The sequence below is a fragment of the Pseudomonas sp. SK genome, assembly GCF_012975065.1.
GTDB classification, from domain to species: Bacteria; Pseudomonadota; Gammaproteobacteria; order Pseudomonadales; family Pseudomonadaceae; genus Aquipseudomonas; species Aquipseudomonas anuradhapurensis.
Genome location: NZ_CP051857.1, coordinates 2,899,859 through 3,014,828, shown reverse-complemented (window position 1 = coordinate 3,014,828; position 114,970 = coordinate 2,899,859). Strand labels below are relative to the sequence as shown.

98 protein-coding genes and 2 pseudogenes (2 of these 100 cut by a window edge) are annotated in these 114,970 nt (G+C 64.8%); 60 read left to right on the top strand and 40 right to left on the bottom strand.

The genetic code is table 11. From position 1 onward, the window contains the following. From HG549_RS13915 to HG549_RS13885, 7 genes are all read left to right on the top strand, one after another. On the top strand, positions 1 to 951 hold the 3' portion of the coding sequence (locus tag HG549_RS13915; protein ID WP_170030083.1) for a DUF1329 domain-containing protein. Its footprint begins 408 nt before the window's first position; only the last 951 of its 1,359 coding nucleotides appear in the window; the start codon falls outside the window, past its left edge; the stop codon is at positions 949 to 951. 21 nt (positions 952 to 972) lie between these two features. Beyond that, entirely contained in the window at positions 973 to 1,968 is a 996-nt protein-coding gene (locus HG549_RS13910; protein WP_170030082.1) for a YCF48-related protein, read from the top strand. A gap of 15 nt (positions 1,969 to 1,983) precedes the next feature. Beyond that, positions 1,984 to 4,449 carry an RND family transporter gene (locus HG549_RS13905; RefSeq protein WP_170030081.1) on the top strand — a complete coding sequence of 822 codons (2,466 nt, stop codon included), beginning with the start codon at positions 1,984 to 1,986 and terminating at the stop codon, positions 4,447 to 4,449. Further along, a complete protein-coding gene (locus tag HG549_RS13900; RefSeq protein ID WP_170030080.1) occupies positions 4,442 to 6,220 on the top strand; it encodes an acyl-CoA dehydrogenase C-terminal domain-containing protein in 1,779 nt (592 codons plus the stop codon). The genes HG549_RS13905 and HG549_RS13900 overlap by 8 nt, the downstream gene beginning before the upstream one ends. Beyond that, entirely contained in the window at positions 6,217 to 7,872 is a 1,656-nt protein-coding gene (locus tag HG549_RS13895; RefSeq protein ID WP_170030079.1) for a fatty acid--CoA ligase, read from the top strand. Before HG549_RS13900 ends, HG549_RS13895 begins: the two co-directional genes overlap by 4 nt. A 177-nt stretch (positions 7,873 to 8,049) precedes the next feature. Beyond that, positions 8,050 to 8,850: a lipopolysaccharide biosynthesis protein gene (locus HG549_RS13890; protein WP_170034186.1), complete on the top strand. Its 801-nt coding sequence runs from the start codon at positions 8,050 to 8,052 to the stop codon at positions 8,848 to 8,850. 71 nt (positions 8,851 to 8,921) lie between these two features. Continuing rightward, positions 8,922 to 9,422, top strand: coding sequence for a methylated-DNA--[protein]-cysteine S-methyltransferase (locus HG549_RS13885; protein WP_170030078.1), 501 nt, complete (start codon positions 8,922 to 8,924; stop codon positions 9,420 to 9,422). A 4-nt stretch (positions 9,423 to 9,426) separates the two neighbouring features. Here the strand turns inward: HG549_RS13885 and HG549_RS13880 are convergent, their stop codons facing one another. Together HG549_RS13880 and HG549_RS13875 are read right to left on the bottom strand one after the other, a co-directional pair. After that, on the bottom strand, positions 9,427 to 9,666 hold the full coding sequence (locus HG549_RS13880; RefSeq protein WP_170030077.1) for a hypothetical protein: 240 nt from the start codon (positions 9,664 to 9,666) through the stop codon (positions 9,427 to 9,429). Further along, positions 9,663 to 10,406 carry a carbon-nitrogen hydrolase family protein gene (locus HG549_RS13875; protein WP_170030076.1) on the bottom strand — a complete coding sequence of 248 codons (744 nt, stop codon included), beginning with the start codon at positions 10,404 to 10,406 and terminating at the stop codon, positions 9,663 to 9,665. Before HG549_RS13875 ends, HG549_RS13880 begins: the two co-directional genes overlap by 4 nt. A 282-nt stretch (positions 10,407 to 10,688) precedes the next feature. Here HG549_RS13875 and HG549_RS13870 point away from each other — a divergent pair, with 282 nt between their 5' ends. Further along, positions 10,689 to 11,414, top strand: a complete 726-nt coding sequence (locus HG549_RS13870; RefSeq protein WP_170030075.1) for a metallophosphoesterase — start codon at positions 10,689 to 10,691, stop codon at positions 11,412 to 11,414. Here the strand turns inward: HG549_RS13870 and HG549_RS13865 are convergent. After that, positions 11,362 to 11,976: a LysE family translocator gene (locus tag HG549_RS13865; RefSeq protein ID WP_170030074.1), complete on the bottom strand. Its 615-nt coding sequence runs from the start codon at positions 11,974 to 11,976 to the stop codon at positions 11,362 to 11,364. The two genes, HG549_RS13870 and HG549_RS13865, sit on opposite strands and share 53 nt — an antisense overlap. A 105-nt stretch (positions 11,977 to 12,081) precedes the next feature. Beyond that, positions 12,082 to 12,903: an AraC family transcriptional regulator gene (locus tag HG549_RS13860; RefSeq protein WP_170030073.1), complete on the bottom strand. Its 822-nt coding sequence runs from the start codon at positions 12,901 to 12,903 to the stop codon at positions 12,082 to 12,084. Between the two features lie 130 nt (positions 12,904 to 13,033). Here HG549_RS13860 and HG549_RS13855 point away from each other — a divergent pair, with 130 nt between their 5' ends. Then, positions 13,034 to 13,657 (top strand): LysE family translocator, encoded by a 624-nt coding sequence (locus HG549_RS13855; RefSeq protein ID WP_170030072.1) that lies wholly within the window; start codon positions 13,034 to 13,036, stop codon positions 13,655 to 13,657. A gap of 7 nt (positions 13,658 to 13,664) precedes the next feature. Here HG549_RS13855 and HG549_RS13850 read toward each other — a convergent pair whose 3' ends face one another. From HG549_RS13850 to HG549_RS13785, 14 genes are all read right to left on the bottom strand, one after another. Continuing rightward, a complete protein-coding gene (locus HG549_RS13850; protein ID WP_013972552.1) occupies positions 13,665 to 13,940 on the bottom strand; it encodes a peptidylprolyl isomerase in 276 nt (91 codons plus the stop codon). Between the two features lie 215 nt (positions 13,941 to 14,155). After that, complete coding sequence (locus HG549_RS13845) at positions 14,156 to 16,108, bottom strand: acetoacetate--CoA ligase (RefSeq protein ID WP_170030071.1); 1,953 nt, start codon at positions 16,106 to 16,108, stop codon at positions 14,156 to 14,158. A 164-nt stretch (positions 16,109 to 16,272) separates the two neighbouring features. Beyond that, positions 16,273 to 16,752 carry a serine protease inhibitor ecotin gene (eco, locus tag HG549_RS13840; RefSeq protein WP_170030070.1) on the bottom strand — a complete coding sequence of 160 codons (480 nt, stop codon included), beginning with the start codon at positions 16,750 to 16,752 and terminating at the stop codon, positions 16,273 to 16,275. A gap of 55 nt (positions 16,753 to 16,807) precedes the next feature. After that, positions 16,808 to 17,578: a 3-hydroxybutyrate dehydrogenase gene (hbdH, locus tag HG549_RS13835; protein WP_170030069.1), complete on the bottom strand. Its 771-nt coding sequence runs from the start codon at positions 17,576 to 17,578 to the stop codon at positions 16,808 to 16,810. Positions 17,579 to 17,588: 10 nt separating this feature from the next. Further along, positions 17,589 to 18,980 carry a GntP family permease gene (locus HG549_RS13830; protein WP_170030068.1) on the bottom strand — a complete coding sequence of 464 codons (1,392 nt, stop codon included), beginning with the start codon at positions 18,978 to 18,980 and terminating at the stop codon, positions 17,589 to 17,591. A gap of 269 nt (positions 18,981 to 19,249) precedes the next feature. Further along, complete coding sequence (locus HG549_RS13825) at positions 19,250 to 20,632, bottom strand: sigma-54-dependent Fis family transcriptional regulator (protein WP_170030067.1); 1,383 nt, start codon at positions 20,630 to 20,632, stop codon at positions 19,250 to 19,252. 139 nt (positions 20,633 to 20,771) lie between these two features. Then, a complete protein-coding gene (locus HG549_RS13820; protein ID WP_170030066.1) occupies positions 20,772 to 21,788 on the bottom strand; it encodes an ABC transporter permease in 1,017 nt (338 codons plus the stop codon). Then, positions 21,788 to 22,846 (bottom strand): microcin C ABC transporter permease YejB, encoded by a 1,059-nt coding sequence (locus tag HG549_RS13815; protein WP_170030065.1) that lies wholly within the window; start codon positions 22,844 to 22,846, stop codon positions 21,788 to 21,790. Before HG549_RS13815 ends, HG549_RS13820 begins: the two co-directional genes overlap by 1 nt. Continuing rightward, the gene (locus HG549_RS13810; RefSeq protein ID WP_170030064.1) at positions 22,843 to 24,768 is read right to left on the bottom strand and encodes an extracellular solute-binding protein; all 1,926 of its coding nucleotides are present in this window, start codon (positions 24,766 to 24,768) and stop codon (positions 22,843 to 22,845) included. Before HG549_RS13810 ends, HG549_RS13815 begins: the two co-directional genes overlap by 4 nt. Positions 24,769 to 24,781: 13 nt before the next feature. Further along, positions 24,782 to 25,063 carry a peptidylprolyl isomerase gene (locus HG549_RS13805; protein ID WP_003258780.1) on the bottom strand — a complete coding sequence of 94 codons (282 nt, stop codon included), beginning with the start codon at positions 25,061 to 25,063 and terminating at the stop codon, positions 24,782 to 24,784. A 78-nt stretch (positions 25,064 to 25,141) separates the two neighbouring features. Beyond that, positions 25,142 to 26,206 (bottom strand): 3-deoxy-7-phosphoheptulonate synthase, encoded by a 1,065-nt coding sequence (locus tag HG549_RS13800; RefSeq protein ID WP_170030063.1) that lies wholly within the window; start codon positions 26,204 to 26,206, stop codon positions 25,142 to 25,144. Positions 26,207 to 26,760: 554 nt separating this feature from the next. Next, the gene (locus tag HG549_RS13795) at positions 26,761 to 27,312 is read right to left on the bottom strand and encodes a YbhB/YbcL family Raf kinase inhibitor-like protein (protein ID WP_170030062.1); all 552 of its coding nucleotides are present in this window, start codon (positions 27,310 to 27,312) and stop codon (positions 26,761 to 26,763) included. A 48-nt stretch (positions 27,313 to 27,360) separates the two neighbouring features. Continuing rightward, positions 27,361 to 27,672 (bottom strand): hypothetical protein, encoded by a 312-nt coding sequence (locus HG549_RS13790; protein ID WP_170030061.1) that lies wholly within the window; start codon positions 27,670 to 27,672, stop codon positions 27,361 to 27,363. Between the two features lie 452 nt (positions 27,673 to 28,124). Continuing rightward, on the bottom strand, positions 28,125 to 29,420 hold the full coding sequence (locus HG549_RS13785) for an MFS transporter (protein WP_170030060.1): 1,296 nt from the start codon (positions 29,418 to 29,420) through the stop codon (positions 28,125 to 28,127). A 156-nt stretch (positions 29,421 to 29,576) separates the two neighbouring features. Here HG549_RS13785 and HG549_RS13780 point away from each other — a divergent pair, with 156 nt between their 5' ends. Continuing rightward, positions 29,577 to 30,452, top strand: a complete 876-nt coding sequence (locus HG549_RS13780) for an AEC family transporter (RefSeq protein ID WP_170030059.1) — start codon at positions 29,577 to 29,579, stop codon at positions 30,450 to 30,452. A gap of 86 nt (positions 30,453 to 30,538) precedes the next feature. On the opposite strand, the gene HG549_RS13775 is transcribed toward HG549_RS13780, so the two are convergent. Beyond that, positions 30,539 to 31,141, bottom strand: a complete 603-nt coding sequence (locus HG549_RS13775; RefSeq protein WP_170030058.1) for a hypothetical protein — start codon at positions 31,139 to 31,141, stop codon at positions 30,539 to 30,541. Positions 31,142 to 31,406: 265 nt separating this feature from the next. On the opposite strand from HG549_RS13775, the gene HG549_RS13770 reads away from it, so the two are divergent. The 4 genes from HG549_RS13770 (at position 31,407) to HG549_RS13755 (ending at position 36,265) form a co-directional block, all read left to right on the top strand. Beyond that, positions 31,407 to 32,582 (top strand): M20 aminoacylase family protein, encoded by a 1,176-nt coding sequence (locus HG549_RS13770; RefSeq protein ID WP_170030057.1) that lies wholly within the window; start codon positions 31,407 to 31,409, stop codon positions 32,580 to 32,582. 79 nt (positions 32,583 to 32,661) lie between these two features. After that, positions 32,662 to 33,972 (top strand): MFS transporter, encoded by a 1,311-nt coding sequence (locus HG549_RS13765; protein WP_170030056.1) that lies wholly within the window; start codon positions 32,662 to 32,664, stop codon positions 33,970 to 33,972. Beyond that, positions 33,969 to 35,426 carry an amidase gene (locus HG549_RS13760; RefSeq protein ID WP_170030055.1) on the top strand — a complete coding sequence of 486 codons (1,458 nt, stop codon included), beginning with the start codon at positions 33,969 to 33,971 and terminating at the stop codon, positions 35,424 to 35,426. Before HG549_RS13765 ends, HG549_RS13760 begins: the two co-directional genes overlap by 4 nt. A gap of 65 nt (positions 35,427 to 35,491) precedes the next feature. After that, a complete protein-coding gene (locus HG549_RS13755; protein WP_170030054.1) occupies positions 35,492 to 36,265 on the top strand; it encodes an IclR family transcriptional regulator in 774 nt (257 codons plus the stop codon). A 73-nt stretch (positions 36,266 to 36,338) separates the two neighbouring features. On the opposite strand, the gene HG549_RS13750 is transcribed toward HG549_RS13755, so the two are convergent. Both HG549_RS13750 and HG549_RS13745 read right to left on the bottom strand, forming a co-directional pair. Then, positions 36,339 to 37,250, bottom strand: a complete 912-nt coding sequence (locus tag HG549_RS13750) for a LysR substrate-binding domain-containing protein (protein WP_170030053.1) — start codon at positions 37,248 to 37,250, stop codon at positions 36,339 to 36,341. 142 nt (positions 37,251 to 37,392) lie between these two features. Further along, positions 37,393 to 38,049 (bottom strand): HAD family phosphatase, encoded by a 657-nt coding sequence (locus HG549_RS13745; RefSeq protein ID WP_170030052.1) that lies wholly within the window; start codon positions 38,047 to 38,049, stop codon positions 37,393 to 37,395. Between the two features lie 91 nt (positions 38,050 to 38,140). Between HG549_RS13745 and lexA the strand changes: the two genes are divergently transcribed. From lexA to HG549_RS13725, 4 genes are read left to right on the top strand one after another with little or no spacing between them, the layout of a single operon-like run. After that, the gene (gene lexA / locus HG549_RS13740; RefSeq protein ID WP_170030051.1) at positions 38,141 to 38,758 is read left to right on the top strand and encodes a transcriptional repressor LexA; all 618 of its coding nucleotides are present in this window, start codon (positions 38,141 to 38,143) and stop codon (positions 38,756 to 38,758) included. After that, on the top strand, positions 38,758 to 39,378 hold the full coding sequence (gene imuA, locus HG549_RS13735) for a translesion DNA synthesis-associated protein ImuA (RefSeq protein ID WP_170030050.1): 621 nt from the start codon (positions 38,758 to 38,760) through the stop codon (positions 39,376 to 39,378). The genes lexA and imuA overlap by 1 nt, the downstream gene beginning before the upstream one ends. 6 nt (positions 39,379 to 39,384) lie before the next feature. Next, on the top strand, positions 39,385 to 40,803 hold the full coding sequence (locus HG549_RS13730; protein ID WP_170030049.1) for a DNA polymerase Y family protein: 1,419 nt from the start codon (positions 39,385 to 39,387) through the stop codon (positions 40,801 to 40,803). After that, on the top strand, positions 40,800 to 43,880 hold the full coding sequence (locus HG549_RS13725; protein ID WP_170030048.1) for an error-prone DNA polymerase: 3,081 nt from the start codon (positions 40,800 to 40,802) through the stop codon (positions 43,878 to 43,880). The genes HG549_RS13730 and HG549_RS13725 overlap by 4 nt, the downstream gene beginning before the upstream one ends. Before the next feature lie 168 nt (positions 43,881 to 44,048). On the opposite strand, the gene HG549_RS13720 is transcribed toward HG549_RS13725, so the two are convergent. Next, the gene (locus HG549_RS13720) at positions 44,049 to 44,870 is read right to left on the bottom strand and encodes an aldo/keto reductase (protein ID WP_170030047.1); all 822 of its coding nucleotides are present in this window, start codon (positions 44,868 to 44,870) and stop codon (positions 44,049 to 44,051) included. After that, the gene (locus tag HG549_RS13715; protein WP_170030046.1) at positions 44,858 to 45,763 is read right to left on the bottom strand and encodes a LysR family transcriptional regulator; all 906 of its coding nucleotides are present in this window, start codon (positions 45,761 to 45,763) and stop codon (positions 44,858 to 44,860) included. Before HG549_RS13715 ends, HG549_RS13720 begins: the two co-directional genes overlap by 13 nt. Positions 45,764 to 45,904: 141 nt before the next feature. On the opposite strand from HG549_RS13715, the gene HG549_RS13710 reads away from it, so the two are divergent. From HG549_RS13710 to HG549_RS13670, 9 genes are all read left to right on the top strand, one after another. Beyond that, positions 45,905 to 46,603, top strand: coding sequence for a CoA transferase subunit A (locus HG549_RS13710; protein ID WP_170030045.1), 699 nt, complete (start codon positions 45,905 to 45,907; stop codon positions 46,601 to 46,603). Positions 46,604 to 46,638: 35 nt separating this feature from the next. After that, positions 46,639 to 47,295: a CoA transferase subunit B gene (locus HG549_RS13705; RefSeq protein WP_170030043.1), complete on the top strand. Its 657-nt coding sequence runs from the start codon at positions 46,639 to 46,641 to the stop codon at positions 47,293 to 47,295. A gap of 190 nt (positions 47,296 to 47,485) precedes the next feature. Continuing rightward, entirely contained in the window at positions 47,486 to 48,904 is a 1,419-nt protein-coding gene (locus tag HG549_RS13700; RefSeq protein ID WP_170030041.1) for a short-chain fatty acid transporter, read from the top strand. 184 nt (positions 48,905 to 49,088) lie between these two features. After that, entirely contained in the window at positions 49,089 to 49,646 is a 558-nt protein-coding gene (locus HG549_RS13695; RefSeq protein ID WP_170030039.1) for a helix-turn-helix domain-containing protein, read from the top strand. 234 nt (positions 49,647 to 49,880) lie between these two features. Next, positions 49,881 to 50,057: an EPS-associated small membrane protein EppA gene (eppA, locus tag HG549_RS13690; RefSeq protein WP_170030038.1), complete on the top strand. Its 177-nt coding sequence runs from the start codon at positions 49,881 to 49,883 to the stop codon at positions 50,055 to 50,057. Between the two features lie 222 nt (positions 50,058 to 50,279). Then, positions 50,280 to 50,834 (top strand): polysaccharide biosynthesis/export family protein, encoded by a 555-nt coding sequence (locus HG549_RS13685; protein ID WP_170030037.1) that lies wholly within the window; start codon positions 50,280 to 50,282, stop codon positions 50,832 to 50,834. 24 nt (positions 50,835 to 50,858) lie between these two features. Continuing rightward, positions 50,859 to 51,974 (top strand): hypothetical protein, encoded by a 1,116-nt coding sequence (locus HG549_RS13680; RefSeq protein WP_170030035.1) that lies wholly within the window; start codon positions 50,859 to 50,861, stop codon positions 51,972 to 51,974. A 19-nt stretch (positions 51,975 to 51,993) separates the two neighbouring features. Further along, a complete protein-coding gene (locus HG549_RS13675; RefSeq protein WP_170030033.1) occupies positions 51,994 to 53,556 on the top strand; it encodes a Wzz/FepE/Etk N-terminal domain-containing protein in 1,563 nt (520 codons plus the stop codon). Positions 53,557 to 53,567: 11 nt separating this feature from the next. After that, positions 53,568 to 54,374 (top strand): CpsD/CapB family tyrosine-protein kinase, encoded by an 807-nt coding sequence (locus HG549_RS13670; protein WP_170030031.1) that lies wholly within the window; start codon positions 53,568 to 53,570, stop codon positions 54,372 to 54,374. An 80-nt stretch (positions 54,375 to 54,454) separates the two neighbouring features. On the opposite strand, the gene galE is transcribed toward HG549_RS13670, so the two are convergent. The 3 genes from galE to HG549_RS13655 all read right to left on the bottom strand — a co-directional run bounded on the left by galE (position 54,455) and on the right by HG549_RS13655 (position 59,682). Then, a complete protein-coding gene (gene galE, locus HG549_RS13665; RefSeq protein WP_170030029.1) occupies positions 54,455 to 55,429 on the bottom strand; it encodes a UDP-glucose 4-epimerase GalE in 975 nt (324 codons plus the stop codon). A 108-nt stretch (positions 55,430 to 55,537) separates the two neighbouring features. Continuing rightward, positions 55,538 to 58,150, bottom strand: coding sequence for a cellulase family glycosylhydrolase (locus HG549_RS13660; RefSeq protein ID WP_170030027.1), 2,613 nt, complete (start codon positions 58,148 to 58,150; stop codon positions 55,538 to 55,540). 5 nt (positions 58,151 to 58,155) lie between these two features. After that, positions 58,156 to 59,682, bottom strand: coding sequence for an O-antigen ligase (locus HG549_RS13655; RefSeq protein WP_170030026.1), 1,527 nt, complete (start codon positions 59,680 to 59,682; stop codon positions 58,156 to 58,158). Between the two features lie 92 nt (positions 59,683 to 59,774). On the opposite strand from HG549_RS13655, the gene HG549_RS13650 reads away from it, so the two are divergent. From HG549_RS13650 to HG549_RS13595, 12 genes and pseudogenes are all read left to right on the top strand, one after another. Next, complete coding sequence (locus tag HG549_RS13650; RefSeq protein WP_170030024.1) at positions 59,775 to 61,151, top strand: oligosaccharide flippase family protein; 1,377 nt, start codon at positions 59,775 to 59,777, stop codon at positions 61,149 to 61,151. Positions 61,152 to 61,193: 42 nt separating this feature from the next. After that, positions 61,194 to 61,388 (top strand): hypothetical protein, encoded by a 195-nt coding sequence (locus tag HG549_RS13645; protein WP_170030022.1) that lies wholly within the window; start codon positions 61,194 to 61,196, stop codon positions 61,386 to 61,388. After that, positions 61,385 to 62,851, top strand: coding sequence for a GMC oxidoreductase (locus HG549_RS13640; protein WP_170030020.1), 1,467 nt, complete (start codon positions 61,385 to 61,387; stop codon positions 62,849 to 62,851). The genes HG549_RS13645 and HG549_RS13640 overlap by 4 nt, the downstream gene beginning before the upstream one ends. A 105-nt stretch (positions 62,852 to 62,956) precedes the next feature. Further along, complete coding sequence (locus tag HG549_RS13635) at positions 62,957 to 63,574, top strand: DapH/DapD/GlmU-related protein (RefSeq protein ID WP_170030018.1); 618 nt, start codon at positions 62,957 to 62,959, stop codon at positions 63,572 to 63,574. After that, positions 63,567 to 64,523: a glycosyltransferase family 2 protein gene (locus HG549_RS13630; protein ID WP_170030016.1), complete on the top strand. Its 957-nt coding sequence runs from the start codon at positions 63,567 to 63,569 to the stop codon at positions 64,521 to 64,523. The genes HG549_RS13635 and HG549_RS13630 overlap by 8 nt, the downstream gene beginning before the upstream one ends. 8 nt (positions 64,524 to 64,531) lie before the next feature. Continuing rightward, the gene (locus tag HG549_RS13625) at positions 64,532 to 65,056 is read left to right on the top strand and encodes a serine O-acetyltransferase (RefSeq protein ID WP_170030014.1); all 525 of its coding nucleotides are present in this window, start codon (positions 64,532 to 64,534) and stop codon (positions 65,054 to 65,056) included. Between the two features lie 5 nt (positions 65,057 to 65,061). Further along, positions 65,062 to 66,036, top strand: a pseudogene (locus HG549_RS13620) (glycosyltransferase family 2 protein); the annotation flags it as partial. Positions 66,037 to 66,051: 15 nt separating this feature from the next. Further along, the gene (locus HG549_RS13615) at positions 66,052 to 67,053 is read left to right on the top strand and encodes a DUF535 family protein (RefSeq protein WP_170034184.1); all 1,002 of its coding nucleotides are present in this window, start codon (positions 66,052 to 66,054) and stop codon (positions 67,051 to 67,053) included. A 60-nt stretch (positions 67,054 to 67,113) separates the two neighbouring features. Beyond that, the gene (locus HG549_RS13610; RefSeq protein ID WP_170034182.1) at positions 67,114 to 68,316 is read left to right on the top strand and encodes a glycosyltransferase family 4 protein; all 1,203 of its coding nucleotides are present in this window, start codon (positions 67,114 to 67,116) and stop codon (positions 68,314 to 68,316) included. Then, a complete protein-coding gene (locus HG549_RS13605; RefSeq protein ID WP_170030012.1) occupies positions 68,313 to 69,500 on the top strand; it encodes a glycosyltransferase family 2 protein in 1,188 nt (395 codons plus the stop codon). The genes HG549_RS13610 and HG549_RS13605 overlap by 4 nt, the downstream gene beginning before the upstream one ends. Beyond that, a complete protein-coding gene (locus HG549_RS13600) occupies positions 69,500 to 70,252 on the top strand; it encodes a WecB/TagA/CpsF family glycosyltransferase (protein WP_170030010.1) in 753 nt (250 codons plus the stop codon). Before HG549_RS13605 ends, HG549_RS13600 begins: the two co-directional genes overlap by 1 nt. 177 nt (positions 70,253 to 70,429) lie before the next feature. Continuing rightward, complete coding sequence (locus tag HG549_RS13595) at positions 70,430 to 71,851, top strand: undecaprenyl-phosphate glucose phosphotransferase (protein WP_170030008.1); 1,422 nt, start codon at positions 70,430 to 70,432, stop codon at positions 71,849 to 71,851. A 136-nt stretch (positions 71,852 to 71,987) separates the two neighbouring features. On the opposite strand, the gene HG549_RS13590 is transcribed toward HG549_RS13595, so the two are convergent. Further along, entirely contained in the window at positions 71,988 to 72,938 is a 951-nt protein-coding gene (locus HG549_RS13590; RefSeq protein WP_170030006.1) for a LysR substrate-binding domain-containing protein, read from the bottom strand. A 146-nt stretch (positions 72,939 to 73,084) separates the two neighbouring features. Here HG549_RS13590 and HG549_RS13585 point away from each other — a divergent pair, with 146 nt between their 5' ends. Then, on the top strand, positions 73,085 to 74,461 hold the full coding sequence (locus tag HG549_RS13585) for an L-serine ammonia-lyase (protein WP_170030004.1): 1,377 nt from the start codon (positions 73,085 to 73,087) through the stop codon (positions 74,459 to 74,461). A gap of 147 nt (positions 74,462 to 74,608) precedes the next feature. Here HG549_RS13585 and HG549_RS13580 read toward each other — a convergent pair whose 3' ends face one another. From HG549_RS13580 to HG549_RS13565, 4 genes are all read right to left on the bottom strand, one after another. Beyond that, positions 74,609 to 75,289, bottom strand: a complete 681-nt coding sequence (locus tag HG549_RS13580) for a DUF3313 domain-containing protein (protein ID WP_170030002.1) — start codon at positions 75,287 to 75,289, stop codon at positions 74,609 to 74,611. Between the two features lie 111 nt (positions 75,290 to 75,400). Further along, complete coding sequence (locus HG549_RS13575) at positions 75,401 to 76,696, bottom strand: FAD-binding oxidoreductase (protein WP_170030000.1); 1,296 nt, start codon at positions 76,694 to 76,696, stop codon at positions 75,401 to 75,403. A 13-nt stretch (positions 76,697 to 76,709) separates the two neighbouring features. After that, complete coding sequence (locus HG549_RS13570; RefSeq protein ID WP_170029998.1) at positions 76,710 to 77,798, bottom strand: polyamine ABC transporter substrate-binding protein; 1,089 nt, start codon at positions 77,796 to 77,798, stop codon at positions 76,710 to 76,712. Between the two features lie 195 nt (positions 77,799 to 77,993). Continuing rightward, positions 77,994 to 79,352 (bottom strand): glutamine synthetase family protein, encoded by a 1,359-nt coding sequence (locus tag HG549_RS13565; protein ID WP_170029996.1) that lies wholly within the window; start codon positions 79,350 to 79,352, stop codon positions 77,994 to 77,996. A gap of 181 nt (positions 79,353 to 79,533) precedes the next feature. Between HG549_RS13565 and HG549_RS13560 the strand changes: the two genes are divergently transcribed. Together HG549_RS13560 and HG549_RS13555 are read left to right on the top strand one after the other, a co-directional pair. Next, a complete protein-coding gene (locus tag HG549_RS13560; RefSeq protein WP_170029994.1) occupies positions 79,534 to 80,433 on the top strand; it encodes a helix-turn-helix domain-containing protein in 900 nt (299 codons plus the stop codon). 169 nt (positions 80,434 to 80,602) lie between these two features. Then, complete coding sequence (locus tag HG549_RS13555; protein ID WP_170029992.1) at positions 80,603 to 82,513, top strand: AAA family ATPase; 1,911 nt, start codon at positions 80,603 to 80,605, stop codon at positions 82,511 to 82,513. 135 nt (positions 82,514 to 82,648) lie between these two features. Here HG549_RS13555 and HG549_RS13550 read toward each other — a convergent pair whose 3' ends face one another. Next, positions 82,649 to 84,034 carry an aldehyde dehydrogenase family protein gene (locus HG549_RS13550; RefSeq protein WP_170029990.1) on the bottom strand — a complete coding sequence of 462 codons (1,386 nt, stop codon included), beginning with the start codon at positions 84,032 to 84,034 and terminating at the stop codon, positions 82,649 to 82,651. A gap of 107 nt (positions 84,035 to 84,141) precedes the next feature. Here HG549_RS13550 and HG549_RS13545 point away from each other — a divergent pair, with 107 nt between their 5' ends. From HG549_RS13545 to HG549_RS13530, 4 genes are all read left to right on the top strand, one after another. Beyond that, a complete protein-coding gene (locus tag HG549_RS13545) occupies positions 84,142 to 85,008 on the top strand; it encodes a LysR family transcriptional regulator (RefSeq protein ID WP_170029988.1) in 867 nt (288 codons plus the stop codon). Between the two features lie 126 nt (positions 85,009 to 85,134). After that, complete coding sequence (locus HG549_RS13540; RefSeq protein ID WP_170029986.1) at positions 85,135 to 85,578, top strand: carboxypeptidase regulatory-like domain-containing protein; 444 nt, start codon at positions 85,135 to 85,137, stop codon at positions 85,576 to 85,578. A gap of 54 nt (positions 85,579 to 85,632) precedes the next feature. After that, on the top strand, positions 85,633 to 86,379 hold the full coding sequence (locus HG549_RS13535) for a phytanoyl-CoA dioxygenase family protein (RefSeq protein WP_170029984.1): 747 nt from the start codon (positions 85,633 to 85,635) through the stop codon (positions 86,377 to 86,379). Between the two features lie 252 nt (positions 86,380 to 86,631). Further along, positions 86,632 to 87,093 (top strand): acyloxyacyl hydrolase, encoded by a 462-nt coding sequence (locus HG549_RS13530; RefSeq protein WP_372241578.1) that lies wholly within the window; start codon positions 86,632 to 86,634, stop codon positions 87,091 to 87,093. Positions 87,094 to 87,203: 110 nt separating this feature from the next. On the opposite strand, the gene HG549_RS13525 is transcribed toward HG549_RS13530, so the two are convergent. Continuing rightward, the gene (locus HG549_RS13525) at positions 87,204 to 89,339 is read right to left on the bottom strand and encodes a TonB-dependent siderophore receptor (RefSeq protein ID WP_170029980.1); all 2,136 of its coding nucleotides are present in this window, start codon (positions 89,337 to 89,339) and stop codon (positions 87,204 to 87,206) included. A gap of 242 nt (positions 89,340 to 89,581) precedes the next feature. Next, on the bottom strand, positions 89,582 to 90,472 hold the full coding sequence (locus HG549_RS13520) for a universal stress protein (RefSeq protein ID WP_170029978.1): 891 nt from the start codon (positions 90,470 to 90,472) through the stop codon (positions 89,582 to 89,584). 125 nt (positions 90,473 to 90,597) lie between these two features. Between HG549_RS13520 and hisN the strand changes: the two genes are divergently transcribed. Further along, entirely contained in the window at positions 90,598 to 91,389 is a 792-nt protein-coding gene (hisN, locus tag HG549_RS13515) for a histidinol-phosphatase (protein WP_170029976.1), read from the top strand. 65 nt (positions 91,390 to 91,454) lie between these two features. Here hisN and HG549_RS13510 read toward each other — a convergent pair whose 3' ends face one another. Continuing rightward, on the bottom strand, positions 91,455 to 92,825 hold the full coding sequence (locus HG549_RS13510; protein ID WP_170029974.1) for a hypothetical protein: 1,371 nt from the start codon (positions 92,823 to 92,825) through the stop codon (positions 91,455 to 91,457). A 220-nt stretch (positions 92,826 to 93,045) separates the two neighbouring features. Here HG549_RS13510 and HG549_RS13505 point away from each other — a divergent pair, with 220 nt between their 5' ends. The 11 genes and pseudogenes from HG549_RS13505 (at position 93,046) to HG549_RS13455 (ending at position 105,141) form a co-directional block, all read left to right on the top strand. Continuing rightward, positions 93,046 to 93,777, top strand: a complete 732-nt coding sequence (locus tag HG549_RS13505; protein ID WP_170029972.1) for a hypothetical protein — start codon at positions 93,046 to 93,048, stop codon at positions 93,775 to 93,777. A 248-nt stretch (positions 93,778 to 94,025) separates the two neighbouring features. Beyond that, complete coding sequence (locus HG549_RS13500) at positions 94,026 to 94,982, top strand: AraC family transcriptional regulator (protein WP_170029970.1); 957 nt, start codon at positions 94,026 to 94,028, stop codon at positions 94,980 to 94,982. A gap of 112 nt (positions 94,983 to 95,094) precedes the next feature. After that, positions 95,095 to 96,453, top strand: coding sequence for a benzoate 1,2-dioxygenase large subunit (gene benA, locus HG549_RS13495; RefSeq protein WP_170029968.1), 1,359 nt, complete (start codon positions 95,095 to 95,097; stop codon positions 96,451 to 96,453). Beyond that, a complete protein-coding gene (benB, locus tag HG549_RS13490; protein WP_170029966.1) occupies positions 96,450 to 96,935 on the top strand; it encodes a benzoate 1,2-dioxygenase small subunit in 486 nt (161 codons plus the stop codon). Before benA ends, benB begins: the two co-directional genes overlap by 4 nt. A 72-nt stretch (positions 96,936 to 97,007) precedes the next feature. Beyond that, positions 97,008 to 98,018, top strand: a complete 1,011-nt coding sequence (gene benC, locus HG549_RS13485) for a benzoate 1,2-dioxygenase electron transfer component BenC (RefSeq protein WP_170029964.1) — start codon at positions 97,008 to 97,010, stop codon at positions 98,016 to 98,018. 148 nt (positions 98,019 to 98,166) lie between these two features. After that, complete coding sequence (locus HG549_RS13480) at positions 98,167 to 98,928, top strand: 1,6-dihydroxycyclohexa-2,4-diene-1-carboxylate dehydrogenase (protein ID WP_170029962.1); 762 nt, start codon at positions 98,167 to 98,169, stop codon at positions 98,926 to 98,928. A gap of 57 nt (positions 98,929 to 98,985) precedes the next feature. Then, entirely contained in the window at positions 98,986 to 100,314 is a 1,329-nt protein-coding gene (locus HG549_RS13475) for an aromatic acid/H+ symport family MFS transporter (RefSeq protein WP_170029960.1), read from the top strand. 30 nt (positions 100,315 to 100,344) lie between these two features. After that, positions 100,345 to 101,259 carry a catechol 1,2-dioxygenase gene (gene catA / locus HG549_RS13470; protein ID WP_170029958.1) on the top strand — a complete coding sequence of 305 codons (915 nt, stop codon included), beginning with the start codon at positions 100,345 to 100,347 and terminating at the stop codon, positions 101,257 to 101,259. Between the two features lie 138 nt (positions 101,260 to 101,397). Beyond that, a complete protein-coding gene (locus tag HG549_RS13465) occupies positions 101,398 to 102,597 on the top strand; it encodes a benzoate/H(+) symporter BenE family transporter (protein ID WP_170029956.1) in 1,200 nt (399 codons plus the stop codon). Between the two features lie 54 nt (positions 102,598 to 102,651). Beyond that, on the top strand, positions 102,652 to 103,902 hold the full coding sequence (locus tag HG549_RS13460) for an OprD family porin (RefSeq protein WP_170029954.1): 1,251 nt from the start codon (positions 102,652 to 102,654) through the stop codon (positions 103,900 to 103,902). 163 nt (positions 103,903 to 104,065) lie between these two features. After that, a pseudogene (locus HG549_RS13455) lies at positions 104,066 to 105,141 on the top strand (metal-dependent hydrolase). Positions 105,142 to 105,269: 128 nt separating this feature from the next. Here the strand turns inward: HG549_RS13455 and HG549_RS13450 are convergent. From HG549_RS13450 to HG549_RS13440, 3 genes are all read right to left on the bottom strand, one after another. Next, positions 105,270 to 106,280: an aldo/keto reductase gene (locus tag HG549_RS13450; RefSeq protein ID WP_170029952.1), complete on the bottom strand. Its 1,011-nt coding sequence runs from the start codon at positions 106,278 to 106,280 to the stop codon at positions 105,270 to 105,272. Positions 106,281 to 106,352: 72 nt separating this feature from the next. Continuing rightward, a complete protein-coding gene (locus tag HG549_RS13445; RefSeq protein WP_170029950.1) occupies positions 106,353 to 107,873 on the bottom strand; it encodes an FAD-dependent oxidoreductase in 1,521 nt (506 codons plus the stop codon). A gap of 458 nt (positions 107,874 to 108,331) precedes the next feature. After that, positions 108,332 to 109,660, bottom strand: a complete 1,329-nt coding sequence (locus HG549_RS13440; protein ID WP_170029948.1) for an MFS transporter — start codon at positions 109,658 to 109,660, stop codon at positions 108,332 to 108,334. A 163-nt stretch (positions 109,661 to 109,823) separates the two neighbouring features. Here HG549_RS13440 and HG549_RS13435 point away from each other — a divergent pair, with 163 nt between their 5' ends. Further along, complete coding sequence (locus HG549_RS13435; protein WP_170029946.1) at positions 109,824 to 110,921, top strand: sugar diacid recognition domain-containing protein; 1,098 nt, start codon at positions 109,824 to 109,826, stop codon at positions 110,919 to 110,921. A gap of 241 nt (positions 110,922 to 111,162) precedes the next feature. Further along, positions 111,163 to 112,302, top strand: coding sequence for a glycerate kinase (locus HG549_RS13430; RefSeq protein WP_170029945.1), 1,140 nt, complete (start codon positions 111,163 to 111,165; stop codon positions 112,300 to 112,302). A gap of 79 nt (positions 112,303 to 112,381) precedes the next feature. Here HG549_RS13430 and HG549_RS13425 read toward each other — a convergent pair whose 3' ends face one another. Next, entirely contained in the window at positions 112,382 to 113,332 is a 951-nt protein-coding gene (locus HG549_RS13425; protein WP_170029944.1) for a tyrosine-type recombinase/integrase, read from the bottom strand. A 75-nt stretch (positions 113,333 to 113,407) separates the two neighbouring features. Further along, on the bottom strand, positions 113,408 to 114,970 hold the 3' portion of the coding sequence (locus HG549_RS13420) for a bifunctional diguanylate cyclase/phosphodiesterase (RefSeq protein ID WP_170029943.1). Its footprint extends 762 nt past the window's final position; 1,563 of the gene's 2,325 nt are visible here — the last part of the coding sequence; the start codon falls outside the window, past its right edge; the stop codon is at positions 113,408 to 113,410.

The window sequence follows — 114,970 nt, the reverse complement described above, 5'->3', positions numbered from 1 at the left end:
ACCAGCGCCAACAGCAAGGAGGGCGGCACCGCCGTGGACAACGTGCTGCCGGGCATCCCGTTCCCGATTCCGCAGAACGGCGCCGAGGCCATGTGGAACTTCCTGCTGCGCTACCAGGGCGTGAGCATGACCGCCAAGTACGACTCGTGGAACGTCGATGCAGCCGGCAAGCCATCACTCTCGACCACCGGCCAGGCCAACATCAGCTACCCGATCTACGAGGACATGGCCAAGCCGATCGGTGCCAAGGACACCTATTACCAGATGAAGCTGGTGTACACCGGGCCCGCACGCCGCGCCGGCGAGGCGATGATGCTGAGGGATGCGGCCAACCCGCTGGTGCAGCCACGCAGTGCCTGGCAGTACCTGCCTGGCCAGCGCCGGGTCAAGCTGGCGCCGAACCTGGCCTATGACACGCCCAACCCGGGCACCTCGGGCTCGGGTACCTACGATGACGTGTTCGTCTTCAACGGTGCACTGGACCGCTACGACTGGACCCTGGTCGGCAAGCAGGAAATGTTCGTGCCCTACAACACCTACCAACTGACCTACAACACCGACGTCAAACAGCTGATCACCCCCAGCCACCTGGCGCCGCAGTTCGTGCGCTGGGAGAAGCACCGGGTATGGGTGGTGGAAGGCAAGCTCAAGGACGGCGCACGCCACATCTACCACAAGCGCCGCTTCTACCTTGACGAAGACAGCTGGATCGCCCTCGCTTCGGACCAGTACGACGCCCGTGGCCAGCTGTACCGCGGTTCGTTCGCCTTCCTCACCCAGAGCTACGACAAGCAGACCCCGGATGCCACGCCGTTCATGATCTACGACCTGATCGGCGGCACCTACAACCTCAACGGTGTGGTGGGGGCCTATGGCGGCATCCGCTATATCGACCCACTGTCGAAAACCCAGTGGTCACCTGAATCGCTGGCCGGCAACGGTATTCGCTGAACCTACCGAGCAGAGGTGGCAATGTCTGTGTTCAAACGATGCAGCGTGGTGTTACTGGCCCTGGCCACGCTGCAGGGCGCGGTGCAGGCGGCGCCCTTCACCGATGTGCTGGACCTGCCGGCCATGCCCACCGCGCTGGCTGCCAGCAGCGCCTTGCGCGATGTGGCCCTGGCCGGGCAGCGCCTGGTCGCGGTGGGCCCGCGCGGGCACATCGTCTATTCCGATGACCACGGCGCGCACTGGCAGCAGGCCCAGGTGCCGGTCAGCGCCGACCTGAACGCCGTGAGCTTCGTCAACGCCGAACTGGGCTGGGCGGTCGGCCACGACGGTGTGGTGCTGCACAGCCGCGATGGCGGTGTGCACTGGCACCAACAGCTGGATCGCCGGACGCTGGCCGAGCGGCTGCCGGAAATGGGCAGCGACAACGTCTTGCTCGATGTGTGGTTCAGTGATGCCGGCAACGGCTATGCGGTGGGCCTGTTCAACCTGCTGCTGCACACCACGGATGGCGGCGAGCACTGGCAACCCTGGCTGGAACACAGCGACAACCCGCAAGGCCTGCACCTGACCAACCTGGCCGCCGTCGGTGATGAACTGTACATCACCGGCGAGCAAGGCCTGCTGCTCAAGCGCGACGGTGAGCGCTTCATTCGTGTCGCAACACCTTATACCGGCACGTTGTTCGGCGCGGTGGGCAAGCCCGGCTGGCTGCTGGTGTATGGCCTGCGTGGGCACGCCTACCGCAGCACCGACGGCGGCCAGCAATGGCAGCCGGTAAACACCGGCATCCACACCAGCCTGACCGCCGCCGGCATCGACCGTGACGGGCAGCTGTGGCTGGCCAGCCAGGCCGGCGACCTGTTGCTCAGCCGGGATGAGGGCGCCCGTTTCAGCCCGCTGGCGCAAAGTGCGCGCGGTCCGGTGACTGCGCTTGCCACCGATGCCGGCCACGGCCTGGTGCTGGTCGGCGAACGCGGCGTGCGCACCCAGGCCGGTATTCCCACGCTGCACCCATAACAAGAGAAGACCCTGATGGCCGCTATCCGCCAAGACACCCTGCCGGTAATCCGCGATCTCGATGCGTTCGACCCACGCTCGGGCAACGCGCTGGAGCGCCTGGTGTTCAACCATCGCCTGTCGTTCGTGCTGGCCATGCTGTTGGTCACGCTGGTGCTGGGCTACATGGCCCTGACCCGCCTGGAGCTGCGCCCCAGCTTCGACAAGATGCTGCCGCAGAGCCACCCCTATATCCACAACTACCTGGAAAACCGCTCATCGCTGCGTGGCCTGGGTAACGCGGTGCGGGTAGTGGTGGAGAATACCCAGGGCGACATCTTCGACCCCGGCTACTTGCAGACCCTGCGGCACATAAACGACGAGCTGTTCCTCAGCCAGGGCGTGGACCGGGCCTGGGTGAAATCGCTGTGGAGCCCGGCGGTGCGCTGGACCGAGGTAACCGAAGAGGGCTTCCAGGGCGGCCCGGTGATGCCAGACGGCTACCAGGGGGCGGCAGTTGATATGGAACAACTGCGGCAGAATATCGAGCGCGCCAACATCGTCGGTAGCCTGGTGGCGCGTGACTTCAAGTCGAGCATGCTGATCGTGCCATTGCTCGACCAGGACTCGGCCACCGGCAAAGGCCTCGACTACCACGCCTTCTCGCAAAAGCTCGAACAGTTGCGCAGCCAATACCAGGCCAGCGGCCAGTACCGTATCCATGTGATCGGCTTCGCCAAGCTGATGGGCGACCTGATCGACGGGCTGATCCAGATGATGGCGTTCTTCGCCCTGGCGCTGCTGACCAGCCTGGTGATCATCTACTGCTACACCCGCTGCGTGCGCAGTACCCTGTTGGTGGTGCTGTGTTCGCTGACAGCAGTGGTGTGGCAGTTGGGCATCGTCGCCTGGTTGGGCTACGCCATCGACCCATACTCGATCCTGGTGCCGTTCCTGATCTTCGCCATCGGCGTGTCCCACGCTGCGCAGAAGATGAACGGCATCCTCCAGGACATCGGCCGAGGCACCCATCGCCAGGTGGCTGCGCGCTATACCTTCCGCCGCCTGTTCGTGGCCGGGGTGACCGCCTTGCTGGCCGATGCGGTGGGCTTTGCCGTGCTGATGCTGATCGACATCCCGGTGATCCAGGACCTGGCCATCACCGCCAGCATTGGTGTGGCGGTGCTGATCTTCACTTCGTTGTTGTTGATGCCGGTGGCGCTGTCGTATGTCGGTGTAGGCCGCAAGGCAGCCGAGCGAGCGCTGTCCATCGACGCCCGCGCCGCCCAGCATCGTGGCTTTGGTCGGCTGTGGGACCTGCTCGACCGTTTCACCGAACGCAAATGGGCCAGCGCCGCTTTGCTGGCCGCCCTGGTGCTGGCGGTACTCGGCATCTGGGGCAGCCTGCAACTGCAGATCGGTGACCTGGACAGTGGCGCACCCGAGCTGCGCGCGGACTCGCGCTACAACCTCGACAACGCCTACATCACCCAGCATTACGCGCTGTCCAGCGACACCTTCGCGGTGATGGTCAAGACCGCCCCGGAAGGCTGCCTGCAATACCAGACGCTGGTCCTGGCCGACCGCCTGGCCTGGGAGCTGCAGCAATTGCCAGGCGTGCAGACCACCGTGTCGCTGGCCAACGCCGTGCGCCAGATCACCGCCGGTACCTACGAAGGCAACCCGCGCCTGAACAGCCTGCAGCACAACCAGGACGTACTCAACTATGCCGCCCAGCAGGCCTCGGTCAATGCCCCGGAGCTGTTCAACAACGACTGCTCGTTGATGCCGGTCATTGCCTACCTGAAGGACCACCGTGCCGACACCCTGGCCCAGGTGGCTGCCGTGGCCGAGCGCTTTGCCCAGGCCAACAGCAGCGCCGAACAGCAGTTCCTGCTGGCCGCTGGCAGTGCCGGTATCGAAGCCGCCACCAATATCGTGGTGCGCGAGGCCAACCACCGCATGCTGTGGCTGGTGTACCTGGCGGTCACGCTGTTCTGCCTGTTCACCTTCCGCAGCTGGCGCGCCACCTTGGTGGCGATCCTGCCGCTGATGCTCACTTCGGTGCTGTGCGAGGCGCTGATGGTGGCCATGGGCATCGGCGTCAAGGTCGCCACGTTGCCGGTAATCGCCCTTGGCGTGGGCATTGGCGTCGATTACGCGCTGTACCTGCTAAGTGTGCAGTTGCACTACCAGCGCGCCGGGCTGAGCCTGGCCCAGGCCTATCAGCAGGCCGTGGCCTTCACCGGCCGGGTGGTGGGGCTGGTCGGCATCACCCTGGCGGCCGGGGTGGTCGGCTGGGCCTGGTCGCCAATCAAGTTCCAGGCCGACATGGGCCTGCTGCTGACCTTCATGTTCCTGTGGAACATGCTCGGCGCGTTGGTGCTGATCCCCGCGCTATCGCACTTCCTCTTGCGTGGCCAGGCCGCTGCGGTGCCTGCCGAGGCCCAGGCCACGCCGCTTCCGCAAACCCAAGCAACCGAGTGCTCGCCTCATGTCTGATTACCTTCCGCCACTGCGCGACATGGATTTCCTATTCAACGAAGTGTTCGATATCCCGGCCTGGTGGGCGCTGACCCCCGCCCTGGCCGAGCAGGTCGATGGCGACACGGCACGCGCCGTGCTGCAACAGGCCGGCCGCCTGATCGCCGAGGTGGTGGCGCCGCTCAATCGCCCAGGCGACGAGCAAGGTTGCCGCTGGGAGGCCGGCCAGGTGCGGACTCCCGATGGCTTCGCCGACGCTTACCGGGCATTCGCCGCCGATGGCTGGGTCGGCGTAGCGGGCGCTCCTGAGTATGGCGGCATGGGCATGCCCAAGGTGATCGGTGCGCAGCTCGAAGAAATGCTCAATGCCGCCAACCTGTCGTTCGGCCTGTACCCGATGCTGACGGCCGGGGCCTGCCTGTCGCTGCTCAACCATGCCAGCGAGCCGTTGAAGGCGCTGTACCTGCCGCCCATGTACCAAGGGCGCTGGACGGGATCGATGTGCCTCACCGAGCCGCATGCCGGTACTGACCTTGGCCTGATCCGCAGCCGTGCCGAGCCAAGCGCCGATGGCCGCTACCGCATAACCGGGACCAAGATCTTCATCACTGGTGGTGACCAGGACCTGACCGAGAACATCATCCACCTGGTGCTGGCGCGGTTGCCGGATGCGCCCGCCGGGCCGAAGGGCATCTCGCTGTTCCTGGTGCCCAAGGTGCTGGTCGATGCCGACGGTGCGCTGGGCGCGGCCAATACGCTGAGTTGCGGTTCGATCGAGCACAAGATGGGCATCAAGGCTTCGGCCACCTGTGTGATGAACTTCGACGGCGCCATCGGCTACCTGGTCGGCGAGCCGAACAAGGGCCTCAATGCCATGTTCACCATGATGAACTACGAGCGTCTGGGCGTGGGTATCCAGGGCCTGGCCCTGGGCGAACGGTCCTACCAGGGCGCCATCGCCTACGCCCGCGACCGCCTGCAAGGCCGCGCGCCGACGGGCGCCGAAGCGCCGGGGCAAAGTGCCGACCCGATCGTCGTCCACCCGGACGTGCGGCGCATGCTGCTGACCATGAAAGCGCTGAACGAAGGCGGGCGGGCGTTTTCCACGTATGTGGCGCTGCAACTGGACCTGGCCAAGTACAGCGAAGACCCTGCCGCGCGTGCCGGTGCCGAGGCCAGGGTGGCATTGCTCACTCCGGTGGCCAAGGCGTTCCTCACCGACATGGCGCTGGAGACCACCGTGCACGGCCAGCAGGTGCTGGGCGGCCATGGCTATATCCGTGAATGGGGCCAGGAGCAATTGATCCGCGACTGTCGCATTACCCAGATCTACGAAGGCACCAACGGCATCCAGGCGCTCGACCTGGTGGGGCGCAAGCTGCTGGCCGATGGCGGCCAGGCCTATCGCAGTGTGTCCGCCGAAATCGGCGCGTTCGCCGAGGCGTTGCCGGCAGCCTGTGCCGAGTTCGGCGCGCCGCTGCTGGCTGCGCTGCGCAACCTCGACGAGCTGACCGCCTGGTTGCTCGACCGCGCCCAGGCCAACCCGCGCGAGCTGGGTGCGGCGGCGGTGGAGTACCTGCACGTATTTGGCTACACCTTCTACGCCTACCTGTGGGCACGCATGGCAGTGGTATGCCAGGGCCACCCGGCCCCCGAGCCGTTGCACCAGGGCAAGCTGGGCACCGCACGCTTCTACTTTGCACGGCTGCTGCCGCGCATCCATTCGCTGAGCGCCAGTGTCAGGGCCGGTAGCGACAGCCTGTACCTGCTCGAGGCCGGCCAGCTATGAACAGCATCAGCACGGCCACCACCCGTATCATGCCTGCGGCCGAGCAGGCCTATGCCTACCCACTGCTGGTCAAGCGCCTGCTGCTGTCGGGCGTGCGCTACCAGCCCAACCAGGAAATCGTCTACGCCGACAAGCTGCGCTACAGCTACACCACGTTGCTCGAACGCATCCGGCGGCTGGCCAATGTGCTGACCGCTGCCGGGGTGAAGCCAGGCGACACCGTGGCCTTGCTCGACTGGGACAGCCACCGTGCGCTGGAATGCTTCTTTGCCGTGCCGATGCTGGGCGCGGTATTGCATACGGTGAACGTACGGCTGTCCAGCGAGCAAGTGCGCTACACCATGAACCATGCCGAGGACCGCCTGGTACTGGTGCACGACGACTTCCTGCCGTTGATGGCGCAGTTACGCGATGACCTGCCGACGGTCCGGGGCTTCATCCGCCTCAGCGACGGTGACCCCGAACCGCAGGGCGTACCGCTGCTGGGCGAGTATGAAGAATTGTTGGCGGCTGCCGAGGCGCAGTTCGAGTTCGCCGATTTCGACGAGCATTCGCTGGCCACGCTGTTCTATACCAGCGGCACGACCGGCAACCCCAAGGGGGTGTATTTCAGCCACCGGCAACTGGTGCTACATACCCTGGTCGAGCAGGGCACCCTGGCGGCCTGCGGCGAGCAGCCGCTGCTGCGTAGCGGCGATGTGTACATGCCCATCACGCCGATGTTCCACGTGCATGCCTGGGGTGTACCCTACGTGGCCACGGCGCTGGGGATCAAGCAGGTCTACCCTGGGCGTTACCAGCCCAACCGGCTGGTGCGCCTGTATCGCGACGAGGGCGTGACGTTTTCTCACTGCGTGCCCACGGTACTGCAGATGATGCTCGACAGCGACGAAGGGCGACGGTCCGACCTGAGCGGCTGGAAGATGCTGCTGGGCGGCAGCGCCCTGACCTTGGGCCTGGCGCAGCGCGCCAGCGCGCGGGGCATCAGCGTGCACTGTGGCTACGGCATGTCGGAAAGCTGCCCGCTGCTGAGCATCACCCACCTCAGTGCCGAGTTGCTGGCACTGCCCATGGCGCAACAGCTGCCGCTGCGTATCGACGCCGGCGTGCCGATTGCCCTGGTCGACCTGCGTATTGTCGACAGCGAGGGCAGGGAAGTGCCGCACGATGGCCAAAGCCTGGGTGAAATCGTGGTACGCGCGCCCTGGCTGACCCAGGGCTACCTCCACGAGCCGCAGCAGGGCGCCGCCTTGTGGCTGGGCGGCTGGATGCACACCGGTGACCTGGCCTGCATCGACGCGGCAGGGGTGGTACGTATTCGCGACCGGATCAAGGATGTGATCAAGACCGGCGGTGAATGGGTCAGTTCGGTGGCGCTGGAAAACCTCATCAGCCAGCACCCGTCTGTTGCTTCGGTGGCGGTGATCGGCATCCCTGACCCGCAGTGGGGCGAGCAACCGCTGGCATTGGTGGTGTGTCGTGACGGCATGCAGTTTGACCAGCCGACACTGGCTGGGCACTTGCAGCCGTTTGTCGACCAGGGGCAGCTCAACAAATGGGCAATACCCCGGCAGTTGCGTTGTGTGCTGGAGATCCCCAAAACCAGCGTCGGCAAGATCGACAAGAAGCGCATCCGCCAGGGGCTCAGCTGAGTGACGGCAGGCCTCGACCCTGTCGCTGGCATGCTGGCATGCTGGCGACAGGCTCAGGCAGCGGGCCTGAGGCCCGATCAGGCGGCCGCCATGCGGTTGACCGACGTTCAGTGGTCGGGTAAAAGGGGCCGCAGCTTGCGTTGTGTGGTTGCACTGTCCATTCCAGAGATGCCATTGATCAGTACATTTTCATCGCAGCCCGGCGTTGAATCCGGGGCGTTCTGCAGCTTCGAGGCGTGTCGCAATACCCAGCAGGGCCCTGTCGTGATTCTGGCCTCGGGTGCTTCCGCCAGGCACTTCCCGCTGGCCGAGTTCGCCCACCTGCCGATCATCGCCATGAACGGCTCGGTGGCCATGACCGCCGAGCACGCTATCAGGCCGTTCTTCTACCTGTGCACGGACAAGAGTTTTCGCCAGCAGCAGCCGGCCTTGTTCGCCACTGCCCTGCGCGACAGCGAACGCCTGGCACTGTGGCCGGAGCAATATGCCGGTGCCGAGGTGCCAGCCAGCACCGCGTGCTATGCCTTGCACAAGGCTGACGCACCGGGGCTGCTGGGCGGTTTGCGCGGCCATGGTGACAGCTACGTGTGCAGCCGCGCACTGTGGAGCAAGCGTGCCCGCTCGATTGCCTTCAGCAAGGACCTGGCCCAGGGCTTCTACGATGCCCGCACGGTGGCCTACGTCGCCTTGCAACTGGCCTATCACCTGGGCTTCGACAAGGTGCTGCTGGTCGGGGTGGACCTCGACCAGACCGCTGGCCGCTTCTATGAGAGCGGCCAGGGCCAGCGTTCGCCCTGCGGGCTGGACCAGCACTGGGACAGCCGCATCCTGCCGTCGCTGACGTTGATGGCCAGGGAGGTGGTCAACGAACACTTCCAGGTCTACAACCTGTCGGCAACTTCGCGCATTCCAGCCGAGCTGATCCCCAAGGTCGATCTCCGCCAGGCACGGCGCATTGCCGGCTGCGCGATTGCCTGAGCAAGAAAGCGGATGCAGGCAAGGCTGTGGATGCGTACAGTGAGCTGATCGCACCCTGGCAGGAGCCCGTCATGTCCAGCGCCTTCACCTTCATGCAATCTCCCGTCGGCACCTTGACCCTGGTGGCCCGTGGCGAGTGCCTGGCAGCCGTACTGTGGGAGGCGGAGCGGGAAAACCGTGTGCGTCTCGGCGCCTTGCACCGCGACGACCAGTGCCCGGTATTGCTGGAAACCGCCCGCCAGCTCGGTGAATACTTTGCCGGCAAGCGCCAGCGTTTCGACCTGGCGCTGGATTTTGCCGGCACCGAATTCCAGCGCCAGGTATGGGCCGCGCTGCTGGCGATACCCTTTGGTGAAACGCGCAGCTACAGCGACATTGCCCGGCACATCGGCAACCCTGCCGCGGTGCGTGCGGTCGGTGCTGCCAATGGCCGCAACCCGATCTCGATCATCGCCCCATGCCACCGCGTGATCGGCGCCTCGGGCAGCCTGACCGGGTTTGCCGGCGGCCTGGCGGCCAAGCAGTACCTGTTGGGGCTGGAGGGGCGGCAAAGCCTGGCGCTGGACCTGTAGCGGTTTAGAACCAGCTGGCGACCAGGCAGGCCAACACCGCCAGCAGCGAACCGGCCATCATGGTGTAGCGCCGCTGGGCCCGACGTGCATGGGACCTGACGGCGCGCAGGTATTCGCCAGGTGGCGGCGCATCGGGGCGCTGGCGCAAGCCCTCGGCAATATCGGCCAACTGTCCCTGGATCAGCAGGCCGGTCAGGTAATAGGTGCAGGCATAGCTCAGCACAGCCAGAAACACATAGCTCATGGCGAGTGCCGGCTCAGGGGTACAGCCATGGCACTGGTGGTGCTGGTGTCCAGCACTATCAACCCTTCGTTACGATTATCCAGGTTGGCCAGCAGGCGCCCTTGGCTGTCCCAGGCCGCCGAACCACCCGCGCCGATGAATGTGTCGGCCGGCCCTACGCAGTTGGCCAGCAACACCGGCATAGCCAGTTGCCGAGCCAGTTTGGGGTAGTGTGCGTAGCCCTCGCGAATGCCTTTGGCGGTTTTCGCCACGCTGACCAGGTAAAGGTCGGCACCTTGCTCCCGCGCGCTGGCCGCATGGGCCATGAACATCGATTCGTAACAGATTGCTGGCGCTATCCGGTGTGCCCCCAGTTGCAGCAGCAAGGCCTGGTCGCCCGGGGTGAACCAGGGCAGTTCATCGTCATGCAGCCGCTGCTTGGCATAAGCCTGGCGCGGTACACCGGGGCTGAAGATCGGCATGCCGATGCGGATACCCTCGGCTGCCCGCAGCGGCAAGCCCACGGCTACGCTGATGCCAAGCCGGTCACAGGCGGCCTGCAGCGGGTCGAGTTGCGCAGCATTGACGGCCAACGCGGTCTGTTGCGCAAGGGTTGGCTCATAGCCGCTCAGCGATAGTTCAGGGAACACTACCAGTTGCGCGCCAAGGGCGGCAGCCTGGTCGATGCAGGCCAAGTGGCGTTCGAGGTTGGCTGGCACATCGCCCTTGAGCGATGCCAGTTGTACGGCGCACAGCTTCATCAAACACCCTCCCTGGTCCAGGCCGAAACGCTGAGGATACGCTGCTCGGCAAGGTGCGATCCAGTGAAGGGTTTGTCAAGTAAGCAGGGGGCGTGGCGAAGCGGGCAAATCTGCCGCCTAGCCGGGCCGTTGGGCGATTGAAGCGCACTTCAACTGCGCGGCCGGGGCGGCTTGTGCCATGCTGTGGCTTAACAGGGCCATGCCCATGGCCCTTCAGGGCGGTACGCAGGTGTTGGTGCCAGCAGTGGCTCGGGCGTGCCGCAGCAACAGAGGACGAGTGTAATGGAACGCTTTCGGCGGGTGGCTGCCAATACCCGCGGGCGGGACCTGGCGGTGGGCGATATCCACGGTCACTTCCAGCGCCTGCAGGCATGCCTTGAGGCGGTCGGGTTCGACCCGGCGGTGGACCGCCTGTTCAGTGTCGGTGACCTGGTCGACCGCGGGCCGCACAGCGAGGCAGTGCTGGACTGGCTGGCGCAGCCCTGGCTGCATGCGGTGCAGGGTAACCACGAAGCCTTGGCGATCACCCGCCTGCGCGGTGGGCGGCTCGACCTGGACATGTATCGCGCGGCCGGCGGCGGCTGGTTTCTCGACCTGCCGCCGGGGGAGCAGTTGCGTTTCGTCGAACGCTTCGAGCAACTGCCGATCGCCCTGGAGGTGGAAACCGCCAACGGCCCGGTTGGCCTGCTGCATGCCGACAGTCCGTTTGCCGACTGGGAGCTGTTGCGTACCTGGCTGGAGCTGGATGACGACCCCGAGGTGCTGGAGGTGTGCCAGTGGTCGCGGCGGCGCTTGAAGGAAGGCGACACCCGGCCGGTGAAGGGCTTGCGGGCCTTGCTGGTCGGCCACACGCCGGTATTGCAGGCGAAACAGCTGGGGAATGTCTGGCACCTGGATACCGGGGGTTGGGCCAGCGGCCATTTCAGCCTCATGGACCTGGCCACGCTGCAGCTGCTCAGCGCTGCGCCAGGTGCAGCAACAGCGCCATGGCCAACACCACCAGCATGACCCCCGAGGCCCGTTCCAGCCACGGCAGGCTGCGGGCGAAACGGCGCAACACCAAGGGGTTGCCGATGGCCACGGCCACCAGCAGGTCCCACAGCAGCACGATGCTGAACATCCACACGGCGCAGGCTGCTTTCCAGCCGGCACTGGCGCTGCTGAACATGCTGGCCAGGCTGGCATAGAACAACCCGTTCTTGGGGTTGAGCACGCCCGACAGAAAACCCGTGCCCAGGCTGCGCCACCAGCCTGCCACGGCCTGGTTACCGGCCACGCTGCCCAGGCTGGATTGCCCGGCGTGGCGCAGGAACAGCACGCCGAGGTACAACAGGTAGCCGGCACCGGCCAGTTGCAGGGTGCTGAACAGCAGGCTGCCTTGCTGGAGCACCGACAGGCCGGTGAAGGCCACGACGATGAACATGCCATTGGCCAGGGCAATACCCAGGCAGGCACCGCTGGCAACCCGCCAGCCACTGTTGATCGAGGTGCGCGCGACCAGGAAGAAGTCCGGGCCGGGGGAAAGCAGGGCGAGGAAGTGGGCGAGGGCGACGATCAGGAACGCTTGCATGGGTAGGCTGCTCTGGCGGAAAAGCCGAACTCTGCCCTGCGACAGCCACCGCGTATTGAACAATATTGCAAACCCCCGGTCAGCAGCGGCCGTCGGTATCGATGTTCAGCCGCCTCGATATTGCCCGGGGGTCACTCCCACATGGGCCTTGAACACCCGCTGGAAATGGCTCTGGTCGGCAAAGCCCAGCCGGTAGGCGACCTCTGCCAGCGCCCGCCCTTCACCCAGCAGCGCCCGGCCACGGTTGACCCGTGCATTGACCAGGTAGGCATGCGGGGTAAAGCCGGTGGCCGCGCGAAAGGCGCGGATCAACTGGTATCGGCCAACCCCGGCTTCTCGGGCCAGTGCATCGAGATTCAACTGTGCCGGGTCAAGGCCCTCTATAGCTGCGATCAACCCGCTCAAAGCATTCGCCCCCAGGGCGGGTGCCGGTGCCAGCGGTGGATGCGCGGTAAAATCCAGGTCACCCAGGAAGGCAACCAGGGCGGCATCCTTTTCGCCACTGCTGGCGCTGGAAAACAGTAACCGGTTCAGCTCGCAGAACTGTCGGTATACCTCAGGGTCGCGACAGATGCGTGCCGGTTCACCGGGGCCTTCACCGGGTCCTTCACCGGTCAGCGCCGACTCCTGGCGCAAACGGGCCAGCCAGTCGGCCGCTACATGCAGCATCTGGTAGCTCCAGGCTTGCCCGGGCTCGGGGTTGCAGGCATGCACGCGGCGGGCCGGGACCATGACCAGCGTGCCGGGGATGAGGCGTTCCTGCCCGTTACCGGCGCCGGTAAAGTGACTGACGCCCGCATCCACCGCGCCGATGGAAAACGTCGGGTGGCTGTGGGCCTTGTAGCAGGCCCGGCTATGGCAGGCGCGGCGGCTTTCGACATGCGGCAGGGCCGGGTCGCGCCACAGCGTGGCATGGGAACGGGGCATCATGGCAATCCTCGGTATGGCCGGCAGCTTATCAGGCGCGGCGCACCCATACAGTTTTTTCCGCTGGCTGTAACTTGACCGCCAGGCCCGTATCCGCCGCAATAGAGGCCTGTTCGCCAGAGGAAAGACAATGGACCTTTCAAGCCTGCTGCTGTTCATCCCCGCCTGCTTTGCCTTGAACATGGCACCGGGGCCGAACAACCTGCTGTCGCTGCACAATGCCAGCCGCTACGGCCTGCGCACGGCGTGCGTGGCCGGTGGCGGGCGCATCGTCGCCTTCAGCGGCATGATCGCCCTGGCTGCCATGGGCCTGGCCGTGGTGCTGCATACCAGCGAGTACCTGTTCCTGGCCATCAAGGTGCTCGGGGCAGGGTACCTGTTCTACATCGCCTGGCAGCTGTGGCGGGCACCGGTGGGCGAAGCGCTGGCGGCCGCTGATCACCCGCGCGGCACCTGGCGCCTGGCGCGCCAGGAGTTCTGGGTGGCGGCCGGCAACCCCAAGGCGATTCTGATCTTCACCGCCTTCCTGCCGCAGTTCGTCTCGGTCGGCAGTGCCACGCCGGTGAGCGAGCAGTTCCTCTGGCTGGGGGTAATGTTCCTGCTGCTGGAGTGGGCCGCCATCGCCATCTACGCCGGCCTCGGCGCCTACCTGCAGCGCTGGTTCAGCCAGCCCGGCCCACGCCGGCTGTTCAACCGGGTCAGCGCCTCCCTGCTGGGCTGCGCCGGCCTCGGCCTGCTGGCTGCGCGCCGCTAGGCGGCTATCAGTCGCGATAGAAGGTTTGCACCAGGTGATAGCCGAACTTGCTCTTGATCGGCCCGTGGACCACGCGCAGGGGCTTCTTGAAAATCACCTGGTCGATGGCGCCGACCATCTGCCCTGGGCGGATCTCGCCCAGGTCACCGCCGCGCTTGCCTGAGGGGCAGGTCGAGAATTTTTTTGCCAGGACGTCGAAAGCCTCGCCATTGGCGATGCGCTGCTTGAGCTTTTCGGCTTCGTCAGCGGTCTTGACCAGGATGTGGCGGGCTTGGGCTTTCATGGCAGTACAGTACCTGTGCTTCGCGGGTGCAAAAGGCGCACATTATGCCCGACTTACCCCGCTTGAAGCCATTACGCATGCCCTGTAGGAGCGGCCTTGCGTCGCGATGGGCTGCGCAGCGGCCTCAGGTTTTCAGCTCCGCAGCACAGATTGCCGGGTCTGGTTCGCTGCCCATCGCGACGCAAGGCCGCTCCTGCAATTGCCAGCGATCAACGTCAGCTCTGCAATTCCTTGCGTCCACGAAACTGCTCCAGTGCCTCCGGGTTGGCCAGGGCGTCGGTATTCTTCACCGGTAGGCCATGCACCACATTGCGCACCGCCAGTTCCACCACCTTGCCGCTGATGGTCCGCGGGATGTCATCGACCTGGGCGATCACCGCCGGCACATGGCGCGGCGTGGTGTACTGACGGATCACCTGGCGGATCTGCTGGCGCAGGGCATCGTCCAGCTGCAGGCCGTCACGCAGGCGCACGAACAGCACCACCCGCACATCGCCGTTCCAGTCCTGGCCGATGGCCACGCTTTCCAGTACCTGCTCGACCTTTTCCACCTGGCGGTAGATCTCCGCCGTGCCAATGCGCACGCCACCGGGGTTGAGCACGGCATCGGAGCGGCCATGGATCACCAACCCACCGTCGGCGCGCTGTTCGGCGTAGTCGCCCTGGGCCCACACCCCGGGGAACTGGCTGAAATAGGCGTCGTGATAACGGCTGCCGTCCGGGTCATGCCAGAAGCCCAACGGCATTGACGGGAAATGGTGCGTGCACACCAGTTCGCCTTTTTCGCCCAGCACCGGCTGACCGTGCTCGTTCCACACTTCCACTGCCATGCCCAGGCCTTTGCACTGGATTTCGCCACGGCGCACCGGCAGGGTCGGGTTGCCCAGCACGAAGCAGGAGACAATGTCGGTGCCGCCGGACATGGACGCCAGGCACAGGTCGGCCTTGACCTTGCGGTACACGTAATCGTAGCTGTGTGGCGACAACGGCGAGCCAGTCGACAGCAACAGCCGCAAGCTGGTCAGGCGGTGGCTCGTCGCCGGCTCCAGGCCAGCCTGCTCCAGCGCCGCCAGGTACTTGGCACTGGTACCGAAGGCGTGGATGCCCTCGGCGTCGATCAGGTCGAGCAGGCGTTCGGGGCCGGGGTGAAACGGCGAGCCGTCATACAGCACCAGCGTTGCACCCACGGCCAGGCCGCTGGCCAGCCAGTTCCACATCATCCAGCCGCAGGTGGTGTAGTAGAACAGCACATCATCGGCCTTCAGGTCGTTGTGCAGGCCATGTTCCTTGAGGTGTTGCAACAACACTCCGCCCGCGCGGTGGACGATGCACTTGGGGGCGCCGGTGGTACCGCTGGAATACAGGATGTACAGCGGATGATCGAAGGGCAGCGGGGTGAAGCAGGGTTCGCCACCGGGCTGGAAGTACTCGTCCCACAGGCTGACATTGGCGGCCCGGAACGCGTCGGCGCGCGTACCGCTGCGGGTATGGGGGACCACGATCAGCTGTTGCAGCCCGGGCAGCTGCGCGCACACCTGGTTGACCTTGTCTACCTGGTCGATGTCCTTGCCGGCGTACTGGTAACCGGCACAGGCGATCAGCAGCCTGGGCTCGATCTGGCCGAAGCGATCGATGATGCCGTGTACACCGAACTCGGGCGACGAACTGGACCAGACGGCGCCGAGGCCAGTGCAGGCCAGCATGGCGACCAGGGTTTGCCAGGTATTGGGCATGATCGCGGCGACCCGGTCGCCGGGGCCGATGCCGGCCGCCTTGAAGGCTTGTTGCAAGCCGCCCACCTGGGCGGCCAGCTGGGCATGGGTGAGTACCTGGCGCTGCCCGTCTTCCCGCACGCTGACCAGGGCCGGGCGATCATCGCGACGGCGCAGCAGGTGTTCGGCGAAGTTCAGTGTAGCGTGGGTGAACCAGCGGGCATCGGGCATCTGCGCGCCTTCGCTGAGCACCTGGCGCGGCGGGGTATGCCAGTGAACGTGGAAATAGTCGGCGAGGGTTTGCCAGAAGGCCGGGCGCTGTTCGATGCTCCAGCGGTGCAACGCCTGGTAGTCGTCGAGTTGCAGGTTGTAGCGCAGGTTGACCCAGCGGCGGAAAGCGTCCATCCGGCTGGCGGCGATCTGCGCCGTGGAGGGGCGCCAGAGCACATCGTTCATGCCGTACCTCCTGCTACTGCCAGATGTGGGCCTGAACCTGGAGGAGCGGCCTTGCGTCGCGATGGGCTGCGAAGCAGGCCCAGATTTTCAGCTTCGCAGCACAAATTGCCGGGGCTGCTTCGCAGCCCATCGCGACGCAAGGCCGCTCCTACAAGGAACGGTGTCTACTCTACTTTAGCCTTTTGCACGTCCTGCGATGCGCTCCAGATGCGATAACGTACTTCGACATCCTTTGGCACATACACCACCACCGGCAGCTTGCTGTTGTAGCGCAGCATGAAGCCCTCACCGACCACCGGTACGAAGGCCTCGGTCTTCTTGCCATCCGGGCAGGCCATCAGGGTGCTGGCCGGGCCGCTGACCTTGTCCAGGCGGTAGTAGCTGTAACCCCAGCCTTGCAGGGTACGTTCCTCCAGGCTGCCGCCCAGGCGCTGGCGGTTGCAGTCCACCGGCAGGGTCTTGCCGGCGAGGATTTCCAGTTGGTAGGCCGACTCATCGGCCTGGGCCGGCAGGTGAATGACCTGGCGGGTGAAGCCTTTTTCCGCCTCGGGGTAGGGCGCGACATCCTTCAGGCTGGCAGCTGACGCTTGCGCGGCTGCCGCCAGGGTCAGGGCCAGGATCGCGGTCATCGGGGTAGGGCGCATAGGGCCTCCTTGCAGATAAACGAATGCCAGGCCAGCGCCAGGTCCAGGCCGCCCCTCACTGGGCCAACCAGCCACCATCGACGTTCCAGGCGGCACCGCGAACCTGGCTTGCGGCCTCGCTGCACAGGAATAGTACCAGCTCGCCCAGGTGCTCGGGTGTAACGAAGGCCAGTGAGGGTTGCTTTTCCGCCAGCAGATCATGCTGCGCTTGCAGCGGATCGCCGCCGTTGGCGGCACGATCGTCGATCTGCTTCTGCACCAGCGGGGTCAGCACCCAGCCTGGGCAGATGGCATTGCAGGTGACGTTGCTGGTGGCGGTTTCCAGGCCCACCACCTTGTTCAGGCCGAGCACGCCGTGCTTGGCCGCCACATAGGCCGCCTTGCCGGTCGAGCCGACCAGGCCATGCACCGAGGCGATGTTGATGATGCGCCCCCAATTGCGCGTGCGCATGCCAGGCAAGGCCAGCCGTGTACCGTGGAACACGGCAGACAGGTTGAGGGCGATGATCTTGTCCCAGCTTTCTGGCGGAAACTGCTCCACCGGCGCCACATGCTGGATCCCGGCGTTGTTGACGAGGATGTCGACGCCGCCGAACGCCTGCTCGGCCTGGGTGAACAGCGCCTCGATCTGGGCCACGTCCGACAGGTCGGCCGGGTGATGGACCACCTTCACCCCGTACCGGGCGATCTCGGCCAGCGCCGCCGTCGGGTCGCCAAAGCCATTGAGCACGATGTTGGCGCCCGCGCGGGCCAGCACCTGGGCAATGCCCAGGCCGATGCCGCTGGTCGAGCCGGTGACGAGTGCAGTCTTGCCATTGAGGGTCATGCAATGCTCCTTAGACGATACCGGTGGCGTAGAACGTGGTGATGACCACGAACACCGCCAGGGTCTTGATCAGGGTGATACCGAAAATGTCCTTGTAGGCCTCGCGGTGGGTCAGCCCGGTCACCGCCAGCAAGGTGATGACTGCGCCATTGTGCGGCAGGGTGTCCATGCCGCCGCTGGCCATGGCCGCTACCCGGTGCAGCACCTCCAGCGGAATGTGGGCGGCATTGGCCGCGGCAATGAAACTGTCGCCCATCGCCGCCAGGGCGATGCTCATGCCGCCCGAGGCAGACCCGGTGATGCCGGCCAGCAAGGTCACGGTGATGGCCTCGTTGACCAGCGGGTTGGGGATGCCGCGCAGAGCGTCGGCCAGCACCAGGAAGCCCGGCAGCGAGGCAATCACCGCGCCAAAACCATACTCCGAGGCGGTGTTCATGGCCGCCAGCAAGGCACCGGCCACTGCACTCTTGCTGCCTTCGGCCAGGCGTGTGCGAATGGCGCCGAAGGCACACACCAGCACCATCAGGATGCCCACCAGCAAGGCCGCCTGCACCGCCCAGATCGCTGTCAGCTTGGCCACGTCGCTTTGCACCGGTGCGCTCATGCCAGGCAGTTGCAGGCTGTGGCTGGGGCCGTACCATTGCGGGATCCAGTGGGTGAACAGCAGGTTCATCACCCCCACCAGCAGCAGCGGCGACAAGGCCAGCCAGGGGTTGGGCAAGGCCAGGTCGGCGGCGGTTTCCGGTTCGTTGCGCAGGTTGGTGCCGTAACCTTCCCCGGTACGTTGCGCCTTGTTGCGCTGGCGCTGCAGGTAGGCCATGCCCGCACAGAACACGAACAGCGTGCCGATCAGGCCCAGCCAGGGCGCGGCCCAGGCAGTGGTGTTGAAGAAGGTGCTGGGGATGATGTTCTGGATCTGCGGGGTGCCGGGCAGGGCGTCCATGGTGAACGAGAATGCGCCCAAGGCGATGGTGGCCGGAATCAGCCGCTTGGGAATGTTGCTCTGGCGGAACATCTCGGCGGCGAACGGGTACACCGCGAACACCACCACGAACAGCGAAACGCCGCCGTAGGTGAGCAGGGCGCAGACCAGCACGATCACCAGCATCGCCTGGCGGGTGCCAAGCACGCGGATGGCCGCGGCGACGATCGAGCGGGAGAAACCAGACAGTTCGATCAGCTTGCCGAACACCGCCCCCAGCAGGAACACCGGGAAGTAGAGTTTGATGAAGCCGACCATTTTCTCCATGAACACCCCGGTGAACGCAGGGGCCACCGCGGACGGGTCGGTGAGCAGCACGGCGCCGAGGGCGGCGATCGGGGCGAAGAGGATTACGCTGTAGCCACGGTAGGCTGCGAGCATCAGCAGGGCCAAGGCGGCGAGGGCGATGAGCACGGTCATCGGGGTGGGTCTCCTGGGTGAGTCTTGTTTTTATCGGTGCCCAGGCATTAGCGGGAATCGTGCCAGTTTCTAAGCTATTGAATTTTATGGTTAATTTGTTTTTTTCTTGGTTTTTGTCTCTGATTTGAGATTTTTTGGGCCGCTTTGCGGCCATCGCGACGCAAGGCCGCTCCTACACAGGCATCCCGATAACCTGTAGGAGCGGCCTCGTGTCGCGATCGTGGGCGAAGCTTTAGCAGCAATCTCCAAATAGAAAATAAAGTCTCAAATTAGAGACCAAGCGCCACCATCTTCTTGTACAAGGTCGACCGACCCAGCCCCAACGCGGCTGCAGCCTCTGGCACATTTCCTTCATGCTCGGCCAATGCCCTGGCAATCAACTCGCGCTCGAACTGCGCACAGGCCTCACGATAGCTCTGGCGCACGGGCGCCTCCGCCGCCGGGCTCAACGGCCCCAAGGCCGTACGCAGGTCGCCAGCGCCGAGCCGCGGCTGGTCCGCCAGCAAGGTGGCCCGCTCCAGCACATTGCGCAATTCGCGGATATTCCCCGGCCAGGCATGTCGCGCCAGCAGTTGCTGCGCTTCAGGCTCCAGCTCGTACTGGCTGCCCAGCTCGCTGAGGATGGCCTCGCACAGCGCCGGCAGGTCCTGCAGCCGTTGTCGCAACGGTGGCACCTCGATCGGCAGCACGTTGAGCCGGTAATACAGGTCGGCGCGGAACGCACCGCGGGCGATGGCTGCCTGCAGGTCGATCGAGGTGGCGGCAATGATGCGCACGTCGCTGCGCAGCATCTGGTTGGAGCCTACCGGCTCGTATTCCTTCTCCTGCAGCACGCGCAACAGCTTGCTTTGCAGCGCCAGCGGCATGTCGCCGATCTCGTCGAGAAACAGTGTGCCGCCCTCGGCCAGTTGCAGCTTGCCGCTGCGGCCCTTGCGGTCGGCGCCGGTGAAGGCGCCGGGGGCGGTACCGAAGAATTCGGCCTCCAGCAGCGTTTCCGGGATCGCTGCGCTGTTGATGCTGACAAAGGCCTTGTGCGCGCGCGCCGATGCTGCGTGGATGGCGTGGGCCAGCAGCTCCTTGCCGGTGCCGGTTTCGCCTAGCAGCAACACTGGCGAATCACTGCTGGCGCCACGCCGGGCGCGGCGCTTGGCCTCCAGGCTGGCGGCGCTGCTGCCAACGAACTGGGCGAAGCTGTATTTGGCCTGGCGGGCGCGTAGCTGCGAGCGGGTCGAGGCCAGTTCCTGCTGCATGCTGGAGTAGCGTTTGAGCAGGGGCGACAAGCTGCGCAGTTGATCGAACAGGGCAAAGCCGATGGCACCGATCAGCGTCCCCTGGTCATCGTGGATGGGCAGGCGCATGACCACCAGCGGCTCGTTGGGGGTATCGAGCATGTCGAGCAGAATCGGCCGGCCATTGTTCACCACCTCGCGCATCAGGCTACCCGGTATCACTGCCTCGCACGGCTGGCCGATGGCGCCGGCGGCATCGGCCAGGCCAAAACGCCGGGCATAGCGTTCGTTCATCCACACGATGCGTGCCTGGCGGTCGACGATCACCGTGCCTTCGCTGGACTGTTCGATGATCTCGAACAGCGAGCGGATCGCCAGTTGCCGTACCTGGGGGTAGTCCTTGAGGCTGTCGCTGTCGTGCATGGGTCAAGTTCCGAATCATGTAAAAGCAGTGCCGGCCTGTTCGCGGGTAAACCCGTTCCCGCCGGCTCAACGTGAAGGCTGAATTCCGTGGGATACCTGTGGCAGCGGGTTTACCCGCGAACAGGCCAGGCTTGAAAGCCTACCCTCTGGGGTCGAACGCCTCGCGCAAGGCATCGCCGATAAACACCAGCAACGACAGGATCACCGCCAGTGCAAAGAACGCGGTAAAGCCCAGCCACGGCGCCTCCAGGTGTTGCTTGCCCTGGGTCACCAGCTCACCCAGCGAAGCGCTCCCGGCCGGCATGCCGAAGCCGAGAAAATCCAGTGCCGTCAGGGTCGTGATCGCCCCGGTCAGCATGAACGGTACATAGGTGAGCGTGGCGTTCATCGCATTGGGCAGGATGTGCCGCAGCATCACCTGGTTGTCCGGCAACCCCAGCGCCCGAGCCGCCTTGACGTATTCCAGGTTGCGCCCGCGCAGGAACTCGGCGCGCACCACATCGACCAGGGTCAGCCAGGAAAACAGCGCCATGATCCCCAGCAACCACCAGAAGTCCGGTTCGACAAAGCCGCTGAGGATGATCAGCAGGTACAGCACCGGCAGCCCCGACCATACCTCCAGCAGGCGCTGCCCGAGCAGGTCGACCCAACCGCCGTGGTAGCCCTGCAGGGCGCCGGCCGCCACGCCGATGAGGACGCTGACCACGGTCAGGGCAAAGGCGAACAGCAACGATACCCGAGTGCCATACAACACACGGGCCAGCACGTCGCGGCCCTGGTCGTCGGTGCCCAGCCAGTTGCTGGGGCTGGGCGGGCTGGGCGTGGGTACCTGCAAGTCGTAGTTGGGCGTATCGGCACTGAACGGGATGGGCGCGAACAGCATCCAGCCGCCCTGGTCGGCGATCAGTTGGCGCACGTAGGCGCTGCGGTAATCCGGCTGGAACGGCAACTGGCCGCCGAACTGCTGCTCGCTGTAGCGCTTGAGCGCCGGCACGTACAATTCACCCTTGTAGCCCAGCAGCAACGGCTTGTCGTTGGCCACCAGTTCGGCACCCAGGCTCAGTAGCAGCAGGCAGGCGAACAGCCACAGCGAAACCCAGCCAAGGCGGTTGCGGCGAAAGCGTTGCAGGCGACGGCGCGATAGCGGTGAAAGCATCAGTGCGCCCTCGTGTCGAAGTCGATACGCGGGTCGAGCAAGGTATACGACAGGTCGCCGATCAGGCGGATCAACAGGCCCGCCAGGGTAAAGATGAACAGCGTGCCGAACACCACCGAGTAATCGCGCGATAGCGCCGCGTCATAGCTCATGCGGCCCAGGCCATCGAGCGAGAAGATCACCTCGATCAGCAACGAGCCGGCGAAGAACACCGTGATCAACGCCTGCGGCAACCCGGCCACTACCAGCAGCATGGCATTGCGCAGCACATGGCCATACAGCACCCGGCGCTCGCTCAGGCCCTTGGCGCGGGCGGTGACCACGTATTGCCGGGCAATCTCGTCGAGGAAGGCGTTCTTGGTCAGCAGGGTCAGGGTGGCGAAGCCGCCGATGACCAAGGCGCCGACCGGTAGCACCAGGTGCCAGAAGTAGTCTGCCACCTGGCCCAGCAGGCTGAGTTCGTCGAAGTTGTCCGAGACCAGGCCGCGCACCGGGAACCAGTTGAGCGAGGTGCCGCCGGCGAACACCACGATCAGCAGCAGGGCGAACAGGAACGAGGGCAGGGCGTAGCCGACCACGATCAGCGCGCTGCTCCAGGCATCGAAGCGGCTGCCATGGCGTACCGCCTTGCGGATGCCCAGCGGGATCGAGACCAGGTAGGTGATCAGCGTGGCCCACAAGCCCAGCGACAGGGTAACCGGGAGCTTGTCGAGGATCAGCTGGGTGACCTTGGCGCCGCGGAAGAAGCTGTTGCCGAAGTCCAGCCGGGCGTATTGGCCGAGCATCAGCCACAGGCGCTCGGGGGCGCTCTTGTCGAAGCCGTATTGGCGCTTGATCTCTTCGATCAGTTTCGGGTCCAGGCCGCGGCTGGCGCGGGACTCGCCATGCACCACCTCGGCGCGGGCAGCAGGCGCACCGGCGCCAAGGCCTTGCAGGCGCGCCACCGCCTGTTCCACTGGGCCGCCCGGTGCCGCCTGGACGATGGCGAAGTTGACCAGCAGGATCGCCAGCAACGTCGGGATGATCAGCAACAGGCGCCGCAGAATGTAGCTGGTCATGGCGAAGCCTTCAGGCGCTCGGCCATCTGCGCATTGGTCAGCGCGCTGGGGCTGACCTCCCACCAGGTGTCCAGTCCTTCGTCATAGGCCGCCTGGACCTTGGGCCGGCCGAAGCGGTTCCACCACACGGTGGAGCTGCCCGGCGGGTAATAGTTGGGGATCCAGTAGTAGTTCCATTGCAGCACCCGGTCCAGGGCGCGGGCATGCTGCAGCATGTCGGCCTGGCTGGCGGCGCGCACCAGGCCGTCGACCAGGTGGTCCACGGCAGGGTCCTGCAGCACCATCAGGTTGTTCGAACCGGGGTCATGCGCCGCTGCCGAGCCAAAGTAGTTGTACAGCTCGGCGCCGGGCGACAGGGTAACCGGGTAGCCGGTGACGATCATGTCGTAATCGCGCGCCATCAGGCGGTTGACGTACTGGGCCGAGTCGACATTGCGGATGTTCAGGGTGATGCCGATTTGCGCCAGGTTGCGCTTCCACGGCAGCAGCAGGCGCTCCATGCCCGCCTGGCCATTGAGAAAGGTGAACGCCAATGGCGTGCCTTGGCTGTCGACCAGGCGGTCGCCCTGCGGGTGCCAGCCGGCCTGCTCGAGCAGGGCCAGGGCCTGCAACTGCTGCTGGCGAATGATCCCCGAGCCATCGGTGACCGGCGCGCTGAATACCTTGCTGAAGACTTCGTCCGGCACCTGGCCACGCAGCGGCTCGAGCAGTTGCAGCTCACCGGCATCGGGCAACTGGCGGGCGGCCAGCGGGGTGTTGGAAAACACGCTCTGCTGGCGGATGTACAGGTTGCGCATCATCTGCCGGTTGCTCCACTCGAAATCCCACAGCATGCCCAGCGCCTGGCGCACCCGGCGGTCCTTGAACTGCGGTTGGTCCAGGTTGAACACGAAGCCCTGGGCAACCTGCGGCTTGGCCGGGCCCAGGTGGGCGCGCTGCAGACGCCCGTCATCCAGTTGCGCGCCGGCGTAGCCCAGTGTGTAGGCGGTGGCGGAGAATTCGCGATTGTAGTCGTAGCCCCCGCCCTTGAGCACCTGTCGCGCCACTTCGGTGTCGCCGAAATACTCGATGCGCAACTTGTCGAAATTGTAGCGGCCACGGCTGACCGGCAGGTCCCGCGCCCACCAGTTGGGGTCACGCTCGAAGGTGATGCTGCGGCCATTGTCGATGCGCCCGATACGGTACGGCCCGCTGCCCACCGGCTTGTCGAAGCCGGCGCCGTTGGCGAAATCGCGCTGTTGCCAATCGTGCTCGGGCAGCACCGGCAGGCTGGCGAGGTCCAGTGCCAGGGTGCGGCCATGCCCGGGCTTGAGGTCGAAACGCACACGCTGCGGGCCTTCCACGGTTACTCCGGCCACATCGGCGAACTGGGTGCGGTACTTGAGGCTGCCCTTGTTCAGCAGCAGCTCGAAGGTGAAGCGTACGTCTGCGGCGCGCACCGGCTGGCCATCGGCGAAGGTGGCACGCGGGTCGATGTCGAAGCGCAGCCAGGCGTCATCCGGGCCGCGCTCCATGCGCCGGGCAATCAGGCCATAGACGGTATAGGGTTCATCGAACGAACGCATGGCCAGGGGCGCGTAGAGCAGGCCATCGACCTCGCTGACGCCGATGCCTTTGTCGATATACGGCAGGATATGGTCGAACTGGCCGATCTCGATGGCCGAGCGGCGCAGGATGCCGCCCTTGGGAGCGTCGGGGTTGACGTAGTCGAAGTGCTGGAAGCTGGCGTCGTAGCGGGGGGCTTCGCCGTAGACGGTGAGGGCGTGGCTGGGGGTGGCGTGGGCGTTGTAGGCAAGACCAAGCAGGAGCAGGCAAAGCAACCACCGTGGCAGCGGGTTCACCCGCGAATGCGCCCGTGCAAGCAATCTTGTTGCCTGAGCTGGCACGTTTGCGGGTGAACCCGCTGCTACGGGGGCCTTCATCGCCTGCGAGGACTTAGTCCTGGCGGCTGGTCACTTCCAGCAGGTGGTAGCCGAACTGGGTCTTCACCGGGCCTTGCACGGTGTTGACCGGGGCGCTGAAGACCACGGTGTCGAACTCCTTGACCATCTGGCCCGGGCCGAACGAGCCCAGGTCACCGCCCTGGCGGCTGGACGGGCAGGTGGAGTTGGCCTTGGCGATTTCAGCGAAGTCGGCACCGGCTTCGATCTGCGCTTTCAGTTCGTTGCATTTCTCTTCGCTGCTGACCAGGATGTGGCGGGCGGTTGCACGGGCCATGGGTACTGCTCCTTGGGGGTAAAAAAGGCAAGCCTAGCGCACTTGTCCGGGGTATGTCTCGCCAGGCTTGCAAGCGGCCTACCGGAGTTTTTCCGCCGCCTGGCGCAACAGGGTCTCGGTCGACGCCCAGCCCAGGCAGCCGTCGGTGATCGACACGCCGTATGCCAGTGGGCCCTTGCCCAGCGCCTGGCAGCCATCGAACAGGTGGCCCTCGAGCATGACCCCGACGATCGAGCGGTCGCCGGCCAGGCGCTGGGCCAGCACGTTGTCGAACACGGCAGGTTGGCGCGCGGGGTCCTTGCCGCTGTTGGCGTGGCTGCAATCGACCATGATGCGCGCCTGCAACCCGGCCTTGGCCAATGCCTGGCGGGCCATGGCGATGCTCTCGGCATCGTGGTTCGGGCCGGTGTGGCCGCCACGCAGCACCAGGTGGGTATCCGGGTTGCCCAGGGTCTCGATGATGGCCGGGTAGCCCTGCGTATCCATGCCGAAGTGGCGGTGCGGATGGGCAGCGCTGCGCATGGCGTCGCTGGCGATGGCGATGCCGCCGTCGGTGCCGTTCTTGAAGCCTACCGGCAGCTCCAGGCCACTGACCATTTCGCGGTGGATCTGCGATTCGGTGGTACGCGCGCCAATCGCGGCCCAGGCCAGCAGGTCATCGAAGTAGCCGGCGGCCATCGGTTGCAGCAACTCGGTGGCAATCGGCAGGCCGCGTTCGAGCATGTTCAGCATCAACCCGCGGGACAGGGCGATGCCGGCATGCATGTCGTCGCTACCGTCGAGGTGCGGGTCGTAGGCCAGGCCTTTCCAGCCGACCGTGGTACGGGGTTTTTCGACGTAGGCGCGCATCACCAGCAGCAGCTGGTCGTCGACTTCGCGGCTGAGGGCGGCCAGGCGATCGGCGTATTCCAAGGCCGAGCGTGGGTCGTGGATCGAGCATGGGCCGACGATCACCAGCAGGCGCTGGTCGTGGCCGTCGAGGATGTCGCGGATGGCCTGGCGGTGGGCATGGACTTGCTGGGCCAGTGCGCTGGGCAGCGGCATTTGCTGCTTGAGCAGGTGCGGGCTGGGCAGGCGCTGGCTGACGCTGGTATTGGCCGCTTGCGGCTGGGTCAGGGGCAGGGCGAGGCTGGAAGCTTGCATGGCGTTTTTCCCTGGGCGGACGGCGGGTTGTGGCCCGCGCTGTCGGCCCTATCGAGGTGTTCGACAGATCGTTGAATTGCTATTGGCTGCTGCATTGCCACCTGTGCAAGACCGAACGGAGGCGGCAGGCTGGCCCGAACGGGATTGGCTAAATCGCCAGGCGTAGGTGTTGGCGGCGTAATAAGTGGCGTAGTTCATGAATCGGTCCTCAATGTGAATCGGTGTTGTGCAAAGGCCAGAAAAGCAAAACCCCCGGTCGGGAGGCCGACCGGGGGTTTGAGTATTCTCATGTTCGGCGGCCCCTCGAAGGTGGGCGCCGTATGGGTAGCGGCGCCTAGTGGCTAAACCAATACCCGAAGTAATAGCTGGCAGGTGCCACGCAGCCGGCAACAGCCAGCACAGGGCGCAGGGTGCGACCGGTGTGGTTGGCGTGGTTGCGGTTGTGTTTCGGCATGCTGCGCTCCAATGAATGAGCCCGAGCTTACTTCAGTTCGGCTGGGCCATTCAATGAGTAAATGCTATCGCGGCGATCATTTGTTCTTGTACTGCCTGGTTCAATGCCCGTAACGCCCGACCCGGCTCTGCGCGCCCAGCGCATGGCCTTGCAGCAACTGCAGCAGGCCGGTGCGGTCCAGGCCTTCGGGCAAGGTGCCTGGCGGCAGGTCGGTGGTGATCAGGGTCAATACGTAGTGGTGCGGGTTGTCGCCGGCAGGCGGGCAGGGTCCCCGGTAGCTGAGCGTGCCGCGCGAATTGCGCCCCACCGTAACGCGTTGCCCGGTGAGGCCGGCGGCGCCTTCCTTCAGCCCATCCTGGTCAGGGTGGATGTTGTAGACCAGCCAGTGGACCACTCCGAGGCCCTTGCCGCCGTCCGGGTCGAACAGGATCAGGGCCAGCGACTGCGTACCCGCGGGCAGGTTGTCCCAGCTCAGTTGCGGGCTGCGCTCTTCGCCCGCGCCGCAGGCCGGGTCCAGGCCAACCTGCGGCAAGGCGATTATCCCGCCGTCGGTAAACGATGAGGAACTGATCGACAGTGCGCCCTGGCCAGCCGCGACAGCCAGGGGACTACACGCTAGCAGGGCAGCCAGCAGCCAGGGTGTGAGGTGCATGGCGAATCCTCGCTGGGGCATTTCGGCGCAGTGTGGCCCAGCGCTGCCTCAACGGCTGTCCTGGTCCTCGGCATTGCCACCGGTATGGCCCGCGCCGGAGCCTGTGGCTTCACCGGTGCTGTTGGAGCCGCCAGCGGCGCCGTCGGCGGCATCGCTGTTGCTGCCGGTGTCGCTGCTGTCGTTGTCCGTGCTGCTGCCCGGGCTGTTGACGCTGCTGCCTTCACCGGCGGTCTTGCCACCGCTCTGGTCGGCTTGCGGGCGGGTGTCGGTAGTGGTGCTCTCGCCAGCCGCGAGGCTGGTACCGGCCAGCGTGGCCAGGGCCAGGGCGAGGGACAGCGAAAGGGGACGAATGCGGATCATGGCAACACTCCTGGGCAAATGATCTGTCATTCGTTTGGCTGGGGAGGAGGGGCGCGGTGCCTTCGGCGCGACGAGTGGTAACTATGTAGCGCCTATCAGATCGAGCGCCGCCCGCGCGGCGCATCGCGGATGAATCCGCTCCTACATTTGTTGCAACGTGCCGAACCTGTTACGCCATGGTTGCCTGCCTAGGTGCATGTCCTAAGGCATGCGAGGCGGCATCAATGCCCGCCCGAAAATCCCGTCATGCCAACGAGGCTGACAACCATGGCCTCACAGGCATGCCACGTTGCAACAAATGAGGTGCGGATTCATCCGCGATGCGCCGCGCGGGCGGCGCTCGATCTCATAGGCAACGAAGATCTTCAGGCAAACACATCAAGCCCCAAGGCAGGACAGTCCTCTACACGTTTCCAGCGACGGTCGCCGGGGCTGCGTAGCAGCCCCTACGTTCAGTGGCTTGCGCTGCGGCTGCTGGGCACAGGCTCGGTGGGGGCCAGCGGCGGGTGTTCCTGCGCTGCATGCATCAGGTCTTCAGTCACCCGCAACTCGGCACCGGTCGGCGAGAAGGTGGTCGACGCGGTGAACGGTGCCGGGTGCTCTGCGGCCGGGCGCTTGCCACGGCGCCACATGAAGAAGCACACCATGGCCAGGTTGACCACGGCAAAGGCCCAGAACAACCCGGCCTCGCCAAATTCGGTCATCATCGGCGAGATCGCCACCGGCGCCATGGCCGAGCCCAGCGAGTTGATCAGCAGCAGGCCCTGAATCATCGGCACCAGCGCATCGGACGGTGCCCGGTCGGCCGCATGGCTGACCGCCACCGGGTACAGGGTGAACACGCCGCCGCCCAGCAGGAACAACATGGCCGGCAGCAGGGCCGAGTCCGACGGCAGGAACACCGTTACCAGCGACAGCAGCATGCACAGTGCCGCCAGGGCGATCAGCACATCCTGGCGGTCCTTGCGGTCCGACCAACGCCCGACCGGGTATTGCAGCAGCATGGCGCCGAGGATCACCCAGGCCATCATGTTGCCGACCTCACCGACATCCAGGCCGATGCGTTGCAGGTACAGCGGCAGCAGGGTGTAGATGCCGGCAATGGCCACCCCCGAGCCAAAGCAGCCGACCAGGCCCGACGGTGCCACGCCCAGCAACTGCCGTGGCTTGAGCGGTTCGACCTGGTCCAGCAGTGGCGACACCCGTGGCAGGATCACGATCGGCAGCACCGACAGCGCAGCCAGCACGCCAGCCAGCATGAACGGCGCGGTGTCACCCAGGTGGGTGATTTCGCCCAGGCCCGCCTGGGCGATCACCCCGGCCCCGTAGAAGGCGATCATGTACAGCGCCAGCAGGCGGCCACGGATCTTGGCGTCACCGGCCAGCAGCAGCCAGCTTTCGATCACCAGGAATACGCCCACCGCCGCCCAGCCGTTGATCAGGCGCAGCAGCGACCACCAGGTGACCTCGTAGAACAGGCCTTGCAGCAGGATGGTTACCGCGATCAGCGCGGCGAAGCTGGTGTAGGCGCGGATATGGCCGATGCGCAGGATCAGCCGGTCGTTGAAGATGGCCCCCAGGGTCAGGCCGATGAAGTAGGTCGACGAGACGATACCGATGGTGGTGGCCGATTCGCCGGCAGCGCCCAGGCGCAGGGTGGTAAGGGAAGACATGAAGCCGTTGCCCAGGGCGATGATGAACAGCCCGAGCAGGGGCGCCAGCGCCATGGCCAGCAAACGCGGAGACATAGGTACCTCGAGTGGGATCGGCCCGCCAGGGTGGCGGGCGAAAAGGACGCGCGATTCTAAGGGCTCCGCAGGTTTTGCCCAAGGGGGCCAGGCATGCGACGAGACGCCGCAGCCTGCGGCATAATGCTGCCCCCATCCCCAAGCAAGGCAGCCCCCATGTTCGCCTCGTTGTTCGCAGTCCTGGCCCCGGTTTTCGTGGTTGCCGGCATCGGCTATGGCTGGGCCCGCAAGGGCCTGGACTACCCCACCGGATTCATCGCCCGGGTGGTGATGACCATCGGCACCCCGTCGTTGGTGCTGTCCACCCTGAGCCGTACCGAACTGCAGCCGGAAGCCTTCGCCAGCATGGCCATGGCCTGCCTGCTGTGCACCCTGGGCATGGCCCTGGCCGGCTGGCTGGTGTGCCGCGTTACCGGCCGGCACTGGCGGGTGCTGATGCCGGCGTTCATGTTCCCCAACACCGGTAACATGGGCCTGCCCATCAGCCTGTATGCCTTCGGCGAACATGGCCTGGCCCTGGCCGTGGCGTTCTTCCTGACCTTGTCGATCGTGCAGTTCACCCTCGGCATGGCGATTTCAGGCACGGCCGCTTCGTTCAAGGCCTTGCTGCGCAACCCCATCGTGATCAGCCTGGCCGGGGCCATGCCGATCATCTTTCTCGACTTCGAACTGCCCCGTTGGCTGGCCAACACCGTCAACCTGCTGGGCGGCATGACCATCCCGTTGATGTTGCTGACCCTGGGTGTGTCGCTGGCCAGCATCCGCCTGCGCCAGGTGGGCAGCGGCTTGCTGCTGGGTGGCTTGCGCATTGGCCTGGGGGCTGCGCTGGGCTGGGCGGTGGGCATGGCGCTGGGCCTGGACGACCTGGCGCGCGCGGTGCTGGTGGTGCAATCGGCGATGCCGGTGGCGGTGTTCAACTACCTGATGGCAATACGCGCCAACCGCGAGCCGGAGCAGGTGGCGAACCTGGTGATGTGCTCGACGGTGCTGTCGTTTGCCTGGCTGCCAGTGGTGCTGGCCTGGTGGATGTAGAACCGCTGTCGGCCTGTCGTCGGCAAGCCCGCACCGGGAAGCGCCTGGCGCACGCACGGTAGGCGCCGGCCTGCCGACGAGCGCGGCTAGTTGCCGAGCAAGCGCTCGTCCACCCAGCCTTGGCTGGTCAATACCATCGCCCCGGTTTCCTTGAGCGGTGCGTCAGTGCTGGCCACTGCCTTGCCCAGTTCGGCAATGCTGGCCTTGACTGCCTCATCACCGGCCCAGGCCGGCAACCCGGTAATCTTGTAGGCATAGGTCACACGCGCCACCTTCTGCCCCATGGCCTCGCTCGGCTCGCTGAACTGCTCGATGGCGGTGACCTGTGCCTTGCCGAAACACAGCCCATTGCCCGCCTTGTAGTACTTGCGGCCTTCGTCGGTGAGGTCGTAGGCATAGTAGATGTCAGTGCGCGCCGCTTGCCACAGGCGGGCAGGCACCTCGGTGCGGGATATCTCCTTTTCGCTGACCACACCGGCCTGGGCCAGGGCATGCAGCGCCTGGTTGTTGCCATGCAGGTCGAAGTCCTGGGTTCTGGTCGGGAATGAACTGACCACGAAGCAGCGCGGGTACTGGCTGTCGAGGTAGGCCTGGGCGGCTTTGTGAAAGCTGGCCTCGCGGTTGTCTTCGCTGTTCGAGCAACCGGCCAGGGTTGCCAACAGCGCCAGCGGCACGATCTTCCTGTACATGGTGAAACTTCCTTGGCAGATGGATCGGGCGCGATTAAAACCCACGGGCTAGAGCGGCGCAATCATGGCAAGACGGCATCTCGCCCATGCACATTTGTGGTGCCGAAGCGGACGCTGGCCCAGCCTGTTCCGCAGTGTGGAACCACATTCAATTGTGGTTGCGCGGCACTCGCGTTTATCTGTCAGCCAGCACGACCTGCCTCACCCGTCGTGGCCTCAAGGCGAACAACAAGAACGGCAAACCACCCGCGCGAGGAGACTCTACATGTCCCGACATCAGCACATCCTGGCCTGGCTGAACGAGGTGGCCAGCGAGCTGCAGGCGATCCGTCACGATATCCACGCTCACCCGGAACTGGGTTTCGAAGAGAACCGCACCTCGGCGCTGGTCGCCCGATTGCTCCAGGCCTGGGGCTACCAGGTGCATACCGGCGTCGGCAAGACTGGCGTGGTCGGCCTGTTGCGCAACGGCAGCAGTACACGCCGCCTGGGCCTGCGCGCCGACATGGACGCGCTGCCCATCGACGAGGCCACCGGCGCCGCCTACAGCAGCCAGCACCAGGGCTGCATGCATGCCTGCGGCCATGACGGGCACACCACCATGCTGCTGGGCGCCGCGCGTTACCTGGCGGCGACCCGACGCTTCGACGGTACGCTGACGCTGATCTTCCAGCCGGCCGAAGAGGGCCAGGGCGGTGCCGAGGCGATGCTGGCCGACGGCCTGCTCGAGCGCTTCCCCTGCGATGCACTGTTCGGCATGCACAACATGCCCGGGTTGCCGGCTGGGCACCTGGGCTTTCGCGAGGGGCCGATGATGGCCTCGCAGGATTTGCTCACGGTGACACTCGACGGGGTTGGCGGGCACGGCTCGATGCCGCACCTGACGGTGGACCCGTTGGTAGCCGCGGCCAGTGTGGTCATGGCGCTGCAAACCGTGGTGGCGCGTAATATCGATGCACAGGAGGCGGCTGTGGTTACCGTGGGTGCCTTGCAGGCCGGTGAGGCAGCCAATGTGATCCCGCAACAGGCGCTGCTGCGCCTGAGCCTGCGCGCACTGGACCCGCAGGTACGGGCGCAGACCCTGGAGCGGGTGCGGGCGATCATCATCAGCCAGGCCGCGAGCTTTGGTTGCAGCGCCGCCATCGAACACCGCCCGGCCTACCCGGTGCTGGTCAACCATGCGGCGGAAAATGCCTTCGCAACACAGGTGGCCGAGGAGTTGCTGGGCGCCGAGGCAGTGCAGCGCAACACCCGCAAGCTGATGGGCAGCGAAGACTTTGCCTGGATGCTGCAACGCTGCCCGGGCGCCTACCTGTTCATTGGCAATGGCGTATCGCGGCCGATGGTGCACAACCCGGCCTATGACTTCAACGACGACATCCTGCTGACCGGCGCCGCCTACTGGGGCGCGCTGGCCGAGCGCTGGCTCGCACCGGCCTGACCGTTCCTTCTGCTGACTGCCGCTGGAACCCGGCTGCTTGCACGCCGGGCGATCACCCAATCCTCGTGGAGTGTTTCCTATGCAGATTTCGAACACGGGCGTGTCACGTACCCGGCAGGTGGTCGCCGCGGTCGTCGGCAATGCCCTGGAGTGGTATGACTTCATCGTGTACGGCTTCCTGGCCAGCATCATCGCCCGCCAATTCTTCCCCTCCGACGACGAGTACGCCTCGTTGCTGATGGCGCTGGCCACCTTCGGTGTCGGTTTCTTCATGCGCCCGGTCGGTGGCGTGCTGCTGGGCATGTACGCCGATCGCAAGGGCCGCAAGGCGGCCATGCAGCTGATCATCCGCTTGATGACCCTGTCCATCGCCATGATCGCCTTCGCCCCGGACTACCTGGCCATCGGCATGGCTGCGCCGATGCTGATCGTGGTGGCGCGCATGCTGCAGGGCTTCGCCACCGGTGGCGAGTATGCCAGCGCCACGGCATTCCTGGTGGAAAGTGCGCCGGCCCAGCGCAAGGGCCTGTATGGTTCGTGGCAACTGGTAGGGCAATGCCTGGCGGTGTTTTCCGGCGCGGCGATGGTGGCCCTGGTGACGCACCTGTGCTCGCCGCAAGCGCTGGACAGCTGGGGCTGGCGTATCCCGTTCGTGCTCGGCCTGCTGATCGGCCCGGTGGGGCTGTGGATTCGCAGGCACATGGAAGAACCCGAGGCGTTCGTCGAGGCGCGCCGCCAGGCCAAGGGCCCGTCACCCAGCCTCTGGCAGGTACTGCGTGAACACCGGCGCAGCCTGCTGGTGTCGATGGGCCTGGCGTGTGGCGCGACGGTGTCGTTCTACGTGGTGCTGGTGAACATGCCGACCTTCGCCCACAACAACCTCGGGCTGCCGCTGGACCAGGTGCTGCTGGTGCAGATGCTGGCCGTGGGGCTGATGACCGTGGTGATTCCGCTGTCCGGGGCATTGTCGGACCGGCTGGGGCGGCGCCCGGTGCTGATGGCCTTTACCCTGGCCTTCTTCGTCATGGTTTACCCGTTGTATGTGTGGGTGGCCGCTGCACCGTCGCTGGAGCGCCTGCTGCTGATGCAATTGCTGCTGTGCACCGCCATTGGCGGCTTCTTCGGCCCGGCGCCTACTGCCCTGGCCGAGCAGTTCCCGGTCGAGGTACGTTCCACCGGTGTGTCGGTGGCCTATAACGTGGCGGTGATGGTGTTTGGTGGCTTTGCCCCACTGATCGTCACCTGGCTGAGCAAGGTCCTCGGCACCCCGGTGGCACCCGCATTCTATGTGCTGTTTGCCTGCCTGCTAACGCTACTGGGCACCTGCTGCCTGAAGGAAGCCCCACGGCCGCTCAAGCCTGCCGCCTTCAACCTGGGAGTAAAACCGTGATGCCGCTCGCCATCGACCCCATCGTTGCCCTTGATGCCGAGGCATTGTCGCAGGCCATCCATGCTCGCCAGGTGTCGTGCCGCGAAGTGATGCAGGCTTACCTGGTGCACATCGAACGGTTCAACCCGCAGGTCAATGCGCTGGTGTCGCTGCGCCCGGCCCCAGCGCTGCTGGCCGAGGCCGATGAACGTGATCGCGAGCTGGCCGCTGGCCATTCGCGCGGCTGGATGCACGGCATGCCCCAGGCGATCAAGGACCTGGCCGCCACGGCGGGGCTGCGCACCACCCTGGGTTCACCGTTGTTTGCCGAGCAGGTACCCGAGCAGGACGCGATCAGCGTGGCGCGGGTACGGGCCAGCGGTGCGCTGATCATCGGCAAGAGCAACGTGCCCGAGTTCGGCCTCGGTTCGCAAACCTACAACACCCTGTTTGGCACCACCACCAACGCCTACGACCCGACACGGGTAGCCGGGGGCAGCAGCGGTGGGGCGGCAGCGGCGCTGGCCATGCGCCTGCTACCCGTCGCCGACGGCAGTGACATGATGGGCTCGTTGCGCAACCCGGCGGCGTTCAACAACGTGTATGGCCTGCGCCCGTCGCAGGGCCGTGTGCCCCATGGGCCGGCGCCGGAACTGTTCGTGCAGCAGCTCGCCACCGAGGGGCCGATGGGCCGTAGCGTGATGGATGTGGCGCGGCTATTGGCGATACAGGCAGGCTTTGATGTACGGGTGCCGTTGTCGCTGAGCCACGGCCAGCATGATTTTGCCGCGGGCTTGCAACGTGATTTGCGTGGCGTGCGGGTCGGCTGGCTGGGCGACTATGGGGGTTACCTGCCGATGGACGCCGGGGTGATGAGCCTGTGCGAAGCGGCCCTGGCGGACTTCACTGAGCTGGGGTGCCGGGTCGAGGCCTGCCATCCGGCGTTCGACCTGGCGCGATTGTGGCAATGCTGGCTGACCCATCGCCACTTCCTGGTGCACGGCAACCTGGCGGCGGCCTATGCCGACCCGGCCAAGCGCGCCCTGCTCAAGCCCGAGGCACAGTGGGAAGTGGAGGGCGGCCTGCAGCTGAGCGCAGCGGCGCTGTACCAGGCTTCGCTGGACCGCAGCGCCTGGTACCGCGCGCTGGGCAAGCTGTTCGAGCGTTACGATTTCCTGCTGTTGCCAGCGGCCCAGGTGTTCCCTTTCGATGCACGGCAACCGTGGCCGACGGTGGTTGGGGGGCGGGCGATGGATACCTACCACCGCTGGATGGAGGTGGTGATCGGGCCGACCCTGGCCGGTTTGCCGAGCATCAGCGTACCGGTCGGCTTCAATGCCGCGGGGCTGCCCATGGGCTTGCAGATCATAGGCCCGGCCCAGGCCGACCATGCGTTGCTGCAGCTGGCCTATGCCCACGAACAGCTCACCCGCTGGGTCGAGCGGCGCCCACCGCAGTGTCTGCAGGCGGCATGAAACCGCCGTGCAGGCGCGGATCTTGCTGGCTAATCCTGACCATCCAGCTACAGGGAGGTCGCTACATGGGTATCACGGCAGACACTGGCGGCGTGCGTTCGGTGCAACGGGCGCTGGCCATCGTCGACCTGCTGGGCGAACACCAGGCACTGGGCCTGGAAGAACTGCATTACCTGACGGCGCTGCCCAAGGCCACGGTATCGCGCATGCTGGCCACCTTGCAGGAGCAGGGCTGGGTGTACCGTGGCCTGAGCGACCGGCGTTACCGGCTGTGCGCCCGGCGCCTGTTCGGCGACCGCCAGGCGCGCTTCAAGCGGCGCCTGGTGGAGAGCGCTGCGCCCATGCTGCTGGAACTGAGCGAGCGCACCGGGCTGGTGGCCGACCTGTCGTGCTTTGACGGGGAGCGGCTGGAAGTGATGGAGAGTGCTGTTCCGCAGGTTCTGCGCAAGCGCTACCCGCACACCTGTCAGATCGTCGGCCACCATGCCAGCCTGTTTCACTCGGCGATGGGGCGAGCATGCCTGGGCGAGTTGGCGGAGGATGAAGTACAGCGCCTGGCAGCCCATGAGCGGGTCGGCGACGAAACGCTGCTGCGTGGTATCGAGGAAGAAACGAACAAGGGCTTTGGCCAGCGCACCGAAGGGCACTGGGAGTACCCGGTGCGCTTGCCGTTCCTGATCCGGGCCATCGCCTTGCCGGTGCATGCCGAAGGGCGCCTGGCCGGCAGCATTGCCTTGCACTGGCCTTTGGACCAGGCACCCGTGGAGCGGGTGTTGAGCCTGCACCTGAGCAGCCTGGCCAGCACCGTGGGCGAGGTGCAGCGGGCCTTGGCGGTTTGAGTCAGCCTGTGGCGGCCGCTTTCGCCGGTGAACTCGCGACAAGGCCGCTACAGCAAACCGAAAGAAAGCCCAGTCAACGCTCCAGGCTATACATCCGGCACTCCGCCAACAGTGCCAGCAGGTTCGGCTCGCGCTCCCGCGCCTTCAGAAACACCACACCGATATGCTGCTGCACGCGATATTGCGGCTTCAGGGCGATCAACCGGACCCGGTTCTCGTACACCGCCGCAATGCGCCCGGGCAGCAGGGCAAAGCCCACGCCCGAGCTGACCATGCTCAGCAAGGTAAAGATGTCGTTCACCTGCATGGCCACCTTGGGCTCGAAGCCGGCCTGCTGGAACACCCGTGCACCATCGCGATGGGTGGCAAAACCCTGGGTCAGGGTGATGAAGGTGGAGTCGGCCAGGTCGGCCAGGTCCACCTCGGCCTGCCCGGCGAAAGGCGAGTCGGTGGGGGCCGCGAGGAAGATGTCGTCGGAGAACAGCGGCAATTGTTCGCAGGCCGGGTCGCTGACACTTTCGTCGAGCGAGACGAGAATGGCCTCCAGTTCATGGTTTTTCAGGCGTTGCAGCAGGTCGACGTTGGAGCCCAGGGTCAGGTCGATATTGAGTTCGCTGCGGCGCAACTTGAGGCCCATGACCAGCTTGGGCACGGTTTTCACCGTCAGCGAGTAGAGCGCACCCAGGCGGAAGCGCTCGGCATAGAAGCCGGCGGCCTCACGTGTCTGGCGCACCATCTGTTCGGCGTCCTGGATCAGCTGGCGGGCTTTCTTTTCCAGCACGTAGGCGCTTTCCAGCGGGATCAGCTGGCGGCCTTCGTGCTTGAACAGCGGGCAGCGCAGCGCGCTTTCCAGCGAATGGATGGCGCGATGCACGCTGACGGCGCTGGTCGCCAGCTCGGCGGCGGCGCGGCCGAGGTTGCCGGTGCGCATGAAGGCGAGGAAGGTCTGCAGCTTCTTGAGGGTCAGTTCTTCGTCGATGAGCATGTATCGAGCGCCTTTTGTAGAAGCGGCCTTGCGTCGCGATGGGGCGCAAAGCGGCCCCGACAATCTTGCATGATGCGGAAATCCTGGGGCCGCTTTGCGGCCCATCGCGACGCAAGGCCGCTCCTACAATGACCGCGTCAGGTCATTGCATGGCCTTGATCAACGCCCACAACGCCGGGGCGTTGAAATCGTCAATCACCAACCCGGCCCCCGCCGCCAGCAACCGCGCCGGCGTCTGGGTCGTGGCCACGCCCACGGTGAAGATCCCTGCGCCACTCGCCGCCGCCACCCCCGGCAGCGAATCCTCGAAGGCCAGTGCCTGCCCGGCCTCGGCACCCAGCCGCTGCAGCCCGGTCAGGTAGGGCAACGGGTCCGGCTTGGGCCGTGCCAGTTCCTCGGCCACCAGCACGTGCTCGAAGTGCCGCCCCAGGCCCATGGCGCTCAGCATGTGCTCGGCATTGAGCCGCGGTGCGTTGGTCACCACGCACAGGCCCAGGGCTTGGCTACGGGCGTGTTCCAGCAGGCGCAACAGGCCCGGCATCGGCTCCAGGCTGGGCGCCAGGTCGCGGAACAGCGCCTCCTTGCGCTCGGCCAGCGCCCGGCATTGTTCGGCACTGGCGCCGGCAAACAGCTCGGCGAACAGCTCGCCATTGGCGCGGCCGCTGACCTGGGCATCGAACTGTGCCTGGCTCAGTTCGCGGCCGTCATGCTCGTGCAGCAGCTGGCGGAAGGCCTGCAGGTGCAGGGTGTCGGTGTCGGTGAGGGTTCCGTCGAGGTCGAACAGCAGGGCAGTCAGCATTGGGTATCCAGATAAAAAACCACGCGCCTGGGGATGATAGCGAAAGCTGGCGACGAAGGGGGCTGTTCAGCGTGCTCCGAAAAGAGTACAAATGTGCTCCATGGATACTCTGACCCCCAAACGCCGCGCGATCTTCGACTTCATCCGCGAGCGCATCGCCGACCACGGCCAGCCACCGAGCCTGGCCGATATCGCTACGCGCTTCGGTTTTGCCTCGCGCAGCGTCGCCCGCAAGCACATCACCGCCCTGTGCCAGGCCGGCTACATCGATGTCACGCCGAACCAGGCGCGCGGCATTCGCCTGGCCGAGCCGCTGCGCCGGCCGGAAATCCTCGAAGTACCGGTGCTCGGCCAGGTGGCGGCAGGTGCCCCCATCGGCCCGGACCTCGATATCCACGAGCAGTTGCTGCTCGACCCCAGCCTGTTCCGCCGCACCCCCGACTACCTGCTGAAGGTGCGTGGCGACTCGATGATCGACGATGGCATCTTCGACGGCGACCTGGTCGGCATCCTGCAGCAGGCCGATGCCCGCGACGGGCAGATCGTGGTCGCGCGCCTGGATGGCGAAGTGACTATCAAGCGCCTGCAGCGCCAGGGCAGCGGTTACCGGCTGTTGCCGCGCAACCCGGCCTATGCGCCCATCGATGTGCGGCCTGAACAGGAGTTCTTCATCGAAGGCGTATTCTGCGGCTTGCTGAGGCGTGACTGATGGGCGCGGTGGTCGATCTCGACAGGCTGCTCGACCAGCGCCGGGTATGGCGCGGCCGGCAGGCCCAGGCGCGGCCACTCGGGCTGCAGCCCACCGGCCATGCTGCCCTCGACGAACGCTTGCCAGAAGGTGGTTGGCCTGCAGCGGCCCTCAGCGAACTGTTGCTGGCCAGCCCGGGCTGTGGCGAATTGCACTTGCTGTGGCCAACGCTGGCCCGCTTGAGTGCTGATGCTGGCCGGGTGGTGCTGGTAGCGCCGCCCTTCATTCCTTACGCCCCGGCCTGGCAGGCTGCCGGGGTAGATCTGCGCTGGCTGGTGCAGGTGGATGCCGAACCCGCCGATGCCCTGTGGGCGGCCGAACAGTGCCTGCGCTCCGGCAGCTGCGCGGCGGTGCTGTGCTGGCCGGAACATGCCGATGACCGCGCCCTGCGGCGCTTGCAGGTGGCCGCCGAAACCGGCCAGGCATTGGCCTTTGCCTGCCGGCCGCAGCAGGCGGCGCACAACCCTTCACCCGCCGCGCTGCGCATTGCCGTCGACACCCGCCCGGCACAATGGCGCGTACTGAAAAGCCGTGGCGGCATGCCACCGGCGCTACCCATCGCCTGCCCAGGGCGGGGCTGATGCACCATGCTCTGGGCCTGCATCCTGTTTCCCCAGCTGGCGCTGGACACGGTCCTGCGTGAGCGTGACGACCCCGATACCCCCTTGGTGCTGCTTGGCGGGCCGACCCAACGGCGGGTGCTGCAGGCGGTCAACCCGGCAGCGGCCGCCCTCGGCCTGCGTGCCGGGCAAACCCTGAGCGCCGCGCGCGCCCTGGCCGAGGGTTTCGATTGTGTTGAAGCCGACCCCAGGCGCATCGACCAGGTGCAGCAGTTGCTGGCGGCCTGGGCCTACCGCTTCAGTGCCCAGGTCAGCCTGCACTATCCACGCGCGCTGTTGCTGGAGGTGGGCTCCAGCCTGCAGCTGTTCGGCCCCTGGCCGCTGTTCGAGGCACGCCTGCGGCAGGAACTGGCGGAGCTGGGGCTGCGCCAACGCATCGTCCTGGCCAGCAACCCAGTGGCGGCGCGCATGCTCGCCAACAGGCACGACGGCCTGGCCGTCGGCGATGCCGATGCCACCCGAGCGGCGCTGCTGGGCATGCCCATCGAGCGTATCGGCCTGCCGGCGCAGGCGGCCGAGGCTTTTGCGCGCATGGGGCTGCGGCAGGTGGGCCAGGTCCTGGCCTTGCCCCGCGACACCTTGGCCAGGCGCTTTGCGGCCCAGGTGCAGCTGCACCTGGACCAGCTGCTTGGGCTGCGCAACCTGGGGCTGGCCTTCTACCAGCCACCCGACCGTTTCGAGACCCGGCTGGAGCTGAACTTCGACGTCGAATCACACCAGGCCCTGCTGTTCCCGTTGCGACGCATGCTCAACGACCTGGCCGCGTTCCTCGCCGGGCGTGATTGCGGCGTGCAGCGGTTCTGCCTGCACCTGGAGCATGCCGATGGGCCGGATACCTTGCTCAAGGTCGGCCTGCTGGCCGCCGAACGCGATGCCGCGAGGCTGTTCGAGCTGGCCCGCGGGCGCCTGGAGCCACTGCGCATTCCCGCCCCGGTGCGCAACCTGCGGCTGGTGGCCGAGGACCTGCCACCGTTCGTGCCACAGCACCAGGCGTTGTTCGACCCGCGGGCGCAACAGGCGCAGCCCTGGGAGCAACTGCGTGAACGGCTGCGCGCGCGCCTGGGCGACGAGGCGGTCAAGAGCCTGAGCGTAGCCGCCGATCACCGCCCCGAATACGCTTGGCAGCCGGTAGCGCAGGGCGGGCAGGGCAACCTGCCGGTGGCCCCTGGCAGCCGCCCGGGCTGGTTGCTGCCGGCGCCGATGAGGCTGGACGAAACCGGCTACCGCGTGCAAGGCCATGCCGAGCGCATCGAGTCGGGTTGGTGGGATGGCAGCGACGTGCGCCGTGACTACTACCGTATCGAAACCCGCGACGGTCTGCGCGGCTGGGCCTACCGCGACCTGAGCCAGGCCGGCCCGTTGTGGCTGCAAGGCTGGTTTGCATGAACGCCCCGGGTTATGCCGAGTTGCATTGCCTGTCCAACTTCAGCTTCCAGCGCGGCGCGTCGAGTGCCGACGAGCTGTTCCGCCGTGCCCGCGAGCAGGGCTACCAGGCCCTGGCGATCACCGACGAGTGCACCCTGGCCGGCATCGTCCGGGCTTGGCAGGCGGCAAAGGAACACCAGCTGCAGTTGATCGTGGGCAGTGAAGTCCAGCTGCAGGACGGCCCCAAGCTGGTGCTGCTGGTGCAGGACCTGGCGGGCTACCAGAACCTCTGCGCGCTGATCACCCGGGCCCGGCGGCGCGCACAGAAGGGCGAGTACCAGCTGTTTCGCGATGACCTGCAGCAGCACCACCAGGGCCTGCTGGCCCTGTGGGTGGCCGATGACAGCGGCGATAGCGCTGCGGGGCAGTGGCTGTACAGCGTGTTCGCTGAGCGCCTGTGGCTGGCGGTGCACCTGCACCGGGGCAGTGACGATGCCGTGCGTCTCGAGCGCCTGCGCAGCCTGGCAGCCAGGGTCGGTATTCGTGCCGTGGCCTGCGGCGACGTGCACATGCACATACGCGGCCGCCGCGCCCTGCAGGATTGCATGGCCGCCATCCGCCAGCATTGCCAGGTGGCGGAAGCCGGGCACTTTCTGTTTGCCAACGGCGAACGTCACCTGCGCAGCCAGGCGCAACTGGGCGAACTCTATCCAGCCGACCTGCTGGCCGAGACCTTGGCCATCGCTGCGCGCTGCCGCTTCGAGCTGAGCGAGTTGAAATACCAGTACCCACGCGAACTGGTGCCCGAGGGGCATACCCCGGCGAGCTGGCTGCGGGCGCTGTGCGAGCAGGGGTTGCCGTCGCGCTGGCCGGGCGGGGCGAGTGGCAAGGTGCGGGAAGTGCTGGCCAAGGAATTGGCGCTGATCGAGGAGCTGGGCTACGAGAGCTATTTCCTGACCGTGCACGACATCGTCGCCTTCGCCCGCAGGCAGGGGATTCTTTGCCAGGGCCGCGGGTCGGCTGCCAACTCGGTGGTGTGTTTCGTCCTCGGCATCACCGAACTCGACCCCATGGAACACCGCCTGCTGTTCGAGCGCTTCCTGTCGCGCGAGCGCAACGAGCCGCCGGATATCGATGTGGACTTCGAGCACGACCGCCGCGAAGAGGTGATCCAGTATGTGTTCCGCCGCTATGGCCGGCACCGGGCGGCACTCACCGCGGTGGTCAACACCTACCACGCCGCCGGTGCGGTGCGGGATGTGGCGCGGGTGCTGGGGTTGCCCGCCGACCAGGTGGATGCACTGGCCAAATGCTGTGGCCGCTGGAGCGATCGCATACCCGATGACCAGCGCCTGGCCGAGGCCGGTTTCGAGCCGGGCAGCCCTTCGCTGCGGCGGGTGCTGGTGCTGGCCGGTGAGTTGATCGGTTTCCCCCGGCACCTGTCGCAGCACCCGGGCGGCTTCGTCATTTCGCAGCAACCGCTGGACGAACTGGTGCCGGTGGAAAATGCCGCGATGCCGGAACGCACGGTAATCCAGTGGGACAAGGACGACCTGGACATGGTCGGCCTGCTCAAGGTCGACGTGCTGGCGCTGGGCATGCTCAGTGCCCTGCGCCGTTGCTTCGACCTGCTGTACCGCCACCGCGGCCGGCACTTGACCCTGGCGACCATCCCCGCTGAAGACCCGGCCACCTACGCGATGATCAGCCGTGCCGAGACCATGGGCGTGTTCCAGATCGAGTCGCGCGCGCAAATGGCCATGCTGCCTCGGCTGCGCCCGGTAACCTTCTATGACCTGGTCATCGAGGTGGCCATTGTCCGCCCCGGGCCGATCCAGGGGGACATGGTCCATCCTTACCTGCGCCGGCGCCTGAAGCAGGAGCCAGTGACCTACCCCTCGCCGCAGCTCAAGGCCGTGTTCGAGCGCACCCTGGGGGTGCCGTTGTTCCAGGAGCAGGTGATGGAGTTGGCCATGGTCGCAGCCGACTACAGCCCCGGCGAGGCTGACCAGTTGCGCCGCAGCATGGCCGCCTGGAAGCGCCACGGCGGCCTGGAGCCGCACCGCCAGCGGCTGGTACAGGGTATGTTGCGCAATGGTTACGAGCTGGCATTTGCCGAGCGCATCTTCGAGCAGATCAAGGGCTTTGGCAGTTATGGCTTCCCGGAGTCGCACGCGGCCAGCTTTGCCTTGCTGTGCTATGCCAGCAGCTGGCTCAAGTGCCATGAGCCGGCGATCTTTACCTGTGCGCTGGTCAACAGCTGGCCCATGGGTTTCTACAGCCCCGACCAGTTGCTGCAAGAGGCCCGGCGCCAGGGCATAGCGGTCCGGCCGGTGGATGTCTGCCACAGTGATTGGGACTGCACGCTTGAGCCTGACGCGGGCGCGGCCCTGGCCATCCGCATGGGGTTGCGCCTGGTGCGTGGGTTTGCCGAGGCCGATGCCAGGCGCCTGGTGCAGGCAAGGGCGCAGCGGGCATGGCGCGATGTCGAGGACGTGTGCCTGCGCGCCGGGCTCGACGCGCGTGCCCGCGCCCAGCTGGCCGATGCTGGCGCGCTGCGCGCCTTGGCTCGTGATCGCCATCAGGCGCGCTGGCAGGTGGCGGCGGTGCAGCCGCAGCTGCCGTTGTTCGCCGACGTGGAAGCTGTGCCGGAAGACACCGTTGAACTGCCTGTCCCCAGTGTGGCGGAGAACCTGATGGCCGATTACCAGACCCTGGGCACCACGCTTGGGCCGCATCCGCTGGCCTTGTTGCGTTCACGGCTGAGGGCGCTGGGCTGTCGCAGTTCGGCCGAACTGCAAGGTGTCGAGCATGGCGACAACATTGCCGTGGCCGGGCTGGTGGTGGGCCGCCAGCGGCCACAGACGGCCAGTGGCGTGACCTTCGTCACCCTGGAGGATGAGCACGGCATGCTCAATGTCGTGGTGTGGCGCGACCTGGCCGAGCGGCAGCGACGGGCACTGGTGGGGGCGCAGTTGCTCAAGGTCGGCGGGCGGCTGGAGCAGGCCGACGGTGTGCGTCACTTGATTGCGCGACGGCTGGAAGATGTCAGCCAGTTGCTGCAGGGGCTGGATGTGCGCAGCCGCGATTTCCATTAGGCCCAGGCCCCAGTACGCGCCTGCGAGGTCCCTTGTAGGAGCGGCCTTGTGTCGCGAAAGGGGTGCGAAGCGCCCCCAAGGCTGTGCATCACCGCAAGATTGCCGGGGCCGCTCTGCGGCCCTTTCGCGACACAAGGCCGCTCCTACAAGTAAGCCTGGTGTTGCCCGTCAGACCATCGCCAGGCGCTGCTTGCGCGTCGGCGGCGGGAACGCGCGGTCGATTGCCCGCAGGTCCTCGCTGGTCAAGGTCAGCGAACCCGCCGCCGCATTCAGCCGCACATGCTCGGGCGCCACGGCCTTGGGGATGGCGATCACCCCGTCGTTACGGGTCACCCAGGCCAGGCTGACCTGGGCTGCTGTGGCGCCGTGCCGTTCACCGATTTGCGCCAGCACCGGGTGCTGCAACAGGCGCCCAGCCTGGGCCAGCGGGCAATAAGCCATGGTCGGCAGGGCGCGCTGTTCGCACCACGGCAACAAGTCGAACTCGATGCCCCGCTGCGCCGGGTTGTACAACACCTGGTTGGTCGCGCAATCGGGGTTGTGCAATTCGCGCAAGTCGTCGACGTCGAAATTGGAAACGCCCCAACGCCTGATCTTGCCTTGCTCGCGCAAGCGCTCGAAGGCGTCGACGGTTTCTTCCAGCGGGTGCTGGCCCCGCCAGTGCAGCAAATACAGGTCGATGCAGTCGGTGCCCAGGCGCGCAAGGCTGCGCTCGCAGGCAGCCGCCATGCTGCGCCGGCTGGCATTGTGCGGATACACCTTGCTGACCAGGAACACCTGGTCACGGCGCCCGGCAATGGCCTGGCCAACGACTGCTTCCGCACCGCCTTCGGCATACATCTCGGCGGTATCGATCAGGCTCAGGCCAAGCTCGATGCCTTGTTGCAGGGCCGCCACCTCGGCCGCCCGGCGGCCTGGATCTTCACCCATGTACCAGGTGCCTTGGCCGATGGCCGGAACGCTCGAACCTGCCAGTGTCACGTAACGCATGTCACCTCCGGAATGCGGGTATTGGAAAGCAGCACCTCGAGCAGCGCCTGCGCCGCCGTGGAAAGCTTGTGTTCGCTGAGGGCAATCACGCCGATGCGGCGCTCGACCGTGGGCTCGACCAGGGCCACGCAGCGGGCGCCAAGCTCCTGCATCTGGTTGATGCACAACGCCGGCACGGCACTGACCCCCAGGCCACTGGCGACCATGCGGCCGATGGTGGAAAGCTGGTGGCTCTCGAACGCCACGGCCAGTTTGCCGTGCCGTGCGGCAACGTTCTGCTCCATCAGCAGGCGCACCGCCGAAGGGCGCTGCAAGGCCACGAAGTCTTCGCCCAGCAGTTGCGCCCAGCTGACCTGGGGCAATCGGGCCAGCGGTGAATCGGCCGGTACCACAGCAACGAAACGGTCCATGTACAGGGGGTGGAAGTCCAGGCCATCGATGTTTTCCGGTTCGAAGCCGATGCCCAGTTCGACGCGCCGATGGCGCACCAGTTCCAGTACCTGCTCGTTGATCACATCGTGCACGGTGACGTTGACCTTCGGGTAGCGCTGGCGAAACACCTTGAGCGCATGTGGCAACAGGTTGCCGGCGAAGGACGGCATGGCCGCCACCGAAACCCGGCCCAGTTGCAGGGTGAAGCGCTGGCGCAGCATCTCTTCGGTGTCGTCCCAGTCGGCCAGCAGGCGCCGAGCCAACGGCAGCAGCACCTCACCTTCGGCGGTCAGGCTGACGCTGCGGGTGGTACGGCTGAGCAGGGCGCCCCCCAGGTTCTCCTCCAGGGCCTTGATGGTCAGGCTCAGGGCCGGTTGCGAGACATGCAGGTGCTCACCGGCCTGGGCGAAGCTCTGGTACTTGGCCACGGCGACAAAGGCGCGCAGTTGCTTGACATTCATGACGGGCCTGCTGGTTGTTTTGTAAAAATTATCAATCGATGACGAAAACAAAATTAACAAATCAGTCGCTTGCGGTGAAGATGTCCTCCACACGCTCACCGACAGCCTCGTCGGTTAAACAACTACAAAAGGCGGATCAGCATGGCCGGACTGGACAAGCGCGTTGCAACCTATGAACAGGCCCTCGAAGGCCTGACCGACAACATGACGGTACTGGCAGGCGGTTTTGGCCTGTGCGGCATTCCGGAAAACCTCATCAACGAAATCAAGCGGCGTGGCGTCAAGGGCCTGACCGTGGTCTCCAACAACTGCGGTGTCGATGGCTTCGGCCTTGGCGTGCTGCTGGAAGACCGGCAGATCCGCAAGATGGTCGCCTCGTACGTGGGCGAAAACGCCGAATTCGAGCGCCAGCTGCTCAGCGGCGAGCTGGAAGTGGAACTGACCCCGCAGGGCACCCTCGCCGAGAAGATGCGCGCTGGCGGTGCCGGCATCCCGGCCTTCTACACCGCCACCGGCTACGGCACCCCGGTAGCCGAAGGCAAGGAAGTGCGCGAGTTCAACGGCCGCAAGTACATCCTCGAAGAATCCATCACCGGTGATTTCGCCATCGTCAAGGGCTGGAAGGCCGACCACTACGGCAACGTGGTGTACCGCAACACCGCACAGAATTTCAACCCGCTGGCGGCTACCGCCGGCAAGATCACCGTGGTCGAAGTGGAAGAAATCGTCGAACCCGGCGTACTGCTGCCCAGCGAGATCCATACCCCGGGCATCTATGTCGACCGCGTCATCGTCGGCACTTTCGAGAAGCGTATCGAAAAGCGCACCGTCAAGGCCTGAGCGCCATCCATCAGAACAACAAAGAGACCCTGACCATGGCACTGACCCGCGAACAGATGGCGCAACGCGTCGCCCGTGAATTGAAAGACGGCTACTACGTCAACCTCGGTATCGGCATTCCGACCCTGGTGGCCAACTATGTGCCCGCCGACATGGATGTGATGCTGCAATCGGAAAACGGCCTGCTCGGCATGGGCGAGTTCCCCACCGAGAGCACCCTGGATGCCGACATGATCAACGCCGGCAAGCAGACCGTCACTGCCCGTCGTGGCGCCTCGATCTTCGACTCGGCGCAATCCTTCGCCATGATCCGTGGCGGCCACGTCGACCTGACCGTGCTGGGCGCGTTCGAGGTGGACGTGCACGGCAACATCGCCTCGTGGATGATCCCTGGCAAGCTGGTGAAGGGCATGGGCGGCGCCATGGACCTGGTGGCCGGTGCCGAGAACATCATCGTCACCATGACCCACGCCTCCAAGGACGGTGAGTCCAAGCTGCTGCCGCAGTGCAGCTTGCCGCTGACCGGTGCCGGCTGCATTCGCAAGGTGCTGACCGACCTGGCCTACCTGGAAATCGCAGACGGCGCCTTCATCCTGCGCGAGATTGCGCCCGGGGTGAGCGTTGAAGAAATCATCGAGAAGACCGCCGGCAAGCTGATCGTGCCGGATGACGTGAAGGAAATGACCTTCTAGGCATTCGCCGCACAGCGCCCCTGCAGGGGCGACCTTGTGGGCGAAAGGGCTGCGACGCAGCCCCGCGATTTCGGCATCGACGCCGAGATCGAGGGCGCCGCTTCGCGGCCCTTTCGCGACACAAGGCCGCTCCTGCAGGGGTTTTGCGTTTGCTGATGTATCCGATAAAACCAACAAGAGGAATTGAACCGTGGCCGCTGAAATTCAAGACAGCCGCTCCGCCCGCTTTGCCTTGCGCTGCTCCAACTGGGCCGAACGCTGGTTCCCTGACTCCTGGGTATTCGCTGCCCTGGCGGTGATGCTGGTGGGCATCGGTGCCCTGGCCATGGGCGCCAAGCCGACCGACACTGCCAAGGCGTTTGGCGATGGCTTCTGGAGCCTGATCCCGTTCACCATGCAAATGGCCTTCGTGGTCATCGGCGGCTACGTGGTGGCCAGTTCGCCGCCCGCCGCGCGGCTGATCGACCGCCTGGCGCGCATTCCCGGCAATGGCCGCTCGGCGGTGTGCTGGGTGGCACTGATCTCGATGCTGGCGTCGTTGCTCAACTGGGGCCTGTCGCTGGTGTTCGGCGGCCTGCTGGTGCGTGCGCTGGCGCGGCGTACCGAGCTGCAGATGGACTACCGCGCCGCCGGTGCCGCCGCCTACCTGGGCCTGGGCGCCGTCTGGGCGCTGGGGCTGTCGTCGTCGGCAGCGCAGCTGCAGGCCAACCCGGCCAGCCTGCCACCGTCAATCCTGTCGATAACCGGGGTGATCCCGTTCACCGAAACCATCTTCCTCTGGCAGTCCGGGGTGATGCTGGCCGCGCTGGTAGTGGTCTCGCTGGTGATCGCCTACGCCACCGCGCCTGGCCCGAACAGCGCGCGCAGCGCCCAGGACTGTGGGGTCGACCCCAGTTTCAGCGCGCCACCGGCACCCCAGCGCACCCGCCCGGGCGAGTGGCTGGAGCACAGCCCGATCCTGATCCTGCTGCTGGTCGCGCTGGCTGCCGGCTGGCTGTACCAGGAGTTCGCCACCAAGCCGGCAATTACCGCCATTTCCGGGCTGAACACCTACAACCTGCTGTTCATCATGCTCGGTGCTTTGCTGCACTGGCGCCCACGCAGCTTCCTGGATGCCGTGGCCCGTGCGGTCCCGACCACCACCGGGGTGCTGATCCAGTTCCCCTTGTATGGTTCGATCGCGGCCATCCTCACCCAGGTGAAGGGGGTCGATGAACAGACCCTGGCCCATCACATTTCCTTGTTCTTCACCCAGATCGCAACCCATGACACCTACGCCGTACTGATGGGGGTGTATTCGGCAGTACTGGGCTTCTTCATCCCCTCGGGGGGCGGCAAGTGGATCATCGAGGCCCCTTACGTGATGCTGGTGGCCAACGACCTGCAGTACCACCTGGGCTGGGCGGTACAGATCTACAACGCCGCCGAAGCCCTGCCGAACCTGATCAATCCGTTCTACATGCTGCCACTGCTCGGCGTGCTGGGACTGAAGGCGCGCGACCTGATCGGCTTCTCGTTCGTGCAATTGCTGGTGCATGTGCCGCTGGTGCTGGTGCTGCTGTGGGCACTGGGTACCACACTGGAGTATATGCCGCCGGTTATGCCCTGAAGCCGGGGGCGCTTTGCGCCCCAGCGCCGACAAGCCGACTCCCATTCTGGCCGCATCGATCTCGAGCCATGCGCAGCCACTGTGGGAGCTGGCTTGCCGGCGATGGCCTGCGTAGCAGCCCCAGCATTTCCTTGGCAGTCCACGTATCATTGCCCGGCTGCTTTCGCCTGGGAACCCGCGTTATATGTCTATCCGATTGAAACTGCTGCGCAAGAAACTGGGGATGACCCTGGAAACGCTGGCCGAAAAGACCGCCATGACCAAAAGCTACCTGTCCAAGGTCGAGCGTGGCCTGAACACGCCGTCGATCGCCGCCGCGCTGAAACTGGCGCGGGCGCTGAACGTCAATGTCGAAGAGCTGTTCGCCGAAGAGCAGGCCGGCCAACACCGTTACAGCCTGGTGCGCCATGCCCAGCGCCAAGCCCTGGTGGGTGACGGGGCAGGGCCGGGGTACGCGGCCCTGACCAGCCAGGTCGGGCAACGCAGCCTGCTGCCATTCCTGATCCAGCCCCCGCTCGAGTTCAGCGACCCCACCTTCAAGGAACACCTGGGCGAGGAGTTCTTGTTCGTCCACGCCGGCCAGGTAGAAGTGGACTTCATGAACGAACGGGTGCTGCTGGAGCAAGGCGATGCCCTGCATTTCAACGCCCAGACACCGCATCGGTTGCGCTCGGTGGGGCCGTTGCCAGCGCAGTTGCTGGTGGTGGTGCACCACGCCGATGATGAAACCACGGGGCCGTAGCGCCCCGGCCGTTGCCTTTCTCAGCGATGAAACGCTATCAGCGCCGACGTGACACGGGCATGCACAATTTGCCTGTCGTTTTTTTGACGAATCGCTCGGGCGCCTATTGAATTTTATTATTGTGTCGAATCATTGACGCATTGCCATTGTGCTCATAAGCTCAATTCAACAGCGAACAACTCCTGCACTACCACGCCAATAACTTATTGATTTTCCTCTTTAAAGGAGGGGCGTATGCGCACGGCTCTGATAATCAAATCGATGTCTTTGCTGGCGCTGTTAAGTGGCGCGGCGCGCGCAGCGGATTTATATATCAACCAGAACAGTATCATCCCCGTGTCAACCGCAGGTTGGCTGTTTGCCTTTGCCGTCGTTGGTTTTGTGGCAGTTGCCAACAGAAGGCAGATCTGAGCGGCTGCGGCTGCGCCCTTCCTTGTCAATTTGCCAACCGTTGCTATATTGCCAGTAGCCCTTGAAGGTCCACGGTTGCCGGCAGCGTAGCCGAGGCTGCACAGCGTCAAGGTAAAGGCCTCCAGGCAGGTGAGGCGGTCGTATGCCGCAATGCGGAGCGAGAGTTGGTGGGCTGTTCTCATTCAGTGCTCTTCGTCGGGCCTTTTGGCCGGAGGGACCCTCATGGTGCGTTCAATGTTTGCCGCGTTCTGCCTGTTGATGCTGGGAGCCGGTGCCAGCAATGCCGAACCGAACAGTACCTACCTGCTCAGCCCCGGCGATGTGGTGATGGTTTCGGTGTGGCAGGAAGACAGCCTGCGTCAGGAAGCCACGGTACTGCCCGATGGCAGTATTACCTTTCCCCTGGCCGGGCGTATCGAAGTTGCCGGGCTGGATGTAACGGCGGTGGAAAAACAAGTGGCCGCCAAACTCGAGAAGTTCCTCCCCGACCCGAACGTCAGTGTGGTGGTCAAGAGCATTGCCGGCAACCTGGTTTATGTTCAGGGCAAAGTGATCAAGCCCGGGCCGGTACAAATGGCCGGCCCTACGGCAGTGCTGCAGGCCCTGAGCATGTCCGGCGGCCTCGACAAGTTTGCCGATGAAAGCGAAATCAAAGTCGTGCGGGGTGCCGGCGCTTCCCAAAAAATCCTGCCTGTGCGATATAAAGACCTGGTGTCGGGCAGGGACATGTCCACCAACATCCAACTTCAGGCTGGCGATACGCTGGTCGTTCCTTGATCTTGCCTTTAATAAGAACACTTAATGCCTCTTCTTAGAACAACTCGCATTGCAACGGCAATCTTGGTCTTGCCATTTACCGACGCCGCCCTGGCGGCAAATTGGCAGTCGACGGTGGTAGTACCGACCTCCGTCGAATACGACAGCAACCCTTTGCTGCTGTCGTCGGATGAAAAGGGCATAACGCGCACGATCATCGCGCCCGATTACACCCTGATCGGCACTTTCGACCGTGATGAATTGCGCTTGGGGCTGGGCATGCATGTCATGCGTTCGTCCGACACGGCCGTGGTGGACAACCGTGAGGACCCGGATGTGAGCCTGGGCTGGCAACGCCAGACCGAACGTGGGCGCTTTGGCCTGCTGGCGCGCTACAACGAAAGTTCGACGCTGTCGGGGACAGTGCTGGATACCGGTGTGGTCACCACCGATGGCACGCAGAAGCTCTATACCCTGGCCGGCAACTGGAGCCAGGCAGTCACCGAACGTAGCACCTTGAGCAACGAGACCACCTACAACCGGGCGCGTTATGACATCAGCACGCTGACCGGTTACGACGAACTGGGCAACGTGTTCACCTGGACCTACGCCTGGAGCGAGCGGGCCGATGTGTACAGCCGCTTTGGCGTGCGCCGTTACGAGCCCGAGCAGGACCAGACGGCGACGGCTTCGAACAGTTACAGCCCGGCGATCGGCGTCAAGTATCAGTTGTCCGAACGCCTCAGCGCCGATGTCCACGTCGGTGCCACTGAAGTCTCCGGTAACGAAGGCGGCGGGCGTGGCGAGGGCGGGGTGGCGCTGCTGTACACCGGTGCGCGCGCCCTTGCCAGCCTCACCGCCGAGCGCAGCACGGTGGCCAGCGCCGAGGGCGGCTTCGCCCAGCTGGACCAGGTGCGCGGTGTGTGGAGTTACGCGGTCAGCGAGCTGACCCGGGTGGGGGCGGACGCCGCCTGGCAGGACAGCAAAGGGCAGACACCCAACACCCTGCAGACCTACAGCGTGTGGGCCAGCCGCGAGTTTTCGCCGTACTGGGACCTGCGCCTGTCGCTGATGTACAAGGAACGGCAGCAGGATCGCGAAGCCGATGCGAGCGCTACGATCGTGGGTTTGACGTTGACGTACAGGTACCCCGACATCTGAACTTCAGGCAGGTGGCCCCATGAAGTCTGACTACGAACTGTCCCTCAGAGATTACATCGCCATTATCAAGGACCGTGCCCTGTTATTGGCGGTGAGTATCGTAGTCATTCTCGCGGCGACCGTCGCAGTGGCGGTGATGGTGCCACCGATCTATCAGTCGGCCGGCACCATCCTGGTGGAGTCGCAGCAGATTTCACCCGAGCTGGTGTCGACCAACAACACCAGCTTTGCCGACGAGCGCATCGAGGTGATTCGCCAACGGGTGATGACCCGCGAGAACCTGCTGCGCATCATCGACAAGTACAACCTGTTCGCCGACGAGCGTTTCAGCGAAAGCGACAGGATCGACCAGATGCGCAGTGCCATCGTGGTCCAGCCCCTTACCACCTATGTGCGCGGGCGGGGGGAAGCGACCGTGGCGTTCAATGTGTCGTTCGAGCACAGGCAAGCGCAAGTGGCCAAGCAAGTCGCTGACGACCTGGTCACGCTGTTCCTCGACGAGAATCTCAAGCAGCGCACCGAGCGCGCCAACGAAACCACCGAGTTCCTGACCCAGGAAGCGAACAAGCTGGGGGCCGAACTGGCCAGCCTGGAGAACCAGCTGGCAGACTTCAAGCAGGCCCATGCCAACGCCTTGCCCGAGCACCAGACCCTGCGCATGAACATGCTGTCGCGCTCGGAGCTGGAATTCCGCGAAGTCGACCGCGACTACAAGGCCGCCCAGGAAGAGCTGCGTTACCTGGAGCTGGAATTGTCCGCGGCCAATGCCGGGCTGGCCACCAAGGTTGGCGAGGGCCCGCGGGCGACGACTGCCGACGAGCCCCAGGACCTGCCAAGCCTGAAGGCCGAGTATGCCCGGCTGCTGAGCCGCTACAAGGAAGCCCACCCCGACGTGGTGGCGGTCAAGCGCAAGATCCAGGCACTCCAGGCCAGCGGCAACGCAACAGCGGCGGTTTCCACCGGCAACCTCGATGCCGCGCGCGTGCGGGCCAAGATCAGCGCGGCACAGGAGCGCATCGCGTCGCTGGCCGAGCAGAAACGCGAACTGACCAGGAAGATGGAAGGCTACGAGGCCGAGATTCTCGAGGCGCCGCAGGTCGAGCGCGGCCTGGTGACCTTGATGCGTGACCATGACAACGCGCGCAAGAAGTACGAGGAAATCCGTGCCAAGGAGATGGGCGCGAAGATCACCGAGAGCCTCGAACAGGAAAACAAGGCCGAGCGCTTTGTGCTGCTGGAACCACCGCTGCTGCCCGAGAAGCCGATCAAGCCCAACCGCAAGAAGATCGCCGCCCTGGGCCTGGTGCTGGCACCGGCCGGGGGTGGTGCGCTGGTAATGCTGCTGGAAATGTTCAACCAGCGTATTCGCGGCGTCGGCGCCCTGGAGAACCTGTTGGGCAAACGCGTGCTGGTGGCGCTGCCGTACATCGATACCAAGGCCGACGTGGCCCGGCGCAAGCGTTGGCGCAACTGGCTGTTGCTGGCGGCGCTGGTACTGGTGGCTATCCTGATGGTGCTGGTGCACGTGTTCTACCTGCCACTGGATGTGCTGTTGTTCAAAGTCATGTCTCGGTTTGCATAAGGAAAGCAGCGATGGACGGGACCAAGCCGGCTGTTGGCCACACGCTTCACCCGGTGACCCCGGGTACCCCTCAGGCATTGTCTCCAGCCCCTGGCACGGCGCTGAGGGAAGTGCCTGGCGAGTTCGACTACGTCAACACCAAGGTGGTGCCGCTGCGCGCCGAGCACCTGGAGCGCCACCGCATCGTCGCGTACAACAAGAACTCCAGCATGAACGGGCCGATCGACCTGCTGCGCACGCAAGTGCTCAGGGCGATGGACGAGAATGGCTGGCGCACCCTGGCCATCACTTCGCCAACACCTGAAGCGGGCAAGACCGTGCTGGCCATCAACCTGGCCATGAGTATCGCCCACCACACCACCAGGACTGCATTGCTGGTGGACTTCGACCTGCGTCGGCCAAAGGTCGGCAGCAGCCTGGGCCTGCCCATGGAGCAGTCATTGAACGAGTTCCTGAGCGACCAGGCCGAGTTGCAGGACTGCCTGGTCAACCCGACGCTGCCACGCTTCGTGGTACTGCCCACGCGGGTGCCGGTGCCGATGTCCACCGAAATGCTGTCGTCGCCCAAGGTGAGCAACCTGGTCAGCGACCTGCGCAACCGCTATGAGTCGCGCATCTGCATTTTCGATTTGCCACCGTTGCTCAGCTCCGACGATGCGATCACCGTGATACCCAAGTTCGATTGTGTATTGCTGGTGGTGGCCAACGGCATGAACAACAAGAAGGAAATCGAGGATTGCCTGCACCACCTGGCCAGGGTGAACCTGGTCGGCACGGTGTTGAACAAGGCTGACGAGCAACCGCGAACCTATTATTGAGCCTTTTGCTGCCGGGCAGGCATTGCGCATGCCCGCTGTGGCAGCGGATTACCCGCTGCCACAGGTGTGCCCGGCGTGCCCTAGCGCTGGCGCATCAGCCATGGATACTGCAACTCCCACTGCCAAGCATGCCGCACGATCTGTTCCAGCTCGGCAAACTGCGGGCGCCAGCCCAGTACACGCATGGCCTTGCCAGCATCCGCCACCAGCCGCGGCGGGTCGCCCGCACGGCGCGGGGCATCGAGGCTGCGAATCCGTCGGCCGGTCACGCTCCCGGCGGTATCGATAACCTGCTGCACCGAGAAGCCCAGCCCATTGCCCAGGTTGAACGCGGTGCGTTCGCCACCTGCCAGCAGGTAATCCACCGCCAGCGCATGGGCCGTCGCCAGGTCGGCCACATGCACGTAGTCGCGGATGCAGGTGCCATCCGGCGTGTCGTAGTCGCGGCCAAACACCGTGATCGCGTCACGCCGGCCCGAAGCGGCCTGCAGGATCAGCGGGATCAGGTGGGTTTCCGGGTCATGGCATTCCCCCAACTGGCCCTGCGGGTCAGCGCCGGCGGCGTTGAAATAGCGCAGGCACACCGACTTCAGGCCGTAGGCGCGGTCGAAGTCCTCGAGAATCTGTTCGACCATCCACTTGCTCAGCCCATACGGGTTGATCGGCCCTTTGGCATGCGCTTCGTCGATCGGCACATACTGCGGGTTACCGTAGACGGCAGCGCTGGAAGAAAACACCAGGTGCCGTATGCCGGCATTGACCATGGCCTGCAGCAGGCTGAGGGTCGCCGCGACATTGTTCTGGTAGTACTTGCCAGGCACGCTGACCGACTCGCCCACCTGGATGTACGAGGCAAAGTGGAACACCGCATCGAAGCGGCAAACAGCGAACAGCACATCCAGGGCCGGCTCGTCGGCGATGTCCAGTTTCGCCCACTGCACACCAGGGCCGGGTGAGACCAGATCGGCCACTACCACCTCATGGCCAGTACCGAGCAGATGCTTGACCATGTGCGAGCCAATGTAGCCTGCGCCACCGACAACCAGAAACTTCATCCAAGCCTCCTGGACTCTGCTGTTGTTCAGCCGCAGTGAATCATCCCTGGTCAAGACCGGGCGGGCGCTTCAGCTACAGGTCTGTTTGAGGGTAGATGGCCATATGCCCTATTTCAAGAACAGCCAATTGGACATGTACTGGCCATCGAAGGTGATGCGGTAATGCCCATCCTGGTAGGCCACGGGCAAGGCTTTGAGCTGTGCCGCTGGCTCCCGGGCGTACAGTTTCAGGCCAGCAGGCGCCTTGATGTTCAAGGTGCCGGCAAGCGGCTCGACGTTGAACGCTGTGTTGGCATCGGCTTTGGGCACGGCCCGGGTGCCCAGCGACACCAGCAGCTCGCGCGACTGGCCCAAGGGGCGGCCGTCCAGGCTTTGCACCACGACGCTGGCATAGGGTGTCTGTGCCTGCACCTGGATGGCGCCAAGGCTGATCGAGCGGCCACCCAGCCAACCGCTGGCGGCTTGGGTCAGCGCGGTGTCGATGGTGTAGATGCCTTGTTGCCAGTTGCGTTTGAGTTCACCCGTGTCGGTAACTGCCTCGTTGGCGTTGGCCGCCAGCAAGGCTTGCCCCGGGTCGTTCAGCACCTGCGCATCGGCCGGGATGGCGGCAGGTTTCAGCCAGGGCAGTTGCGGCGTTTGCGGCAGGGCGATCTGCAATTGGCCCTTTTCCATGGCCGTGCGCAGCAGCACGGAATTGCGCGGGGTGATTTCCTGGCCGTACAGCGTGGCAGGCGTCGGTGCGAACACGTAACGGGTGGTGGCCGGGTGCACGTCCGCACGGCGGTAGAGCAGGGCGGCAGCGGGCAGGGTAGCGAGCATCGCCGGGTCGTTGTAGGCGTGCCAGTTGTCCGCCGTGCGCCAGCCTGGATTGAAGGCTTGCTGGCTGTAGGCATACTGCAGCATGGCGTCCCAGCCCTGGTGGCTGGCGGTAGCGGCCACATACAGCGGCAACGAATGACGATCGGGCAGCGGGAAGGGCTCGGCGTTCCACTCGCTGACGGTCATCGGCTTGCCGACCACCTGGGCGGCAGCGAGCCAGTCGATCATGCCGTCGCTGGTCAGTGGGTTCTTCTCCAGCTGGCCATTGGCGCCGTAGCTGTGGGCATCGATCACATCGCCTGCGCTCAGCGCTGGCAGCGCACTCAGGCCATTGCCGCCCCAGGTGCTGGTGGTAGCGATCGGTACTTTCACGCCGAAGTTGCGCAGGTGCGCAATCATGTCGGCATTGAAACGTTGTTCCAGGTCGTTGAGGAACAGCTTCGACGGGCCATGCTCCCAGGCATGCCAGGTAAGGTCGCTCGGCAGCCCATGCTGGCGGGCGAACGCCTTGGCAGCGTCCATGTAGCGTGCGCTGTGGCGGGGCACGTCCTTGTCTGGCAGCAAGGCGTTGCCGTAGTGCTGGGTGAGGTCGTCCTCGTTGGTGATCAGCACCGCGGCAATCGCCGGGTCATCCTTGTAGGCCAGGCCGGTGTACGGGTTCACATGGCCCAGGTACTGCTCGGCAAAGCGCTTCATGGCCTGCTGGATGCTGCGGTTGACATAGGCGTAGCCCTTCAGGTCGACATGATCCTGGCCCTTGGCGATCTCCTGGAAGTCGTCAATGTCGTCGTTGGCGGTAAGCGCGCGCTGGACGTGCATGTCCAGCCAGACGTAGATGCCTTCGTCCTTGAGCGCCTTGATCCACAGGTCGAGCTTGCGCAGCGACTCGGCATCGAGTTGGCGGGTATCACGTACCACGGTGGCGTCGCCGAACACGTTCGGGCTGACCCACGGCGAGTCGTGGTGGTGCAGGCGTACCAGGTTGAAGCCCAGCGCCGACAGGCGCTTGGCCTGGTGGCGGATTTCTTCGTCCGGGCTTTTGAACAATGCATAGGCGGACAGGTTGGTACCCCAGAAGCGCGCCGGGGTGTTGTCCTCGAACAGCAGCTGTTCGCCGACAGCCCTGACGAAGCCGCGCTTGCCCGCGGGCTTTTCCGCAGCGTTGAGGAACGACAGGTCGACCGGCGAGGTGCGCCAGTCCAGGTGGTCATCCGGCCAACGGCTGGGGTCGGTCAGGCCGAAGCGTTCGCTGGGCGTAGGCCCCAGCTCGATGTCACCGCTGATGTTCAGTACCGCCTTGATCTGCTGCTGGCCGGCGTTGATCGGGTCGTCGTAGAGAAACGCACGCAATTCGGACGGGTTGCCGCGCTCGAAATACACCTTGGCCAGCGGCGGGTCGAAGCGCATCTCGATGCGTCGACCCTGCTCAGCCTTGCCCCACGACCAGCCACGGTTGCCGGGCAGCAACTGCGGCGTCCCCATGCCCCCGGCAATTTGCCCCGGGTCGAACTGGAACACCATGCCACCGCCCATCACCCCGGCCTGGCGGCTGTGCGCGGCAAGGTCGAAAACCCAGCTCAGGGTTTGCGCCTGCTCCTTGCGTATATCCGCCGCCAGGTCGAAATCCAGCGCCTTGTTGCTGCCCTGCAGCGTGTAGTGGTAGGGGCCATTGACCTTGACCGCAGTGTCGAAGCCGGTCCAGCTCCAGTTGGCCGCCCAGAAGTCGAACTTGGCTTTCATCACCGGCCCGCCGCCGAGGGTCACCATGGGCAGGCCATTCTGTTCATCGACACTGACTTGCCAGGCCGATGCCCAGCCGGCAGAGGGTAGCAGGGCCAAGCCGGCCAGGGCCGAAACGCGCAGGGTTTGCAGGGCCGAGCGGCGCAGCAGAAGCAGGTTCATAGGCATCACCCGGTTTGAAGGCCTGAGCCGGCCAGCTCGCTGACCTGGCTGTCGTGAAGCCGCCGTACCATCTGGCTATAGCCCACGCCCAGCCCGGCGATCGTCCAGTACACCACCGGGATGAAGGTGATGCTGCTGACGGTGAAGATGATCACCAGGATGCCGGCCAGCGTCGCCAGCAACGCTCGGCCGAGCTGGCGTCGCTCGTCGTCCTTGTCGGCGAAACTGCGCATGGCCTTGCGCATGCCGAGCAGCACGCTGGCGAAGAACGCCAGGAACAGGCCGAGCCCGACCAGCCCGACCCGCAGTGCCACATTGATGTAGGTGTTGACGATGTCGATGATGCCTTCACCCTGGATCATCGATTGCATTTCCGGGGTATTGCGGAAATCGAACGAGCCGAACAGCGGGTTGCGCTGGATGACGATCCACGCATTGTCCATCAGCCGCTCGCGGTAGGTGATGTTGTCCTTGTCCACGTTGCCGATGTACGGCAGCAGGTCCAGTAGCTTGTCGCCACCGGGCACGGCGGTCAGCAGGGGCAGGGCCAGCATGCCGGCCGCAGCCAGCAGTGCCAGGCGCCTGAGCGCACCTTTGCCGAGGGCGACGAATACCACCACGATGACCATGGCCCCGATCCACGGGCCACGCGACAGCGGCGCGAACAGCCCGGCGGCCAGCAGCAGGGCTCCCATCAAACGCTGCCAGGGGCGGCGTACGTAACCCTGGACGAAGAGGAACAGGCCAATGGCCACGCTCATCACATAACCCAGCACAATGGCCTGCCCGGTGGTGACACTGGCGCGCAGCGAACCGCCGCGGCCCAGGTAGCCGGACATGCTCCATGGCACGCCCATGGCGTCGACCAGGGCACTGTACAGCAGCCAGTGGCGCACATACTCGGCAACGCCGATCAGGGCCAGCAGGAAGGAGGCGAGCACGAAGGCCAGCAGGGTGTCCTTGAAGTCGCTGATCTGGCGCAGGCCACGGCTGGCCACGTAATACGGCAGGAGCACGTCGATATACAGGTAAAACGTCTGGCGCAGGGTGTCGGTCAGGGTCGTTTCGCGCAGGTACAGCACGCTCATCAGCAGCAGCCCCGCCGCCAGCAGCCTGTCGGGCCAGGTGCGGCCGAAGCGCAGGGTGTCGCCTTGGCGGCGCAGGGCCAGCGCTGCCGGCAACAGCACGCACACGCTCAGCAGGCGGATATGGTTGAGTTCGACCAGGAAGTTGACCAGGCCGAACCCCGGCACCTGCAGCGAAGCCGGCGGGATCAGGAACAGCAGCAGGTAGAACAGCGCCATGGGGTTGTGCTCGCGGCGCCCGGCGATGTACAGGATGACTGCGCCTGCGCCCAGGTACAGCCAGAAACTGTGCGAGAAGAAGGCCAACAGGGTCAGCAGGAACCACAGATTGCGCCGGCGCTTGAAGTCGCGCAGCGGGATAAGGTCGCAGGCAGGCCGCCGGGCCAGCAGGAAGACCACGCTAGCCAGGAACAGGATGACGATCAACGCACGCAAATGTTCAGGCATCGGCTATGGGCACCTTTCCCTCGGTGGGCAACGGCTAGCATCGTGGCTAATTGAAACTATAGTGACTTTTTAGTCAGTCAGAGATTGATGTCATGCCGTCGATTGGTGTGTCAGCCGCCGCGAGCCTGCGCAAGCGGGCCCTCAAGGCCGGGTCGTGGAACCTGGTCTCGCAGGTGGCGTCACAAGCGATGCGCCTTGGCGGCAATCTGCTCATGGCCCGCCTGCTGGTGCCGGAAATGTTCGGGGTGATGGTCATTGCCAACACCGTTTCGGTACTCCTGCATCTGTTGTCCGATGTCGGCCTGCGGCAGAACATCGTGCAGAGCCAGCGCGGCGATGACCCGCAGTTTCTCAATACCGCCTGGACGGTGCAGATTATCCGCGGCCTGGTGCTGTTCGTCCTGACCGTACTGCTGGCCCTGGCGGCCTGGCTTGCCCAGCACGCCGAAGTGTGGCCGGCAGATTCCACCTATGCCGAACCCGAGCTGCCGATGGTGCTGGCCGCCACCGCGCTGTCGGCGGTGATCTGGGGTTTCCAGTCCACCAAGATAGATGTGGCTGTGCGCACTTTCCAACAGAAGCGCGTGGCGCTGGTCGACCTGGCCTCGCAAGTGGTCGGCCTGGTGGTGATGCTGGTGCTGGGTTACCTGACCCACTCGGTCTGGGCACTGGTCATCGCCGGCCTGGTGTCGGCCCTGGCCTGGACCCTGCTCGGCCATACTGTTCTCGAGGGGTCGCGCAACCGCCTGCAGTGGGACCGCAGTGCGGTGAACGAATTGATAGTGTTTGGCCGCTGGATCCTGTTGTCGTCGATGGTGGGTGTGCTGGCCATGTACGGTGACCGCATCTGGTTCGGTGCCAGCATGACCACGGCGCAACTGGGGGTCTATTCGATTGCCGTACTCATCCTGGGTGCGGTGCAGACCGCACTGATGAAAATTTTCGGGGCGGTGGCGCTCCCCGCCTTCAGCGAGGCAGCCCGGGCCGGCGACAAGGAGCGCCTGAAGGCGTTGTATCACCGCTTCCGCCTGCTGGTCGACCTGCTGGTACTGTTCATCTGTGGCGGGTTCCTCACTGCCAGCCCGTTGCTGATCGGCTGGATGTACGACGACCGCTACCGTGAAGCTGGCCCGATGCTGGCTATTCTTTCGCTGTCGTTCCTCACATTGCGCTATACCTTGGCACACCAGGTGTGGATTGCCCTGGGCCTGACCAAGTACCAGGCCATCGACAACATCATCCGCCTGGTCTCGCTGTGGGTGCTGCTGCCGTTGTTGCTGATGCTTGGCGGCGTGGACTGGGCGATCTGGGGGGTGGCACTGCACACCCTGCCGACGCTGGTGCTGATCGTGTACGTGAATTGCAAGCTGGATATCTTCAGCCTCAAACGTGAGCTGATGGTGCTGCCGATGCTACTGCTCGGCGCGCTTTGCGGGGCGCTGCTGACAGCCTTTTTCAACTGGCTGTGATGCGGCTTGCCGAAAGAAACTTTCAAGGGCACAGGCCGGGCCATGGACAAGTTGACTTTTTGTGCTGGGCAGTTGGGGCGCAGGGGCTTTATCCAGAGTTGTGTCTTGCTGGGCGTCGGCGGGGCAGTGTTCGCTACTGCTACAGCCATTGCCAGCGAACGTGGCGGCAAGCGCGGGCACGTGCTGATCAATGGCTGGGTGTTGCCGTCCCGTTACTTCCGGAACGAGCAAGCATGATCAAGGATTACCAACAGCAGAAGACCCTGCGCGACAGCTATGACGTCTGCATCATCGGCGCTGGCCCGGCCGGCATCACCCTGGCCCTGCGCCTGGCCGCCGCTGGCTGGCGGGTGCTGCTTGCCGAAGGTGGCGGGCGCGAGTATTCATCGCTTTCGCAAGACCTGTATGCCTGCAAGTCCACCGGCCTGGAGCTGTATGCCCAGGAATCCCGGCTGCGTTACCTGGGTGGCACATCGAACCACTGGGCCGGCCGTTGCCGGCCGTTCACGGCCTCGGATTTCGCCCTTGCGCCGATTGGCGGCTTGCCTGGCTGGCCGATCCCCTATGCGGAAATTGCCAGCTACCTGCCTGCCGCCATGGACATCGTCGACTTGCCACCTGGGTCGGATTTCGAGGCAATCAACAGCGGGCTCGGGGGCGACGAATTCGAACCGGACCGCTTTCTGCTCAGCCCGCCAACGCGGTTTGCGCAGAAATACGCCGTCGCCCTCGAGCAGACCGAAGGCCTGGACGTGTTCATCAACTGCAATTGCGTGGATCTGGAGTTCGACGAGGCCACCGGCAACCTGGCGGCGGTAGTGCTGTCCGATTACCAGCGTAACCGCCAGCGCCTGGTGGCGAGCACCTTCGTGCTGGCCACCGGCGGCATCGAGAATGCCAGGCAACTGCTCAACAGCGAATCGTTGCTGCGGGCGGGCATCGTGAGCAAGGATGGGCTGGTCGGGAGCTGTTTCATGGAGCACCTGAACATCGACCTGGGCACCTTCATCCTCAAGTCAGGGCTGGCCCCGGAGCCACGCGAGTACTTCACCACCGATACCTTCATTGACGCGTACAAGTCCGGCAAGGGCAATGTCAGGGCCGCCCTGTTGGCCGAAGTGCAGACCTACGGGCGCACGGCCGAGGTCAAGCACTTTCTGGAAAACCTGGCCTGCGACATGGGGGTCGCCAGCAAGATCGCCTTCGTCGCCCGCTTCAGTTGCCCCGGCGACGGCCTCATCAGCACCCTGATCGAACAGTTCCCCAACCTGCACAGCCGTATTTCGCTGCTGGACGAGAGGGACGCGCTCGGTGTCGCCAAGGTCAACGTCAACTGGGCCCTGAGCGCTGATGACCGGCACACCATCAAGTGCATTGGCAGTGAACTGGCCAAGCAATGGGCCGACACCGACCTGGGTTTCATCAAGCTCAATGACTATGTCTATGACACCTCGATACCGCTGAGGATGTCGCCACATGCCCACCACATGGGCACCACGCGCATGGCGTCCTCCGCACAAACCGGTGTCGTCGACCGCGATTGCAAGGTGTTCGGGATTGCCAACCTGTACATCGCTGGCAGCAGCATCTTCGCCACCGGCGGTGCCTCCAATCCGACCTTGCCGTTGCTGCAGTTTGCCTTGCGCCTGGCCGACCACCTGGATGCCAGGATGAGCGCGGCCAGGGATGCTGTGGGGTGATAAACGTTGTGAACGGGTTGAGTGCGTTGCGGTCAGCACCTACAAGAACGAGACCGGATGCGCCTCAGGAACAGTCCAGATTGCTTAGAGTGCGAGGCTGGCAGCATGAAGGGATGGATACGCAAGGCCGTGGCGCAGTATGTCCATGCAACCGGGCGCGGCAGCTCGTTCTACCGCAGGTTCTGCAGGCCCACAGCGCTGGAATGGGGCGCGTACCTCAGTCGCTGGGGCAACTTTCATTCGGTGGGTAGCGACTTTCACGCCAACCCGGGCAGCAAGTTCCTCGACCCTTCGCTGGTGCGCATCGGCAACAGTGTGGGCCTGGCCGACTGCACGCTGATCGGTCATGACGGGGTGGTATTGCTGATCGAGCACCGCTTCGGCAAGCACCTGGACTCGGTCGGCTATATCGACATCAAGGACAACTGCTTCATCGGCCATGGCGCGATCATCATGCCGCGCGTGACCATCGGGCCGGAGTCGATCGTCGCCGCCGGTGCGGTAGTGACCAAGGACGTGCCGCCAGGCACGGTATTTGGGGGCAACCCGGCAGAATTCATCTGTACCACCGAAGAGTTGATCAAACGGGTCGAGGCACGTTGCGAAGCCTACCCGTGGATCGACCTGGTCAAGCAGCGCAACGGCGCCTATGACCCCCAGCTGGAGCCGCTGCTGATGGCGCAACGGCGCCAGTACTTCTTCGGGGATGGCAGCAATGGCTAGCAAACCGGTCGATGTCCTGGTGGTCAACTTCAACACGGCCGGGCTGCTGCAGCCGATGTTCGATGCGCTGCGCCGGGCCGACGGCGAACGGCTGGCCAACTACCTGGTGGTGGACAATGCCTCGGTGGATGACTCGCTGCAGCGCATGGCCGCGGTGTGCCCGCAGGCGCTGTTGCTGAGCAACAAGCACAACGTGGGTTTCGGCCGGGCCAACAACCAGCTGCTGGCGCACCTGCAGGGCAAGTACGCCTTGCTGCTGAACACCGACGCCTTCGTGGCTGCCGACTCCTTGCAGAAGACCCTCGAGTACATGGAGGCGCACCCCGAGTGCGGCGTGCTGGGAGTGCGCCTGGAGGGCCGCGATGGCGACCTGCAGCCCAGTTGCCGCTACTTTCCGACACCGCTCAACGTGTTTGCCGGGCGCACCGGGCTGGGGCGCTTGTTCCCGGGGCTGAAGATGGTCGACGAGATGGACTGGGACCACGCGTCGGTGCGCGAATGCGACTGGCTGCCTGGCTGCTTCTACCTGGTGCGCCGCGAAGTGCTCGACCAGGTCGGGCTGTTCGACCCGCGCTACTTTCTCTATTACGAAGAAGTCGACCACTGCAAGCGGGTGAAGGCGGCGGGCTGGAAGGTGGTGTTCTACCCGCACACCACAGTGGTGCACATCGGTGGCGAGAGTTCGCGCTCGGTCGCCGAACTGGAGGCAGCCAGCCGGCAGATCTCGGCGTACCAGATCGAAAGCGAGCTGCTGTACTTTCGCAAGCATCACGGCTTGGCCGGGCTGGCCCTGCACATGCTGCTGGTGACCGTCGGCGACCTGGTGCTGGCACTCAAGGCGCTGTTGAAACGACGCGGCTGGGGCGCTATACGCGCCTGTTGGCGTCACTGCCGGGCGACCTGGTCACTGTTGTTCAAGACCCGGTACGCCAGCCAACCGACAAGGTAGGTGGAGCCATGTTCGAAAATGTACGTGCCGACCTGCGGGCCCATGGGGGCGACTGGGGTGCCCAGGGCTTCTGGGTATTGCTGGTGTACCGCTTCGGCCGCTGGCGCTATGGCGTGCGCCCGGCACCGCTGCGCAAGCTGTTTTCGCTGCTGTACAAAGTGTTGTTCAAATGCGTGCAGATCCTTACCGGCGTGGAGTTGCCGTGCGAAGTGGTGATTGGCCGCAACTTCGTCATCGACCATTTTGGCGGCATCGTGATCAGCGGCTATGCCCGGTTTGGCGATGACTGTCGCATCCGCAACGGCGTGGTGGTGGGCTTGAAGAACGTCAGCGAGCCGATTGCGCCGGTGTTCGGCAACAATGTCGATATCGGCAGTGGGGCCAAGGTGCTGGGCAGCATCCGCATCGGCAACAACGTGGTGATTGGTGCCAATGCCGTGGTGCTGGTGGATGTGCCGGACAACTCGCTGGCGGTGGGGGTGCCGGCGACCATCAAGGCCCGGCAAGCGGCCAGTACGGTGCCGGTCGAGTGAAACCCATGGCGAGCGGGATCGGCGTGGTGGTGATTGGCCGCAACGAAGGCCAGCGCCTCGAGCGTTGCTTGCGTTCGCTGGTGCATGGCGCGGACCAGCTGCTGTACGTCGACTCGGGGTCTTGCGACGGCTCACCGCAACTGGCTCGCAGCCTGGGGGTGGAGGTGCTGGCGCTGGACATGGGCCAGCCGTTCACCGCCGCCCGCGCGCGCAACGAAGGCTTTGCCGCCTTGCAACAGCTGCTGCCGTCGCTGCGCCTGGTGCAGTTCGTCGACGGCGATTGCGAGGTCGCCGCTGGCTGGCTGGCGGTGGCGCAGGCGTTTCTCGACAGCCACCCCGACGTGGCGGTGGTGTGTGGCCGGCGACGTGAGCGTTTCCCCGAGCGTTCGGTATACAACCTGTTGTGCGAGCTGGAATGGGATACCCCGATCGGTGAGGCCAAGGCCTGTGGTGGCGATGCCCTGATGCGGGCAGATGCGTTTGCCGCTGTCGGCGGCTTCCGCGCCGGGCTGATCGCTGGCGAAGAGCCTGAGCTGTGCGTCCGCCTGCGCGCTCAGGGGTGGAAAATCTGGCGCCTGGACGCCGAGATGACCCTGCACGACGCCGCCATGAGCCGTTTCAGTCAATGGTGGCGGCGCAGCCTGCGCGCCGGCCATGCCTACGCAGAAGGGGCTTACCTGCATGGGCGGGCGCCCGAGCGGCACTGGCTGCGCGAATCGCGCCGCGCCTGGATCTGGGGCCTGGGCATCCCCGTGGCGACGTTGCTGGCCTGCCTGGCATTGGGCAGCTGGGGCCTGCTGTTGCTGCTGGTCTACCCGCTGCAGGTCGTGCGCCTGGCCCGCCGCGGTGCCAGGTCGGCGCGGCAGAACTGGCTGCAGGCGGTGTTCCTGGTGTTGGGCAAGTTCCCGGAAATGCTCGGGCAGCTGCGGTTCCTGCAGCAGCGCTTCGTGGCCGGCAAGCCGGCCTTGATCGAATACAAGCAAGAGGGGCCGTGGATGCTTGGCACGATCGTGAAAAGCGTGTTCACCCTGCAACCGGGCTACTCGTTGCGGGCGCTGAACAACAAGTACCGGTTGATGCGTCAGATTGCCCGCCAATGGCCGCGACTGAACGCCTTTGTGCAGCGCATGAGGTTGGCCCTGGGCGAGGCGCGCTGGCGACGGCTGGGCGTGGATTGCATCGGCGTGGTGCAGTGGCCCTACATCAGCAGATGCTGGGAGGCACCCCAGCGCCTGGAGGTGGTGGCCTCGCACTTCGAGGTGGTGGCCGGACAGTTTCCGGCCCTGTTGCTGCTGGAACGGACAGCCAGCCAGGTAGTGTGCGAGCTGTCCAATTATTCCCCCGGCTGCCGCCTGGTCCTTGACCGGCCGATCTGGTTCAAGCGGGAAGGCGAGCTGGTGCTGAACCTGTTCCGCAACGACCTGCGCGTCGCCTCCCTGGCATTCACCTTGTGCCGCAGCCAGGGCGAGCTGTGCCTGTTCATTGGTGCCGTGCAAGGCATTCACAAGGGCGTCGACAGCGCAACCTCGCTTGCCATCTACCGCGACCTGACCAAGGACTTCGAGGGGCTTCGCCCGCGCAGCCTGCTGCTCGAAGCGCTGAAGTGCCTGGCCAGGACCTTGCGCGTGGTGCATCTGTATGCCGTCCGGGATGCCTGCCGCCACCACCGGCACGTGTATTTCGGCCATGACAAGGGCGAGGACCTGGTCGCCAACTATGATGCGATCTGGCAGGAGCACGGCGCCATTGCCAGCGAGCGTGCGGATTTTTTTGCCCTGCCAATGGCTCCGGCACAACGCGCGAACGAGGACATCCCGAGCAAGAAACGAGCGATGTACCGCCGTCGCCAGGTACTGCTCGAGGATGTTTTCGCGCGCTTGCAGGCTGCTTTGGCAGGCAACGGTCACAACCTTGGGCTACAAGAGAAGCAGGGGGATGCACCTGACCAAGGGGCATCGGCGGGGCGCCAGCCGCCGGTAGTCGACAGCTTGAAGTGACAGCTGCGGCTACTGCGGCGGGTCAGAAGGTTCATCATGCGGGTCTTGATCTGGATTTCTATGCGCATTGCCTATTTCATCAACCAGTACCCGAAAGTCAGCCACAGTTTCATCCGTCGCGAGATCCTCGCGCTGGAGCGGCAGGGGCTTACGGTGCAACGTATTGCCTTGCGCGGCTGGGACGCCGAGCTGCAGGACGCCGAAGACGCGATGGAACGTAGCAACACCCGCTATGTGTTGCAAAGCGGCATCAAGGGTTTGCTGCAACCCACCTGGCAAGTGCTGCGCAGGCAGCCACGGCGCTTCTGCCGCGCGCTGTGGCTGGCCATGCGCCTGGGCTTGCGGGCCGATCGCGGCTGGCCCTACCACCTGGTCTACCTGGCCGAGGCCTGCCAGCTGCTGCAATGGTTGCATGCCGGCGAGGCGCAACATGTGCACGCGCATTTCGGTACCAACTCCACCGAGGTGGTGATGCTGGCCCATGTATTGGGCGGGCCCGCCTACAGCTTTACCGTGCACGGCCCGGAAGAATTCGACAAAGCACAGTTGCTGCACCTCGGCGAGAAGGTGCAGCGCGCCGCTTTTGTCGTGGCGGTCAGTTCGTACGGGCGCAGCCAGCTGTTCCGCTGGGTGGCACACGACCAGTGGGCCAAGGTGAAGGTGGTGCATTGTGGCCTCGAGCGCAGTTTCCACGATGTGGCGCCAGCCAGCGTACCGGCGGCGCTGCGCCTGGTGTGCGTAGGGCGCTTGTGTGAACAGAAAGGCCAGTTGCTGTTGCTTGAAGCAGCACGGCTACTGGCGGCACGGCCAATCAGCTTCGAGCTGGTGCTGGCCGGTGACGGTGACATGCGCGGGCAGATCGAGGCGTTGATTGCCCGCTACGGCTTGCAGCAGCACGTGCGTATCACCGGCTGGATCAGCAGCGCGCAGGTGCGCGGGGAAATCCTGGCCGCCCGCGCGTTGGTGCTGCCCAGCTTCGCCGAGGGTTTGCCGGTGGTGATCATGGAAGCCATGGCGTTGCGCCGGCCGGTGCTGACCACCTATGTGGCAGGCATTCCCGAGCTGGTGCAGCCGGGCGAGAATGGCTGGTTGTTTCCCGCCGGCGCGGTGGACGAACTGGCGACAGCCATGGCCGAGTGCCTGGCGCAACCTGTCGAAGTGCTGCAGCGGATGGGCGAGGCGGCCCGCCAACGTGTGCTGCAACGGCATGATATCGACACCGAGGCGGCCCGGCTGGCCAGCTATTTCAAGGCATCCGCATGATAAGTGTATTGGCTTGGTTTCTCGGCCTGCTGGCGATCATCGTCCTGCTACCGGTGCTGTTGCTGTTGCTGCAAGTGCTGCTGGCTTGCCTGCCCAGGCCGGTACAGCCGTTCGCCAGCAGCAGGCGTGCGCAGGTGGCTGTACTGGTGCCAGCCCATGACGAAGCTTCGATCATCCGCGCCACGCTGGCGAGCATCACCCCACAATTGCAGCCTGGCGACCGCCTGCTGGTGGTGGCCGACAACTGTACCGACGATACCGCGCAACTGGCGCGCGAGGCCGGCGCCGAGGTCGTGGAGCGGCACGATCTGCACCTGCGTGGCAAGGGTTACGCCTTGGACTTTGGCGTGCGGCACCTGGCGCGCCAGCCACCCGAGGTAGTGATCGTGGTGGATGCCGATTGCCGGGTGGGCGAGGGTGCGATCGAACGCCTGGCGCTGCGCTGCCAGCAAGTCGCCCGCCCGGTCCAGGCGTTGTACCTGACCCATGCCCCGGCGGGGGCCGGGCCGAAAGTGCAAGTCGCTGAATTCGCCTGGCGGGTCAAGAACCTCGTCCGCCCGCGTGGCTGGTCCCGATTGGGCCTGCCGTGCCAGTTGATGGGCGCCGGCATGGCGTTCGGCTGGCATGACCTGGCCCTGGTCGACCTGGCCAATGGTCACCTGGTGGAGGATGTGAAGCTGGGCCTGGACCTGTGCCAGCAAGGCAAGCCGCCGATCTTCTGCCCCGAGGCCTTGGTCACCAGCCAGTTCCCAGCCAACGAGCAAGGCCTGAACAGCCAGCGCACCCGCTGGGAGCATGGCCACCTGGGGCTGATGCTGAGCGATGCGCCCAGGCGCGCGCTGGCCGCCCTCAAGCACGGTAACGGCAGCTTGCTGGCCATGACCCTGGACTTGCTGGTGCCGCCCTTGGCCTTGCTGGTGCTGGCTCTGGTCGCGGTCAACCTGCTGGCCTGGCTGGCCTACCTGCTGTTCGGCGTGGCGGCACCGGCATGGATCGCCCTGTGCGGGTTGGCCTTGCTCGGCCTGGCGGTCGCGCTGGCGTGGGCGCGTTTCTGTCGCGAACTGATCCCGTTTTCCGTGCTGCTGTACGCGCCGTTCTACGCGGCAAGGAAAATCCCCATGTACCTCGGGTTCCTGATCAAGCGCCAGGTTGACTGGGTTCGTTCGAAACGGGATGACGACTGATGGCCGCCTGGCTGACACGCTGGGACAGCATCATCGGCAAGCTCGAAACGGTGGCCGACGACGCTGCGACGCAGCGCCTGCTCGAGCGCCTCGCCGTTGCGCAAGCGCCAACGGTGCTGGGTTTCGTCAATGCCCATGCGATGAACCTGGTGGTACGCGATCGCGCCTACAGCCAGGCATTGTCGGCGGCCGACGTGCTGCTGCGCGACGGTGCCGGCATGGCGATGCTGTATCGTCACCTCGGCCTCGAGCCCGGCCGCAACATGAATGGCACCGACTTCATTCCCCAGCTGATGGCTGCCTACCGCGGGCGGCGGGTGGCCTTCTGGGGGACCCGGCAACCGTACCTGGACCAGGCCGTGCAACGCTGCGCGGCATTGTTCGGGGTGCTGCCGGTGTCGGTTCACGATGGCTTTGCCAGCATCGAAACCTATCTGCAACTGGCCAGGGAGCGGCAACCGGAGTTGATCGTGCTGGGCATGGGCATGCCCAGGCAGGAGGCCGTGGCGGCGCGGCTGGTGGCCACTGGCGGGCCGTGCCTGATCGTCTGCGGCGGGGCCATCCTGGACTTTCTCGGTGGCAAGGTCAGCCGCGCACCGAAGTGGCTGCGAGGGTTGGGCGGGGAGTGGCTGTACCGGCTGTCGCGTGAACCCAAGCGCCTGTTCACCCGTTATGTGGTGGGCAACCCGTTGTTCCTGCTGCGTACCCTGCTGTACCGCCGCAGCAAAGGCGCAGGCAGGCTCGCCCGGTAGGCCGGCTGGAAGGTACGCCAGCGGCGTTGCCGGCACACTGGTGGCGGTTGGCTGCTACAGTGAGAGCAAGGGTCGTGGGCGGTACGATCCTGTTTCGCTGGCTTTGCATATGGGCCGTTTTCAAGGCTTGCGGTTGGATCAAAGGCACTTGCTGCGCTCGAATTGAAGAGGTCTGAAATGGTTTTCGAACCCAGGAGCAGTCGTTCCTTACTTCAGCGAAGAAGCAGCGTCAGCAACGCCATCCAGGCCGGCCTCGATGGCATCGCAGTTACCGGCATCGCCTGGTATCTGATCTACGACCAGTTTGGCTATATCACCTCCGACTACGTGATCATGCTGCTGTTGCTGGTTGGCGCGCTGGCAGTCATCTACGACCACTATGCGATCTACCGCACCAACGTCGGGCTTTCCATCAAGGCTTTCCGACTGTTCAAGGCGTGGTCGGCGACCTTTTGCTTCCTGGTGGTCATGGCCTTCCTGACCAAACAGAGCGAAACCTATTCGCGGCTGCTGGTCGTGCAGCTGTTCATCATCGGCTACATCGCCCAGCTGTTTCTGCACTTTGCCGTGCGCGAGCTGCAAAAGCGCTTTAGCGCGCATGCACGCCTGGACAATGCCCTGATCATCGGCGCCGGTGACCTGGCCAACTTTCTCTACCAGAAAATCAGCAACAACCCCTGGTTCGGCGAACGTGTGCTGGGTTGCGTGCTGATCGACAAGCTCGACGAGCCGGGGCGCGAGGGTGCCGAAGGCAAGCCACGCCTGCCGGTGCTGGGGCAGATTGCCGAGCTGGACGAGATCGTCGCCCGGCACGCCATCCGCACGGTCTACCTGGTGACGCCGCTGGGCGGTTCCGAGGTGATCAACGATGTGTACTTCAAGCTGCTCGACAAGTGCATTGCGGTGAACTGGGTGCCGGATATCTTCTCCTTGCGCCTGATCAACCACAGCGTGCGGGAAATCGCTGGCATCCCGGTGCTGACCTTGTCGGAAACGCCCTTGACCGGCATGAGCCTGTTCCTGAAAAACCTCGAGGACCGGGTGTTGGCGGCGCTGATCCTGCTGCTGGCATCGCCGGTGCTGCTGGCCGTGGCGCTGGCGATCAAGCTCGATAGCCGCGGCCCGGTGTTCTTCCGCCAGGAGCGCACCGGCTGGACCGGGGAAGCGTTCCGCATCTGGAAGTTCCGGAGCATGCACGTGCACCAGCCGGAGCAGGGCGTGATCAGGCAGGCGCAGAAGAACGACCCGCGGTTGACGCGGGTCGGTGCCTTTATCCGCCGCACCAGCCTGGATGAGTTGCCGCAGTTGTTCAATGTGCTGACCGGCGAAATGTCGCTGGTCGGGCCACGGCCGCATGCCTTGCAACATGACACGCTGTATTCGCAGGACATCGTCGATTACTTCGCCCGCCACAACATCAAGCCAGGCATGACCGGCCTGGCCCAGGTGCGCGGGTTCCGCGGCGAGACCAAGGATATCGAGCAGATGATCCAACGGGTCGACTCGGACATCGAATACATCAACAACTGGTCGCTGTGGCTGGATTTCGTGATCCTGGTGCGCACGCTGAACGCGTTTACCGGCAAGCAGGCATATTGAGCTGGCTTGTTGTAGGAGCGGCCTGGTGTCGCGATGGGGCGCGCAGCGGCCCCGGAAACCCGTGCGTCGACGCCGAAATCACCGGGGCCGCTGCGCGCTCCATCGCGCCCCCAGGCCGCTCCTGCAAAGACCGCGTTCAGGTTGGTTGGTCCTTGCTTAGCGGGTGCAACTCCCTGAACCCTCGCGCTTCTTCCACCAGCCAGTCATGTACCGCCCGCGCCCCCGGCTGGTTCAACCCACCTGGCGGGTAATGCACCACGTAGCGCTTGTGGTTGGCAATCGGCACCCCGAACGGCACGATCAGTGCCCCGCGCTCCAGTTCGTCGTTGAGCAGTGTGCGTCGCGCAATCGCCACGCCAATGCCGGCAATCGCTGCCTCGATGGTCAGGTGGTTACGGTTGAACGTGTGCCCGCGCCGCACATCCAGGCCAGCAGCGCCGATGCCCTCCAGGTAGAACTCCCATTCGGCATATTCCGAACTGCCGCGCCAGGCAGTGATGTCATGCAGCAGCGGATAATGCGCCAGGTCTGCCGGCCCGTGCAGCGGCGGACGGCCGCGCAGCAGGGCGGGGGAACACACCGGGAAGATCTGCTCGTCCAGCAGTGGCGTCGAGAGCATGCCGGGGTAGCTGCCATCGTTCAGGTCGATTGCCAGGTCGAAATCACCCGGGGTCAAGGCCTGGGCGCTGTCTTCAGCGACCAGGCGCAGCTCGATGTCCGGGTAGCGCTGCTGGAAACGCGGCAGGCGCGGCGTGAGCCATTTGGCCAGGAACGACGGGATCGAACGCAAGCGCAAGGTGCCGCGGATTTCGCCCGCGTCCAGGCGCAACAGTTCGGCTTCGATGCTGCCGTAGGCTTCGGCCACCGTCTGTGCCAGGCGCTGCCCTTCGGCGCTCAGTTCGACGCCGCGCGCCCGGCGCAGGAACAAGCGATAGCCCAGGCGCTCTTCGAGCTGGCGCATCTGCTGGCTGACCGCACCGGGGGTAATGTGCAGTTCGTCGGCGCAGCGGGTGAAGGACAAGTGCCGGGCCGCACAGGCAAATACATGCAGCCAGACGAACACCTGGCCATTGAGTTGTCGACGCATCGTTTAGTACCGCTAAAGCCTTGCTTAGGAAGTTTCGTTGGTCATCCATGAGCCAGCGCGGCAGTATCGCGCAACTTCGCAATACCGCTCAATTTTTTCCGATTACCGTGCCGCGGCTACATGGCCGGGTACGCTCAGGCATTAGCATGGCTATCAGTGTTTTCGACCTTTTCAAAATCGGCATCGGCCCGTCCAGCTCCCATACCGTCGGCCCGATGCGGGCAGCAGCGACCTTTGCCCAGGCCCTGCGTGAGCAAGGGCTGCTGGGCCGGGTAAGGCGTGTCGAGGTGCGCCTGTATGGCTCGTTGTCGGCCACCGGAGTTGGCCACGCCACCGACCGCGCCTGCCTGCTCGGCCTGATGGGACAGTGGCCGGACCGTATCGACCCGGCCACCATCGAGGCGCGTATCGCCCAGGTCATGCAGGCGCAATGCCTGATGCTCGATGGCAGCCACCCGCTGCCGTTCGAGTACAGCCGAGACCTGCTGCTGCTCGACGAAAACCTGCCTTACCACCCCAACGCCATGAGCCTGGAAGCCCTGGACGGGCAGGCCAGCCTGTTGCACCAGACCTACTATTCGGTGGGTGGTGGCTTTATCGTCGAGCAAGCCGATATCGATGCGCCACCCGGCGAAGCGAACGCGGTGCAGCTGCCGTACGAGTTCGATAGCGCTGCGCAGTTGCTGGCCTTGTGCAAAACCCATGGTTTGAGCGTGGCGCAATTGATGATGGCCAACGAGTGCGCCTGGCGCCCGGAGGCCGAAGTCCGCGAGGGCTTGCTGCGGATCTGGGCGGCCATGCGTGAATGCGTCGACAATGGCTTGCGCAACGAAGGCATCCTGCCCGGCGGGCTGCAGGTCAAGCGGCGCGCGGCACGGTTGCATCGCAGCCTGCAGGAGCTGGGCAAGCCCAACGTGATCGGTTCCACCCTCAGTGCCATGGAGTGGGTCAACCTGTTCGCCCTGGCGGTGAACGAAGAGAACGCCGCTGGCGGGCGCATGGTGACCGCGCCCACCAATGGCGCGGCTGGCATCATTCCGGCAGTGTTGCACTACTACATGAAGTTCAACCCCGGTGCCTGCGATGCGGATGTGGTGGACTTCCTGCTGGGGGCAGCGGCGGTCGGTATCCTGTGCAAGAAGAATGCGTCGATCTCCGGGGCGGAGGTGGGCTGCCAGGGCGAGGTGGGCTCGGCCTGTTCGATGGCCGCTGCCGGCCTGGCCCAGGTACTTGGCGCGACGCCGCCGCAACTGGAAAACGCGGCCGAGATTGCCCTGGAGCACAACCTTGGCCTGACCTGCGACCCGGTTGGTGGGCTGGTACAGGTGCCCTGCATCGAGCGCAACGCGATCGCCGCCGTGAAAGCGATCAACGCCGTGCAGATGGCCTTGCGCGGGGATGGCGAGCATTTCATCTCGCTCGATCGGGTCATCCGCACCATGCGCGATACCGGGGCGGACATGCACGCCAACTACAAGGAAACCTCGCGCGGCGGTTTGGCTGTTGCGTTCGTGGAGTGTTGAGTAACCTCATCGCCTACCGCGCTTTTGTAGGAGCGGCCTTGTGTCGCGAAAGGGCTGCAAAGCAGCCCCGTTTCATCGATCTGCATTGAAATCCCGGGGCCGCTTTGCGGCCCTTTCGCGACACAAGGCCGCTCCTACAACGGGCGGTTATTGGCGGGCTTTCTGTTTCGCTGCCAGGAAGCTCGCGCGCATGTCCTTGGCCCAGCCATCCAGCACCGGCTTGACATCGTTCAGGGTCAGCTTGGTGGTCTTGTTTTCCAGTTCCTGTCCTGTTCCCTTGCGCACCACCTGGGCCAGCACCTTCTGGCTGGCACCATCGAGGAAGGCCGCCTCGACGCCAACATCCACCTCCTGGTCGCGGCCGCCCATGGCGGTGTTCACGCCGGCCGAGATCAACGCGATGGGAATGATCTCGTAAGGCTTGAGGCCTTCGTTGCTGGTGGACACTGCAGTGATGGCCGGACGCACCACCATTACCCCCGGGCCGGGGCCCTTGGCCAGGGGCACGACGCTGCCCATTTCACGGCGCAGGGCCTCATTGAAGTAGCGGGTGATTTCCTGCAGCGTCTGCGCCGAGATGACCTCCGTCGGCTGTGGCTTGGGGTAGAACTGGCTGGGCTCGATGTAGACCTGGCTGTACTGGTTGACGTTGACCTTGGGGTCGATCCAGCGCATCACCGGGTCTCCCGAGGGGCTCTTGGCTTCTGCCAGCCGGCTGTAGTCCTTGAGGAAGCCGGAGTAGTCCTTGGGGTCCACGCGGTTGCTGGAGCAGGCAGCAACGGCGAGCAATGCGGCGCACAACAGGGTAATGCGAGGCAGTGATTTCATGATCAACATGCATCCATGTGGAGTCGGCCAGAACAACGCTAGCAGGTGCGCGACAGATGGCCAGTGGCTGAGTTCAATCGCCATGAAAAATGGCCCCGCTGTCGCGGCTGTTCAGCCCAGCGCCTCGCGCAAGCGGTACCACAACATCCCCAGCGCCAGTAGCGGCGAGCGCAGTGCCTTGCCGCCAGGGAAGGTCAGGTGCGGCACCGCACTGAATACATCCAGCCCGCGGCTGTGGCCGAGCGCAATGCTTTCGGCGAGCAGCCTGGCGGTCCAGTGCGTCACGTTCAGCCCATGCCCGGAATAGCCCTGGGCGTAGTACACGTTGCGCTGCTGGCTGAGGCGGCCGACCTGGGGAAAACGGTTGGCGGTGATGCCGATCATGCCGCCCCACTGGTAGTCGATCTGCACGTTGGCCAATTGCGGGAACACCTTGAGTACCTTGGGCCGCATGTAGGCAGCAATGTCCTTGGGGTCGCGACCGGAATAATGGCAGGCACCGCCGAACAGCAGGCGCCGGTCCGCCGTGAGGCGGTAGTAGTCCAGGCCGACTTTCTGGTCGCACAGCGCCATGTTCTGCGGGATCAGGCGGCTGGCCAGTGCCTCGGGCAAAGGCTCGGTGGCCACCACGTAGCTGCCGGCAGGTAGCACCTTGCCGCTCAGGCGCGGTTCCAGCTCGTCGAGGTGGGCGTTGCAGCCCAGCACCAGGCTGCTCGCGCGCACCTTGCCACGCGGCGTATGCAGGACGACCTGGGCGCCGTGGTCGATGCGCAGCACCGGGCTCTGCTCGAAGATGCGCACGCCCAGCCCATGCGCGGCACGCGCTTCGCCCTGCACCAGGTCGAGCGGGTGCAGGTGGCCCGACCCCATGTCGACCAGGCCACCGGCGTACTGGTCGCTGGCGACGATCTCGTGCAACTGGCTGGCGCCGACCAGGCGGGTTTCAGGGCGGTAGCCGAGGGCAGCCAGGTCGCACAGCTCATCCTCGAATGCGGCGAACTGGGCAGGTGTATTGGCCAGTTCGCAGAAGCCCCAGCGCAGGTCGCAGGCAATGCCGTACTGCGCGATGCGGCTGGCCACCAGTGCTACCGAATCGATGCCGGCCTGCTTGAGATAGCGCACGCCGTCCTGGCCGACATGACGGGCAAAGCCGCTGACATCATGGCCGATGCCGCGGATCAGCTGGCCGCCGTTGCGCCCGCTGGCGCCCCAGCCGATGCGCCGGGCTTCCAGCAGTACCACCGACAGGCCGCGCTCGGCCAGCTCCAGGGCGGTGTTGACGCCGGTCAGCCCGCCGCCAACCACGCACACGTCGGCCGTCAGCTCGCCGTCCAGGCTGGGGTAGGGCGCCGCATCGCGTGCCGTGGCGGCGTAGTACGAGGCGGCGTGTTGGGTCGTGAAAGACATGGGTATTCTCGGCTCAGCGGTTGGACTTGATCTTGCTCCAGGAGCGGGTCATGACGCGCATGATCTTCGGGCTCGGGGTACTGGAGATATACAGCTTGTCCAGCACTGCCTGGGGTGGGTAGACCTCGGGGTTGTTGACCAGCGAGGCGTCCATGTAGGCCTGGGCATCAGGGTTGGCGTTGGCGTAGCCGACCGTGGCACTGACCTTGGCGATCACCTTGGGGTCGAGCAGGTAGTTGATGAAGGCCAGGGCCTGTTCAGGGTTGTTGGCGTCCTTGGGGATGGCCAGCAGGTCGAACCAGAGGTTGCTGCCTTCCTTGGGGATGCTATAGGCGACCTTTACGCCGTTGTTCGCCTCCACGGCGCGGTTGGCGGCCTGGAACACATCGCCGGAATAACCGAAGGCCACGCAGACATCGCCATTGGCCAGGTCGGCAACGTACTTGGAGGAGTGGAAGTAGGTGATGTAGGGGCGCAGTTCGAGCAGCCGGGCTTCGGCCTTGGCGTAGTCGGCCGGCTGCTCGCTGCGCGGGTTCATGCCCAGGTAGTTGAGCACGGCGGGGAACAGTTCGTCGGGCGAGTCCATGAACGCCACCCCGCACTGCTTGAGCTTCTTCAGGTTTTCGGGCTCGAACAGCACCGCCCACGAGTCGATATGATCGACGCCGAGGGCCGCCTTGACCTTGTCGACGTTATAGCCGATGCCGTTGGTGCCCCACAGGTAGGGCACGGCGTAACGGTTGCCGGGGTCGTTCTGTTCAAGCTGCTTGAGCAGCTTGGGGTCCAGGTGCTGCCAGTTGGGCAGCTTGCTGCGGTCCAGCGGCAGGAAGGCCCCGGCCTGTGCCTGGCGCGCGAGGAAATGGTTGGAGGGTACCACCACGTCATAACCGCTGCGCCCGGCCAGCAGCTTGCCTTCGAGGGTTTCGTTGGAGTCGAACACGTCATACACCACCTTGATCCCGCTGCTGGCCTGGAAGTCGGCCAAGGTGGTGTCGCCGATGTAGTCGGTCCAGTTGTACACGCTGACCGAGGGGGTGGCGTGGCTGGTACTGGCGAACAGCAGGGTGAAGGCGGCGGGGATCAGGGTTTGCAGATGACGCATGGGGACACCTCGTTGGTCTTGTTTTTCGAGTTCGCTGGGGTGTTGCCGTGTGTAGGAGCGGCCTTGCGGCGCGATGGGCTGCAAAGCAGCCCCAAGGCCTCAGCGCATGAGGCACAGATTGTTGGGGCTGCTGCGCAGCCCATCGCGACGCAAGGCCGCTCCTACATAGGCCGCATAGGGACGGCCAGGGGAGGTTCAGACGCTGAGCATGAGGAACTCACGCTCCCACGAGCTGATCACCCGCTTGTAGTTCTCGTGCTCGGCACGCTTGACCGCCACATAGCCCTGGACGAACTGCTTGCCCAGGTACTGCTGCACGGTCTCGCAGTCCTCCATGTGCTGCAGGGCGTCTTCGATGGTGATCGGCAGGCGCAGGTTGCGTCGTTCGTAGGCGCGGCCCTGCACTGGGGCGCTGGGTTCGATGCGCTCGACCATGCCCAGGTAGCCGCACAGCAAGCTGGCGGCAATGGCCAGGTACGGGTTGGCATCGGCGCCGGGCAGGCGGTTTTCCACGCGCATCGACTCGGGGCTGGAGGTGGGCACGCGCAGGCCGGCGGTGCGGTTTTCTTCACCCCATTCGACGTTCACCGGTGCCGAGGTGTCCGGCAGGAAGCGGCGGAACGAGTTGACGTTGGGGGCGAACATCGGCAGCAGCTTGGGGATGTACTTCTGCAGGCCACCGATGTGGTACAGGAACAGCTGGCTCATGCTGCCGTCTTCATTGGCGAAGATCGGCTTGCCGGTGGCGATGTCGATCACGCTCTGGTGCAGGTGCATGGCGCTGCCCGGCTCGTCGGTGATCGGTTTGGCCATGAACGTGGCCGCGACATTGTGCTTGAGCGCTGCCTCGCGCATGGTGCGCTTGAACACCGTGATCTGGTCGGCCAGGTCCAGCGCGTCGCCGTGACGGAAGTTGATCTCCATCTGCGCCGGGCCGTCTTCGTGAATCAGCGTATCCAGGTCCAGGCCCTGGATCTCGCACCAGTCGTAGACATCTTCGAACAGTGGGTCGAATTCGTTGGCGGCATCGATGGAGAACGACTGGCGGCCGCTTTCGGCCCGGCCCGAGCGCCCCAGGGGGACCTGCAGCGGCAGGTCCGGGTCTTCGCAGCGCTGAGTCAGGTAGAACTCCATCTCGGGTGCCACGATCGGCTGCCAGCCATGGTCGGCATACAGCTTGAGCACCTTCTTCAGTACGTTGCGCGGCGACAGTTCGATGGGGTTGCCTTGCTTGTCGAAGGTGTCGTGAATCACGATCGCGGTCGGCTCGATCGCCCACGGGATCTGGTAGACGGCAGTCGGGTCAGGGCGGCAGACCATGTCGATGTCGGCGGCGTCGAGCAGGTTGTAATAGATGTCATCGTCAACGTAGTCGCCGGTGACAGTCTGCAGCAGCACGCTTTCGGGCAAGCGCATGCCGCGCTCGTGAAGAAACTTGGCGGTGGGTGCGATCTTGCCGCGGGCGATGCCGGTCAGGTCGCTGATCACGCATTCGACTTCGGTGATGCGGTGTTCTTTCAGCCAGGTGGACAGCTGATCGAAGGGGGCGTTCATACAGACCTCTTGGTTGGGTTTCGGTGGGGGAGTGGGTTCGCGTTGAAACCCGTTACAGGTTTCGAAGGCGTTGCGCTTCCCAGTTGACGCACTGGAGACTATCTTGGTCGCAGCCCCTGTGGCCGATCTATCCACTTTCTCCGGCAACGAATGCACCATAAGAGTGCAACTAGGACCGCGCGTGACCACCGCCAATGCCTTGCAAGTCCAGGCCTTCCATACCACCGACGTCACCGAGCAGGTGCGTGCCACCCCTGCCTGGCAGCAGCAGTATCGGCAGATGTCGCCCGGGCATTTCAGCGGTGAGCTGCGTTGCCTGGGGTTGGAGGGGGTGCAGGTGTACGAGGAGCGCTTGAACACCCGGGTGGAGCAATTCTTCCGGGCGCCGAGCGGTGCGCTGGCGTTCTGCTTCGACCGCAGCGAGAACAGCCTGTACCTGCTGAACGAACAGAGCCGCAACATCTGGATCACGCCGGAGAACTACGAGGAAGTGGCGGTGGTGTTCGACCAGGCGTTCCTGGCCGGTCATGGCCTGGACCCGCAGCGCCTCGAGGGGTTGTTCATGGTGCCGTTGGGCAGCGGCCAGAATGCGCTGTTCGGCAGTTGGCTGAGTGCCACGCTGACCCGCCTGGGCGAGGCCGATTGCCCATTGCAGGGGCAGGCCCTGGCGGAACAGCTGCTGGATGACTGCCTGTTCATCCTCGACAATGCCTGCCAACGCTTGCAGGGCGTGGCCTTGGGGCGGCGCGACGAGGAACGGGCGATCATGCGCCGGGTCAGTGAGTGGGCGGCCGACTGCCCGGAGGAGACTCTGAACCTGGTGGAACTGGCGGCGGTTGCCGGGGTTTCCCTGCGCCAGCTGCAGCAGGCATTCAAGGCGTTTACCGGCATGTCGCCGGCGCACTGGTTGCGTCTGCGTCGGCTCAACGGTGCGCGGCGCGACCTGTTGCGCAACGGCGGGGTGACGGTGGCCGAGGTGGCGATGCGCTGGTCGTTCTGGCATTTGGGAAGGTTTTCAGAGAGTTACCGCCAGTTGTTCAAGGAGTTTCCCAGCGAGACATTGAAGCGGGGCAGGGGTTGAGTATCGGCGAATAGCTGCTGGCCCTTTGGCGGGTAAACCCGCTCCCAAACCCGTGGTGACCCTGTGGCGGCGGGGTTGCCCGCGCAAGGGCTGGCCCCAGGCGCTACTGAACCCAGCATCGCAGCGCAAAAATTGCTATCGTGCCGCCCTGTTTCCACCCGAGGTGCCGATGTTCTACCTGCCTTTGCCCAGCGACCAGGCCGACCGCCTCGCCAGCGCGCCTGCTACCGAGTTCTTCAGTACCGCCAGCCTGCTGGAAGCCGCTACAGTGCTGTTCGTGCAAAACCTGCCGCGCCAGCCCGCCACGGCCTCGGCGGACGCGCAGGAACGCCGTTTCGCTGAAATCGTGCGCATCGCCAACGAGGTCGAGAGCGCCGCACCCGGGCGTTTCCAGGGCCAGGTGGCGCAGCACTTCGACCGTGAAGCCTTCGCGATGGGCCTGGGCATGCTCGGCGAGAACGGGATCGCACTGTTGTCCGGCGAAGTGGCGTACCAGGCCGACGAGCTGCTGGACGCCGAAGGCCAGTGGAACTTCCAGTTCGCCGCCAGCTATCGCCAGCGCGCAACGCCACTGCACCCGGTGTACCTGCCGTCGCTGGCCAGCGACCTGATGCTCAGCGACCAGCAGAACCGGCTGTTGCGCGAGTTTCTCAGTGGGGTCGACGAATCGGTGGCCGTGCAGGGCTTCGCCGGCACCGGCAAGACCTTCCTGATTCATCAGTTCGCCCGCCTGCTCGACCCCCAGCGTACGCTATTGCTGGCATTGACCGAAGGCCAGTTGCGAGCCTTGCAGGCGCGCGTCAAGGACGCCGCCGCCTACACGGCGCTGACCTTCGGCCAATTGGCCGACGAGCTGCTCAACCGCGACCTCACCAGCAACGGTTGGCGCCTGCGCGACCCGTATCGCACCAAACTGTCGTGGCGCCCGCAGGATGCGCAGGTGGTCCGCTGGCTGGGCATCCCCGACATCGGCCCGCTGGCTGCCCGTGAGGTGGTGGCCTTGTGCATTCGCGCGGTGCGCAGCTTCTGCCACAGCGCCGATAGCCAGCTGCAACTGCACCATCTGCCGTGGGCCGGGCCGGGGACTACGCCGCTGGACCAGGAGGTGCTGCTGGAAAAGGCACGGTTGTACTGGCAGGAGCTGATTCGCCCGTCAGCCCGGGAAATCCAGTTGCCGGTACGCGACTATCACCGGGTCAAGTTGCTGTCGCTGACTGCGGATGTGATCGACAGCCGCTACACCCATGTCATCGTCGACGAGGCCCACGAGCTGTCGGCGCCGATGCTCGCCGTGCTCGACCGCAGCCCGCAGTCGATCATTGCCCTGGGTGACGAACTGCAGAACCTCAACGGCCTCAGCCCGCACCACGGCAGCTTCATTCGCCAGCGCTGCATCGACCGCTCACTGCGCGCCGGGCCGGCCATGGACAACGTGCTCAACCCACTGATCCAGGCCCACCCGGCGGCGATCCAGGGGGCTTTCAGCGGCAGCGCCGAGCATTACACCCGGGTCAGCTTCTTCGATGCCGTCAGCGTTCCCGAACAGCCCACCGCGCTGATCGTCGACGACGAATGGGGCTTGTTCGGCTGGTTCCAGCGCCTGACGCACCAGGGCGTGCCGTTCGTGCTGCTGAAAAGCGCGCGCAAGGACTTCGAGCTGTTCGTCGAGGACTGCATCGAGCTGTATCGCCATGGCACCCGGCCGCGCCACCCGATGCTGTTCCGTTATGCCAGTTGGCAGGCACTGGAGCAGGACAAGGGCGATGACAAGGCCTTCGTTGCCGTGGCCAACATGCTGCGCAAGGGCTACACGCCAGAGCACTTCGCCAGGGCCAAGAGCCGTTACCGCTGGGACAAGGCGCCCAAGCTGTTCCTGGGGCGGGTGCGGGATGTGAAGAACATGGAATTTGCCCGGGTGATGGTGTCGCCGGAACTGATGGTGGCGCCGCAGGTGGCCGGTAACCGCAACGAGCGTGCGCGGATGTTGGCCGGGTTGTACACCGCCTGTTCGCGGGCGCGGCATGAACTGATCGTGCCGGGGGGAATGCTGGACTGGGTCAAGGACCAGGTTCGGGATTGAGATATTCGGGGCCGCTTCTCGGCCCATCGCGACACAAGGCCGATCCTACCCGAACCTGCTCGAACCACGCGGGGGTCGGATCGGTAGGAGTGGCCTTGCGTCGCGATGGGCTGCAAAGCAGCCCCAAGGCACCGATCAGTTACGATCCAGCCAAACCGTCTGCGCATTGGTGAACTCACGCACGCCAAAGTGCGACAGCTCGCGCCCGAAGCCGCTCTTCTTCACCCCGCCGAACGCCACGCGGGGGTCGGAAGCGCAGTAGCCGTTGATGAACACGCCACCGGTATCCAGGGCTGCAGTCATGCGCTCGGCCAACGCGTAGTCGGCGGTGTAGATGGTCGAAGCCAGGCCGAAGTCGCTGTCGTTGGCCAGCTCCACCGCGTGGTCCGCATCGCGGGCGCTGATGATCGCCGCTACCGGCCCGAACAGCTCCTGGCGGAACGCCGTCATGTCCGGGGTGACGTTGGCCAGCACGGTCGGCGCGTAGAAGTTGGCCACACCTTCGACCTTGTGCCCGCCCAGCAGCAGGGTAGCGCCTTCGGCGATGCTCGCCTGGACCTGGCCATCCAGCTCGTCACGCAGGTCGTAACGGGCCATCGGGCCGACGTAGGTATCGTCTTCCAGCGGGTTGCCCACCTTCAGCTCACGCGTGGCGTCGACGAACCTGCGGGTGAATTCCTCCACGACGCTGGCTTCGACGATCAGGCGCTTGGCCGCTGCACAGACCTGGCCGGTGTTCTGGTAGCGGCCGATCACCGCCGCCTTCACGGCAGCATCCAGGTCGGCGTCGGCCAGCACGATGAACGGGTCGGAGCCGCCCAGTTCCAGTACGCACTTCTTCAGCGCCGCGCCAGCCTGCGCCCCGATCGCCATGCCGGCCCGCACGCTGCCAGTCAGGGTCACGGCGGCAATGCGCGGGTCGTTGATGGCACGGGTGACACCGTCCGGGGTCACGTTCAGTACCTCGAACACGCCTTCTGGCAGGCCGGCATCCTTGAACAGCTCACCCAGCAGGTAAGCGCTGCCCATCACGTTCGGGGCATGCTTGAGCACGTAGGTATTGCCGGCCAGGATCGCCGGCACGGCGCCGCGCAGCACCTGCCATACCGGGAAGTTCCACGGCATCACCGCCAGGATCGGGCCCAGCGGGCGGTATTCGATGCGGGCCTTTTCCACCTGGGTCGGCTCGGCAGCGAGCATCGCCGGGCCGTGCTCGGCGTACCAGCGGCACAGGCCGACGCATTTGCTGACCTCGCCACGGGCCTGGGCGATCGGTTTGCCGATTTCGCGGCTGATCATCTGCGCGAAGGCTTCGGCCTTGCCTTCGAGGGTGCTGGCCAGGGCCAGCAGGTACTCGCTGCGCTGACCCAGCGACACCCGGCGCCACTGGCCGAAGCCAACCTTGGCACGTTGCAGCGCCGCTTCCAGTGCGGCGTCGCTGTCGAACGGGTAGGCGCCGATCTGCTCACCGCTGTACGGGTCGAGGGAGATGGCGTGGGTCAGGCTGCTGATCGCGCTCATGGCGGGACACTCTCGTTGTCGTTGATCCGAGACGCCAGACTAGTGGGCTAGGGCTTTAATGAAAACTGAATAATAATGAGCGAAACATTCACGTTTGGAGAAAGCATGTGGACCTGGTGCAACTGGAAATCTTCAAGGCCGTGGCAGAGCAGGGCAGCATCAGCGCCGCCGCGCAGCACATCCATCGGGTGCCGTCGAACCTGACCACACGCATCAAGCAGTTGGAGGAAGACCTGGGTGTCGACCTGTTCATTCGTGAAAAGAGCCGCCTGCGCCTGTCTCCGGCAGGCTGGAACTTCCTCGAATACACCCGGCGTATCCTTGACCTGGTCCACGAGGCGCGGCTGACCGTGGCTGGTGAAGACCCGCAAGGGACCTTCGCCCTGGGGTCGTTGGAAAGCACCGCGGCGGTGCGCATCCCAGCCTTGCTGGCGGCGTACAACCAGCGCTACCCCAAGGTCGACCTGGACCTGTCCACCGGGCCATCCGGGACCATGCTCGAGGGCGTGCTGTCCGGGCGCCTGGTGGCGGCGTTCGTCGACGGGCCGGTACTGCACCCGACGCTGGAGGGCATACCGGTATTCGAGGAAGAAATGATGGTCATCGCGCCACTCAACCATGCCCCGGTGCACCGCGCCCAGGACGTCAACGGCGAAAACATCTACGCATTCCGCGCCAACTGTTCGTACCGCCACCACTTCGAGAACTGGTTCGTCCAGGACCAGGCGGTACCGGGCAAGATCCACGAAATGGAGTCGTACCACGGCATGCTGGCCTGTGTCAGCGCCGGCGCCGGGCTGGCCATGATGCCGCGTAGCATGCTCGACAACATGCCTGGTTGCAGCACTGTCAGCGCCTGGCCAATGTCGGAGGATTTCCGCTACCTGAAAACCTGGCTGGTGTGGCGACGGGGCACGGTGTCACGCAGCTTGAGCATGTTCGTGAAATTACTCGAAGAACGCCGCGCAAGCTGATGTCTCTGCTAATAAAATTGGTTTGCTAAAGCGAATTTCATCCAGGCGACCACGCGTCTGTACGAACACTGTTTCGCCAGAACGATCAGATAATAGGTAAGCCATCCTCGAACGGAGGGTCGTACCATGCGTAATCATCACTATGCCCTCGGTGCCGCACTGCTGGTCGCCCTGGCGCTGCCCTGGACCCTGGCGGCTGCCGCCGACCTGAATGCCCCGATCGACATGCAGGCTGTGCAGCTGCAGCCCCAGGAGCAGAACGGCGTGCGCTACCTGCAAGGTGGCATTGGCCAGGACGAGGCCAATGCCATGCGCAAGACCCCAGGCTATGACCTGCACGTCGAGCTCTCGACCGGCCCGGAAGGCAAGTTCCAGAGCGGCGCCAGCGTGGATATCCAGAATGCCCAGGGTCAGCCCGTGCTCAGCGTCCCGGATGCCGGGCCGCTGCTGTACGTGCAGTTGCCGCCGGGCAAGTACAAAGTCACTGGCAACGCTCAGGGCGAAACGGTGCAACAAATGGTCACCGTCAACGGCAAGTCGCCTGCGACCGTGAATCTGAACTGGCGTTGATGGAAAATACGGCAGGAGTACAGTTGTACTCCTGCCTGCACAAGGCGTGTCATCATGAGCCTGGACCTGCAGTTGCAAAGCTTGGACGAGCAGGGCTACGTGCTGCTCCCCGCTGTGCTCGAGCCCTTGCGCATCGCCTTGTTGCGCTGCGCCATCGACGACCTGCAACCCATCCACTGGGACTATCAGGGGCTGCTGGAACACTACAAGTGCGTGTTCAACCGCAACCCGCTGTGGCTACCCTTTCTCGACCTGCCTGCGCTGATTGCCCTGGCCGAAGCGGCGCTGAGCGCCGACTGCCATGTAATCGGCCAGACCGCCTGGCGTAGCCACCCCGGCTACCCCGGCATGGCCCTGCATCTGGACCACCTGCCCATGCAGCTGCCCGACTGGCTCAGCGAACGCGGCGACTTCGTCCAACCTGCGCAGATCCTGACGGCGCAGTTGTACCTCAGCGACATCGACCAGGACATCGGGCCGACCTGGATCGTGCCCGCTAGCCATCGTGCTGGGCGGCCTCCGCAGCCTGGTGAGGACCAGTGGCAGGGCCGCCAGGCAGTACCGCTGCTGTGCCAGGCAGGCGATGCGCTGGTATTTCGCAGCGATGTCTGGCACCGCGGCGGGGCCAACAACAGCCAGACACGTGTGCGTGACATGCTGCAAGTGCACTATGGCCGGCGCATGGTGGCGCAGAAGTTTTCTCCTTATCTGGACTGGTGCTTCAACCCGCAGGTGCTGGAGGCGGCCACGCCCCGACAACGGCGTTTGCTCGGCGAGCATGACGAAGCGGAATACGACTGAGTAGCGGTAACCGGAAGGTCGATGCAAGTTGAAGGGATTAGCCAATAGTGGCAATTCACTTCCAACTTTCTGATTATCTGGACAATAATCAGAAAAGTATTACTTGGTGTGACCGGGCTGGATGGTCCGGTCACCATAAATCGAGGGGCTCGAGCCCCCGCTTGCCGTATCGACCATCAGGAGAAGTCATTGATGAAAACCCGTTTCGCAGCTTCGCTGGCTGCAGCAGTGCTGGCCTTTGCCGCAGCCAACATGGCCCAGGCAGCGCAGGTGTCCGGTGCCATTGGCGCAACTGGTCAAGGCGACATGACCTACCGTATCGGCCTGTCGTTCGACTGGGACAAGAAATGGCTGGAAAGCAGCACCGGCTACCTCAGCGGATACTGGGATGCGGCCTACACCTATTGGGAAGGCGGTGAGGCCAGCGGTGCCCATTCGTTGTCGGTCAGCCCGGTGTTCACCTATGAATTCAGCGGTTTCCGTTACACCCCCTACATCGAGGCCGGCATTGGCCTGGCGGCGTTCTCCAAGACCGACGTGGGCGACCAGCGCCTGGGGTCGGCGCTCAACTTCGAGGACCGCATCGGCTTTGGCCTGAAGTTGCCGGGGGAGCAGAAGGTGGGGATCCGCGCGATGCATTATTCCAACGCGGGGCTCAAGCAGCCTAACGACGGCATCGAATCGTACTCGCTGTTCTACAGCAAAGGCTTCTGAGGCCGGGGGCCGCTTTGCGGCCCATCGCGACACAAGGCCGCTCCTGCAGACGCGTTCATTCTGTAGCAGCGGCCTTGTGTCGCGATGGGCTGCAAGGCAACCCCGGCGATTCAGAAGGTATAGGAAACGCCAGCCTGCACCGTCCGTGGCGCGCCCGGGTAGACGTAGCTGTTGAACGCCCCCTCGTCATAACCTTTGTTGAACAGGTTCTTCACGTCCAGGTTCAGCCGCACATGTTCGTTGACCTGGTAGAAGCTCAACAGGTCCACCACGCTGTAGCTTTCCATGGTGTAGGTACTGGCCGCCGTCTGCCCGGCCCGGTCATCCACGTACTTCACGCCAACGCCCAACCCCAGCCCTTTGGCCAGGCCATCCTGGAACTCGTAGGTGTTCAGCAGGCTGAAGCTGTTGCGCGGGATATTGGCCAGGTGGGTGCCCTTGGGCAGGCTCGTGTCCTTGGTCACTTCGGCATCCACGTAGGCATAGCCACCGATCACGCGCCATTCGGGGGTGAGGTTGCCGGCGACGTTGATATCCAGGCCACGGCTACGCACTTCGCCGGCCGCGATCTTGTAGGTACCGGTGGCGTCGTTCGGGTCGTTGGCCAGTACGTTTTCCTTGACGATGTGGTAGATCGCCGCGTCGACGCTCAGCTGACGATCGAGTGCTTCCCATTTCACACCCAGCTCGTAGGACTTGCCTTTTTCTGGGTCGAAGCCACTGCTACCGTTGCCGGCGGGCGTGCCAGAGTTGGGTTTGAACGAGCGCGCGGTGTTGGCATACACCGCCACAGTATCGGTCAGGTCGTAGATCAGGCCGAAGCGTGGCGTGACGCCGTTCTCGCCCTTTTGGAAATCGCGGTTGGCGGCACGGCGGTCGTCGTAGTCGTGCTCGAAACGCTCGAAGCGCACACCGGCCAATGCCTTCAGCCGCTCGGTCAGCGCCACCTGGTCCTGGATGAAGAAGGCCCAAGTCTGCAGCTTTTCATTGTCCCAGGTCGTTGGCGTCGGATTTAGCGCCGGTCGCGTTTGGCCCAGTACCGGGTCGTAGATGTCGATTGGGTAGGGCGCGGAGGAACGGCGGATGATCGAGCTGTAGTGGTAATTCTCGTACTCGATGCCGGTCAGCAGGGTATGGCTGAGCGTACCGGTATCGAAATGCCCGGTCAGGTTCAACTGCCAGTCGCGGTCGGTCCATTCCAGCTTGCGGTAGTTGAAGTTGCGCTCAAGCGTCCGGCCATCTGCCTGTAATCGCGTGCCCTCGACCGCATTACCCTTGAGCGAGCCGTCGAGGTACTGGAAGCCGCCACCCAGCGTCCAGTCCTCGTTGAGCAGATGCTCGAAGCGCAGCTGGGTCATGTTGTTGTCGTTGTGCAGCAGGTTGTCGCTGCCTTTCTCCCAGAGGTAAGTATCCCGCGAGGCGCGGCCGGTCTGGTTGGCATAGCGGGTCAGGCCCCTGTCAAGGGGATGGTTGTTGCGCATGAAGTCGCCCTCGAAGACGACCTTGGTGCTGTCATTGACCTGCCAGCTGAGTACCGGCGCCACGTCGTAGCGCTCACTTTGCACATCGTCGCGGAAGCTGTCGCCGCCTTCGCCCAGCAGGTTGAGGCGGTAGGCCAGCGAGCCGTCCTGGTTCAGCGGCCCGCCAGCGTCGAGGGTGGCGCGGTGCATGCCCTGGTCATCGAACTGGCTACCCAGGGTGACCCTCGATTCCGGCAACGGCTGCTTGCTGACCACGTTGAAGGTACCGCCGGGGTCACCGCGGCCATACAGGCTGCTGGCCGGGCCACGAATCACCTCCAGGCGTTCGACCGTGTTGGCGTCCGGGGCGTTGGGGTAGCCACGGTTGATCGGGAAACCGTTGCGGTAGAACTCACCGGTGGTGAAGCCGCGCACGGTGAAGGTGGTCAGGCCCTGGCCGCCGAAATTGTTGGCGCGCCCGACACCACCGGCGTAGTCCAGGCCGTCCTGCAGGCGGGTGGCGCCAGTGTCTTGCAGCACGTCCTTGGGCACCACGCTGACCGATTGCGGGGTTTCATGCAGCGCGGTGTCGGTGCGGGTGGCGCTGGCCGAGCGGCTGGCCTTGTAGCCGTCGACCGGGCCATCGGCACGTTCGCTGTCGGCACTGCTGGTAATGCTCAGGGCCTGCAGTTCGATCTGGGACGGCGTGCCGAGCGGCTCTGGCTCGGCAAAGGCCAATGGGGAGACAGCATGAAGCACACAAAGCGAAACGAACGTGCGACGCATCGACGGGACGATCCTGGAGTAGGGCGCTGAAGGTAAGGGGCTGAAGCGGCGCAAAACTACTACGAATCATTATCAGATGCATTATTTTTATGTGGCACGGATGTGCCAGATGCCAGGCGGGCCAAGCGGTACTGGCGCCTTCGCGGGCACGCCCGCTCCCACAAGTGCGTCACGGATGCTGGCAATTGCGATCACCCGTGGGAGCGCGCCCGCGCGAATCGGTCGGTTCAGCCAACCAGTACTCAGCGGACCGCCTTGATTGCCAATACGTTGCACAGCGGGTGTTCCAGCACATGCGCCGTGGTTCCGCCCAGGAAGGTCTGCAGGGCGTCATGCCGGTGGCTGCCCATCACGATCACGTCGGCCCGGCTATGACCGACGAACTGGGCAATGGCCTTGATTGCAGGGCCTTCCAGGAAGTGCCGACGCTCCAACGGAATCTGATGGTGGTCGCCCAGGCGGTTGAACGCCGCCCGCTGGGCGGCCCGCAGGTTGCCATCGAAGCCGGGCATGGTGACCGTACCAGCACCGAAGTCGGCAATGTGGGTCTTCGCTGCGTCGCATACATGCAGCAGGTGCAGCTCGGCGTTGCACTGCAGGGCCAGGGCATGGGCGCAGTGAATCACCTGTTCGTCCAGATGCTCGCCAGCGCCATGGCTGTTCAGGTCCACAGCGGCAGCGATCTGCCGGGGCAGGGGCAGGCGGATATCGCTGACCAGGTGCACGGCGACCGGGCTGTCCTTGAGCAACTGCCAGTCCAGTGGCGTCACCAGCAGGCGCTTGAGCACCGGTTCGTGCTGCACGTCCTTGATCAGCAGGTCGCACCCCAGGCGTTCGACCCGTTCCAGCACACTGCCCAGCGGGTCACGGGTCAGCAGCAGCTCGGTGGACACGTCCAGGCCGGCGTTGACCAGTTGTTCGGCTTCGTCCGCCAGCCATTGGCGGTTGTCGCTGAGCAGCCGTTCGCGTTCGCGGCTATCGCTCATCAAGCCGAAGGTGTCGACATCGTCGACGAATACATTGATATCCAGCAAGGCACCGTTGGATTCCGCCAACGCCGCCGCGCGTTGCAGCGCCGGCGTGTGACGCATCTGCGGGCCGAGCATGACGAACAGACGCTTGAACTGGCTCATCGCACACCTCCACGTGTGGCAGCCCCCCGGTGATCTGGTCATGTTCAGTCTAGACCGCTGCCACGTACAGCGGGGCAGTGTGTCGGGTATGATGCGTGCCCCATCTTTGTCACGAGGCCCGTCCCATGTCCCTGAGTGCTGAACAGATCGGCGAGTACCGCGCCTTTGCCGAGCAGTTGGCCGATGCTGCCGCCGAAGCGATCAAGCCCTACTTTCGCGCCAGCCTGGATGTCGAGGACAAGGGCGGGCGCCTGTACGACCCGGTGACCGTGGCCGACAAGGCGGCCGAAGACGCCATGCGCGCGCTGATCCAGGCCCGTTACCCCGAGCACGGTATTCTCGGCGAGGAAGCCGGGGTGGCGGTCGGCAGCAGCCCGCTGACCTGGGTGCTCGACCCGATCGACGGTACCCGCGCCTTCATCACCGGCCTGCCGCTGTGGGGCACGCTGATCGCCCTCAACGACGGCACGCAGCCGGTGGTAGGGGTGATGAACCAGCCGTTCACCGCTGAGCGCTTCGTCGGTACGCCGGAAGGCGCCTGGCGCAACGGTACGCCGCTGAAGACCCGCGCCTGCGGCGACCTGGCTTCGGCCACCCTGATGTGCACCACCCCGGACATGTTCGACACCGCTGAACGCAAGGCGGCGTTCGAGGCGGTTGCCGGCAAGGCGCGGCTGATGCGCTACGGCGGCGATTGCTATGCCTACTGCATGCTGGCCTCGGGGTTTGTCGATGTGATCGTCGAGGCCAGCCTGCAGCCTTACGACGTACAGGCGTTGATGCCGATCATCGAAGGGGCAGGTGGGGTGATCACCGCGTGGGATGGCAGCAGTGCACAGAATGGTGGGTGCGTGGTGGCCTGCGGTGATCCGGTGCTGCATGCGCAGGTCGTGGAGATGTTGCGCCAGCGCCAGTGAACAGGCTTCAAACCCTAGCGTGGCAAGCCATTGTATTCAATGGCTTGCCAGCGGTTCAGCGGCAATCAGATGAAGAGTTTCATGGCACAACGCCCGCCCTCGTTCAACTCTGAGATGAAACGCAGTCCGTCCGATCCAAGGTGCGCTGCGCGCAGGGTGTTGAGTTTATCTGTTGGAACCCGGTAGCACCCTTCGGAAGCGAAGTTGCCGTCCAATTTGCCGTCCCGGGTGACCTTGAAGATGATGCCCTGGTCGTAAAAACTGGACCCGTCCACGTGCATCAGGTTTCCAGCGATGTAGACCGCCCCATCGCTGGCAAGGATGATGGACTCCGTTGCGAGGGCCCTGATATCAGTACCTGGATCAATATCGACGCTGAGCACACCATCTTCATTGAACTGTGTGTCGGGCAAGCCGGTTTGCTTGTGGTAGGCACGGATCGTCAGGTTGATTGGGCGCCCCGGCTCGCTGGTGAAATAGGTGCCCTGGGCGATAATGATCCTGCTTTCATCAGCACCCAGGTGGATGTTGCAGTCATCAAGTTGGATATAACCGTTCTGGTTGAAGTCCGTATCCAGCAGGCCGTTGCTCTTGTATCTGGCGACGATACCCGATACACCTTCCTTCCCGGCCAGGGCAAAACCACCGTCCTCGAAGAAGTGACAACCCCACGGCTTGAACGTATCACCCAGGAAATTCGGAATGAGCCATTGGCTATGAGTGCCATCTGGACCGAGACCGGGTACTGGGGCCCCAGTCTTGGCATCATGCAGAGCGACCCACAGCCGTTGACTGTTTGGCTGAAACTCGAGCGAAGAGGCGTACAAGGTCTTGATATTGTTGCCCAGCAACACACTACGGGCGGCGGGAGCAAACACCCTGTCCTTATATCTGTTCTCCAGGTGTTCCGGGGCCTTTGACTTATTGACAGGTTTTACTGTCGGGCGTTGTTCGGGCTTGGTGGTGGTTGTTGCTTTTGCGTTGCGCTGGCTACCAGGTTTTATCGTGATCATCCCTTTCGTGCCGAAACCAGCCAGCGCTGCGAAGTTGTTTTGGTAGTGGCCGACAGCGGCATGCCAGAGCCAGTCATCACCATTCCATGTTACACGTAATGCCTGCGCGATGTAGTTCGAGTCAGACTCAGGTCTCGCGGGCGTGATGAACTGGAACGCCTGTTCATCCAGCCCGGGATCTTCAATTGCGACGAAGCCTGGATCGGACTCCCAGACACCTTTGGCGTCCATCCTTGCAAAAAAATCAAACTCCTCTCCATTGATCGTAACGCCGCCGGCCCAAGCAATACGGTGCGCTGAATCAGTTGTTGTCGAATGGACCGTGCCCGAAGATAAACTGCCTGGAGGAAATGGCAAATTGGCATAACCCTCAATGCCAAAGTCCGGATCCAGTTCGCCGGGGTTCTTTACATATTTACTCATGGTGATTGCTCCGTGGGTGGTGCGGAGTATCTTTCGCCGTCGTACGCAAATGCGAAACTGGCAAATCTATCAGGGGGCTCACTACACGGCGGCCACATGGCTTGCTGCGTTTGGCAGATCCTGACTCTCTGCATTTCGCACTTTTCGGACTTTCTGGGCTCTATGCTTGGCCAGGCTGCACCGATCCCCGGTGCGGCCGCCGAATATCGACCCGGTGCCGATGGTTGCAAGCAATACCAAAATCCTTTCACGCCTGCTGCTGGTTGGCGCCTTCAGCTGCCTGTGCGCCTGCACCCAGGAGCAGGGGCGCGACATGCTCGATCAGCTCGGCAACGGCAAGCCCAGCGAGCTGTTCCAGACCAGCGTCGACCGCATGGCCACGCTGGCCATGCGCGACAACCTGCAAAGCCTGTACCTGTTGATGAACAAGCTGTACCTGCGCAACCCCAACCAGTGGAAGCTGTCCGGCTACGTCGACGCCGCCACCACCGAGCGGCAGATCCGCATCGCCATCGAACAACGCCAGCCGCTGCCGCAACTGGGCAAGCGCCGTGACCTGGCGGCCTTGAGTTATGCCCTGAGCCCGGAGTTCCGTGGCGATCGGGTAGGCGCGTTCATCTACGCCATCGGCAGCATGCTGATCACCGCGCATGGCGGGCGTACCGAGTTCTACATGACCGATACCATCGATCCGCTGTTCGTCAACAACGCTGCGCGCAACATCGAAAAAGCCACCTGGATGCTGAGCCAGCGACAAGATGCCAATGGGGAGCTGTTGCTGTTCTCCAATGAAATTTCCGAGGAAGGCAGCAACCTCAGCTTTGCCGTGGAGTTCGGCAAGATCGTGGCGCGCCTGGATTTGCTGGCCGAGCTGCTTGACGAACGCTATCGGCGGATTGGCCTGAACTACGCGCAGAGCCTGTTGTTGATGAACTTCCTGCCAGTACAGTGAGGGTGCAGCACTGAGCGTGCGATAACCGCACGCCCATGGCCGTCGGCTGTCCGCTATCCGCCCGGCCATTGCCTGCCGCGCATTGCCCATCCCCGGCCATTTTGCTTAAGTGGGGGCATTCACCGGTTGTCGCCTGCCCCCTGCGCCCACCAGCCGGCTCGATAGAATGACCGTGACGACCGCAATCACCGCCTGTCTGGCTGTAGGTTGCGGCGACCAGAACAACAACGATACCGAGTGCCCTGCCTATGGAAAGCCGCCTGCTGAGCGAGCGCAGTAGCGTGTTTCATCACGCCGACCCTTATGCGGTGTCCGATTATGTGAACCAGCATGTAGGCCAGCATTGCATCGGTCTGTCCCGCACCACCCATCCCCAGGCCAGCCTCAGCCACCGCAAGTTCGCCGAACTGGACCTGTGCCGCATCAGCTATGGCGGCAGCGTACGCGTCACCTCGCCAGCACTGGAAACCATCTACCACCTGCAGCTGTTGCTCAACGGCAACTGCTTGTGGCGTGGGCCCAAGCGCGAGCAGCACCTGGTACCGGGCGAGCTGCTGCTGATCAACCCGGATGATCCGGTCGACCTGACCTATTCGGAAGACTGCGAGAAATTCATCCTCAAGGTGCCGGCCCGGCTGCTCGACTCGATCTGCGACGAACAGCGCTGGCAGCGGCCCGATGGCGGTGTGCGCTTCCTGCGCAACCATTATCGGCTGGATGAGCTGGACGGTTTCGTCAACCTGCTGGCGATGGTGTGCCATGAAGCGGAAGTGAGCGATTCGCTGCCAAGGGTACAGGGCCATTACAGCCAGATCGTCGCCAGCAAGTTGCTGACGCTGATGACTACCAATATCCGTCGCGAGCGCCTGGGTTCACCCGGAGCAAGCCTGGAACGAATCCTCGACTACATCGAACGCAACCTAAGGCTCGAACTTTCCGCCGAAGCGTTGGCAGAGCAGGCATGCATGAGCCTGCGCTCGTTGTATGCACTGTTCGACCGCCACCTGGGCACCACGCCCAAGCAGTATGTGCGCCAGCGCAAGCTGGCGCAGGTGCATGCCTGTCTGGGCGATGCCAGCTGCAGCGTGCGCAGCGTGACCGAACTGGCCATGGACTACGGCTTCCTGCACCTGGGGCGGTTTTCCGAGGTGTATCGGCAGCAGTTTGGCGAGCTGCCCTCGGAAACCTTGCGCAATCGGCGCTGAACCAGCCACTGCCTGCACAAAACGGATAGCACTGCGCACAAAGCGGATATTGCTGCCGCCTACCAATCCCTAACCTGACCAGGTCCAAACAATAACAAGGGAGACCCTGGCCATGTCCCTGGGATTCGACTACCTCAATGCCTTGCTCGAGGACGACCGTGAAAAGGGCATCTACCGCTGCAAGCGCGAGATGTTCACCGACCCACGCCTGTTCGATCTGGAGATGAAACACATCTTCGAGGGCAACTGGATCTACCTGGCCCACGAAAGCCAGATCCCCGAGAACAACGACTTCCTCACCCTGACCATGGGGCGCCAGCCGATCTTCATCGCGCGCAACAAGGACGGTGAGCTGAATGCCTTCCTCAACGCCTGCAGCCACCGTGGCGCCATGCTCTGCCGGCACAAGCGCGGCAACCGCTCCAGCTACACCTGCCCGTTCCACGGCTGGACGTTCAACAACAGCGGCAAGCTGCTGAAAGTTAAGGACCCAGGCAACGCCGGCTACCCCGCCAGCTTCAACTGCGATGGCTCCCACGACCTGACCAGGGTGGCGCGCTTCGAGTCGTACCGGGGCTTTCTGTTTGGCAGCCTGAAGGCCGACGTCAAACCGCTGGTCGAACACCTGGGCGAGTCGGCGAAAATCATCGACATGATCGTCGACCAGTCGCCACAAGGCCTGGAAGTGCTGCGTGGGGCCAGTTCGTATATCTACGAAGGCAACTGGAAGCTCACCGCGGAGAACGGCGCCGACGGTTACCACGTCAGCTCCGTGCACTGGAACTACGCCGCCACCCAGAACCAGCGCAAGCAGCGCGAGGCGGGCGAGGAGATCAAGACCATGAGCGCCGGGGCCTGGGCCAAGCAGGGCGGTGGCTTCTACTCCTTCGACCACGGCCACCTGCTGCTGTGGACCCGCTGGGCCAACCCGGAGGACCGCCCGGCCTACGAGCGCCGGGAGCAGCTGGCAGCCGATTTCGGCCAGGCGCGTGCCGACTGGATGATCGAGAACTCGCGCAACCTGTGCCTGTACCCGAATGTGTACCTGATGGACCAGTTCAGCTCGCAGATCCGCATCGCCCGGCCGATTTCGGTGAACAAGACCGAAATCACCATCTATTGCATCGCGCCGAAAGGCGAGAGCGCCGATGCCCGCGCCAAGCGCATTCGCCAGTACGAGGATTTCTTCAACGTCAGCGGCATGGCCACCCCGGACGACCTCGAAGAGTTCCGCTCGTGCCAGACCGGCTACGGCGGCGGCAGCGGCTGGAACGACATGTCCCGTGGGGCTGCGCACTGGGTGCAAGGCGCCGACGAGGCGGCCAGGGAGATTGCGCTGAAGCCGCTGTTGTCTGGCGTGCGCACCGAGGACGAAGGCTTGTTCGTGCTGCAGCACAAGTACTGGCAGGACACCATGATCCAGGCCCTGAAGGACGAACAGCAACTGATCCCCGTGGAGGCCGTGCAATGAGCCTGTATGACACCGTGCGCGACTTCCTCTACCGCGAGGCGCGCTACCTGGACGACGCCCAATGGGACCAGTGGCTGGAACTGTACGCCAGCGATGCCACTTTCTGGATGCCGAGCTGGGACGATGACGACACCCTGACCGAGGACCCGCAAAGCGAAATCTCGCTGATCTGGTATGGCAACCGCGGCGGCCTGGAAGACCGCGTGTTCCGGATCAAGACCGAGCGCTCCAGCGCGACCGTGCCCGACACCCGCACCTCGCACAACATCAGCAACATCGAGATCGTCGGGCAGGCTGACGGGCTGTGCCAGGTGCGCTTCAACTGGCACACCCTGAGCTTCCGCTACAAGACCACCGACAGTTACTTCGGCAGCAGTTTCTACACCCTCGACCTGCGCGGCGAGCAGCCGCTGATCAAGGCCAAGAAGGTGGTGCTGAAGAACGACTACGTGCGCCAGGTCATCGACATCTACCACATCTGATCCAGGGTCTTGCGAGTACTGCCCGGTGCCTCCTGCGATGCGCCGTGGCCCGGCTCGCCCGCGAGGTGCAACATGAGCTACCAGATCGCACTGAATTTCGAAGACGGGGTAACCCGCTTCATCGAAGCCACCGGCCATGAAACCGTGGCCGATGCTGCCTACCGCCAGGGCATCAACATTCCGCTGGACTGCCGCGACGGCGCCTGCGGCACCTGCAAGTGCAAGGCCGAGTCCGGCCGTTACGAGCTGGGTGACAACTTCATCGAGGATGCCCTGAGCGCAGACGAAGTCGCCGAAGGCTACGTGCTGACCTGCCAGATGCGCGCGGCAAGTGACTGCGTGATCCGCATTCCGGCCTCGTCGCAGCTGTGCAAGACCGAGCAGGCCTGTTTCGAGGCCGCGATCAGCGCCGTGCGCCCGCTGTCGGCCAGTACCATCGCCCTGTCGCTCAGGGGTGAGGCCCTCAGCCGCCTGGCGTTCCTGCCCGGGCAATACGTCAATCTCAAGGTACCGGGCAGCGAGCAGAGCCGCGCCTATTCGTTCAGCTCGCTGCAGAAGGACGGCGAAGTCAGCTTCCTGATCCGCAACGTGCCGGGCGGGCTGATGAGCAGTTTCCTGACCAACCTGGCCAAGGCCGGCGACAGCATGACCCTGGCCGGGCCGCTGGGCAGCTTCTACCTGCGGCCAATCCAGCGCCCACTGCTGTTGCTGGCTGGTGGTACCGGCCTGGCACCGTTCACGGCAATGCTGGAGAAGATCGCCGAGCAGGGCAGCGAGCACCCGTTGCACCTTATCTACGGGGTGACCAACGACTTCGACCTGGTCGAGCTCGACCGCCTGCAGGCCTTGGCGGCGCGCATCCCCAACTTCACCTTCAGCGCCTGCGTGGCCAACCCTGACAGCCAATACCCACGCAAGGGTTACGTGACCCAGCACATCGAGCCGCACCACCTCAACGATGGCGATGTCGACGTGTACCTGTGCGGCCCGCCGCCGATGGTCGAGGCGGTGAGCCAGTACGTGCGTGAGCAGGGCATCACCCCGGCGAACTTCTACTACGAGAAGTTCGCGGCAGCGGCCTGACCGCTTCTTTCATCGCAAGCAATACGCCAACCCTGTGGGAGCGGGCGTGCCCGCGAAGAGGCCAGCGAGTTCAACGACGTTGTCTGGCCGGACGCGTTCGCGGGCATGCCCGCTCCCACAGCTGCCATGGCGAACCGGAGAGATGGATATGAACAACAGATTCCAAGGCAAGGTCGCCCTGGTTACCGGCGCCGCCCAGGGCATCGGCCGTGGCGTGTGCTGGCGGCTCAAGGCCGAAGGCGCGCAAGTGGTCGCGGTAGACCGCTCCGAACTGGTCCACGAACTGGCCGGCGAGGGCATGCTCACCCTCACTGCCGACCTCGAACAGCATGCCGACTGCGCGCGGGTCATGGCCAGCGCGGTAGCCACCTTCAGCCGCCTCGACATCCTGGTCAACAACGTCGGCGGCACCATCTGGGCCAAACCGTTCGAGCATTACCAGGTGGAGCAGATCGAAGCCGAAGTGCGCCGCTCGCTGTTCCCCACCCTGTGGTGCTGCCACGCCGCCTTGCCCTACATGCTCGAACGCGGCAGCGGCGCCATCGTCAATGTCTCGTCCATCGCCACCCGCGGCATCAACCGCGTGCCTTACGGGGCGGCCAAGGGCGGTGTCAACGCGCTCACGGCTTGCCTGGCGTTCGAAACGGCCGGGCGCGGCATCCGGGTCAACGCCACCGCGCCCGGCGGCACTGAAGCGCCACCCCGGCGCGTGCCGCGCAACAACGCCGAGCAGACCGAGCAGGAACAGCGCTGGTACCAGCAGATCGTCGACCAGACCCTCGACAGCAGCCTGATGCACCGCTACGGCAGCATCGACGAGCAGGTGGGCGCAATTCTCTTCCTCGCTTCCGACGAGGCCTCGTACATCACCGGCGTGACCTTGCCGGTGGGGGGCGGCGACCTCGGCTGAGCAGTGCCCAGGGCAAAAAAGCTTTCTTTCACAACAAAAACAAGAGTGATAGCTGCCATGCGAACCCTAGACGTACACCCGATCATCGATAATGCGCGTTTTACCCGCTTCCACTGGATGGTCATGGCCTGGTGCGGCCTGCTGTTGATCTTCGACGGCTATGACCTGTTCATCTACGGCGTGGTCCTGCCGGTGATCATGAAGGCGTGGGGCCTGACCCCTTTGCAGGCGGGTGCACTGGGCAGCTATGCGCTGTTCGGCATGATGTTCGGCGCCCTGGCCTTCGGCAGCCTGGCGGACCGTATCGGGCGCAAGCAGGGGATTGCCATCTGCTTCGCCCTGTTTTCCACGGCGACCATCCTCAACGGCTTCGCCAGCAGCCCCAGCGAGTTCGGCATCTACCGCTTCATTGCCGGCCTGGGCTGCGGCGGGCTGATGCCCAACGCCGTGGCGCTGATGAACGAATACGCGCCCAAGCGCCTGCGCAGCACACTGGTGGCGATCATGTTCAGTGGCTACTCGCTGGGCGGCATGCTCTCGGCGGGCGTCGGTATCTTCATGCTGCCGCGTTTCGGCTGGGAATCGATGTTCTTTGCCGCTGCCGTGCCACTGCTGCTGTTGCCGGTGATTCTCTATTACCTGCCCGAATCGATCGGCTTCCTGGTGCGCCGCGGCCGTAGCGAAGAAGCGCGCAAGCTGCTCAAGCGCCTGGACCCGGATTGCGACGTGCAGGCCGATGACCTGTTGCAGGCGGCCGACCGCAAGGGCAACGGCGCGTCGGTGCTGGAACTGTTCCGCAACGGCCTGGCGATCCGCACCCTGGCGCTGTGGCTGGCGTTCTTCTGCTGCCTGCTGATGGTCTACGCGCTCAGTTCCTGGTTGCCGAAGCTGATGGCCAGTGCCGGCTACAGCCTGGGCTCGAGCCTGTCGTTCCTGCTGGCCCTGAACTTCGGCGGCATGGCCGGGGCGATTCTCGGTGGTTGGCTGGGTGATCGCTACAACCTGGTCAAGGTCAAGGTGGCGTTCTTCATTACTGCTGCGCTGTCGATCAGCCTGCTGGGCGTCAACAGCCCGATGCCGCTGCTGTACCTGCTGATCTTCATTGCCGGCGCCACCACCATCGGCACGCAGATCCTGCTGTATGCCGGTGCCGCGCAGCTGTACGGGCTGTCGGTGCGCTCCACCGGGCTGGGCTGGGCCTCGGGCATCGGCCGCAATGGCGCCATTGTCGGGCCGCTGCTGGGCGGTGCACTGATGGGCATCAACCTGCCGTTGCAACTCAATTTCATCGCTTTCGCCGTCCCGGGTGCGATCGCCGCACTGGCCATGGCCGTGCACCTGGCCAGCGGCCGGCGGCAGGCCCAGGCCGTTTCGGCGCAGGCCTGACCCGAACAGAACAAGACGAGGTAAACCATCATGGCCGTAAAAATTTCCCACACTGCCGAACTCCAGCAGTTCTTCGAAGAGGCCGCCGGCCTGGGCAATGCTGCCGGCAGCCCGCGCCTGAAGCGTATCGTGCAGCGTGTGCTGCAGGACACCGCGCGGCTGATCGAGGACCTGGAGATCAGCGAGGACGAGTTCTGGCACGCCGTCGACTACCTCAACCGCCTGGGCGGGCGCGGCGAGGCCGGGCTGTTGGTAGCCGGGCTGGGCATCGAGCACTTCCTCGACCTGTTGCAGGATGCCAAGGACCAGCAGACCGGCCTGGTCGGCGGCACACCCCGCACCATCGAAGGCCCGCTGTACGTCGCCGGCGCGCCGATCAGCGTAGGTGAGGCGCGCATGGACGATGGCAGCGAGGAGGGCGTGGCCACGGCGCTGTACCTGGAGGGCCGGGTGCTCGACCCGCAGGGCCGACCGCTGCCAGGCGCCACGGTTGACCTTTGGCATGCCAATACCCGCGGTACCTATTCGTTCTTCGACCAGCGCCAGTCCGCATACAACCTGCGCCGGCGCATCGTTACCGACGCCGAAGGGCGCTATCGGGCGCGCTCCATCGTGCCATCGGGCTACGGTTGCGACCCACAGGGGCCGACCCAGGAATGCCTGGATCTGCTCGGCCGCCACGGCCAGCGCCCAGCGCATGTGCACTTCTTCATCTCGGCGCCGGGGCACCGGCACCTGACCACGCAGATCAACCTGGCCGGCGACCAGTACCTGTGGGACGACTTTGCCTATGCCACGCGGGACGGCCTGGTGGGGGAGGTGATGTTCGTCGAAGGGCCGGGCGGGCGGCATGGCGAATTGAAGTTCGACTTCCAGTTGCAGCAGGCCCAGGGCGGCGCGGATGAGCAGCGCAGTTGGCGCCCGCGGGCCTTGCAGCAGGCCTGATCGAGCGGCTGTGCCAGCCCCACGGGTCAAGTCCAGGCCTCGAACCTGCACGGTCCGGCGGGCGGGCACACCCACCAAGCCGCCAGCACAAAACAAGAGCCAGCCACCCAGGCCGGCCGCCGCCTTGCGAGAAGCGTCATGAAAACCTTGATCAAGGACAGCTCGCTGTCCGCCATCGTCGCCGGCTGCATCGCCACGATGATTTCTTATGCCGGCCCGTTGGTGATCATCTTCCACGCCGCCGAGGCTGCCGGCCTGTCCCAGCAGCAGCTGTCTTCGTGGGTCTGGGCGGTTTCCGTGGGCAGTGCCGTGCTCGGTGCGCTGCTCAGCCTGCGCTACCGGGAACCGGTGGTCATCGCCTGGTCCATCCCCGGTTCGGCGCTGCTGGTCACCGCCTTGCCGCAGCTTGGCCTGGAGCAGGCCGTGGGGGCCTATCTGGTGGCCAACCTGATCTTGCTGCTGATCGGTATCAGCGGGGCTTTCGACCGCATCATCGCGCACCTGCCGGGTTCCATTGCCGCCGGCATGCAGGCCGGCATCCTGTTCAGTTTCGGCATCGAAGTGTTCCGCGCCTTGCCGGTGCAACCGCTGCTGGTGCTGACCCTGTTCATCACCTACGTGCTGATGCGCCAGGTGCAGCCGCGCTACGCCGTGGCGGCGGTGTTGTGCGTGGGCACAGCCGTGAGCGTGGCCAGCGGTGCGTTGCGCAGCGAGGTGCTGGTGCTGCAGCTGGCGACACCACAGTGGGTGGCCCCGCAGTTCAGCTTGACGGCGGTGTTCAGCCTGGCACTGCCAATGGTGCTGGTCGCCCTGACCGGGCAGTTCATGCCAGGCATGGCGGTACTGCGCAACGCCGGCTACCGCACCCCGGCCAGCCCGATCATCAGCGCCAGCGCCTTGGCAGGTGCCGTGCTCGCGCCGTTCGCTTGCCACGGGCTGAACCTGGCGGCAGTTACTGCCAGCCTGTGCACCGGCCATGAAGCCCACGAAAACCCACGGCGGCGCTACGTGGCGGCGGTCGCTGGCAGTGCGCTGTACCTGCTGCTCGGGGTCGCCGGGGCGACCCTGATGTCGCTGTTCACCGCGTTTCCTGCCGCGCTGGTCGGCGCCCTGGCCGGGTTGGCCCTGTATGGCGCCATCAGCGAAGCCCTGGCCCGCAGCCTGGCCGCGCCGGCCGAGCGCGATGCCGGGCTGTTCACCTTCCTGGTCAGCGCTTCGGGGGTGACCTTCCTTGGCCTTTCAGCGGCGTTCTGGGGCTTGCTGTTCGGCCTGCTGGCCCACGCACTGCTTCGGTTATGCCAGCCAGGTGCCCGGGAGGTGCTGCGCCGTAACCCTTGAACCGCCGTGTTTCCAACGCTTTATCCATAAAAACAAGATCAAGAGAGCTTCGGAATGAACCACACCCCTTGCGTCGCCCTGGGCCTGACTTTGCTCAGCCAACCGTTGCTGGCCGCCGAAGGCGGCTTCTTCGCGGACTCGAAGGCCACCCTGAGCGCCCGTAATTACTACTTCAGCCGCGACTTCTCCGACATCGTCGGGGCCAACCGGCAATCCAAGGCCGAGGAGTGGGCCCAAGGTTTCATCCTCGATTTCAAGTCGGGATACACGCCCGGTACCGTCGGCTTTGGGGTGGATGCCCTGGGCCTGCTGGGCATCAAGCTCGACAGCAGCCCCGGGCGCACCAACACCGGCCTGTTGCCGGTGCATGGCGACGGCCGTGCCGCCGACGAATACAGCCGCCTGGCGCCGACCTTCAAGGCTCGCCTGGCGAAAACCGAACTGCGCGTCGGCGAACTGCAACCGAACCTGCCGGTGCTGACCTTCAGCGACATCCGCCTGCTGCCCCCGACCTACCAGGGGGCCAGCCTGAGCTCGGCGGATATCGACGGGCTGACCCTGCAGGCCGGGCACCTGAACAGCACCCACCTGCGCAACGAAGGCGGGGACGGCAAGATGAACGCCATGCTCGGCCATGTGCCGATGCGCCAGGCTGCCAGTGATGCCTTCAACTACCTGGGCGGGGACTATGCGTTCAATGCCAACCAGAGCAGTGTCAGCCTCTGGTATGGCCAGCTGGAGGACATCTACGCACAGGGCTTTGTCGGCTTCAAGCACAGCAAGCCTCTGGGCGACTGGGTGCTCGCGGCCAACCTGGGCTACTTCACGGCCCACGAGGATGGCGATGCGCTGCTGGGCGCTCTCGACAACCAGGCGTTCTTTTCGCTGTTCACGGCCCGCCATGGCGGGCACAGTTTCCACGTCGGCTACCAGGGTATCTATGGAGACAGCCCGTTCCCACGGGTATTCGCCAACATCTCGCCGCTGGGTAACGAGGTACCGACCTACGAGTTTGCCTACACCGACGAACGCTCTTACCAGGTGCGCTATGACTATAACTTTGCCGCCATGGGCGTGCCGGGGCTGACCGCGACCGTGCGCTATATCAGCGGTAACAACGTCGACACCGGGCACGGATATGAAGGACGCGACCGCGAGCGAGACCTGGATATCGGCTATGCGCTACAGGGTGGGATGCTGAAGGGGCTGGGCATACGGGTACGCAATGCCATGGCACGGTCCAACTACCGCAGCGATATCGACGAGAATCGCCTGACGCTGGTGTACACCTGGCAATTGTTCTAGATCCCCGGTTTCGGAGAATCCTGTAGGCGCGGCCTTGCGCAGCCCATCGCGACGCAAGGCCGCTCCTGCACCTGGCTGATGTATCACCTTCGAGATCCAGGAATTGCGCCTCGCGGCGGGTTGAGGGTAGCTTTCGGAAACCTAGCTTTCAGGAATGCCACCCGTGGACTCCATTACCCAAGCCGTACTCGGCGCCGCCTGCAAGGTAGCGTGCTCGGCCGCCTCCAGGGCCGCCGTTCGCTACTGTATGGTGCGGCGCTGGCCACGCTGCCCGACCTGGACGTGATCATCCGCTACGCCGATCCGGTGTCGCAGATGACCTATCACCGCGGCTTTTCCCATTCACTGTTGGTGCTGACCGGGCTGGCCTGGCTGCTGGCCTGGCTGGTCAACCGCTGCTGGCCAGGCAAGGGCTACAGCATGCCCAGGCTGTTCCTGGCGTTCTGGCTGGTACTGGTCACCCACCCGCTGCTCGATGCCTTCACGGTGTATGGCACACAGTTGTTCTGGCCTTTGCAGACTACTCCGCAGAGCTGGGCTGCGGTCTTCATCATCGACCCGGTCTACACCCTGCCGCTGCTGGCGGCGGTGATCTACGCCAGCTGCAAAGGGCTGACCCGCAAGGCCACGCGGCTGCTGACCCTGGCCCTGCTATTCGGCGCGGCCTACCTGGGTTTCGGCCTGGCCGGGCGCATGGCGGCCGAGCAGCGCTTCCAGGCGGCGCTCGACCAGCAAGGCCTTGTCGCCAGCGAAGTACGCGCCGTGCCGATTGCCTTCAACAGCCTGGTCTGGCGGGTGCTGGCCAAGACCCCGGATGGCGATTACTACGAAGGTATCAGCAGCGGGTTTGACCGGCAGGCGCCAGAAATGCAGCGCTTGCCACGTAATCTGGAACTGGCCAAGGTGCTTGCCGACCAGCCATTGCACCAGCGCCTGCGCTGGTTCACCGATGACTGGCTGCGCTACGACCAGATCGGCGATGCGCTGGTGGTCACCGACCTGCGCATGGGTATTCCAGGGAACTACACGTTCCGTTTCACCATGGCCCATCGCGACGACCAGGGGCGCTGGACGGCCGACGTGCCCTCGATGTGGCAGGGCGCCGGGCCAGGGTCGATGTTCAATGGCGATGACCTGGTGCTGATCTGGCGACGTATCGTCGACCAGCAGCCACCGTTGCCGTTGGCTGCATGGACCGACCGTTACCTGGGCGTCAGCACCGCTGAGCGGGGACACTGAGCGGCCAATGGCTGATGCCTGAGCGGGTAGCCTGCCTGTTCCGGACCTCGCGCGGGTGATCCCGCTCCCACAGAGCCTAACTCGGTGGGAGCAGGTTGACTTGCGAAGGGGCCGCAACAGCAGGGCAGTCAGCTGCGTGCGAGCCGCCCGCTCACATAATGCGCTACATCATTGAAGCCCGGCGTCGACGCATGCCCCGGTGTCACCAGCGAATCGATGAACGCCTCGTCCTCGGCGGTGATCTTCACGCCCAGCGCTCCACCATAGGTGGCCCACTGCTCCTCGGTGCGCGGGCCGACAATCGCCGAGCTGACCAGCTGGTTGTTCAGCACCCAGGCGATCGCGAATTCGACCATGCCCACGCCTTTGGCTTGCACGTAGGCCTGGATCTGCCGGGCAATGGCCAGTGACTCCTGGCGCCACTCCACCTCCATGATGCGTTTGTCCTGGCGCCCAGCCCGGCTACCTGAATCCGGCGTGGCGCCCGGTGCGTACTTGCCGCTGAGCACGCCGCGCGCCAGCGGGCTGTAGGGCACCACACCCAGGCCATGCGCACCGGCAGCCGTCAGTTGCTCGGCTTCTGCCTGGCGGTTAACGATGTTGTACAGCGGTTGGCTGATCACCGGCCTGGGCACGCCCAGGCGCTCGGCAATGTGGCATACCTCGGCGATCCGCCAGCCGCGGAAGTTGGACACGCCCCAATAGCGGATCTTGCCCTGGCGCAGCAGGTCGCCGATCGCCTGCACGCTTTCTTCCAGCGGCACCTTGTGGTCTTCGCGGTGCAGGTAGTAGATGTCCAGGTAGTCCATGTCCATGCGCGTCAAGGTTGCATGCAAGGCATTGAAGATATGCTTGCGCGACAGCCCGCTGCGGTTGGGCAAGCCATCGGCCGGGCCGAAACCGACCTTGCTGGCGACGATCCAGTCGTGACGGTGGCGGGCCACCGCTTCGCCGACGATTTCTTCCGAGCGCCCGGCGTTGTACACGTCGGCGGTGTCGATGAAGTTGATACCCTGGTCCCAGGCCTTGTCGATGATGCGCAGGGCGTCTTCGGTGCTGGTCTGCTCGCCGAACATCATGCTGCCCAGGGTCAGGGCGGAAACCTGCAGGCCACTGTGGCCGAGGGGGCGGTAAATCATGCGCGTGGTTCCTTTTGCAGTCGGCTGAGCTGCCTGTTTTACACACAACCGGGGCGCATTGAAAGGCGCACCTCAGCCGATCAGCAGCCGTGCCTCCTGCAGGCTCAGCGGGCGCTTCATGCGTTGCGACAGTGTCGCCATGGCATCCGAGTAGCCCTTGGCGATTACCGCCTCGACCCGCTCGTCCAGGCATTGCAAGGCGATGAAGTCACCTTGCTCCGGGGCGCCGACGAACTCGATATGGTTCCACTCCTGCGCATGGCCCAGTACCTCGTAGGTGCGGCCGTGCTGGTAGGTCCAGAAGAACGGCACGTCGGCGTAGCGGCGCTGTTCGCCGAGCATGTTCGCGGCGGCGATCACCCCGTGTTGCTGGGCCAGGCGCCAATGCTCGATGCGCACCGGGCGCCCGGTGAGCGGGAAGGTGGCGATATCGCCCGCGGCCCACAGGCCATCTGCAGCACGCATTTCGGCATCGACCTGCACCGATTCGTCTTCCATCAGTTGCACGCCCTGAATGAACCCGGTGGCCGGCTTGACCCCGGTGCCGAGCAAGACCAGGGGCGTGTGCAGCCGTACACCGTTCGCCAGCAGCACGGCTTCGACCCTGCCATTGCCGTCGATGCGCTCGACCTCGGTGGGGCCATGGAAGACCACCCCTTTGCGTTCATGCAGGGCACGGATACTGCGGCCGATGCGCTCACCCAACTGGCGGGCCAGGGGCACTTCATGGCGGCTGACCAGGTGCACCTGCACGCCGTATTTGCGCAAGGCCGAGGCGGCTTCCAGGCCGATGAAGCCATCGCCGACGATTACCACCGGCTGCCCGGGTTCGGCAGCATCGAGCAACTGCGCGGCATCCTCCCGTGAACGCAGGGTGAACACCCCAGGCAGCTCGACCCCCGGGATTTCGGGGCGCAGCGCCTTGCCACCAGTGGCCAGCAGGCAGGCGTCGTAGTCGATCTGCTGGCCGTCGGCCAGGGTGAGCTGGCGCTTCTGGCTGTTCAATGTGCGGACCTTGCCATGCCTGCGCTGCAACTGGCCCTTGCGCAGGGCGTTGGGGTCGAGCAGGGCAGGTACTTCGTCGGGTGACATCTGCCCGGCGATGACGAATTTGCTGAGCGCCGTGCGGTCATAGCCTGGCTGGCGTTCCTGGTCGACCCAGATCAGGCGCCCGGCGAAACCATGGGCCAGCAGCGTGGCGACTGCGGCACTGCCGGCTGCACCGGCGCCGACCACCACGAAGCATCGGGCATCGCTGTGCCTGGGTGGTTCGATGGCCGGCAGCGGTTGATCATCGACCCAGACCTCGTCGCCTTTGACCCAGGCCTTGTAGCGGCGCAGGTCGGCCAGGGCCGGCGGCTCGCACACCGCGCCTTCGTCGACGGCGAACGCGGCCTTGTGCCATGGGCAGACCAGCAGGCCGCCGCAGACTACGCCTTGGTCGAGCGGAGCACCTTCGTGGGGACAGTTGCCCTGGTAGGCATGTATCTGGTCGCCTTGACGGATCAGGATGAGTTCCTCGCTGCCGGCCTGGACGCGCAGGGGGCGATGTTGGTCAAGCTCGGCCAGGCGGGCCACGGCGTGCTCGGTCATGGAATTCTCCAAAGGGGCCTTTGGAATCATTTGACGCCTGGACGGTGGTGGCGATGCGTCGAGCTGACGATCGGAGGGGCAAGCCACTGTGAGCGTCGGCTCGAATGCAGGAGCGGATTTATCCGCGAAACAGGCGACGCGGTGGCTGGCACCGGCTCTGCCGGTGTCCGCGGCTGAAGCCGCTCCTACAGGTACGGCGTCAAGTCGAAGCCGTTTGTAGGAGCGGATTTATCCGCGAAGCAGGCCACGCGGTGGCTGGCACCGGCTCTGCCGGTGATCGCGGCTGAAGCCGCCCCTACAGGTACGGCGTCAAGTCGAAGCCGTTTGTAGGAGCGGATTTATCCGCGAAGCAGGCGGCGCGTTGGCTGGCACCGGCTCTGCCGGTGTCCGCGGCTGAAGCCGCGGCAATTCGAAGCCAGTGCAGTACCCCGCGGAAGCGGGTTTACCCAAGAAAAGGTTCAACTCGCCCGTGCGGTATCCAGTGCAGCCGCACGCGTCACCCGCAAGGCCACCAGGCTACCGAGCACGATCAGCGCTGCCAGCGAATACAGCGCAGCATCGGTGGAGCCGGTCTGGTCCTTGATGAAGCCGACCAGGTATGGGCTGAGGAAACCGGCCATCTGGCCCACCGAGTTGATGATCGCCAGCCCGGCCACTGCCGCGCTGGCGCTGAGCAACGCGGTCGGCATCGGCCAGAACATCGGCAGGCCGGTAAGTGCGCCCATGGTGGCGATCGACAGACCGAGGATGGCGACGGTCGGGTTGCCGGCGAAATTCACCGCGATCAGCAGGCCGATGGCGCCCATCAGCATCGGTACCACCAGGTGCCAGCGGCGTTCGTTGCGCAGGTCGGCCGAGCGCCCGCAGAGGATCATGAACACACCGGCCAGCAAATACGGGATGGCGCTGAGCCAGCCGATCAGCAATGGGTTGTCGAAGCCCATGTTCTTGATGATCGACGGTAGCCAGAAGTTGATCGCGTACACGCCGCTCTGGATGCAGAAGTAGACGAAACCGAACGTCCAGACCAGCGGGTTGCCGAGCACGGCGAGCACGCCGTCGCCGCGGGTACTCGGCTTGCTGGCGGCCTCGGCCTGCAGGTCGGCGGCAATCAGTTGGCGCTGTGCGGGGCTCAGCCAGTTGGCTTTCTGGTAGCCATCACTGAGCAGGAACACCGCCAATACCCCCAGGGCGACGGTTGGCAGGCCCTGGATCAGGAACATCCACTGCCAGCCGGCCAGGCCGTGCTGGCCGGCCGCGAAGTGCTCCAGGATCCAGCCGGAGAACGGCCCGCCGAGCAGGCCCGATACCGGGATCGCCGACATGAACAGGGCCATGATGCGGCCTCGCCGGGCGGCCGGGAACCAGCGCGAGAGGTACAGCACCACGCCGGGGAAAAAGCCGGCTTCGGCGGCGCCGGTCAGCAGGCGCAACGCGTAGAACTCGGTAGGCGTGGTAACGAACAGCAGGCAGGTGGAGAGGCTACCCCAGGCGATCATCATCAGCGCGATCCAGCGCCGTGGGCCGAAGCGGTTGAGCGCCAGGTTGCTCGGCAGGCCGCAGAGCACGTAGCCGATGAAGAAGATGCCGGCGCCAAGGCCGTACACCGTTTCGCTGAATTGCAGCGCGTCGAGCATCTGCAGCTTGGCAAAGCCGACGTTGACGCGGTCCAGGTAGTTGAACAGGTAGCAGATGAAAATGAACGGAATCAGCCGCAGGGTGATGCGCCGGTACAGCGCGTCGCGGTTGGTGTCCGTGCCTTGGTCAGGGGCGGGGCTGTATGCCATGATCGGGTTCTCTGTTGTTATGGTTGTCGCCGCGTCGCCTGTTCCGGCGCTCGCCCTGACGAGTCTCGGGGACGGCGGCGAGCCTGTCTTTGTGCTTTTGCACAGCGCTGGCGCTGCGCGGCTGTGCCCGAGCCCAAAAGCCTAACACCCCAAGGACCGTTGAATGTTCGAACTCGACCATGACCTGGCACAGGATATCGTTGACCGGGCGATGGCCATCTTGCCGTGCAACGTCAATGTGATGGACAGCCAGGGGTTGATCCTGGGCAGTGGCGAACCGGAGCGTATCAACACCCGCCACGAGGGGGCGCAACTGGTGCTGGCCAACGGCCGCATCGTCGAACTGGACAGCGACGCGGCCAAGTGCCTGAAGGGCGTGCAACCGGGGGTGAACCTGCCGCTGATGTTCGATGGCAGGTTGATGGGCGTGCTTGGCCTGACCGGCGACCCACAGCAGCTGCGTACCTATGGTGAGCTGGTACGCATGACCGCCGAAATGCTCCTGGCCCAGCGCCATCTGCAGGCCGACCAGCAATGGCGGCGGCAGCGCTGTGATGACCTGCTGGCGTTGCTGCTGGGCGGCAGCGGTGATTCGCCCCGGCTGCTCGACGAAGCCCGGCAACTGGGGCTCAAGCCGCAGTTGCCGCGGGTACCCTGCCTGTTCGAACTGGCCTCAGGGGCAACTGCCGAAGCGTTGGCCGGATGGTTGACGAGCCGTTATCCGGACAGCTGGTGCGTAAGCCCCGCGCGCGAGTCCTTGTTGTGGTGCCGCCCCGCGGCGCTGGCACTCGACGCGCCGCGCCTGCTGGAACGTCTGGAACGCCATGGCTGGCTGGTCGCGCGCCTGGCCCTGGGCAGTGCGGCGCAAAGCCTGGAACAACTGCGCCGGGGCTACCGCCGGGTACGTGACTTGCTGGCCTATGGCCGCGAGGTGGTGCCTGACGAGCGCCTGCTCAGCCTGCAGCGCTACCGGCTGCCGGCCCTGCTATGGCGGCACCGCAACGATGATGCGCTGGATGAATTGCTGGAACCGTTGCAGCGTATTCGCGCCAAGGACAGCAACGGCCAGTTGCTCGCCACCCTGCGTGCCTGGTGTGCCCATGACGGCCAGAGCCAGGCCTGTGCCGATGCACTGGGTATCCACCGCAACAGCCTGCGCTACCGCCTGGAGCGCATCGCCGAGCTGGGCGAAGTGGACCCGCTGCGCATGGAGGGTATGCTCAGCTTGTACCTGGCGCTGCAGTTACTGCCCGCCGACTGACGGTGGTGCGATCGTTGTAGGCGCGGCCTGGCGTCGCGATCGGGCCGCAGAGCGCACCCCCGGCCTTGTCACTGCCGCCAATCGAGCCGGGGCCTGCGGCCCGATCGCGCCGCCAGAAAAGGCCTGCGCCGGTGCACGAAGGCATTTGCCCAAACAACCCGCAGAGCATTTTGTGCAAGCGACCGAGGCCAGCGTGGCAGCCACCTGTCAGCATGCCGCTGATCAGGACAGGAGAAGCCCCATGAAGATCGTCATCGCCCCCGACTCGTTCAAGGACAGCCTCGACGCTGCCGCTGTCGCCCGTGCCATCGCCGCGGGCCTGGGCGAGGCCTGGCCGGACGCCGAACTGCGTGAATGCCCGATGGCCGACGGCGGCGAGGGCACCATGCAGGCGATTCTTGCCGCCAGCCACGGCGAACTGCGCCGGCAGACCGTGCGTGGTCCCCTGGGGCAAAGCGTCGAAGCCGGTTGGGGCTGGTTGCCACAGAGCCGCACAGCAATCATCGAAATGGCCCAGGCCAGTGGCCTGCAACTGGTGCCCAGCGGCCAGCGCGATGCCTGTCGCAGCAGCAGCTGGGGGACCGGTGAGCTGATCGCTGCCGCCTTGGCCGCCGGCGCGCAACGGGTGGTGTTGGCAATCGGTGGTAGCGCCACCAACGATGCCGGCAGCGGCATGCTGCGGGCACTCGGCCTGCGCCTGCTGGACGCTGACGGGCAAGCGCTGGAGGAGGGCGGCCTGGCCCTGGCCAGGCTGGCCCGCATCGACGCCAGCGACCTCGACCCGCGCCTGGCCGAAGTAGCGTTCGAGGTCGCCGCGGATGTCGACAACCCGCTGTGTGGCAGCAATGGTGCGTCGGTGATCTTTGGTCCGCAGAAGGGTGCCAATGCGCAGCAGGTACAGGCGCTGGACCAGGCCCTGGGGCATTTTGCCAACCATTGTGCGCAGCTGCTGGCCAAGGATGTGCGCGACTACCCTGGTTGTGGCGCCGCCGGCGGCATGGGCTTCGCGGCCCGGGCGTTCATGGCCGCGCAGTTCCGCCCCGGGGTGGAAGTGGTGGCCGAACTGGCCGGCCTGGAGGCCTTGGTGCAGGGCGCCGACCTGGTGATAACCGGCGAAGGGCGTTTCGATGCGCAGACCTTGCGCGGCAAGACCCCCATGGGCGTGGCGCGCCTGGCCAAGCGCCATGGCGTGCCGGTGGTGGTGCTGGCCGGGACCCTGGGTGAAGGCTACCAGCAGCTGTATGCCCATGGGGTCGATGCGGCCTTTGCCTTGGCCAGCGGGCCGATGAGCCTGGAACAGGCCTGTGCCGATGCTGCCAGCCTGCTGCGCGCGCGGGCCTGTGACATTGGCCGTTTGTGGCACAGCGCAAGGCGAAGCTGATCGCTGCTGCGGCTGCCCGTTCGCGCAGGAATAGCGCTGGCCCGGACGCTCGGCAGCACGGCCAGGCCCCAGCGAGGCGTCAGGGAATCAGCGCTTGCGCCTGGCTCGCCGGTAGCACGGCCAGTTCGCCAAAGCGCTGCGCCGAGTCGATGTAGCGCAATGCGGATTTGGCGTCCTTCCAGCCCACGTAGCTCATCAGCGACTTCAGTTCCCAGCCGTTGGCCGTGGCCCAGGTGGCGAAACCACGGCGCAGCGAGTGGCCGGTATACAGCGCCGCCGGCACTTCGGCGCGCGCCAGCATGCGCCGCAGCAGGCCGACCAGGCTGTTGCTGTTGAGCGCGGCGTCACCCAGGTTGCCCCAGCGGTCCAGCTTGCGGAACACCGGCCCGTGGGCGATGCCGGCCACCTCCAGCCATTGCAGGTAGGCCGTGACCGGGCACAGCGCCTTCAGCGCCGGCGTGCGGTGCTGCACCCCCAGCGCTTCGCGGTCGCCCTTGCTGCGCGGCAGGAACAGGGTAATGCCGACACCGGCCTCGGCATGGATGTGCTCGATACGCAGCCGCGCCAGCTCATCGCCACGAAAACCGCGCCAGAAGCCCAGCAACAGCAAGGCCGCATCGCGACGGGCGCGGCGCAGGGCGGCCAGGTCATGCCGTTGCCGGGCCTGGCGGGCTTCTTCTTCGAAACACGCCACGGCGCTTTGCAGGTGCTGCAGCAATAACGGCGCGGCCTGCTTCGGCGGTGTCGGGTGCAAGGTGCGGATACCGCGCAGCACCTGGCGCACCAACGGTGCCTTGGTCGGGTCGGGGAAACCTTGGGCAACGTGCCATTGGCTGAGCGCAGCCAGGCGCTGGCGCAAGGTGCTGACGGCATGCAGGTCGGCATGTTCGGCCAGGTAGCGGGCAACGCTCTCGGCCGTGGCCGGGAGAAAGCCACCCCAGTGGGTTTCGAAATGCGCGATGGCGGCCTGGTAGCTGCGCCGGGTGTTGTCACGCGTGGCGGCACGCAGGTAGCGCTCGATGTCGGTCATGGTGCGGTGTCGATGGGCATTGAGCACACAATAAACCGAAAAGGGTCTGGCTGTCCTGCGCTGCGGGCACCCGGGTCAGACGCAAGCCTTGGCCTGGAGGCCGTTGAACGGCGCATAGTCACGCAACTGCGCCGGCGACAGTGGCCGACTGAAGTGGTAGCCCTGGGCGATATCGCAGCCGGCGAGTTTCAGGCATACCACCTGTTCGCGGGTTTCCACGCCCTCGGCTACCACTTCCAGGCCCAGGCGTTTGGCCAGGATGATGGTGGAGGACACGATCGGGCTGTCGTCATGGCTGTTGGACAATGCTGCGATCAGCGAGCGGTCGATCTTCAGCTTGCTCAGCGGCAGCGTGTGCAAGTGGGCAAAGCCGGCGTAGCCACGGCCGAAGTCGTCCAGGCTGATACCCAGGCCGGCCCTGCGCAAGCTGTGTAGCTGCGCCACTGACGTGCCTTCAGGATCAAGAATGGTGGTTTCAGTGATTTCCAGCTCCAGCCGCTGTGGCTCGATGCCGTGCTGTTGCAGTTTGGCCAACAACTGCGCCGCGAAACCCGGCTGACGCAGTTGCAGGGCAGATACGTTCACCGCCAGCCGCGTCTCACGGCCCTGGCTGGCCCACGCCGCCAACGCCTCGCAGGCCAGGCGCAGCACCTCCCAGCCCAGCTCGACGATGAAGCCGCTGCGCTCGGCAAGGCCGATGAAGCGGTCCGGGTAGAGCAGGCCGAATTCGGGATGGTCCCAGCGTACCAAGGCTTCATAGCCCAGCACCTGCTGGGTGTCGAGACGGATCTGCGGCTGGTAGTGGAGCACGAACTGGCGTTCGGCCAGGGCGCTGCCGAAGGCCTGTTCGAGGGTGAAGGCCTGGATATCGGCCAGGTTAAGCGACGGGTCGAAGAAACGGTACTGGGCACGCCCGGCCTGCTTGGCCGAATACATCGCGGCATCGGCGCTGCGGATCAGGCTGTCGATGTCCTGGCCATCGCGCGGGCAGATGCTCACGCCTACGCTGGGGCTGGTGTTGACCTCCTGGCCGTCCAGGGCGTAGGTGGCCGAAAGTTTCTGCACCAGTCGGCGGACCCAGGCATTGATCTGTTCCTCGCTGCGCTCACCCGCCAGCAACACCACGAACTCGTCGCCACCAAAGCGCGAAGCCTCGTCGCCGGGCGCCAGCAGGCGCTGGATACGCCCGGCCACGGCCTGCAACAGCTGGTCGCCGACCTTGTGCCCCAGCGAATCGTTGATCGATTTGAAGCGGTCCATGTCGATGAACAGAATTGCCATCAGGCGCCGTTTGCCGCGCTGGCGGGTCAGTGCCTGGCCGGCCACTTCGACGAACTGGCGGCGGTTGTGCAGGCCGCTGAGGTGGTCGGTGGCAGCGGCGTGGCTGCTGCGCCGGTGTTCCTCCTCAAGGCGCTCGATCAGTTGCTGGTTGACCTGCTGAGCCTGCTCCAGCGCACTGAACGCCTCCTGGCGTTTGCGCAACAGGCGCAAGGTCCACAGCAGGCTGGCGAGGATCATCAGGGTCATGCCCAGGGTCAGCCAGAATTGCCGGGTGTTGGCCAGTGCAGCAGGTGCCAGGACCTCGTCCTGCCGCTGGCTGACCACCACGCTGAAGCCGCGCTCGGGTAGGCGCCGGTA

Coding starts and splice junctions, on each gene's coding strand:
- HG549_RS13910 (WP_170030082.1), top strand. CDS start 973: ATGTCTGTGTTCAAACGATGCAGCGTGGTGTTACTGGCCCTGGCCACG.
- HG549_RS13905 (WP_170030081.1), top strand. CDS start 1,984: ATGGCCGCTATCCGCCAAGACACCCTGCCGGTAATCCGCGATCTCGAT.
- HG549_RS13900 (WP_170030080.1), top strand. CDS start 4,442: ATGTCTGATTACCTTCCGCCACTGCGCGACATGGATTTCCTATTCAAC.
- HG549_RS13895 (WP_170030079.1), top strand. CDS start 6,217: ATGAACAGCATCAGCACGGCCACCACCCGTATCATGCCTGCGGCCGAG.
- HG549_RS13885 (WP_170030078.1), top strand. CDS start 8,922: ATGTCCAGCGCCTTCACCTTCATGCAATCTCCCGTCGGCACCTTGACC.
- HG549_RS13880 (WP_170030077.1), bottom strand. CDS start 9,666: ATGAGCTATGTGTTTCTGGCTGTGCTGAGCTATGCCTGCACCTATTAC.
- HG549_RS13875 (WP_170030076.1), bottom strand. CDS start 10,406: ATGAAGCTGTGCGCCGTACAACTGGCATCGCTCAAGGGCGATGTGCCA.
- HG549_RS13870 (WP_170030075.1), top strand. CDS start 10,689: ATGGAACGCTTTCGGCGGGTGGCTGCCAATACCCGCGGGCGGGACCTG.
- HG549_RS13865 (WP_170030074.1), bottom strand. CDS start 11,976: ATGCAAGCGTTCCTGATCGTCGCCCTCGCCCACTTCCTCGCCCTGCTT.
- HG549_RS13860 (WP_170030073.1), bottom strand. CDS start 12,903: ATGCCCCGTTCCCATGCCACGCTGTGGCGCGACCCGGCCCTGCCGCAT.
- HG549_RS13855 (WP_170030072.1), top strand. CDS start 13,034: ATGGACCTTTCAAGCCTGCTGCTGTTCATCCCCGCCTGCTTTGCCTTG.
- HG549_RS13850 (WP_013972552.1), bottom strand. CDS start 13,940: ATGAAAGCCCAAGCCCGCCACATCCTGGTCAAGACCGCTGACGAAGCC.
- HG549_RS13845 (WP_170030071.1), bottom strand. CDS start 16,108: ATGAACGATGTGCTCTGGCGCCCCTCCACGGCGCAGATCGCCGCCAGC.
- eco (WP_170030070.1), bottom strand. CDS start 16,752: ATGCGCCCTACCCCGATGACCGCGATCCTGGCCCTGACCCTGGCGGCA.
- hbdH (WP_170030069.1), bottom strand. CDS start 17,578: ATGACCCTCAATGGCAAGACTGCACTCGTCACCGGCTCGACCAGCGGC.
- HG549_RS13830 (WP_170030068.1), bottom strand. CDS start 18,980: ATGACCGTGCTCATCGCCCTCGCCGCCTTGGCCCTGCTGATGCTCGCA.
- HG549_RS13825 (WP_170030067.1), bottom strand. CDS start 20,632: ATGCACGACAGCGACAGCCTCAAGGACTACCCCCAGGTACGGCAACTG.
- HG549_RS13820 (WP_170030066.1), bottom strand. CDS start 21,788: ATGCTTTCACCGCTATCGCGCCGTCGCCTGCAACGCTTTCGCCGCAAC.
- HG549_RS13815 (WP_170030065.1), bottom strand. CDS start 22,846: ATGACCAGCTACATTCTGCGGCGCCTGTTGCTGATCATCCCGACGTTG.
- HG549_RS13810 (WP_170030064.1), bottom strand. CDS start 24,768: ATGAAGGCCCCCGTAGCAGCGGGTTCACCCGCAAACGTGCCAGCTCAG.
- HG549_RS13805 (WP_003258780.1), bottom strand. CDS start 25,063: ATGGCCCGTGCAACCGCCCGCCACATCCTGGTCAGCAGCGAAGAGAAA.
- HG549_RS13800 (WP_170030063.1), bottom strand. CDS start 26,206: ATGCAAGCTTCCAGCCTCGCCCTGCCCCTGACCCAGCCGCAAGCGGCC.
- HG549_RS13795 (WP_170030062.1), bottom strand. CDS start 27,312: ATGCACCTCACACCCTGGCTGCTGGCTGCCCTGCTAGCGTGTAGTCCC.
- HG549_RS13790 (WP_170030061.1), bottom strand. CDS start 27,672: ATGATCCGCATTCGTCCCCTTTCGCTGTCCCTCGCCCTGGCCCTGGCC.
- HG549_RS13785 (WP_170030060.1), bottom strand. CDS start 29,420: ATGTCTCCGCGTTTGCTGGCCATGGCGCTGGCGCCCCTGCTCGGGCTG.
- HG549_RS13780 (WP_170030059.1), top strand. CDS start 29,577: ATGTTCGCCTCGTTGTTCGCAGTCCTGGCCCCGGTTTTCGTGGTTGCC.
- HG549_RS13775 (WP_170030058.1), bottom strand. CDS start 31,141: ATGTACAGGAAGATCGTGCCGCTGGCGCTGTTGGCAACCCTGGCCGGT.
- HG549_RS13770 (WP_170030057.1), top strand. CDS start 31,407: ATGTCCCGACATCAGCACATCCTGGCCTGGCTGAACGAGGTGGCCAGC.
- HG549_RS13765 (WP_170030056.1), top strand. CDS start 32,662: ATGCAGATTTCGAACACGGGCGTGTCACGTACCCGGCAGGTGGTCGCC.
- HG549_RS13755 (WP_170030054.1), top strand. CDS start 35,492: ATGGGTATCACGGCAGACACTGGCGGCGTGCGTTCGGTGCAACGGGCG.
- HG549_RS13750 (WP_170030053.1), bottom strand. CDS start 37,250: ATGCTCATCGACGAAGAACTGACCCTCAAGAAGCTGCAGACCTTCCTC.
- HG549_RS13745 (WP_170030052.1), bottom strand. CDS start 38,049: ATGCTGACTGCCCTGCTGTTCGACCTCGACGGAACCCTCACCGACACC.
- lexA (WP_170030051.1), top strand. CDS start 38,141: ATGTGCTCCATGGATACTCTGACCCCCAAACGCCGCGCGATCTTCGAC.
- imuA (WP_170030050.1), top strand. CDS start 38,758: ATGGGCGCGGTGGTCGATCTCGACAGGCTGCTCGACCAGCGCCGGGTA.
- HG549_RS13730 (WP_170030049.1), top strand. CDS start 39,385: ATGCTCTGGGCCTGCATCCTGTTTCCCCAGCTGGCGCTGGACACGGTC.
- HG549_RS13725 (WP_170030048.1), top strand. CDS start 40,800: ATGAACGCCCCGGGTTATGCCGAGTTGCATTGCCTGTCCAACTTCAGC.
- HG549_RS13720 (WP_170030047.1), bottom strand. CDS start 44,870: ATGCGTTACGTGACACTGGCAGGTTCGAGCGTTCCGGCCATCGGCCAA.
- HG549_RS13715 (WP_170030046.1), bottom strand. CDS start 45,763: ATGAATGTCAAGCAACTGCGCGCCTTTGTCGCCGTGGCCAAGTACCAG.
- HG549_RS13710 (WP_170030045.1), top strand. CDS start 45,905: ATGGCCGGACTGGACAAGCGCGTTGCAACCTATGAACAGGCCCTCGAA.
- HG549_RS13705 (WP_170030043.1), top strand. CDS start 46,639: ATGGCACTGACCCGCGAACAGATGGCGCAACGCGTCGCCCGTGAATTG.
- HG549_RS13695 (WP_170030039.1), top strand. CDS start 49,089: ATGTCTATCCGATTGAAACTGCTGCGCAAGAAACTGGGGATGACCCTG.
- eppA (WP_170030038.1), top strand. CDS start 49,881: ATGCGCACGGCTCTGATAATCAAATCGATGTCTTTGCTGGCGCTGTTA.
- HG549_RS13685 (WP_170030037.1), top strand. CDS start 50,280: ATGGTGCGTTCAATGTTTGCCGCGTTCTGCCTGTTGATGCTGGGAGCC.
- HG549_RS13680 (WP_170030035.1), top strand. CDS start 50,859: ATGCCTCTTCTTAGAACAACTCGCATTGCAACGGCAATCTTGGTCTTG.
- HG549_RS13675 (WP_170030033.1), top strand. CDS start 51,994: ATGAAGTCTGACTACGAACTGTCCCTCAGAGATTACATCGCCATTATC.
- HG549_RS13670 (WP_170030031.1), top strand. CDS start 53,568: ATGGACGGGACCAAGCCGGCTGTTGGCCACACGCTTCACCCGGTGACC.
- galE (WP_170030029.1), bottom strand. CDS start 55,429: ATGAAGTTTCTGGTTGTCGGTGGCGCAGGCTACATTGGCTCGCACATG.
- HG549_RS13660 (WP_170030027.1), bottom strand. CDS start 58,150: ATGAACCTGCTTCTGCTGCGCCGCTCGGCCCTGCAAACCCTGCGCGTT.
- HG549_RS13655 (WP_170030026.1), bottom strand. CDS start 59,682: ATGCCTGAACATTTGCGTGCGTTGATCGTCATCCTGTTCCTGGCTAGC.
- HG549_RS13650 (WP_170030024.1), top strand. CDS start 59,775: ATGCCGTCGATTGGTGTGTCAGCCGCCGCGAGCCTGCGCAAGCGGGCC.
- HG549_RS13645 (WP_170030022.1), top strand. CDS start 61,194: ATGGACAAGTTGACTTTTTGTGCTGGGCAGTTGGGGCGCAGGGGCTTT.
- HG549_RS13640 (WP_170030020.1), top strand. CDS start 61,385: ATGATCAAGGATTACCAACAGCAGAAGACCCTGCGCGACAGCTATGAC.
- HG549_RS13635 (WP_170030018.1), top strand. CDS start 62,957: ATGAAGGGATGGATACGCAAGGCCGTGGCGCAGTATGTCCATGCAACC.
- HG549_RS13630 (WP_170030016.1), top strand. CDS start 63,567: ATGGCTAGCAAACCGGTCGATGTCCTGGTGGTCAACTTCAACACGGCC.
- HG549_RS13625 (WP_170030014.1), top strand. CDS start 64,532: ATGTTCGAAAATGTACGTGCCGACCTGCGGGCCCATGGGGGCGACTGG.
- HG549_RS13615 (WP_170034184.1), top strand. CDS start 66,052: ATGCTTGGCACGATCGTGAAAAGCGTGTTCACCCTGCAACCGGGCTAC.
- HG549_RS13610 (WP_170034182.1), top strand. CDS start 67,114: ATGCGCATTGCCTATTTCATCAACCAGTACCCGAAAGTCAGCCACAGT.
- HG549_RS13605 (WP_170030012.1), top strand. CDS start 68,313: ATGATAAGTGTATTGGCTTGGTTTCTCGGCCTGCTGGCGATCATCGTC.
- HG549_RS13600 (WP_170030010.1), top strand. CDS start 69,500: ATGGCCGCCTGGCTGACACGCTGGGACAGCATCATCGGCAAGCTCGAA.
- HG549_RS13595 (WP_170030008.1), top strand. CDS start 70,430: ATGGTTTTCGAACCCAGGAGCAGTCGTTCCTTACTTCAGCGAAGAAGC.
- HG549_RS13590 (WP_170030006.1), bottom strand. CDS start 72,938: ATGCGTCGACAACTCAATGGCCAGGTGTTCGTCTGGCTGCATGTATTT.
- HG549_RS13585 (WP_170030004.1), top strand. CDS start 73,085: ATGGCTATCAGTGTTTTCGACCTTTTCAAAATCGGCATCGGCCCGTCC.
- HG549_RS13580 (WP_170030002.1), bottom strand. CDS start 75,289: ATGAAATCACTGCCTCGCATTACCCTGTTGTGCGCCGCATTGCTCGCC.
- HG549_RS13575 (WP_170030000.1), bottom strand. CDS start 76,696: ATGTCTTTCACGACCCAACACGCCGCCTCGTACTACGCCGCCACGGCA.
- HG549_RS13570 (WP_170029998.1), bottom strand. CDS start 77,798: ATGCGTCATCTGCAAACCCTGATCCCCGCCGCCTTCACCCTGCTGTTC.
- HG549_RS13565 (WP_170029996.1), bottom strand. CDS start 79,352: ATGAACGCCCCCTTCGATCAGCTGTCCACCTGGCTGAAAGAACACCGC.
- HG549_RS13555 (WP_170029992.1), top strand. CDS start 80,603: ATGTTCTACCTGCCTTTGCCCAGCGACCAGGCCGACCGCCTCGCCAGC.
- HG549_RS13550 (WP_170029990.1), bottom strand. CDS start 84,034: ATGAGCGCGATCAGCAGCCTGACCCACGCCATCTCCCTCGACCCGTAC.
- HG549_RS13540 (WP_170029986.1), top strand. CDS start 85,135: ATGCGTAATCATCACTATGCCCTCGGTGCCGCACTGCTGGTCGCCCTG.
- HG549_RS13535 (WP_170029984.1), top strand. CDS start 85,633: ATGAGCCTGGACCTGCAGTTGCAAAGCTTGGACGAGCAGGGCTACGTG.
- HG549_RS13530 (WP_372241578.1), top strand. CDS start 86,632: ATGGCCCAGGCAGCGCAGGTGTCCGGTGCCATTGGCGCAACTGGTCAA.
- HG549_RS13525 (WP_170029980.1), bottom strand. CDS start 89,339: ATGCGTCGCACGTTCGTTTCGCTTTGTGTGCTTCATGCTGTCTCCCCA.
- HG549_RS13520 (WP_170029978.1), bottom strand. CDS start 90,472: ATGAGCCAGTTCAAGCGTCTGTTCGTCATGCTCGGCCCGCAGATGCGT.
- hisN (WP_170029976.1), top strand. CDS start 90,598: ATGTCCCTGAGTGCTGAACAGATCGGCGAGTACCGCGCCTTTGCCGAG.
- HG549_RS13510 (WP_170029974.1), bottom strand. CDS start 92,825: ATGAGTAAATATGTAAAGAACCCCGGCGAACTGGATCCGGACTTTGGC.
- HG549_RS13505 (WP_170029972.1), top strand. CDS start 93,046: ATGGTTGCAAGCAATACCAAAATCCTTTCACGCCTGCTGCTGGTTGGC.
- HG549_RS13500 (WP_170029970.1), top strand. CDS start 94,026: ATGGAAAGCCGCCTGCTGAGCGAGCGCAGTAGCGTGTTTCATCACGCC.
- benA (WP_170029968.1), top strand. CDS start 95,095: ATGTCCCTGGGATTCGACTACCTCAATGCCTTGCTCGAGGACGACCGT.
- benB (WP_170029966.1), top strand. CDS start 96,450: ATGAGCCTGTATGACACCGTGCGCGACTTCCTCTACCGCGAGGCGCGC.
- benC (WP_170029964.1), top strand. CDS start 97,008: ATGAGCTACCAGATCGCACTGAATTTCGAAGACGGGGTAACCCGCTTC.
- HG549_RS13480 (WP_170029962.1), top strand. CDS start 98,167: ATGAACAACAGATTCCAAGGCAAGGTCGCCCTGGTTACCGGCGCCGCC.
- HG549_RS13475 (WP_170029960.1), top strand. CDS start 98,986: ATGCGAACCCTAGACGTACACCCGATCATCGATAATGCGCGTTTTACC.
- catA (WP_170029958.1), top strand. CDS start 100,345: ATGGCCGTAAAAATTTCCCACACTGCCGAACTCCAGCAGTTCTTCGAA.
- HG549_RS13465 (WP_170029956.1), top strand. CDS start 101,398: ATGAAAACCTTGATCAAGGACAGCTCGCTGTCCGCCATCGTCGCCGGC.
- HG549_RS13460 (WP_170029954.1), top strand. CDS start 102,652: ATGAACCACACCCCTTGCGTCGCCCTGGGCCTGACTTTGCTCAGCCAA.
- HG549_RS13450 (WP_170029952.1), bottom strand. CDS start 106,280: ATGATTTACCGCCCCCTCGGCCACAGTGGCCTGCAGGTTTCCGCCCTG.
- HG549_RS13445 (WP_170029950.1), bottom strand. CDS start 107,873: ATGACCGAGCACGCCGTGGCCCGCCTGGCCGAGCTTGACCAACATCGC.
- HG549_RS13440 (WP_170029948.1), bottom strand. CDS start 109,660: ATGGCATACAGCCCCGCCCCTGACCAAGGCACGGACACCAACCGCGAC.
- HG549_RS13435 (WP_170029946.1), top strand. CDS start 109,824: ATGTTCGAACTCGACCATGACCTGGCACAGGATATCGTTGACCGGGCG.
- HG549_RS13430 (WP_170029945.1), top strand. CDS start 111,163: ATGAAGATCGTCATCGCCCCCGACTCGTTCAAGGACAGCCTCGACGCT.
- HG549_RS13425 (WP_170029944.1), bottom strand. CDS start 113,332: ATGACCGACATCGAGCGCTACCTGCGTGCCGCCACGCGTGACAACACC.